The sequence below is a fragment of the Catellatospora vulcania genome (assembly GCF_009720385.1).
GTDB classification, from domain to species: domain Bacteria; phylum Actinomycetota; class Actinomycetes; order Mycobacteriales; family Micromonosporaceae; genus Catellatospora; species Catellatospora vulcania.
This window is the reverse complement of record NZ_WARX01000025.1, coordinates 1-111,827: the sequence shown is the minus strand read 5'-3', so window position 1 is coordinate 111,827 and position 111,827 is coordinate 1. Positions and strand designations below refer to the sequence as shown.

101 protein-coding genes, 2 tRNA genes and 1 pseudogene (1 of these 104 running past the window's edge) are annotated in these 111,827 nt (G+C 71.8%); 50 read left to right on the top strand and 54 right to left on the bottom strand.

What is annotated here, in order from left to right:
- Both F6W97_RS35005 and F6W97_RS35000 read right to left on the bottom strand, forming a co-directional pair.
- A protein-coding gene (locus F6W97_RS35005; RefSeq protein WP_230687236.1) for a DUF6158 family protein crosses the window boundary here: on the bottom strand, window positions 1-93 show its beginning. The gene continues 171 nt to the left of window position 1, outside the view; only the first 93 of its 264 coding nucleotides appear in the window; its start codon is at window positions 91-93; its stop codon lies off the left edge, out of view.
- Between the two features lie 50 nt (window positions 94-143).
- A complete protein-coding gene (locus tag F6W97_RS35000; protein WP_155374853.1) occupies window positions 144-818 on the bottom strand; it encodes a hypothetical protein in 675 nt (224 codons plus the stop codon).
- A gap of 118 nt (window positions 819-936) precedes the next feature.
- Between F6W97_RS35000 and F6W97_RS34995 the strand changes: the two genes are divergently transcribed.
- A complete protein-coding gene (locus tag F6W97_RS34995; RefSeq protein WP_230687235.1) occupies window positions 937-2,286 on the top strand; it encodes an FAD-dependent oxidoreductase in 1,350 nt (449 codons plus the stop codon).
- 61 nt (window positions 2,287-2,347) lie between these two features.
- On the opposite strand, the gene F6W97_RS34990 is transcribed toward F6W97_RS34995, so the two are convergent.
- Complete coding sequence (locus F6W97_RS34990) at window positions 2,348-3,307, bottom strand: TIGR03557 family F420-dependent LLM class oxidoreductase (protein WP_155374852.1); 960 nt, start codon at window positions 3,305-3,307, stop codon at window positions 2,348-2,350.
- 57 nt (window positions 3,308-3,364) lie between these two features.
- Here F6W97_RS34990 and F6W97_RS34985 point away from each other — a divergent pair, with 57 nt between their 5' ends.
- Entirely contained in the window at window positions 3,365-5,506 is a 2,142-nt protein-coding gene (locus tag F6W97_RS34985) for a RecQ family ATP-dependent DNA helicase (RefSeq protein WP_155374851.1), read from the top strand.
- Window positions 5,507-5,658: 152 nt separating this feature from the next.
- On the opposite strand, the gene F6W97_RS34980 is transcribed toward F6W97_RS34985, so the two are convergent.
- On the bottom strand, window positions 5,659-5,934 hold the full coding sequence (locus F6W97_RS34980) for a dsRBD fold-containing protein (RefSeq protein WP_155374850.1): 276 nt from the start codon (window positions 5,932-5,934) through the stop codon (window positions 5,659-5,661).
- A gap of 99 nt (window positions 5,935-6,033) precedes the next feature.
- Here F6W97_RS34980 and F6W97_RS34975 point away from each other — a divergent pair, with 99 nt between their 5' ends.
- The gene (locus F6W97_RS34975; RefSeq protein WP_155374849.1) at window positions 6,034-7,005 is read left to right on the top strand and encodes a quinone oxidoreductase family protein; all 972 of its coding nucleotides are present in this window, start codon (window positions 6,034-6,036) and stop codon (window positions 7,003-7,005) included.
- Between the two features lies 1 nt (window position 7,006).
- On the opposite strand, the gene F6W97_RS34970 is transcribed toward F6W97_RS34975, so the two are convergent.
- Entirely contained in the window at window positions 7,007-7,744 is a 738-nt protein-coding gene (locus F6W97_RS34970) for a carbohydrate-binding protein (RefSeq protein ID WP_155374848.1), read from the bottom strand.
- 205 nt (window positions 7,745-7,949) lie between these two features.
- Here F6W97_RS34970 and F6W97_RS34965 point away from each other — a divergent pair, with 205 nt between their 5' ends.
- The gene (locus F6W97_RS34965; RefSeq protein ID WP_155374847.1) at window positions 7,950-9,173 is read left to right on the top strand and encodes a YncE family protein; all 1,224 of its coding nucleotides are present in this window, start codon (window positions 7,950-7,952) and stop codon (window positions 9,171-9,173) included.
- Between the two features lie 70 nt (window positions 9,174-9,243).
- On the opposite strand, the gene F6W97_RS34960 is transcribed toward F6W97_RS34965, so the two are convergent.
- Window positions 9,244-10,587, bottom strand: a complete 1,344-nt coding sequence (locus F6W97_RS34960; protein ID WP_196279459.1) for a hypothetical protein — start codon at window positions 10,585-10,587, stop codon at window positions 9,244-9,246.
- Window positions 10,588-10,646: 59 nt separating this feature from the next.
- Here F6W97_RS34960 and F6W97_RS34955 point away from each other — a divergent pair, with 59 nt between their 5' ends.
- Together F6W97_RS34955 and F6W97_RS34950 are read left to right on the top strand one after the other, a co-directional pair.
- The gene (locus tag F6W97_RS34955) at window positions 10,647-12,314 is read left to right on the top strand and encodes a hypothetical protein (protein WP_155374846.1); all 1,668 of its coding nucleotides are present in this window, start codon (window positions 10,647-10,649) and stop codon (window positions 12,312-12,314) included.
- Window positions 12,315-12,496: 182 nt separating this feature from the next.
- The gene (locus F6W97_RS34950; protein ID WP_196279458.1) at window positions 12,497-14,047 is read left to right on the top strand and encodes an AMP-binding protein; all 1,551 of its coding nucleotides are present in this window, start codon (window positions 12,497-12,499) and stop codon (window positions 14,045-14,047) included.
- A gap of 193 nt (window positions 14,048-14,240) precedes the next feature.
- On the opposite strand, the gene F6W97_RS34945 is transcribed toward F6W97_RS34950, so the two are convergent.
- Both F6W97_RS34945 and F6W97_RS34940 read right to left on the bottom strand, forming a co-directional pair.
- The gene (locus F6W97_RS34945; protein WP_155374845.1) at window positions 14,241-15,419 is read right to left on the bottom strand and encodes a macrolide family glycosyltransferase; all 1,179 of its coding nucleotides are present in this window, start codon (window positions 15,417-15,419) and stop codon (window positions 14,241-14,243) included.
- 82 nt (window positions 15,420-15,501) lie between these two features.
- Window positions 15,502-16,110 (bottom strand): GNAT family N-acetyltransferase, encoded by a 609-nt coding sequence (locus tag F6W97_RS34940; RefSeq protein WP_155374844.1) that lies wholly within the window; start codon window positions 16,108-16,110, stop codon window positions 15,502-15,504.
- Window positions 16,111-16,198: 88 nt separating this feature from the next.
- Here F6W97_RS34940 and F6W97_RS34935 point away from each other — a divergent pair, with 88 nt between their 5' ends.
- From F6W97_RS34935 to F6W97_RS34920, 5 genes are all read left to right on the top strand, one after another.
- The gene (locus tag F6W97_RS34935) at window positions 16,199-17,578 is read left to right on the top strand and encodes a pyridoxal phosphate-dependent decarboxylase family protein (RefSeq protein ID WP_155374843.1); all 1,380 of its coding nucleotides are present in this window, start codon (window positions 16,199-16,201) and stop codon (window positions 17,576-17,578) included.
- A complete protein-coding gene (locus F6W97_RS34930; protein ID WP_155374842.1) occupies window positions 17,575-18,585 on the top strand; it encodes a phosphotransferase in 1,011 nt (336 codons plus the stop codon). The genes F6W97_RS34935 and F6W97_RS34930 overlap by 4 nt, the downstream gene beginning before the upstream one ends.
- An 86-nt stretch (window positions 18,586-18,671) precedes the next feature.
- Window positions 18,672-19,424 carry a polyphosphate--glucose phosphotransferase gene (ppgK, locus tag F6W97_RS34925; RefSeq protein ID WP_155374841.1) on the top strand — a complete coding sequence of 251 codons (753 nt, stop codon included), beginning with the start codon at window positions 18,672-18,674 and terminating at the stop codon, window positions 19,422-19,424.
- 142 nt (window positions 19,425-19,566) lie between these two features.
- The gene (locus F6W97_RS41315) at window positions 19,567-19,689 is read left to right on the top strand and encodes a hypothetical protein (RefSeq protein WP_269059725.1); all 123 of its coding nucleotides are present in this window, start codon (window positions 19,567-19,569) and stop codon (window positions 19,687-19,689) included.
- 91 nt (window positions 19,690-19,780) lie between these two features.
- A complete protein-coding gene (locus F6W97_RS34920) occupies window positions 19,781-20,185 on the top strand; it encodes a hypothetical protein (RefSeq protein ID WP_155374840.1) in 405 nt (134 codons plus the stop codon).
- A gap of 97 nt (window positions 20,186-20,282) precedes the next feature.
- On the opposite strand, the gene F6W97_RS34915 is transcribed toward F6W97_RS34920, so the two are convergent.
- Genes F6W97_RS34915 through F6W97_RS34905 form a run of 3 tightly spaced genes read right to left on the bottom strand, consistent with a single transcriptional unit; the run spans window position 20,283 to window position 22,148 of the window.
- On the bottom strand, window positions 20,283-21,677 hold the full coding sequence (locus F6W97_RS34915) for an FG-GAP-like repeat-containing protein (protein ID WP_155374839.1): 1,395 nt from the start codon (window positions 21,675-21,677) through the stop codon (window positions 20,283-20,285).
- A gap of 13 nt (window positions 21,678-21,690) precedes the next feature.
- On the bottom strand, window positions 21,691-21,951 hold the full coding sequence (locus F6W97_RS34910; protein WP_155374838.1) for a hypothetical protein: 261 nt from the start codon (window positions 21,949-21,951) through the stop codon (window positions 21,691-21,693).
- Window positions 21,951-22,148 (bottom strand): hypothetical protein, encoded by a 198-nt coding sequence (locus F6W97_RS34905; protein WP_155374837.1) that lies wholly within the window; start codon window positions 22,146-22,148, stop codon window positions 21,951-21,953. The genes F6W97_RS34910 and F6W97_RS34905 overlap by 1 nt, the downstream gene beginning before the upstream one ends.
- Before the next feature lie 226 nt (window positions 22,149-22,374).
- On the opposite strand from F6W97_RS34905, the gene F6W97_RS34900 reads away from it, so the two are divergent.
- Window positions 22,375-23,340 (top strand): helix-turn-helix domain-containing protein, encoded by a 966-nt coding sequence (locus F6W97_RS34900; RefSeq protein ID WP_155374836.1) that lies wholly within the window; start codon window positions 22,375-22,377, stop codon window positions 23,338-23,340.
- Window position 23,341: 1 nt separating this feature from the next.
- On the opposite strand, the gene F6W97_RS34895 is transcribed toward F6W97_RS34900, so the two are convergent.
- Together F6W97_RS34895 and F6W97_RS34890 are read right to left on the bottom strand one after the other, a co-directional pair.
- On the bottom strand, window positions 23,342-24,568 hold the full coding sequence (locus F6W97_RS34895; RefSeq protein ID WP_155374835.1) for a cytochrome P450: 1,227 nt from the start codon (window positions 24,566-24,568) through the stop codon (window positions 23,342-23,344).
- A gap of 1 nt (window position 24,569) precedes the next feature.
- Complete coding sequence (locus F6W97_RS34890; RefSeq protein WP_155374834.1) at window positions 24,570-25,865, bottom strand: GDSL-type esterase/lipase family protein; 1,296 nt, start codon at window positions 25,863-25,865, stop codon at window positions 24,570-24,572.
- A gap of 333 nt (window positions 25,866-26,198) precedes the next feature.
- Here F6W97_RS34890 and F6W97_RS34885 point away from each other — a divergent pair, with 333 nt between their 5' ends.
- Genes F6W97_RS34885 through F6W97_RS34875 form a run of 3 tightly spaced genes read left to right on the top strand, consistent with a single transcriptional unit; the run spans window position 26,199 to window position 30,485 of the window.
- Window positions 26,199-27,773, top strand: a complete 1,575-nt coding sequence (locus F6W97_RS34885; protein ID WP_155374833.1) for an AMP-binding protein — start codon at window positions 26,199-26,201, stop codon at window positions 27,771-27,773.
- Window positions 27,773-29,797 (top strand): MFS transporter, encoded by a 2,025-nt coding sequence (locus F6W97_RS34880; protein WP_155374832.1) that lies wholly within the window; start codon window positions 27,773-27,775, stop codon window positions 29,795-29,797. The genes F6W97_RS34885 and F6W97_RS34880 overlap by 1 nt, the downstream gene beginning before the upstream one ends.
- Window positions 29,790-30,485 carry an SGNH/GDSL hydrolase family protein gene (locus F6W97_RS34875; protein ID WP_155374831.1) on the top strand — a complete coding sequence of 232 codons (696 nt, stop codon included), beginning with the start codon at window positions 29,790-29,792 and terminating at the stop codon, window positions 30,483-30,485. Before F6W97_RS34880 ends, F6W97_RS34875 begins: the two co-directional genes overlap by 8 nt.
- A 13-nt stretch (window positions 30,486-30,498) precedes the next feature.
- On the opposite strand, the gene F6W97_RS34870 is transcribed toward F6W97_RS34875, so the two are convergent.
- Window positions 30,499-30,987, bottom strand: coding sequence for an isochorismatase family protein (locus F6W97_RS34870; RefSeq protein WP_155374830.1), 489 nt, complete (start codon window positions 30,985-30,987; stop codon window positions 30,499-30,501).
- 232 nt (window positions 30,988-31,219) lie between these two features.
- Between F6W97_RS34870 and F6W97_RS34865 the strand changes: the two genes are divergently transcribed.
- On the top strand, window positions 31,220-32,281 hold the full coding sequence (locus F6W97_RS34865) for a S1 family peptidase (RefSeq protein ID WP_230687234.1): 1,062 nt from the start codon (window positions 31,220-31,222) through the stop codon (window positions 32,279-32,281).
- A gap of 57 nt (window positions 32,282-32,338) precedes the next feature.
- Here the strand turns inward: F6W97_RS34865 and F6W97_RS34860 are convergent, their stop codons facing one another.
- From F6W97_RS34860 to F6W97_RS34795, 14 genes are all read right to left on the bottom strand, one after another.
- Window positions 32,339-33,313, bottom strand: coding sequence for an alpha-ketoacid dehydrogenase subunit beta (locus tag F6W97_RS34860; RefSeq protein ID WP_155374828.1), 975 nt, complete (start codon window positions 33,311-33,313; stop codon window positions 32,339-32,341).
- Window positions 33,313-34,299, bottom strand: coding sequence for a thiamine pyrophosphate-dependent dehydrogenase E1 component subunit alpha (locus F6W97_RS34855; RefSeq protein ID WP_155374827.1), 987 nt, complete (start codon window positions 34,297-34,299; stop codon window positions 33,313-33,315). The genes F6W97_RS34860 and F6W97_RS34855 overlap by 1 nt, the downstream gene beginning before the upstream one ends.
- Window positions 34,296-35,288 (bottom strand): methyltransferase, encoded by a 993-nt coding sequence (locus tag F6W97_RS34850; RefSeq protein WP_155374826.1) that lies wholly within the window; start codon window positions 35,286-35,288, stop codon window positions 34,296-34,298. Before F6W97_RS34850 ends, F6W97_RS34855 begins: the two co-directional genes overlap by 4 nt.
- A gap of 89 nt (window positions 35,289-35,377) precedes the next feature.
- Window positions 35,378-36,166 (bottom strand): DUF3050 domain-containing protein, encoded by a 789-nt coding sequence (locus tag F6W97_RS34845; RefSeq protein ID WP_155374825.1) that lies wholly within the window; start codon window positions 36,164-36,166, stop codon window positions 35,378-35,380.
- A gap of 29 nt (window positions 36,167-36,195) precedes the next feature.
- Window positions 36,196-37,107, bottom strand: coding sequence for a phytanoyl-CoA dioxygenase family protein (locus F6W97_RS34840; protein WP_155374824.1), 912 nt, complete (start codon window positions 37,105-37,107; stop codon window positions 36,196-36,198).
- Window positions 37,108-37,168: 61 nt separating this feature from the next.
- Complete coding sequence (hppD, locus tag F6W97_RS34835) at window positions 37,169-38,290, bottom strand: 4-hydroxyphenylpyruvate dioxygenase (protein WP_155374823.1); 1,122 nt, start codon at window positions 38,288-38,290, stop codon at window positions 37,169-37,171.
- 334 nt (window positions 38,291-38,624) lie between these two features.
- On the bottom strand, window positions 38,625-39,893 hold the full coding sequence (locus F6W97_RS34830; RefSeq protein WP_155374822.1) for a beta-ketoacyl-[acyl-carrier-protein] synthase family protein: 1,269 nt from the start codon (window positions 39,891-39,893) through the stop codon (window positions 38,625-38,627).
- Window positions 39,890-41,506, bottom strand: coding sequence for a class I adenylate-forming enzyme family protein (locus F6W97_RS34825; protein ID WP_155374821.1), 1,617 nt, complete (start codon window positions 41,504-41,506; stop codon window positions 39,890-39,892). The genes F6W97_RS34830 and F6W97_RS34825 overlap by 4 nt, the downstream gene beginning before the upstream one ends.
- Window positions 41,507-41,528: 22 nt before the next feature.
- The gene (locus tag F6W97_RS34820) at window positions 41,529-42,059 is read right to left on the bottom strand and encodes a beta-ketoacyl synthase N-terminal-like domain-containing protein (protein ID WP_230687233.1); all 531 of its coding nucleotides are present in this window, start codon (window positions 42,057-42,059) and stop codon (window positions 41,529-41,531) included.
- 148 nt (window positions 42,060-42,207) lie between these two features.
- Complete coding sequence (locus F6W97_RS34815) at window positions 42,208-43,362, bottom strand: beta-ketoacyl-[acyl-carrier-protein] synthase family protein (RefSeq protein WP_155374820.1); 1,155 nt, start codon at window positions 43,360-43,362, stop codon at window positions 42,208-42,210.
- Entirely contained in the window at window positions 43,355-43,651 is a 297-nt protein-coding gene (locus F6W97_RS34810) for a hypothetical protein (protein WP_407924639.1), read from the bottom strand. Before F6W97_RS34810 ends, F6W97_RS34815 begins: the two co-directional genes overlap by 8 nt.
- The gene (locus F6W97_RS34805; protein ID WP_155374819.1) at window positions 43,651-43,908 is read right to left on the bottom strand and encodes an acyl carrier protein; all 258 of its coding nucleotides are present in this window, start codon (window positions 43,906-43,908) and stop codon (window positions 43,651-43,653) included. The genes F6W97_RS34810 and F6W97_RS34805 overlap by 1 nt, the downstream gene beginning before the upstream one ends.
- Before the next feature lie 77 nt (window positions 43,909-43,985).
- Entirely contained in the window at window positions 43,986-45,398 is a 1,413-nt protein-coding gene (locus F6W97_RS34800) for a class I adenylate-forming enzyme family protein (protein ID WP_155374818.1), read from the bottom strand.
- 156 nt (window positions 45,399-45,554) lie between these two features.
- Window positions 45,555-47,147, bottom strand: coding sequence for an MFS transporter (locus F6W97_RS34795; RefSeq protein WP_155374817.1), 1,593 nt, complete (start codon window positions 47,145-47,147; stop codon window positions 45,555-45,557).
- 175 nt (window positions 47,148-47,322) lie between these two features.
- Between F6W97_RS34795 and F6W97_RS34790 the strand changes: the two genes are divergently transcribed.
- Both F6W97_RS34790 and F6W97_RS34785 read left to right on the top strand, forming a co-directional pair.
- Window positions 47,323-48,621 (top strand): ATP-grasp domain-containing protein, encoded by a 1,299-nt coding sequence (locus tag F6W97_RS34790; RefSeq protein WP_155374816.1) that lies wholly within the window; start codon window positions 47,323-47,325, stop codon window positions 48,619-48,621.
- 83 nt (window positions 48,622-48,704) lie between these two features.
- Window positions 48,705-49,640, top strand: a complete 936-nt coding sequence (locus F6W97_RS34785) for an alpha/beta hydrolase (RefSeq protein WP_155374815.1) — start codon at window positions 48,705-48,707, stop codon at window positions 49,638-49,640.
- 148 nt (window positions 49,641-49,788) lie between these two features.
- On the opposite strand, the gene F6W97_RS34780 is transcribed toward F6W97_RS34785, so the two are convergent.
- From F6W97_RS34780 to F6W97_RS34765, 4 genes are all read right to left on the bottom strand, one after another.
- Window positions 49,789-50,502 (bottom strand): SRPBCC family protein, encoded by a 714-nt coding sequence (locus tag F6W97_RS34780; protein WP_155374814.1) that lies wholly within the window; start codon window positions 50,500-50,502, stop codon window positions 49,789-49,791.
- Window positions 50,503-50,506: 4 nt separating this feature from the next.
- Window positions 50,507-51,139 (bottom strand): ArsR/SmtB family transcription factor, encoded by a 633-nt coding sequence (locus tag F6W97_RS34775; protein WP_155374813.1) that lies wholly within the window; start codon window positions 51,137-51,139, stop codon window positions 50,507-50,509.
- Between the two features lie 219 nt (window positions 51,140-51,358).
- Window positions 51,359-52,708: an aminotransferase-like domain-containing protein gene (locus F6W97_RS34770; RefSeq protein ID WP_230687232.1), complete on the bottom strand. Its 1,350-nt coding sequence runs from the start codon at window positions 52,706-52,708 to the stop codon at window positions 51,359-51,361.
- 15 nt (window positions 52,709-52,723) lie between these two features.
- Window positions 52,724-53,806, bottom strand: coding sequence for an alpha-hydroxy acid oxidase (locus F6W97_RS34765; protein ID WP_230687241.1), 1,083 nt, complete (start codon window positions 53,804-53,806; stop codon window positions 52,724-52,726).
- Between the two features lie 540 nt (window positions 53,807-54,346).
- Here F6W97_RS34765 and F6W97_RS34760 point away from each other — a divergent pair.
- The 3 genes from F6W97_RS34760 to F6W97_RS34750 all read left to right on the top strand — a co-directional run bounded on the left by F6W97_RS34760 (window position 54,347) and on the right by F6W97_RS34750 (window position 57,107).
- Window positions 54,347-55,531, top strand: a complete 1,185-nt coding sequence (locus F6W97_RS34760; RefSeq protein ID WP_155374811.1) for a sensor histidine kinase — start codon at window positions 54,347-54,349, stop codon at window positions 55,529-55,531.
- Entirely contained in the window at window positions 55,528-56,148 is a 621-nt protein-coding gene (locus tag F6W97_RS34755) for a response regulator (RefSeq protein ID WP_155374810.1), read from the top strand. Before F6W97_RS34760 ends, F6W97_RS34755 begins: the two co-directional genes overlap by 4 nt.
- Window positions 56,149-56,237: 89 nt before the next feature.
- On the top strand, window positions 56,238-57,107 hold the full coding sequence (locus F6W97_RS34750; RefSeq protein ID WP_155374809.1) for a hypothetical protein: 870 nt from the start codon (window positions 56,238-56,240) through the stop codon (window positions 57,105-57,107).
- 60 nt (window positions 57,108-57,167) lie between these two features.
- On the opposite strand, the gene F6W97_RS34745 is transcribed toward F6W97_RS34750, so the two are convergent.
- A complete protein-coding gene (locus tag F6W97_RS34745; RefSeq protein WP_155374808.1) occupies window positions 57,168-58,019 on the bottom strand; it encodes a hypothetical protein in 852 nt (283 codons plus the stop codon).
- Window positions 58,016-58,537 (bottom strand): SigE family RNA polymerase sigma factor, encoded by a 522-nt coding sequence (locus tag F6W97_RS34740; protein ID WP_155374807.1) that lies wholly within the window; start codon window positions 58,535-58,537, stop codon window positions 58,016-58,018. Before F6W97_RS34740 ends, F6W97_RS34745 begins: the two co-directional genes overlap by 4 nt.
- A 133-nt stretch (window positions 58,538-58,670) precedes the next feature.
- On the opposite strand from F6W97_RS34740, the gene F6W97_RS34735 reads away from it, so the two are divergent.
- Window positions 58,671-59,483: a protein phosphatase 2C domain-containing protein gene (locus F6W97_RS34735; RefSeq protein ID WP_155374806.1), complete on the top strand. Its 813-nt coding sequence runs from the start codon at window positions 58,671-58,673 to the stop codon at window positions 59,481-59,483.
- Window positions 59,480-59,662, top strand: coding sequence for a hypothetical protein (locus tag F6W97_RS34730; RefSeq protein WP_155374805.1), 183 nt, complete (start codon window positions 59,480-59,482; stop codon window positions 59,660-59,662). Before F6W97_RS34735 ends, F6W97_RS34730 begins: the two co-directional genes overlap by 4 nt.
- A gap of 133 nt (window positions 59,663-59,795) precedes the next feature.
- Here F6W97_RS34730 and F6W97_RS34725 read toward each other — a convergent pair whose 3' ends face one another.
- From F6W97_RS34725 to F6W97_RS34700, 6 genes are all read right to left on the bottom strand, one after another.
- Window positions 59,796-61,034: a sugar ABC transporter permease gene (locus F6W97_RS34725; protein ID WP_155374804.1), complete on the bottom strand. Its 1,239-nt coding sequence runs from the start codon at window positions 61,032-61,034 to the stop codon at window positions 59,796-59,798.
- Window positions 61,034-61,861 carry an ATP-binding cassette domain-containing protein gene (locus F6W97_RS34720; protein WP_230687231.1) on the bottom strand — a complete coding sequence of 276 codons (828 nt, stop codon included), beginning with the start codon at window positions 61,859-61,861 and terminating at the stop codon, window positions 61,034-61,036. Before F6W97_RS34720 ends, F6W97_RS34725 begins: the two co-directional genes overlap by 1 nt.
- 91 nt (window positions 61,862-61,952) lie before the next feature.
- Entirely contained in the window at window positions 61,953-63,041 is a 1,089-nt protein-coding gene (locus tag F6W97_RS34715; RefSeq protein WP_155374803.1) for a sugar ABC transporter substrate-binding protein, read from the bottom strand.
- A 240-nt stretch (window positions 63,042-63,281) separates the two neighbouring features.
- Entirely contained in the window at window positions 63,282-64,100 is an 819-nt protein-coding gene (locus F6W97_RS34710) for a MerR family transcriptional regulator (protein WP_155374950.1), read from the bottom strand.
- A 208-nt stretch (window positions 64,101-64,308) separates the two neighbouring features.
- Complete coding sequence (locus tag F6W97_RS34705) at window positions 64,309-65,124, bottom strand: M23 family metallopeptidase (protein WP_230687230.1); 816 nt, start codon at window positions 65,122-65,124, stop codon at window positions 64,309-64,311.
- A 303-nt stretch (window positions 65,125-65,427) separates the two neighbouring features.
- Window positions 65,428-66,609, bottom strand: a complete 1,182-nt coding sequence (locus tag F6W97_RS34700; RefSeq protein ID WP_155374802.1) for a cytochrome P450 family protein — start codon at window positions 66,607-66,609, stop codon at window positions 65,428-65,430.
- A 236-nt stretch (window positions 66,610-66,845) separates the two neighbouring features.
- On the opposite strand from F6W97_RS34700, the gene ppdK reads away from it, so the two are divergent.
- From ppdK to F6W97_RS34680, 4 genes are all read left to right on the top strand, one after another.
- Window positions 66,846-69,473: a pyruvate, phosphate dikinase gene (ppdK, locus tag F6W97_RS34695; RefSeq protein ID WP_155374801.1), complete on the top strand. Its 2,628-nt coding sequence runs from the start codon at window positions 66,846-66,848 to the stop codon at window positions 69,471-69,473.
- Window positions 69,474-69,622: 149 nt separating this feature from the next.
- Entirely contained in the window at window positions 69,623-69,970 is a 348-nt protein-coding gene (locus tag F6W97_RS34690) for a VOC family protein (RefSeq protein ID WP_155374800.1), read from the top strand.
- A 267-nt stretch (window positions 69,971-70,237) separates the two neighbouring features.
- Window positions 70,238-73,081: a glycoside hydrolase family 9 protein gene (locus tag F6W97_RS34685; protein ID WP_155374799.1), complete on the top strand. Its 2,844-nt coding sequence runs from the start codon at window positions 70,238-70,240 to the stop codon at window positions 73,079-73,081.
- A 115-nt stretch (window positions 73,082-73,196) separates the two neighbouring features.
- Window positions 73,197-73,625 (top strand): hypothetical protein, encoded by a 429-nt coding sequence (locus F6W97_RS34680; protein WP_155374798.1) that lies wholly within the window; start codon window positions 73,197-73,199, stop codon window positions 73,623-73,625.
- Between the two features lie 56 nt (window positions 73,626-73,681).
- On the opposite strand, the gene F6W97_RS34675 is transcribed toward F6W97_RS34680, so the two are convergent.
- Both F6W97_RS34675 and F6W97_RS34670 read right to left on the bottom strand, forming a co-directional pair.
- Window positions 73,682-74,764: a DUF1996 domain-containing protein gene (locus F6W97_RS34675; protein ID WP_230687229.1), complete on the bottom strand. Its 1,083-nt coding sequence runs from the start codon at window positions 74,762-74,764 to the stop codon at window positions 73,682-73,684.
- A 109-nt stretch (window positions 74,765-74,873) separates the two neighbouring features.
- Window positions 74,874-75,605, bottom strand: a complete 732-nt coding sequence (locus F6W97_RS34670) for a DUF4142 domain-containing protein (RefSeq protein WP_155374796.1) — start codon at window positions 75,603-75,605, stop codon at window positions 74,874-74,876.
- Window positions 75,606-75,897: 292 nt separating this feature from the next.
- Between F6W97_RS34670 and F6W97_RS34665 the strand changes: the two genes are divergently transcribed.
- The 3 genes from F6W97_RS34665 (at window position 75,898) to F6W97_RS34655 (ending at window position 78,914) form a co-directional block, all read left to right on the top strand.
- Window positions 75,898-76,911, top strand: a complete 1,014-nt coding sequence (locus F6W97_RS34665; protein ID WP_196279457.1) for a ferric reductase-like transmembrane domain-containing protein — start codon at window positions 75,898-75,900, stop codon at window positions 76,909-76,911.
- Window positions 76,912-76,975: 64 nt separating this feature from the next.
- A complete protein-coding gene (locus F6W97_RS34660; protein ID WP_155374794.1) occupies window positions 76,976-78,235 on the top strand; it encodes an NAD(P)/FAD-dependent oxidoreductase in 1,260 nt (419 codons plus the stop codon).
- 22 nt (window positions 78,236-78,257) lie between these two features.
- Window positions 78,258-78,914: a hypothetical protein gene (locus F6W97_RS34655; RefSeq protein WP_155374793.1), complete on the top strand. Its 657-nt coding sequence runs from the start codon at window positions 78,258-78,260 to the stop codon at window positions 78,912-78,914.
- 81 nt (window positions 78,915-78,995) lie between these two features.
- Here the strand turns inward: F6W97_RS34655 and F6W97_RS34650 are convergent, their stop codons facing one another.
- A complete protein-coding gene (locus F6W97_RS34650) occupies window positions 78,996-80,387 on the bottom strand; it encodes a carbohydrate-binding protein (RefSeq protein ID WP_155374792.1) in 1,392 nt (463 codons plus the stop codon).
- A gap of 225 nt (window positions 80,388-80,612) precedes the next feature.
- Between F6W97_RS34650 and F6W97_RS34645 the strand changes: the two genes are divergently transcribed.
- Window positions 80,613-81,830: a deoxyguanosinetriphosphate triphosphohydrolase gene (locus tag F6W97_RS34645; protein ID WP_155374791.1), complete on the top strand. Its 1,218-nt coding sequence runs from the start codon at window positions 80,613-80,615 to the stop codon at window positions 81,828-81,830.
- Between the two features lie 228 nt (window positions 81,831-82,058).
- Here F6W97_RS34645 and F6W97_RS34640 read toward each other — a convergent pair whose 3' ends face one another.
- Entirely contained in the window at window positions 82,059-82,784 is a 726-nt protein-coding gene (locus F6W97_RS34640; protein WP_155374790.1) for a hypothetical protein, read from the bottom strand.
- Between the two features lie 55 nt (window positions 82,785-82,839).
- Here F6W97_RS34640 and dnaG point away from each other — a divergent pair, with 55 nt between their 5' ends.
- The 6 genes from dnaG (at window position 82,840) to F6W97_RS34610 (ending at window position 89,259) form a co-directional block, all read left to right on the top strand.
- Window positions 82,840-84,684: a DNA primase gene (dnaG, locus tag F6W97_RS34635; protein ID WP_330165000.1), complete on the top strand. Its 1,845-nt coding sequence runs from the start codon at window positions 82,840-82,842 to the stop codon at window positions 84,682-84,684.
- Window positions 84,684-85,202 carry a hypothetical protein gene (locus F6W97_RS34630; RefSeq protein ID WP_155374788.1) on the top strand — a complete coding sequence of 173 codons (519 nt, stop codon included), beginning with the start codon at window positions 84,684-84,686 and terminating at the stop codon, window positions 85,200-85,202. The genes dnaG and F6W97_RS34630 overlap by 1 nt, the downstream gene beginning before the upstream one ends.
- A 462-nt stretch (window positions 85,203-85,664) precedes the next feature.
- Window positions 85,665-86,579 (top strand): ABC transporter ATP-binding protein, encoded by a 915-nt coding sequence (locus F6W97_RS34625; RefSeq protein ID WP_155374948.1) that lies wholly within the window; start codon window positions 85,665-85,667, stop codon window positions 86,577-86,579.
- The gene (locus tag F6W97_RS34620; RefSeq protein WP_155374787.1) at window positions 86,579-87,334 is read left to right on the top strand and encodes an ABC transporter permease; all 756 of its coding nucleotides are present in this window, start codon (window positions 86,579-86,581) and stop codon (window positions 87,332-87,334) included. Before F6W97_RS34625 ends, F6W97_RS34620 begins: the two co-directional genes overlap by 1 nt.
- Before the next feature lie 10 nt (window positions 87,335-87,344).
- Window positions 87,345-88,166 carry an ABC transporter permease gene (locus F6W97_RS34615; RefSeq protein ID WP_155374786.1) on the top strand — a complete coding sequence of 274 codons (822 nt, stop codon included), beginning with the start codon at window positions 87,345-87,347 and terminating at the stop codon, window positions 88,164-88,166.
- Window positions 88,167-88,329: 163 nt separating this feature from the next.
- Window positions 88,330-89,259: a hypothetical protein gene (locus F6W97_RS34610; protein WP_155374785.1), complete on the top strand. Its 930-nt coding sequence runs from the start codon at window positions 88,330-88,332 to the stop codon at window positions 89,257-89,259.
- Window positions 89,260-89,284: 25 nt separating this feature from the next.
- Here F6W97_RS34610 and F6W97_RS34605 read toward each other — a convergent pair.
- A pseudogene (locus F6W97_RS34605) lies at window positions 89,285-89,482 on the bottom strand (hypothetical protein); the annotation flags it as partial.
- A 168-nt stretch (window positions 89,483-89,650) separates the two neighbouring features.
- Here F6W97_RS34605 and F6W97_RS34600 point away from each other — a divergent pair.
- Both F6W97_RS34600 and F6W97_RS34595 read left to right on the top strand, forming a co-directional pair.
- Window positions 89,651-89,726 (top strand) — tRNA-Asn (locus F6W97_RS34600).
- A 172-nt stretch (window positions 89,727-89,898) separates the two neighbouring features.
- A complete protein-coding gene (locus F6W97_RS34595) occupies window positions 89,899-91,353 on the top strand; it encodes a hypothetical protein (protein WP_155374783.1) in 1,455 nt (484 codons plus the stop codon).
- Window positions 91,354-91,414: 61 nt separating this feature from the next.
- On the opposite strand, the gene F6W97_RS34590 is transcribed toward F6W97_RS34595, so the two are convergent.
- A complete protein-coding gene (locus tag F6W97_RS34590; protein WP_196279456.1) occupies window positions 91,415-92,230 on the bottom strand; it encodes a serine/threonine protein kinase in 816 nt (271 codons plus the stop codon).
- 153 nt (window positions 92,231-92,383) lie between these two features.
- On the opposite strand from F6W97_RS34590, the gene F6W97_RS34585 reads away from it, so the two are divergent.
- Window positions 92,384-92,457 (top strand) — tRNA-Ile (locus F6W97_RS34585).
- Between the two features lie 197 nt (window positions 92,458-92,654).
- On the opposite strand, the gene F6W97_RS34580 is transcribed toward F6W97_RS34585, so the two are convergent.
- Window positions 92,655-93,341 (bottom strand): hypothetical protein, encoded by a 687-nt coding sequence (locus F6W97_RS34580; protein ID WP_155374782.1) that lies wholly within the window; start codon window positions 93,339-93,341, stop codon window positions 92,655-92,657.
- Window positions 93,338-93,919, bottom strand: coding sequence for a hypothetical protein (locus tag F6W97_RS34575; RefSeq protein WP_230687228.1), 582 nt, complete (start codon window positions 93,917-93,919; stop codon window positions 93,338-93,340). Before F6W97_RS34575 ends, F6W97_RS34580 begins: the two co-directional genes overlap by 4 nt.
- 450 nt (window positions 93,920-94,369) lie before the next feature.
- Between F6W97_RS34575 and F6W97_RS34570 the strand changes: the two genes are divergently transcribed.
- From F6W97_RS34570 to F6W97_RS34545, 6 genes are all read left to right on the top strand, one after another.
- Window positions 94,370-94,687, top strand: a complete 318-nt coding sequence (locus tag F6W97_RS34570; RefSeq protein WP_155374781.1) for an antitoxin VbhA family protein — start codon at window positions 94,370-94,372, stop codon at window positions 94,685-94,687.
- Window positions 94,684-95,256 carry a Fic/DOC family protein gene (locus F6W97_RS34565; RefSeq protein ID WP_230687227.1) on the top strand — a complete coding sequence of 191 codons (573 nt, stop codon included), beginning with the start codon at window positions 94,684-94,686 and terminating at the stop codon, window positions 95,254-95,256. Before F6W97_RS34570 ends, F6W97_RS34565 begins: the two co-directional genes overlap by 4 nt.
- A 364-nt stretch (window positions 95,257-95,620) precedes the next feature.
- On the top strand, window positions 95,621-96,736 hold the full coding sequence (locus F6W97_RS34560; RefSeq protein ID WP_155374779.1) for a MerR family transcriptional regulator: 1,116 nt from the start codon (window positions 95,621-95,623) through the stop codon (window positions 96,734-96,736).
- Between the two features lie 117 nt (window positions 96,737-96,853).
- Window positions 96,854-97,033 (top strand): hypothetical protein, encoded by a 180-nt coding sequence (locus tag F6W97_RS34555; RefSeq protein ID WP_155374778.1) that lies wholly within the window; start codon window positions 96,854-96,856, stop codon window positions 97,031-97,033.
- Between the two features lie 25 nt (window positions 97,034-97,058).
- Window positions 97,059-98,213: a sensor histidine kinase gene (locus F6W97_RS34550; RefSeq protein WP_155374777.1), complete on the top strand. Its 1,155-nt coding sequence runs from the start codon at window positions 97,059-97,061 to the stop codon at window positions 98,211-98,213.
- Window positions 98,210-98,863 carry a response regulator gene (locus tag F6W97_RS34545; RefSeq protein ID WP_155374776.1) on the top strand — a complete coding sequence of 218 codons (654 nt, stop codon included), beginning with the start codon at window positions 98,210-98,212 and terminating at the stop codon, window positions 98,861-98,863. The genes F6W97_RS34550 and F6W97_RS34545 overlap by 4 nt, the downstream gene beginning before the upstream one ends.
- Before the next feature lie 10 nt (window positions 98,864-98,873).
- Here F6W97_RS34545 and F6W97_RS34540 read toward each other — a convergent pair whose 3' ends face one another.
- The 5 genes from F6W97_RS34540 to F6W97_RS34520 form a co-directional block, all read right to left on the bottom strand.
- Window positions 98,874-99,449 (bottom strand): dienelactone hydrolase family protein, encoded by a 576-nt coding sequence (locus tag F6W97_RS34540; RefSeq protein WP_155374775.1) that lies wholly within the window; start codon window positions 99,447-99,449, stop codon window positions 98,874-98,876.
- Between the two features lie 237 nt (window positions 99,450-99,686).
- The gene (locus tag F6W97_RS34535; protein ID WP_155374774.1) at window positions 99,687-100,634 is read right to left on the bottom strand and encodes a hypothetical protein; all 948 of its coding nucleotides are present in this window, start codon (window positions 100,632-100,634) and stop codon (window positions 99,687-99,689) included.
- Window positions 100,635-100,878: 244 nt separating this feature from the next.
- On the bottom strand, window positions 100,879-102,078 hold the full coding sequence (locus tag F6W97_RS34530) for a serine hydrolase domain-containing protein (protein ID WP_230687226.1): 1,200 nt from the start codon (window positions 102,076-102,078) through the stop codon (window positions 100,879-100,881).
- 13 nt (window positions 102,079-102,091) lie between these two features.
- Entirely contained in the window at window positions 102,092-103,276 is a 1,185-nt protein-coding gene (locus tag F6W97_RS34525) for a glycoside hydrolase family 3 N-terminal domain-containing protein (RefSeq protein WP_230687225.1), read from the bottom strand.
- A 39-nt stretch (window positions 103,277-103,315) separates the two neighbouring features.
- On the bottom strand, window positions 103,316-104,158 hold the full coding sequence (locus F6W97_RS34520) for an alpha/beta fold hydrolase (protein ID WP_155374773.1): 843 nt from the start codon (window positions 104,156-104,158) through the stop codon (window positions 103,316-103,318).
- A gap of 425 nt (window positions 104,159-104,583) precedes the next feature.
- Here F6W97_RS34520 and F6W97_RS34515 point away from each other — a divergent pair, with 425 nt between their 5' ends.
- Window positions 104,584-107,031 carry a glycosyl hydrolase family 28-related protein gene (locus F6W97_RS34515; RefSeq protein WP_155374772.1) on the top strand — a complete coding sequence of 816 codons (2,448 nt, stop codon included), beginning with the start codon at window positions 104,584-104,586 and terminating at the stop codon, window positions 107,029-107,031.
- Between the two features lie 47 nt (window positions 107,032-107,078).
- Here the strand turns inward: F6W97_RS34515 and F6W97_RS34510 are convergent, their stop codons facing one another.
- Window positions 107,079-109,067, bottom strand: coding sequence for a putative bifunctional diguanylate cyclase/phosphodiesterase (locus F6W97_RS34510; RefSeq protein ID WP_196279455.1), 1,989 nt, complete (start codon window positions 109,065-109,067; stop codon window positions 107,079-107,081).
- Window positions 109,068-109,293: 226 nt separating this feature from the next.
- Here F6W97_RS34510 and F6W97_RS34505 point away from each other — a divergent pair, with 226 nt between their 5' ends.
- From F6W97_RS34505 to F6W97_RS34495, 3 genes are all read left to right on the top strand, one after another.
- On the top strand, window positions 109,294-110,478 hold the full coding sequence (locus tag F6W97_RS34505) for a branched-chain amino acid ABC transporter substrate-binding protein (RefSeq protein WP_196279454.1): 1,185 nt from the start codon (window positions 109,294-109,296) through the stop codon (window positions 110,476-110,478).
- A 28-nt stretch (window positions 110,479-110,506) separates the two neighbouring features.
- On the top strand, window positions 110,507-111,298 hold the full coding sequence (locus F6W97_RS34500; RefSeq protein ID WP_230687224.1) for a class I SAM-dependent methyltransferase: 792 nt from the start codon (window positions 110,507-110,509) through the stop codon (window positions 111,296-111,298).
- Between the two features lie 120 nt (window positions 111,299-111,418).
- The gene (locus F6W97_RS34495) at window positions 111,419-111,790 is read left to right on the top strand and encodes a hypothetical protein (RefSeq protein ID WP_155374769.1); all 372 of its coding nucleotides are present in this window, start codon (window positions 111,419-111,421) and stop codon (window positions 111,788-111,790) included.
- Window positions 111,791-111,827: the final 37 nt, after the last annotated feature.

The following is a 111,827-nucleotide window of genomic DNA, read 5'->3' as shown; positions in this document are numbered from 1 at the left end:
CTCGTCGGGGAGGTCGCGGGCGGGCACGCCGCCGGCCGGCTCGGGCTGCTGCCAGGCGTAGACGACCTCCACCACTTCGTCGTAATCGCGCATGGGGGAGAGGTACCCGGGAATCGGCGGGTTCAACCGGGTTTGCGGTGGGGTCAGTCGCGGCCGCGGAGCAGGGTCTGCACGGCCTGGGCCTCGTAGGCGGCGTCGGCGGCCTCCTGGGTGAGGGCGTGCGAGGAGACGCGGGCGACCTCGGCGGCGCGCCGGGCGTTGCGGGCGCGGGAGGCGGCCACGTGGTAGAGGCGGGCTGCCTCGGCGTCCTCGGCGCGCAGCCGGGACAGCTCGTGCGAGCGGTCCTGGCGGGACTGGTCCCACCCGTCGACCTGCGACCACACCGCGCGCAGCTGCTCCATGGACAGGTCGCCGCGCTTGTACGCCGCCCGCGCGGCGCGGGACACCTCGCGGAGGTTCTCCGCGGAGACGAGGGCCTCGGCGGGCTCGGGCGGCAGGGTCTCGGTCGCCTCCTCCAGCAACTGCGCCGCGACCAGGTGGGCCTGCCAGGCGGCGTCCCGTGCGGCCTCGGCCTCCGCCAGCTCGGCCACGGTGCGCTCGGCCAGCAGCACCGCGCTGCGGGCCGCCTCGAGCACCTCCTCGGCGACCTCCTCCAGCTCGCGGGCCTCGGCGGTCAGCTTCGCCCGCTCGGCGTGGCTGAGCCGCCCCGGGCGCACGCCGTCGCGCCGGGACTGCGCCTGTGCCAGCAGCCCCAGGAACAGCACTGCGAGCAGCGTGAACGGCAGCCCGCCGAGCAGGACCACGGCGGATGAGGACACACCAGCACCCTAGTATCGATCGGCGTTGATCGTTAGGGCTGGCGGAAATTCGTCACATCCGTTGCGTGAATCACCACCCGGGCCAGCGATCTTGATGGGCGGCGTCGAAGATGGACGGATGACCGAGAGCAGCCCGTCCGCCGACCTGTCCACCGCCGTCGTGATCGGAGCCGGCATCGCGGGCCTGTGCGCCGCCCGGGTGCTGGCCGACCGGTACGCCCGGGTGGTCGTGCTGGACCGCGACGACCTGCCGCCGCAGGCGGCGCCACGGCGCGGCGTGCCGCAGGGCAACCACGGGGCGGTGCTGCTCGCGGCCGGGCAGCGGGCCCTTGGCGAGCTGTTCGACGGACTGGTGGACGAGCTGGTCGCGGCGGGCGCGACGCCGTTCGAGCCGGGCACAGAGATGATCTTCTACCGGTACGGCGGCGTCTGGCCGAAGACGCCGACCGGGATCACCCTGCTCTCCTTCAGCCGCCCGCTGCTGGAGCACGCGGTGCGCGGCCGGGTCGCCGCGCTGCGCAACGTCGAGATCCGGGCCGGCGTCGCGACGGCCGGGTTGGCGGGAGCGGACGGCGTGGTCACCGGCGTGGTGCTGGACAGCGGCGAGACGCTGCCGTGCGCGCTGGTGGTCGACTGCTCGGGCCGGGGCAGCCGGTCCGACCGCTGGCTCGCCGAGCTGGGCTTCGCCGCGCCGGCGGTCACCGAGATCAAGATCGGCGTCGGGTACACCACCCGCCTGTTCCGGCGCGGCCCCGGCGACCTGGCCGACGCCGTCGCGCTGTTCACGCTGCCCGCCGCGCCGCACGAGACCCGGGTCGGGCTGGCCCTGCCGATCGAGGACGCCCGCTGGCTGATCTCGCTGGGCGGCTGGCACGGCGACTTCCCGGCCTCCGCAGACCCCGACGCCTTCGGCGCGCACGCCCGCAGCCTGCCCCACCCCGGCATCGCCGACCTCATCGACAGGTGCGAGCCGGTGACCGACGCCGTCTCGTTCACCTTCCCGTCCAACCGCCGCCGCCACTTCGAGGACCTGCCCGCCCACCCCGCGGGCTACCTCGCCCTCGGCGACGCGATCTGCAGCTTCAACCCCATCTACGGCCAGGGCATGACCTGCGCCGCCCTGGAGGCCCAGGCCCTGGGCCGGCAGCTGGACGCGCACCGCGCACCGACCGCCGCGCTCGCCGCCGACTACTACGCCGAGACCGCCCACATCCTCGCCACCCCCTGGGGGTTCGCCGCCGGCGGTGACTTCGCCTACCCGCAGACCCAGGGCGAACGCCCACGCGGTATCGCCCTGCGCAACCGCTACTCCCGCCGCATCCAGCTCGCCGCCCAGGTCGACCCCGAGATCCGCCGCATCTTCACCGCCGTCCAGCACCTGCTGACCCCACCCGGCATCCTGCGCAAACCCGCCATGATCCTGCGCGTCCTGCGCCTCTCCCGCCACGCCCCCGGCGCCCGCAAGTAACGAAGGGCGCCTTCACATCGCTATGTGTGGAGCAGGGGCACCTTATTGACGCCTCGACAGCTCAGGCGCTGGTCAGGGCCGGCAGGAGTTGCTTCTCGGCGAAGTCGAGGAAGTCGGGCTGGCTGTCGCCGCCGATCTGCACCAGGGCCACGTCGGTGAACCCGGCGTCGACGAACTTGCGTACCGCCGCGACGTGCTTGTCCAGGTCGGGGCCGCACGAGATCTTCTCGGCGACCTGCTCCGGGGTCATCGACGCGGTCGCCGCGGCGAACGAGCGCGGGTGCGGCATCTCGGCGTTGACCGCCCAGCCCAGGTCGAACCAGCGGAACTGGTCGTGGGCGATCCGGGCGCACTCGTCGGCGTCCGGACCCCAGCAGATCGCGACCTGCCCGTAGCGTGGTCCGCTGCCGCCGGTGTTCAGGTACTCCTCGATCAGCTCGGGTTTCGGCTCGGTCGCGATCAGCGCCGCGCCGTGGCGGGTCGCCAGCCGGATCGACGATGCTCCGGAGACCGCCACGCCGATCGGCACCCCCTCGTCCGGCACGTCCCACAACCGAGCCTCGGGCACCTCGAAGTACTCGCCGAGGTGGTGCACGACCTTCCCGGCCAGCAGCGGACCGATGATCTCCAGGGCCTCGGACAGCATCGCGTGGCGCTGCACCGCCTGCGGGTACGCCCCCACCACGTGCTCGTTCAGGTTCTCGCCGGCGCCCAGCCCGAGCGTGAAGCGCCCCTGCGACATGACGCCGATGGTCGCGGCCATCTGCGCCACGACCGCCGGGTGGTACCGCATGGTGGGGCAGGTGACGAAGGAGACCAGCGGGATCCGCTGGGTGGCGTGGGCGGCGGCGCCCAGCACCGACCAGGCGAACGGGGCGTGCCCCTGCTCGGCCAGCCACGGATAGTAGTGGTCGGAGCAGACCGCGAAGTCGAACCCGGCCGCCTCGGCGCGTACCGCGTCGTCGACCAGTTCCCGCGGCCCGCGCTGCTCGGTCATGAGCGTGTACCCGATGTTGGTCATTTGCCCTGATTACCCGCCAGCCGCCAGGCTGACACCCCCGGCTGGTAGAACTGCGGGATGGCGGACGACAGGACGGAACTACGCGAACGTGCCGAAACGGTGCTCCGGCGGCTCGCGGGTGAACACGCCGAGCTGCGGCCGGACCAGTGGCGCGCAATCGAGGCGCTGGTCGCCGACGCCCGGCGGGTGCTGTGCGTGCAGCGCACCGGCTGGGGCAAGTCCGCGGTGTACTTCGTCGCCACAGCCCTGCTACGCGAGCGCGGCCACGGTCCGACGGTGATCGTCTCCCCGCTGCTGGCCCTGATGCGCAACCAGGTCGAGGCGGCGGCCCGGGCGGGCATCCACGCCCGCACCATCAACTCGGCCAACCTGGAGGACTGGGACCAGATCACCGCCGAGATCGCCGACGGCGCGGTCGACGTGCTGCTGATCAGCCCGGAGCGGCTGAACAACCCCGACTTTCGCGACAGCGTGCTGCCCCGCCTCGCCGCCACCACCGGCCTGCTCGTCGTCGACGAGGCGCACTGCGTCTCCGACTGGGGCCACGACTTCCGCCCCGACTACCGCCGCCTGCGCACCATGCTGGCCGAGCTGCCCGCGGGCACGCCGGTGCTGGCCACCACCGCCACCGCCAACGAGCGCGTCACCACCGACGTCGCCGAGCAGCTCGGCGCGGGCGCCGGCCAGGCGGCCGACCACGAGCCGCTGGTGCTGCGCGGCCCGCTCGACCGCGAGTCGCTGCGGCTGGCCGCCCTGCAGCTGCCCAGCCCCGCCCACCGCCTGGCCTGGCTCGCCGACCACCTGGACCAGATCCCCGGCTCCGGCATCATCTACACGCTGACTGTGGCCGCCGCCCAGGAGACCGCCCAGTTCCTGGCCTCCCGCGGTTACGCCGTGGCCTCGTACACCGGCCAGGCCGAGGACGCCGACCGCCGCTCCGCCGAGCAGGACCTGCTCGACAACAAGCTCAAGGCGCTGGTCGCCACCTCCGCCCTGGGCATGGGCTTCGACAAACCCGACCTGGGCTTCGTCGTCCACCTCGGCGCACCCGCCTCCCCGATCGCCTACTACCAGCAGGTCGGCCGCGCCGGGCGTGCCGTGGCGGGCGCCGACGTCATGCTGCTGCCCGGCCCCGAGGACGCCGCCATCTGGCGGTACTTCGCCTCCCTCGCCTTCCCGCCCGAGGACCAGGTCCGCCGCGTGCTCGACGTGCTCGACACCGCCGGCAGACCCGTGTCGACCCAGGCCCTGGAAGTCCAGGTGGACCTGCGCCGCAACCGCCTGGAGATGATGCTCAAGGTCCTCGACGTCGACGGCGCCGTGAAACGCGTACGCGGCGGCTGGGAGGCCACCGGCCAACCCTGGGCCTACGACACCGAGCGCTACACCCGCATCGCCAAGGCCCGCCAGGCCGAACAGGACTCCATGCGCGACTACACCACCACCACCCGGTGCCGCATGGAGTTCCTCCGCCACACCCTCGACGACCCCGAAGCGCGCCGCTGCGGCCGCTGCGACAACTGCGCCGGCCCCGCCTACACCAAGGACGTCTCCGTCGACGCCCTCAACGCCGCCCACACCTTCCTCGGCCGCCCCGGCGTCCAGATCGAGCCCCGCAAGATGTGGCCCACCGGCCTCGCCGCCGCCGGCGTACCCCTCTCCGGCAAAATCCCCCCAGCCGAACAAACCCTCCCCGGCCGCGCGGTAGGCCGCCTCTCCGACCTCGGCTGGGGCACCCGCCTGAGAGAGCTGCTCACCGAGGGCACCCCCGACACCACCCCGCCCCAGGACCTGCTCGACGTCCTCGTCGAAGTCCTCAAGGACTGGTCCCACGGCGCCGACCCCTGGCCCGCCCGCCCCACCGCCGTAGTGGCGATCAACTCCCGCACCCGCCCCCGCCTGATCACCGGCGTAGCCGAACACGTGGCCCGAATCGGCCGCCTGGAACTCCTCGGCACGGTCGCGGGCGGCCCGCCCCCCGACCAGCCCCGAGCCAACAGCGCCCAGCGCGTCAAAGCCCTGCACGACGCCTTCACCATCCCAGACGAGATGGCTGACAGACTCCGAAACCTGTCCGGCCCCGTCCTGCTCGTAGACGACCAACTCGACTCAGGCTGGACCATGGCCGTAGTGGCCCGCCAACTCCTCCAAGCAGGCGCCCCCGGAGTCCTCCCACTGACCCTGGCCACTACTTCCTGAACCCGAGCGGAGCGGGGTGGGGCCCCGCCGCGCGGGGGCACGGGGCCAGCGGCCGCCCCCGCCGTGGCGCCCGGCTGCGCGTAAAAGGGCCGCAGGCCCCCAGCGCAGCCGGGCGCCACCCCGCGGAGCGCCCCCACGACTAAAGCCGAGACCTAAACGACCGGGTCACCCCCGTGCACATTCGTCTCGACTTCATCGGCAGCAGCCTCCAACAACCGATGCGCCAAACCCGACAGCGCACGCGCTCCCGCCATCTCCTCCCCGATCGACGCCCGAGGCCGATCGACCGGGTTCCGCCGAGCCTGCCCCTCCGCCGTCAGCAACCGCCCCGACGGCAGCCGCATGGACGCGGTCGCCCTGGTCAGATCCGGATCCTCCTCATACCGCAGCTCCACCATCAGGGTCGTGCTCATCGTCGCGGTGGTCATGGCGCGCCTCCTCACCGTTCCTGCGATGCTGCTCTCATTGTCCCTCCGCAGGCGTGCCCCGGCCCCCGCATCCGCCGCCGATGAGGCAGGCTCGAAGCCATGCAGGCTGTTCAGATCACGCAGTACGGCGGCTCCGAGGTGCTCACCCCCACCGACGTGGACCTGCCCGTGGCGGGCCCCGGCCAGGCGGTAGTCGAGATCGCCGCGACGGGCGTCAACTTCATCGACGTGTACCACCGGCAGGGCCGCTACCCGACGCCGCTGCCGTTCATCCCCGGGGTGGAGGCGGCGGGCCGGGTCGTCGCGGTCGGCCCGGACGTGACCGGCACGGCGATCGGTGACCGGGTCGGCTGGGTCATGACCCCCGGCGCGTACGCCCAGGCCGCGGCCGTGCCCGTGGACCGGCTGGTGCCGCTGCCCGACGGGGTGTCCGACGAGACCGCGGCGGCGGTGCTGCTGCAGGGCATGACGGCGCACTTCCTGACCCACGACGTGCATCCGGTGCGCGCGGGCGAGACGGTGCTGGTGCACGCGGCGGCGGGCGGCATGGGGCTGCTGCTGACGCAGCTGGTCACGCACCTGGGCGCCCGGGTGATCGGCACGGTGTCCACCGAGGAGAAGGAGCGGCTGGCCCGGAACGCGGGCGCGGCGGAGGTGATCCGCTACGACCAGGTCGACGACCTGGCGGCGCAGGTGCGCGCGCTGACCGGCGGCGAGGGCGTGGCCGCGGTGTACGACGGGGTGGGCGCGTCCACGTTCGACGCGAGCCTGGCCTCGCTGCGCCGCCGCGGCGTGCTGGCGCTGTACGGCGCGGCCAGCGGCCCGGTGCCGCCGGTGGACCCGCTGCGGCTGATGCAGGCCGGTTCGGCGGTGCTGACCCGGCCGACGCTCGGCGACTTCGTGGTCTCCCGCCAGGAGCTGCTGGAGCGGGCCACCGACGTGCTGGGCCGGGTCGACGCGGGCACCTTGCATGTGACGGTCGGCGGCCGGTATCCGCTGGCCGAGGCGGCGCGGGCGCACGACGACCTGACGTCGCGGCGTACCACGGGCAAGCTGCTGCTGATCCCGTGAGTTACTGGACGACTTCGAGGTAGTCGATGTTCGGGCCGCCTTCACCACTGGTGGCGGTGGCCCGAACCGTGTTCGTGCCCGCGGTCAGCGTGACCGTGACGGTGACGGTGCTCCAGTCGTCCCAGGTGCGCATCGCGTCGAAGCGCACGTCGCGCAGCACGGTGCTGCCGTTGACGCTGATGTCCATGGCGCGGTGGCAGCAGCTCGCGTTGGCGAAGCGCAGCCGCAGGGTGGCCGTGCCGGATCCGCCCGGCACGCTCCACTGCAGGTAGCCACCGGAGGCGTTGTCGTAGTCGACGAATCCCGAGCCGCTGTAGCCGTTGTGGTCGTTGGCGGTGCGCGCCTGGGACCGCCCGGCCGACTCGGCCTCGTATCGCGCGGTGCGCGGCGGCGGCGGGGCCGGTGACGGTGAGCCGGCCGGTGCCGGGGTGGACCCCCCGGCCGACGGGGCGGCCGAAGCCGACGCGGTCGTGGCGGGCCGGGCCGCGGGGGTACGCGGCACGGGGCTCTGCGCCACCGGAGCGTCCGCGTTGATCGGCGCGGCGACCGGCGCGGCGCTCGGCTCGTCCTCCCACGGCAGCGCGTCGTTCCAGGTCGCGGGGCGGTTGACGGTGGTGAGGATGAGCAGGATCAGCGCGGCGGTGAACACCGCGCTGGCCACCATCGGCAGGGCGCGCAGCCGCTCCAGCAGCGGTACGCGAATCCGCCGCCGGCCCTCGTACCCGAAATCGTCCTCCACCGCCGATTGCCCGCCGTCTCTGCTCTGCCGCCTGTCACGGTTACGTGCGAGAAATTAGTGGGCGCGTGAGCGTCGCGCACCGGCCGCTCGGTCAGCAAATCCGGAGCCGACGGTCAACCCGGCCCACCGGTGCGGCGGCTGTGCCGGTCCATATCGATCGCCGCCGTGCGGGAACCGCCGCCCGGCCCGGCGACTCGACCGGAGCATGACGACGAGACGTGACGTGCTGTCCCTGTTCGGGGTGGGTGCGGTGGCGGCGCTGGCCGGGTGCCATGCCGAGCCGCCCGCGGTCCCGGTGGGCGTGCCGGACCTGGTGCTGGTGCGGGCCGAGGGCGGGTTAACCGTGCTGCGGCCGTCCGGGGTGGAGCGGATCGGGGCCGGTCTGCCCACCCCGGACGGCATGACCGTGTACACCACGGCCAGTGCGGGCGTGGACACCGAACTGACCGCGGTCGAGACCCGGACCGGGCGGCGCACCGCGGGGCCGCGGCTGGCCGGGGCGTGGACACCGCGGGTCGTCTCCGCGGACGGACGGCTGGTGGCGTTGGCCGCGCCCGGTTCCGGCGAGGTCACCCACGTGCCCTCGGGCCGGGTGCGCACCCCGCTGGTGGTCGCGGACACCTCGCGTGAGGTGGCCCGGCTGGAGCTGGCCGGCAACATCGTGCCGGACGCGTTCTCGACCGGCGGCGAGCGCCTGTTCGTGCTGGACTGGCTGCCGGCGACCGCCCCGGACCGGTACCGGGTGCGCCAGGTCGAGCTGGCCACCGGCCAGAGCGCGGCGCTGCTGACCCGGGTGAAGTCGCCGGTCCCGCCGGGGGCCGAGGAGGAGATGAGCGGCGAGGGCCGGATGGCGGTGTACGCGCCGAACCGGCAGGTCCTCTACACCCTCTACACGCACCAGCCGGACCACCGGCACACCCGGGACCTGATCGCAGGGCGTCCCGGCAACGTGCACGCGTTCGTGCACACGCTGCACCTGGGTGAGCAGTGGGCGTTCTGCGTCGACCTGCCCGCGCCGTTCGGACAGGGCCCGGGGGCGGGACATGCCCTGGCCATCACCCCGGAGGGCGGCGAGTTCTACGTCGCCGACGTGACCAGCGGGCGGTTCGCGGTGGTCGGGACGGAAGGGCTGAGCGTCCAGGAGACCCGGGAGGGCACGAAGGGCAGCGGCACCGCGTACGCGGCGGCGACGTTCCGGCAGGTGCTGGTGGCGGTCGGCAGCACCGTGCACGCGCTGCCACGCGACGCAGCCCCGGTGTGGCGCAGCTGGGACGCCGGGGGCGTGGTGCGCGGCCTGGGCGCGAGCCCCGACGGCAAGCGGGTGTACGCGGCCCTGCCCGACGCCGTGGCCTGGTTCGACGCGGCGACCGGGCAGCGCCTGGGCAGCGTGGCGGTGCCGGGTGTCAGCTCCCTGGACCGGGTCCTGTGACCGACGGCGGCCCGTCCACAGGCCTGGCGTCTTGGGGGACCACCGGCGGTCCGTCGGCAGGCCTGGCGCCTTACGGGACCACCGGCGGCCCGTCGGCGGGCCGGGTGTCGTCCGGGCCCGGTGGCCCGCCGTCGGAACCCGGTGTGGCGGCCTGACGAATCCGCCGGGCCCGGCCGAACGGGGCGATCCGGGCGGCGACCAGGGCCAGCAGCCAGGCCGGGGCGAGCAGCGCGGTCAGCCCCGCGTACCAGGGCAGACGCCAGGTCCACGCCGGGCCGGTGGCGGCGGCGACGTCGCCACCGGCCCACGGCCGCGCGGCCAGCGACCAGGCCAGGAACGCGTCCCCGACGGGCAGCGCGCCGCCCAGGTAGCGGCGTTCGCCGTCCCACTGCACGGCGAGCCCGGCGGCCTCGGCCAGGCCGGTGAGGGCCGCGGCTGCCGGGGCGTCGCCGTAGACCACGGCGTCGCCGAGCGCGACCGCGCTCGCCGACGTGCTCAGCCCCCACAGCAGCGGCCCGGAGTCGACGTCGCCGGCCAGGTCGACGCCGCGTGGGTGCTCGCGGATGCCCGGCGCGCCCGGCACGGTCGAGGCGAACTGCTCGCGGAAGGCCGCCCAGTCGCGGGCCCCGACCGCAGGGTCCACCTCGCGCAGGAAACGCAGCACCATCACCTGCGAGGTGGCGCGAGCCCCGCTGGTCGGCTGCCCGGTGACCGGGTCCACGGTGTGCGGGAGCAGCCCTGTCGCGCGGTCGCGGCGGGAGTCCGCGGCGGCCAGCCAGTCCCGGATCAGACCAGACCGGTCGACGCCGGTGAGCGTGCCGGCCAGCCGCACCGCGGCGATGCCGACGGCGCTGTCGCAGGGCCAGGCCTGCCCCGGGTACGCGGTGAGGAACGGCGACCCGGTCGCGCCGAGCTGCCGCCGGAACGCCGTGGCCAGCGCGTCGGCGTCGGGGGTTAGCCGGTCCCGCTCCGGCGCGCCCGGCCCGGCGAGCGCGACCACGCCGCCCCGCAGCCAGGTGGCCCAGCCCTGGTAGAACACGCCGTACGGCGGGTCGAGGGAGTCGTCGAAGACGGCACGGCCGTCCACCGAGTCCACCCGCGACAGTGCCCAGCGGGCCTCGGCCAGCGCCCGCTCCTTGAGCTGCGTGCTGCGTGCGCCGACGTCGAGCCAGGTCAGGCCGTACAGCGTGTAGCTGAAGAACCAGCCTTCGGGGAACAGCTGCTGCATCCGTGCGGCGCTGCCGCCGTCGAGCGCCTCGCGCTGAAAAGCCAGCCGTGGCAGCGTGTCGGCGACGATCTCCGCGTCGGTGCGTGCGAGCGGGCTCGGCGTGTGCAGCCGCGACACCTCGATCCCGGCGAGGCCGGTCAGCGCCAGCACGAGCAACACGACGAACGACCGCACCAGCCTGCGCATCGGGTGATCGTAGACGGGCGTGCATGCGTGGCGTCGTCCCGCGGGCCTACTATCAGTCGGTGACCCAGGGTGTTGAACCAGTGGACCTGTTGCGGCTCATCGGATCCGCGGCGCACGACTACGACAGCATGGACGAGCTGGAGCAGGTGCTGCTGCCCGCCGACGGCCTGCATCCGCTGGCCGGGCAGCTGGTCGCGCCGATCCTGGCGTTCGCCGCGGACCCCAAGACGCGCCTGCCCGACCAGCTGCTGATGCTGGTCCGCGAGCTGGCGGCCCATCCCCGCGGTGAGCCGGTACGCCACCAGTTGCGCGCCTTCACCGTCACGCTACGTAGTCTGTCCGATCTCGACGACCACAGTGTCGTGGAGGAGTCCACCGCCCTGCTCGGCTGGTGTGGCCCCGACCCGGAGCTGTCCGCGGTGCTGCTGGCCCGCGCCCGGGAGTACGCCGACGACTATCGCCGGGTCACCCCGCTGGTCACCGCGGCGCAGCTCGACCCGGCGGCTGCCGCGGGCTGGCTGCCGGAGTTCCTCGACCCGTCCCGCTCGTCCACGGTCCGGGTCGCGGGCGTGCTGGCGATGCGCGAGGCCGGGCTGGCGGCCACCGCGCAGGCCGCCGCGGCGCTGGCGGTGGGCTGGTCCGCCGACCCGGACGCGCTGCGCTGGACCACCCGCCGCGGCAAGCTCGCCGACCTGGTCGAGTACGCCGCCGCCGGCGACCCGGTGCGCGACGCCGAGCTGCTCACCGCCATCGCCCGCGACGGCCAGGCGCAGGCCCGCCGGGACGTGGCGCAGACGCTGGCCGATCGTGCCGCCGGGCAGCGCCTGCCGGTGGAGTTGCAGGCCCTGCTCTGCTCGTTCCTGGACGACCCGGAGGAGCGGGTGCGGCGCTGCGCGTACCGGGCCGTGGTCGCCGACGACACGCTGACCCGCCGCCAGGCCGACTGGCTGGCCGACGCGGTGGCGCGCGGGGCCCGGATGCGCCGCTCGGCGCTGGACGCGCTGCTCCGCGTCGGCGATCCGCGCTGGCGGGAGCACGCCGAGGCCGCGCTGCGCGGCGGGTGGACCCCGCCCCGGCTGCCGGGCGCGCTGGCGGAACTGCCGACCCTGTCCGCGTCCCTGCGCGAGGCGGTGCTCGACCGGGTGGTGGTGCTGGCCACCACGATCGACGTGAACCGCTCGCCCAAGGCGACCGCCAAGGAGCAGCGCGAACTCGTGGGACTGCTGCGGGTGCTCGGCGCCGCCGCCGACCCCGCGGCGGTGGGCACGCTGGCCCGGCACCTGGCCCAGATGACCTGGCCGGCCCGGCTGTGGGTGGCCGAGTTCCTGGCCGAGTCGGGCCGCGGCAACCCCGAGGTGCTCGACGCGATCGGCGCGATGGCCAACGGCGAGGTCATCTACCTGCGCCTGCTGTGGCTGGCCGGCGGCGACGACGCGCCGCTGCGGGCCGCGATCGCGGTCGCCCCGCGCCGGGACGTGCTGGCCGCGGTCGCCGCCGCCGAGGTGTTCGGCGACGCCGACCCGGACGTGGCGGCCCGGCTGCGCGAGATCCGGGACAGCGACGCCGACCTGAAGGACCGGTTCGCGGCCGCGGGCGCGCTGTGGGAGCTGACCGGCGATCCGGCCGAGGCGGTGGCGACGGTCCGGGAGGCGCTGGACGCGCCGTGGCTGCGTACCCGGCAGCGGGCCCGGGAGCTCGCCGACCAGCTCGGACTTGACCACGCCTGACCGGGAAAGCGCTCTATAGCACAGTTGCGACCACGTGGCGTCCACTGAGGAGACATATGCATTTCGATCGTTGACGAATGGTTGCGATCTCGTAACCAGCGTTATGGTGCCGATTCGGAAGCGCGCCATGTCAACGTCGCCAGGATGCGCCAGTGATCGGTCGAGCCACGGGAGCGTCCGCCATGGACCTGCGCGACCAGGAAAACTATGCGGCCCAGGCGCTCGCCGTCTTCGACGGGTACGGCTCGGCCGAGGCGATCGTCCACGGGGCCCGCCGCCTCACGTACGCCGACCTGGCGGCCGGGATCCGGGACATGGCCGCGACGCTGTACGAGCACGGTGTGCGCTCCTCCTCGGCGGTCGGCATCCTGGCCGGCAACCCGCCCGAGTCGATCCAGGTGCAGTTTGCCCTGCACCTGCTGGGCAGCCGCTCGGTGTGGCTGGCCCCGAACGCGCCGCCGCAGCTGTGCGCCGACTACCTGGCCCTGGCCGACGTCGACGCGTTCGCCTACGACGCGCGCACCCACGCCCCCCTCGGCGAGCAGCTCGCCTCGGGTGCGGGGGACCTGGCGGTGTTCTGCTTCGGCGAGGGCGCGGGTGTCGACCTGGCCGCGCCGCCGCGGCCCGGCGCGCCCCAGCTCGGGCTGCCGCCCTCGGTACGCGAACCGCAGTCGCTGTTCCAGACCGGCGGCACCACCGGGCGGCCGAAGCTGGTGCACCACCGGCACAACTTCTTCAAGGCGGTGCAGGCGGTCGCGGCCAGCTACCAGGTCACCGACGGCCGCCCGCTGCGGCACCTGGCGGTGGGCGGGTTCTGGCACTCCAGCCAGCAGGTCGCCGCGATGATCACACTGTTCACCGGCGGGGTGCTGGTGCTGCACGACCGGTTCGCCGCGGAGGACTTCCTGGCCGCCCTGGAGCAGGAGCGCATCACCAGCGCCACCCTCCCGCCGCCGATGCTCTACCAGCTGCTCGACCACCCCCGGCTCACCAAGACCGACACCAGCAGCCTGGTCACGCTGTCCTGCGCGGGCAGCGCCGCCGCGCCGACGCGCCTGGCCGAGGCCGTCGAACGGTTCGGGCCGGTGCTGCGCCCGGTGTACGGCATGAGCGAGGCGACCTTCATCGCTGCGTACCCGAACCTGGCCTACGACCCGGCGCACCCGGAACGGCTCGGCTCGTGCGGGCGGCCCTACCCGGGGGTGCGTGTCGAGATCCGGGACGGCCGCGGCGGGGTCGCCCCGACCGGCCAGATCGGCGAGGTCTGGGTGTCGGCGGCCCTGATGACCGCCGGCTACTGGGGCCAGGCCGAGCTGACCAGCCGCACCATCGTGGACGGCTGGCTGCGCACCGGTGACCTGGGCCGGGTCGACGCAGACGGCTACCTGTTCCTGGTCGACCGGCTCAAGGACATGATCGTCACCGGTGCCACCTCGACCAACGTCTACTCCCGTACGGTCGAGGACGCCCTGCTCCGCCACCCGCAGGTCCGCGCCGCCGCGGTGATCGGCGTACCGCACCAGGCCATGGGCGAGGCCGTCTACGCCTTCGTGGTCCCCGCCCCCGACGCCGCCATCACCGCTGCTGAACTGCGCGAATGGGCCGTCGCCGAACTCAACGAACTCTGGGCCCCCTACGCCGTCGAGTTCATCGGCGACCTCCCCCTCACCGAAGTAGGCAAGGTCGACAAAAAGGCCCTCCGCGCCCGCCGCGTAGCCGCCCCCACCGGCTGACCGAAGGAAGGGCACGTTCCCATCGCCATACGGCAGGAAGGCGCCCTTCCTGCGCTGCCTCCGCACGAGACACGTGGAGATCGCTGTTTCGGGTCAGAATGTGCGGTCAGACCTCACCTTTTGACACGAAACAGCGATCTTAGACCGGTGGACCGGTGGACCGGTGGACCGGTGGACCGGCGCCTGGCGCGGGTCAGGGGAGGGCGGACTCGATCAGGTCGGCTGCGAGGGGTGCGCCGCCGCAGGTGCGGATCTCGGCTTGCAGGCGGGTCAGCGCTTCGCGTACCCCCTGGTCGGTGGCCAGGTCCTCGAGGGCGGCGCGCAGCATGCCGGCGGTGGGGGAGGCGGTCCGCAGCGGGACGCCCGCGCCGAGTTCGGCCACCCGCAGCGCGTTGACCTCCTGCTCGGGGGTCTGCGGGACGGTCAGCATGGGCACCCCGGCCCGGATCGCCTCCAGGATGCCGCCCATACCGGCATGCGTGACGAACGCGGCCGCGTACGCCAGCACGTCCAGCTGCGGCACGCTCGCCGCCACGGTCACGTTGTCCGGCACCGGCCCGAGTTCGGCGGGGTCGGTGCGCTCGCCGACGGCCAGCACGACCTGCCACGAGCTGTCGCGAAACGCCTCGACGCAGGTGCGGTAGAAGCCCGGCACGCGGTTGTAGACAGTGCCCAGCGAGACCAGCACGACCGGCCGCTCCGGATCGGGCGGCGTCCAGCGCGACTGGAACGGCCGCGGCCCGGTGCACGGCCCGGTGAAATGGTGGCGCTCGCTGAACGTCTCCGCGCGGAACTGCATGAACCGGGGATAGAGCAGCAGCTGTGCCAGCGGCTGGAACGCGCGGACCGCGTCGGGGTCGATGCCCTGCGCGGCCACGAACGAGTGGAGCTGCACCTGGTGCTCGGGCAGGCCGGGGCGGGGCGTGACGGTCAGCCCCAGGTGCCGGGCGATGGACCAGTGCTCGTTGGCGGCCTGGAAGCTCTGGAACTGCACCGCGGGCAGCCCGTCGCGGATCGCGATGAGCCGCCCGGCGAGGCTCTGCATGCCGAAGACCATCAGGTCGGGGCGGTCGTCGCGAAAGTACGGCGCGAGCTGCGGCAGGGTGGCGCGGGCCTCGCCGAGGAAACCCTCGCGCACGGTGGTGATGTAGTCGGCGCGGTCGGGCCGCCGCAGGTCGCGGTCGCTCTCGGCGGGCAGGCCGGAGGTGTACGGCAACACCGTCGCCCCCGTGCCCGCGACCGCTTCGGCGCGCGCCGCCACGGTGGCGTAGCTGACCCGGTGGCCGCGCCGGACCAGTTCCGCGACGATCGGCAGGGTCGGGTAGACCTCGCCGACTGTCGGCGCGTTGACGAAGGCGATGTGTCGACCCATCCGCACAGCGTCGGGGCGGCGGCGGGTGCGCTCAAGCGACCATCGGACCGTCTACTGTGGCGTAACGGTCGATGGACGTCGATCAGACCTTGAGGCCGAGGTAGGTCAGCGGTCCCGGGTCGGGCACGTCGATCACGTGCATGCCGATCCGGTCGTAGAAGGCGCGGGCTGCGGTGTTCTCGCTGACCATGCCCAGGTGCACGGCGGGCACGCCGGCCTCCTGCAGCGCCAGCACGAGCCGGCCGATCAGCGCCCGGCCGTGGCCCTGCCGCTGGTGCTCGGGCAGCAGGTCGATGTGCAGGTGTGCCGGGTACGCCGCGAGCGCGGGCACGATCATGCGCTCCGGCCGGTGCAGCAGGTCCCGCATGACCTCGTCGCCGTCGCGGGGCTCGACGCCGGGAAGGGGCGGGTAGCGGTCGGCCACCAGCGGCAGCCACTCGTGCCGGAAGCGCTCCGCGAACGACTCGGTGTCGCCGGTGGCCAGCACGTATCCGACCGCGTGGTCGTCGGCGTCGGTCAGCACGAAGGCGAACTGGGGCTCCAGGTGGGCGTACGGGAGGGCGAAGATCTCCGGGAGGATGCCCGGGTCGCGGTAGTGCGGCCGGGCGTCGCCCCCGTGGTGGGCGGTGCGGACGCAGATGTCGGACACCGCGTCGTGGTCGCTCGGCCGGTACGGACGGATGATCGTCATGCGTGGCAGACTACCTGGAAGCGCTCCCATGCGCGCCCCCGTCGATCGCCGTCCCACTTCCCCTGGTCCGATGTAGCAGAGTGCAGGTATGACCGCACGACCCGAGGACTACGCGCCCGCGCTGGACCACGCCGTCGCCCATACGCTCGCCTGGCTGTCCTCGCTGCCCGACCGCCCGGTGCGGCCCCGCGCCGACGCCGACGAGCTGGCGGCCGCGTTCGGAGGCCCGCTGCCGGACGGCCCCACCGACGCCGCCGAGGTCGTCGACACCCTTGCGCGGCAGGCCGAGCCCGGCCTGATGGCGATGCCGTCGGGCCGCTTCTTCGGCTGGGTCATCGGCGGCACCCTGCCCGCCGCCCTGGCCGCGGACTGGCTGGTCAGCGCCTGGGACCAGAACGCCACCCTGCGCTATGCCACCCCGGCCGTCGCCGCGATCGAGGAGGCCGCGGCCGCCTGGGTGCTCGACCTGCTGGGCCTGCCCGAACACGCCGACGTCGGGTTCGTCACCGGCGCGACCATGGCCAACTTCACCGGCCTGGCCGCCGGACGCCAGCACGTGCTGGCCGAGTCCGGCTGGGACCTCGACACCCTTGGCCTGACCGGCGCGCCCCGGGTCCGCGTGCTCGCCGGCGCGGAACGCCACGCCACCGTCGACCAGGCGCTGCGCTACCTCGGCCTGGGCGCGCCGACCCTGGTCCCCGCCGACGGCCAGGGCCGCATCCGCCTCGACGCGCTCGCCGAGGAGCTGGCCCGCGGCGACGGGCCGACGATCCTGTGCCTGCAGGCGGGCAACATCCACTCCGGGGCGTACGACGACATCGGCGCGGCCTGCGCGCTCGCCCGGCAGCACGGGGCCTGGGTGCACGTGGACGGCGCGTTCGGCCTCTGGGCCGCGGCCAGTTCAGCCACCCGGCACCTGCTCACCGGGCACGAACTCGCCGACTCCTGGGCCACCGACGCGCACAAGACCCTCAACGTGCCCTACGACTGCGGCATCGTGGTGGTCGCGCACCCCGCCGCGCTGCGGGCCGCGATGGGCACCCAGGCCAGCTACCTGGTACGTGCCGAAGCCGGCCCCGCCGACCCGCAGGACAAGGTCCCCGAGCTGTCCCGCCGCGCCCGCAGCGTGCCGGTGTGGGCCGCGCTGCGCTCGCTCGGCCGCGCCGGCGTCGCCGACCTGGTGGAACGGCTCACCCGGCACGCCCGCGCGCTCGCCGACGGCATCGGCGCGATCGACGGCGCGACGATCCTCAACGATGTCGAGTTCACGCAGGTCTGCGCCACGTTCGGCGACGACGCCCGGACCCGCGAGGTCACCGCCCGGCTGCTCGCCGACGGCACCGCCTGGATGTCCGGCTCCCGCTGGCAGGGGCGCGACGTGCTGCGGGTGTCGGTCAGCAACTGGTCCACCGACGACGCGGACGTGGCCGCCTCCGTCGCCGCGGTACGCCGCGCCGCCGACCGGTGACCGCACCCGCCTGGACACCCGAACACGAGGTCGACGCCGCCACGGCGGCCGACCTGATCGCCGAGCAGTTCCCCGCGCTGCGCGGCGCACCCGTGAGCCTGCTCGCCACCGGCTGGGACAACACCGTCCACCTGGTCGGCGGCGAGTGGGTGTTCCGCTTCCCGCGCCGGAGCGTCGCCCTGCCGCTGCTGGCCCTGGAGACGGCGGTGCTGCCGCTGCTCGCCGGCCGGCTGCCGCTGCCGATCCCGTTTCCGGAGCTGATCGGCATGCCGTCCGACGAGTTCCCCTGGCCCTTCTGGGGTGCCCGCCTGCTGCCCGGCACGGAACTGGCCGACACCGGCCTGCCCGACGACCGGCGCACCCGCGCCGCCGCGGCCCTGGGCGCCTTCCTCCGCGCCCTGCACGACCCCGCTCTGGCTGCGCTGGTCGAGGCGGGTGCCGCTGCGCAGACCGGATCCGCTCCGCGGAGTGTGCCGCCGATGGCGCTCGCCACGGTGGGCGCGTCGGTCGGCGGTCTGCCTGTGGCAGCGCTGCCGCGAGATCCGATGCGGCGCGGGGACCCCGGCGTGCGCGGGCCGATGGCCCGGGAGCGGCTGGCCCAGCTGGCCGCCGAAGGCCTGTGGCAGCCCGATCCGGCCGTGTTCGGTCTGCTGGACGAGGCGGAGCCGCTCGGGCCGGGCGACGCGCAGCCGGTGCTGGTCCACGGCGACCTGCACCAGCGGCACCTGCTGCTCGGCGACGACGGGCGGGCCACCGGCGTCATCGACTGGGGTGATGTGTGCCTGGCCGACCCGGCCGTGGACCTGTCCCTGGCGTACGGCGGCTTCGCCGGCCCGGCCCGCGCCGCCCTGCTCGACGCCTACGGCCCCGTGCCGGCTGAGCGCGCGGCGCGGGCCCGCGTGCTGGCCGTGAACCTCAGCGCGGTGCTGGCCGAGTACGCCCACGCCGAGGGCCGGACCGCGCTGCTGCGCGAGGCGCTGGCGGGCATCTCCCGGGCGGCCCGCTGACGCCGGGCGGGTCGCCACCGGCTCGGGGGACTGGTTTGGTCGCTTGTGGGACGTGGACGGGGGTGTCCGCGGCCTAGACTGAGGAGATGGCGATTCTGGGCATCGACATCGGCGGCTCCGGCATCAAAGGCGCCCCGGTGGACGTCACCAACGGGACCCTGGTCGAGGAGCGGTTCCGGGTGGAGACACCGCAACCGTCCGACGTGACCAGTGTGGTCGCCGCCGTCGCCGAGGTGGTGGCCCACTTCGACGCGACCGAGCGGATCGGGGTCACCTTCCCCGGGGTGGTGCTCCACGGGGTCACCCGCACCGCCGCCAACGTGGACAAGTCCTGGCTCGGCGCGCCCGCCCGCGACCTGTTCAGCCAGGCCGTGGGCGTGCCGGTGACCGTGCTCAACGACGCCGACGCGGCCGGCGTCGCGGAGATGACCTTCGGCGCGGGCCGCGGCCGCAAGGGCCTCACCATCATGCTCACGCTGGGCACCGGCATCGGCAGCGCGATCTTCATCGACGACCGGCTCGTGCCGAACACCGAGTTCGGGCACCTGAAGATCAAGGGTGAGGACGCCGAGGAGCGGGCGTCGGCGCACGCGCGCGAGGTGGACAAGCTCGGCTGGAGCAAGTGGGCCAAGCACGTCGAGGAATACCTGCGCGAGATGGAGAACCTGTTCAACCCCGACCTGTTCATCATCGGCGGCGGCATCAGCAAGAAGTCGGAGAAGTTCCTCCCGCTGATCGACATCCGCACGCCCGCGGTGCCCGCGGTCCTGCTCAACGAGGCCGGCATCGTCGGCGCGGCGCTCGCCGCCGCGTGGGCGGAGCCCGCCGCCGCGGCTTGACGCCCCGCCCCGGCCGCTTCGAGATCACTGTTTCGTGTCATGATCTGCGGTCCGACCGCAGATCATGACACGAAATACCGATCTAGGCGGATACCCGCGGCCGCCGCCGGGCATGATGGCGGTGAGGGAAGGACGGTCGCGGATGCGTATCGGCAACACCGAGGTCAGGCCGCTCGGCGGGGCGTGGGGCTGCCTGGCCATGATCGCTGTTTCGATCCTGCTCTCCATCTTCTGCACGATCGGGCTCAACCTGATCGCCCGGTGACCGGAGTACGCATACCCGGGCGCGCCGGGCCGTCGCCGTTGGACAATGTGCGCAGCACCGGCGCCCTGCCGCCGGGCGACGAGGAGTCGCGATGGCGTTTTCCGATCGCATGACCCTGCGCAACATGTACCTCTACCTGGTCTGCCTGATCACCCTCGTGATCTCGATCTTCGCCGCGGTGAACCTGGTCCGCAGCACGGTCGAGCTGCTCTACCCCGACCCGGGCTACTACGGGTACGTGCCGCGCTGCGCCGAGAGCAAGCCCGGCCAGACGTGCACGGCCGCCGAGGAGGCGGCGTTCGCGGTGGAGCAGAAGCGCATCGAGAAGCTGACCCGCGACTCGCAGCGCCGCCAGGCGGTGCTGAGCATCGTCGGCTCGGGCACCATGCTGGCCATCGCGGTGCCGGTCTACATCTACCACTGGAAGCGGATCCAGAACGAGCTGCCGACGCGTGGCCCCGTCACCAGCGGCGAGCCGCCGGTGCCTCCAGCCTGACCGGCGCGGCGGCGCGCGGCAGGCCCCCGCCGGAATACGAAAGGAGCGGGGCAGGGCTCGGCAGCCCTGCCCCGCTCCACCGCGGGCGCGGTCGTGATCAGTACATGTTCCAGCCGGTGCCGATCTGCACGCCCGTGCCGTACGGCTGGGACGGGGTGACCGGCCGGTTGTTCTTGTAGAACCACAGGGTGCCGTTAGCCTTGATCCCGACCAGGTCGGTGTAGGCGTCGCCGTCCACGTGGCCCAGGTTGATCCGGGCGAAACCGGCCCAGCCGGAGCCGATCTGGGAGCCGCCGCCGTAGGGCTTGGCCGGGTTGGCGTTGAAGTTGTTGCCGTAGTACCAGAGGGTGCCGTCGGGCTTGGTGGCGATGACGTCGGAGAACCCGTCGCCGGTCACGTCGCCGACGGTGATCCGGTCGTACATGCCCCAGCCGGTGCCGATCTGCAGACCCGAGCCGTACGGGCGGGACGGGTTGGTGGGGCGGTCGTTCTTGTAGAACCACATGGTGCCGTCGGGCTTGGTCGCCACGATGTCGGTGTACGGGTCGCCGTTGACGTCACCGAGGCTGATCCGGTCGAAGCCGGCCCAGCCGGAGCCGATCTGGGAGCCCGAACCGTACGGGTGGGTCGGGTTGCTGTTGAAGTTGTTGCCGTAGTACCAGAGGGTGCCGTCGGGCTTGGTGGCGATGATGTCGGCGAAGTCGTCGCCGGTCACGTCGCCCAGGGTGATCCGGTCGAACATGGCCCAGCCGGTGCCGATCTGCAGGCCCGAGGTGTACGGGTGCGCCGGGTCGCCGCCGTTGACGTAGTACCACATCGTGCCGTCCTCCTTGGTGGCGACGATGTCGGCAAGCCCGTCACCGTTGACGTCGCCGGTGACGACCGAGCTGTCGACGACGTTGTCGTAGCGGATCGGCGTGTACGAGCTGAGGTCGGCCCAGCTGTCGAAGCCGAGGATGCCGAAGTTGCTGTTCTCGTAGGGATTCCGGACGCTCTCGTTGTTCTGGTTGAACGAGTGGACGTACGCGCCGTCGGTGTGGTCGGCCTGGTTCTTCCACTTCGCGAACAGCTCGACATGCCCGCTGCGCACGACCGCGTCGCCCGGCTTGAGGTCGTGCAGGCTGGCCAGGTCGTCCCAGGGCCGTGAGCCGTCGACGTCCTGGAATTCGCCGGTCACGAAGCTGTTGCCCAGGTGCCACGCCATGGACACCAGACCCGAGCAGTCGTTGCGGTACGAGGTCCCGGTGGCGTCGTCGTCATAGCTGTACGACGACGGGGCGTTGGGACTGTAGACGTATCCCTGGTCGACCCAGTACTGGGCTCTGGCCATGATCTCGGCGCGGGTGATGGGCCCGTTGACGCTCGATGCGGCATGTGCTGCGACCGGGGTGGCCGTCGCGCTGGTGATGGCGCCGGCCACCGCGCCGGCTCCGGCGGCGACAGCCAGGCCGAGAATGGACGTGGTGAGGCGGCGCATCGTGCTGCGGTTCATGAGGGGTTCTCCTTCAGAGCAGGCGCCACAGGCGAAGCTGCGGCGTGCGGGCGAGGGTGCGGTTGACGAGCTCTCGGGCGGTGGTGTCGGACTGGTCCTGGGTGGGGGAAAGGGTGTAGACCGCGATGTCGAGCGATCCCGGGCCGGCCCGGACGCGGATGTGCTCGACGGCGTCCGTGGTGGCGTGATGACGCCACAGCAGGTTTTGCAGGACGTCGGGGTCGAGGTCCGTGGGGCCGGCCAGTGGGGCCACCCGGGCGGTGGACAGTCGCATCACCGGCCCGCGCTTCCCCAGCCGAAGCCCTCGGCCACGATCACCGGCTCGGGGCTGCCCCAGCCGAATCCTTCTGCACCGATCGTGACCAGCTCCGCACCGCTGAGCAGCGCAGCGGCTGCGAGCAGCAGCATCGTGACGGCCAGAGTCGTGACGACGGCCCGCACCGGAAGGCTGGAAACGATTGATGCGAACATTTCGATGTTCCTTTCAAGAAGACTATTGTTGTCTGGCTGTTTTTCGGATTTTGTGGCGGTGTTTCCCGCTCACGACATAAGAATGCCGACCGGAGAATGCGGTGGGAATACCTCTGACCTGGCGCGACTCCGCCTGGCGGGTTCATGCCAGGGACCCGTGCGGGACAGCGCGATGATCCGTTCCTGTTGCAGAATGGCGACGCACGGCTCACGGGGAGGCATGTGAATGCTGGTCAATCTGGGTCTGTCCCATAGGGACGAGACGGTCTATCGAGCGATGCTCGCCCATCCCGCGCTCGGCGTCCGCCAGCTCGCGGAATACCTGGAGATGCCTCAGGAGGAGGTGCGCTCGGCGCTGGACGTGCTCGCCGACCTCGCGCTGATCAGGGCCAACGCCGACGGGTTCCGAACCATCCGGCCCCAGGCGGGACTGATGTCCCTGCTCGCCCAGGCCGAGGCCGACATCGCGGCCCGCCAGCGCCAGCTGGAGGCGACACGGGCGGCGGTCGCCTCCATCGCTGAGGTGTACGAGGACCGCGTCGACCGTGAGGTCGCCGTGCACCTGGAAGGCGTCGACGCCGTACGCGACCGGCTCGCCGAACTGGCGCGCACGGCCCGGCGCGAGTGCCTGTCCTTCACCACCGGGGCAGCCCAGGCACCCGACACCCTGGCCGGTGAGAAGCCGCTCAACGAGCTGGCGATCGAGCGCGGCGTGCAGATCCGCAACATGTACCAGGACAGCTTCCGCAACGATCCCGCGACGCTGGCCCACGCCCGCCGCATGGCGGAGCTGGGCAGCCGCAGCCGCACCGTGCCGACGCTGCCGATGCGGCTGGTCGTCGTCGACCGGGAGACGGCGCTGGTCCCCGCCGATCCGGCGGACTCGCGCGCCGGTGCGCTGGAGGTGCGCAACCTGGCCCTGGTGGCGAGCCTGGTGGCACTGTTCGAGCAGGTGTGGGCCTCCGGCACGCCGTTCGGCGAGGCTCCGGCCCGCGACGTCAACGGGCTCGTGCCGCTGGAGCGGGATCTGCTGAAGCTGCTGGCCTCCGGGCACACCGACGAGTCCGCGGCCCGCAAGCTGTCGATGTCGGTACGCAGCGTGCAGCGCATGATGACCGGGCTCACCGAGCGGCTCGACACCGCCAGCCGCTTCCAGGCCGGGGTGGAGGCGACCCGCCGCGGCTGGGTGTGACTCAGGCCAGGGTCAGCCAGAGCTGTTCATGACCGCGCAGCATGAGCTGGCGAGGGGTCCCGGGCGGTTCGGCGAGCCGGATGTCGCCGAACCGCTCCAGCAGCATGGCCAGGCCGCGCTGCCCCTCCAGCCGGGCCAGCGCCGCGCCCAGGCAGTAGTGCGCGCCTCCGCCGAAGCTGAGCGTGGACGTCTCGGCACGGTCGGGGTCGAACACGTCCGGGTGGGCGAAGTGCGCCGGGTCGCGGTTGGCGGCCGCCAGCAGCACCAGCACCCAGCACCCGGCCGGGATCGGCACCCCGGCGACCTCGGTGTCCTGGGCGACCCAGCGCACCGAGAAGTGCGTGGGCACCTCGTAGCGCAGGATCTCCTCGACGAACTGCGGGGCCAGCGACAGGTCGGCGCGCAGCCGGGCCAGTTCCTCGGGCCGCTCCAGCAGCAGGGTGAGGCCGTTGCCGAGCAGGTGGGTGGTGGTGACGAAGCCGGCGTTGAACACCACGATCAGGTTGGCGACCAGCTCCTCCTCGGACAGCTGCCCGCCGTCGGACTCCAGCGCCTGCACCAGCGCTGTCACCATGTCGTCGCGCGGCTCCTTGCGCCGCCGGGCCGCCAGGTCGGCGAAGTACACCGTGATCTCCTCGGCGGCGGTGTTCGCGGCGGCGACGTTGTCGGGCGTCGCGCCACCGAGTTCGAGGATCGCGCCCAACGCCATCGCCCGGGGGCGGTACCAGGCACGGTCGGCCTCGGGCACGCCGAGCAGCTCGCCGAGCACGTTGGCGGGCAGCGGGAAGGCGAACTCGCTCATGAAGTCGACCTTTGAGCCGCCGGCGGCCTGCCCGGCGAGGCGGTCGAGCAGGTCCGCCGTGAGCCGTTCGATCGCGGGGTCGAGCGCGTTCACCCGGCGCGGGGTGAACGCCTGGTTGAACATCTTGCGCATGCGGGTGTGCCGGGGCGCGTTGGTGAAGAACACCGAGTTCATGAACACCGCGTGCGCCCGGTTGCCCTCCCAGGTCGGTTTCGCCCCGAGCAGGGTCTCGTCCATAACCTTGAAGGTCGCCGAGTCCCGCAGCACGGCCGCCGACGCCTCGTACCCGTGCACCACGTAGCTGTACCGGTCGCCCGGCGCGACCTTGCAGACCGGGCCGTGGCGGTGCAGTTCCGCGTAGAACGGGTAGGGGTCGCGCCGTACCTCGTCGGTGTGCAGCGACGCCAGCGAGACCTCGGCGACCACGTCAGTCCTCGTCGGAGTCGTCGTCGAGGAGCAGGTCGAGCGGGACGGCCTTGGCCATCGCCTCGTTGCCGGCGTCGTTGGGATGGATGTGGTCGCCGCTGTCCCACTCGGGGCGCAGCTTGGTGGGGTTGGCCGGGTCGCGCAGCACGGCGTCGAAGTCGATGATCCCGTCGAAGTCGGTGCTGGTGCGGATGTACGAGTTCACCTGCAGCCGCACCGAGTCCAGGATCGGGGTGTACGCGACCACGCCCGGGGCGGACTCGAAGGCGTTCCAGGGGCTCAGCGTACAAACGATGATCTTCAGGCCGGACTGCCTGGCCACCGAGGCCATCTGCTGGATCCGCGCGATGATGTTGTCCGCGGTGTCCTGGCTCAGCCAGACGTCGTTGATGCCCAGAGCGAGGATGACGGTGCGCACCCCGGTCTGCCCGAGCACGTCGAAGTGGAACCGGGACGCGCCGTTCATGCCGAGTTCGTTGACGCCGAGGTCGGCGCCGTTGAGGGTGAGCCGGTTGCCGGACAGGCCCGCGTTGAGGATGCCCGGCGCGCGGCCCTCGGGCGCCTCCTTGACCAGCCGCGCGCCGAGGAAGTCGGTCCACCGGCGGTCGGCGTTGACGGTCGTCTTCAAACCGTCGGTGATGGAGTCGCCGAGCACCACGACCGAGCCCTGCCCGGTGCGGTTCAGCACGTCGAGGCCGGTGAGGTAGTACCAGTTGTTGCGGGTCTCGGCGAGCTTCGCGCCGCTGGCCTCGCTCGCGTGGTCGCCCGCGCCGATGTAGGCGGTCTCGCGGGCGTAGATGTGCCAGGTGGCGGGTCCGGGCTTCTGCTCGGGCACGTACAGGGTGACCGCGACGTCCTGGGCGGCGGGCACGTCCATCGGCACCGGGTCGCTCACCGCGCTGCCGCCGGACGGGATGGTGACCCACTTCTGGCCGTTGAACGTGGCGTCGACCACCGAGCCGGGCTTCAGGTCGCCGGGACCGGCCTCGGGCCACGGCAGGGCGAGAGTGGCCCGGCCGATGGTGAGCGGGGCGGTGCCGTACCGGTTGGACAGCCGGATGCGGGCCTGCGTGCCGCCGACCGAGGTGTGCACGAACATCCTGATGGTCTGGTCGGAGAAGCCGTCCTTGGACTTGCCCGCGCCGGCCGGGGTCAGCGCCGCCGACCAGGAGCCGACCCAGGCCTCCGGCTCGGGGGCGACGGCCTGGCTGTTCGCGGTGGCGACCAGCAGGGTCGAGCCCACGGTCACCAGCGTGACCAGGGCCATCAGGAATTGCCGTTGCCGGGGGCTGTTCATCGGGGAGAGGCTCCTCGGTCGCTGAGGGGGCGGTGCCGACCATCGATCACCGGATCCTGGGCATCGCCGGCGGGATCCGTGGTGTCAGGTCGGCAGTCTAAGCCGATCGGAGCGCCCTTGGCACCATCGGAATCGATGGACCGTCCGCTCAATACGTCTGCATACGCAAATGTCCCGATTGGAAAATGATGAGTGTACGAATCGACGACCCTAGGTGGTGGCTGATTCATCCCGGCGGCGGTATCGTCCCCGCGTAGGCCGCTTCCACACACCCGGAACATGCCTGCCACCAGCGAATCCGCTGCCTTCTGACCAAACTGGGGTGACTCGACCGTGGGCGATCGGACATATGTTCCGGCAGACAACTACGCCGCCAAGGCATTGACACTCTTCGCCGGTTATGGCGACGCCGAGGCGCTCGTCGCGGTGGACGGGCGGCGCTACTCCTACACCGAGGTGCACGCCGAGGTGATCGCGATGGCGGGGGCGCTGTGGGCGCACGGCGTCCGCCCGGGACAGGCGCTGGGTGTGCTCGCCCGCAACCCCGCCGAGTCGATCTTCCTCCAGCTCGCGGCCGGGCTGATGGGCTGCCGCACCGCCTGGATCGCCAACAACGCCCCGCCCCGGTTCCGGCGCGGCTTCCTCGACCTCGCCGATGTCGACTACTTCGTCTACGACGCCCACAAGCTGCCCGAGCTGGGCGCGGAGCTGGCCGCGGGCGCCGCGCCGCGGCCGGTGTTCTGCTTCGGGCCGGGCGGCGCGGGGCCGGACCTCACCGCCGGTCCGCCCGCGACCACGCTGCCGTTCGACCCGGCCGCCGTCACGCAGGAGCCGTCGTCGCTGTTCCAGACCGGCGGCACCACCGGCTCGCCGAAGCTGGTGCACCACGGCCACGGCTTCTTCGCCGCGCTGCACGCCCTGTCGGAGTACTACCTGACCAGCGGCCAGCCCGCCCTGCGGCACCTGCTGATCGCGGGCACCTGGCACGTCAGCGCGCAGACCGCGGTGTTCATGACGCTGTTCACCGGCGGCACCGCGTTCCTGCACGACGGCCTGGACTACCCGCTGTTCTACGACACGATCGAACGCGAGCGCATCAACAGCACCCTGCTCGCCCCGCCGCTGCTGTACGTGCTGCTCGACGACCCGAAGTCGGCCGGGGCCGACTTCAGCAGCCTGCACACGCTGACCGTGTCCGGTGCGGCGGCGTCCCCGGCCCGGCTCACCCAGGCCATCGAGCGCTTCGGCCCGGTGCTGCGCATCGTGTACGGCATGAGCGAATCCCCGTTCATCTCGGCGCTGCCCGAGCTGGACCACGACCCGGCGCACCCCGAGCGGCTGTCCTCGTGCGGCATCCCGTACGGCGACGTGCGGGTGCAGGTCCGCGACTCCGACGGGCAGGTGCTGCCGCCCGGCGAGGTCGGCGAGGTGTGGATCACCGGTTCGCTGATGATGCGCGGCTACTGGGGCATGCCCGAGCTGACCGCGCAGACGCTGGTCGACGGGTGGCTGCGCACCGGCGACGTGGGCCGGCTGGACGCCGACGGCTACCTGTACCTGCTGGACCGGGTCAAGGACATGATCGTGACTGGGTTGAGCAGCACCAACGTGTTCTGCCGCCCGGTCGAGGACGCGCTGGCCGCCCATCCCGAGGTGCAGGCCGCGACGGTCATCGGCGTCCCGCACGAGCTGGAGGGCGAGTCGGTGTACGCGTACGTCGTGCGCACGCCCGACGGCACGGTCACCGCGGCTGAGCTGATCCAGCTCGCCACCGCCGAGCTCAACGCCATGTGGGCGCCGCAGCAGGTCGAGTTCATCGACGAGTTCCCGCTGACCGAATCCGGCAAGGTCGACAAGAAGGCGCTGCGGGACCGGTACGCCGCCCGCACCGGTCCTGGAGGGCAGTGATGACGATCCACGCCGCACCCGCGGTCGGTGACCCGGCGCCGGAACAGGCCGAGCAGGCCGCGGCGCTGCCGGTGCTGGCCGCCGCGGCGGTGTCGACCCTGGCCACCCGGATGTCGCTGCTGGTCGTGCCGTGGCTGATGCTGGCCGCGGACGCCGGCTGGCGCGCGGTCGGGCTGGTGTCGGCGGCCCAGGTGCTGGCGTACGTGCTGACCGGGCCGCTGGGCGTGGCGCTGGCCGACCGGCTGCGCCCGGTGCGCCTGGCGGTGTCGGCCGACCTGCTCAGCGCGCCGGCGCTGGCGGGGATCGCGTACTTCGCGCTGCCCGACTCGGCCCTGGCGGCCACCCCGGGCCTGCTCGGCGCGGCCGGGCTGGGGGTGCTGGCCGCGCTGGCCGGCGCGCTGCGCGCGATCGGCGACCGGGCCCGCGACGCGGTGCGCCGCGACGGTGGTGACGACGGAGCCCGGCCGCCGCGGTCCGGGGTGGTCCGCGCGCTGCACGTGATCGTGGTGCTCGCCGGCGGGGCGGCCGCGGGGGTGCTGGCCGTACGGCTCGGCCCGGCCGGGGTGCTGTGGCTCGACGCGGTGCTGTGCCTGCTCGGCGCGGCGATGCTGGTGCAGGCGGTCACCGTCGCGCCACGGCCCGACGCGGCGAAACCACCGTCCGAAGTGCTCAGCGGCGAGGTGCTGCCCGCCGAATCCGGCCCGGGAGCGGGTGGCACGCAGGCCGCCGGCTCGACCCGATCCGATGACGACGCGCGGACAGCCGACCGGGACCACGCCGCATCCGAGGCCGCGGGCGATCCAGCGTCCGGGAGCCGTGTTGCCGCGGCCAACCGCGCTGCGGGCGATCCGCAGCTCAACGGCCGGGTTGCGGCACCGCCGCGGGGCGACGACGCTCCGGCGGACCCCGCTGCCGCCCAGGCCGACGACGCTCCGGCAGCCACCACCGCCGACCCCGCCGGCGACGGCCCGGCCGCGCGCGGGCGGCACGCCGCCGAGGAACCGCGCCCGGCCGGTGACGGTCGCCAGGCGCTGCCGATCGCCCGTACCCAGGCTCGGGACCTGCGGCGCAGTGCCATGGCCGAGCTGCGGGCCGACGGGCTGGTGCGCCGCCTCGCGGCCGTGCTGTTCGTGACGAACCTGCTGGCGCAGGCCGGTGCGGTGCTGCTGGTGGCCGCCTGGATGGCACACGTGCTGGGCGAGCCGGACCTGCTCGGCCTGGTCGGCGGGGCGTTCGTGCTCGGCGCCGTCACCGGGTCGGTCGTGCTGACCGGGCTGACCCGTGCGCCGTCGCGTCACCTGCTGCTGGCGCTGGCCTTCCTCGCCGGTGGCGGGGCTGCCGCGGTCGCCGGCGGGCTGCCGCCGGTGCAGCTGATGGTCGCCGTGGTCGCCGCCGTGTGCGGGGCGACCCTGTCGTCGGTGACGCCGCCGCTGGGCATGCTGCTGTCGCAGCGGGTTCCGGTGCCGGTGCGCAGCCGTGTCGGCGGGTTCGCGTCCGGGATCGCCTACCTGGGCGTGCCGCTCGGCACGGCCGCCGCAGCCTGGGCCCTGCCCCGGCTGGAGCTGCGCTGGGCGCTGGCCGCCGCGGCCGGGGCGTACCTGGTGGCGCTGCTCGCGCCGGTGTTCGCGTACCGCACCTGGCGGCAGCTGAGCGCCGGTGCGCCGGCCGTGCTCACCGGTGCGGCCCGGCTGCCCGCCCGCCTGTCGGTGACACTGGCCTACGCCAACGGCCAGTGGCTGGTCGAGGTGCGCAAGGGCCGCGCCCTGCTGGGCTCGCGGCACCTGGTGAAGAGCGCCGAGGCGCTGAACATGCTGGCCCTGCTGGACGTGCCGGGGGTACGCCGCAGCGTCGAGGAGGCGCTCACCGTCGACCAGACCGAGGCCACCCGGCAGGCCGAGCGGATGCGCAGCGAGCTGGCCGAGCTGGAGGCGAAGCTGGCCGGGCTGTCGGAGATGGCCGAGCTGAGCGAGGTCCGGCTGCCGGTGCAGCAGAACCCGAACAGCAAGGCGCCCAGCCATGGCTGACGGGTACGCCGCCACCCTGGAGGCGGCCGACCCCTACTGCCTGCGCCCCGGCGAGGCGGCGGCGCTGCTGGCCGGGCACCCGTGGCGGCGTTTCGTGGTGCTGGGCGACAGCGTCGCGTCGGGCGTCGGCGATCCGGTGCCCGGGTATGTCGAGCAGGCCTGGTGCGACCGCATCAGCAGCGAGCTGGCCGAGCAGCAGCCCGACCTGCGGTACCTGAATCTGGGGGTGCGGGAACTGCGTGCCGCGGAGATCCGCGAGCAGCAGCTGGACCGCGCGCTGCGTTTCGCACCGGATCTGGCGCTGGTGTCGGCGGGCGGCAACGACGCGCTGCGGCGCTCGTACCAGCCGGACGCGGTGGACGAGGAACTGACCGCGATGATCACGGCGCTGCGGGCGGCGGGCGCGGAGGTCATCACGGTCGGCATGTTCGACGTGTCCTACGCCCCGTCGTTTCCGGAGCCGGTGAAGCAGCAGGTGGGGGACCGGATGCGGATGCTGTCGGCGCGCACCGCCGCGCTGGCGGCCCGGCTCGGCGCGATCCACGTCAACTGCACCGGCCACCCCGCCGAGCGGGACCCGGCCAGCTACAGCGAGGACGGCGTGCACGGCAACCTGCGCAGCCACAGCATCTGCGCGGCGCTGACCGTACGCCGCCTCGGCCTGCACCTGGGCCGCTCAGCCGCCTGACGCCCGGCGGGTGTCAGAGGTAGTCGGCGGTGGTGCGGACGCGGCCGAAGCGGGGGAAGGTCCGGCGTACCGCCATCTCGTGCTCGTCGGTGGCCAGGCCGGACATGGCGTCCTCGACGAATTCCAGGTCGTAGCCGAGGTCGGCGGCGGCGCGCGCGGTGGACTCCACGCCCATGGTGGTGACCAGACCCGCGAGCACGAGCGTGGTCACGCCCCGGCGCTGGAGCTGATCGTGCAGGTCGGTGCCCTGGAACGCGCCGATGGTCCGCTTGACCACGAGCACGTCGTCCGGCCGTGCCAGGCCCTCGACCAGGTCGCTGCCGGGCGGCTGGGTGGGCACGTTCGGCCGGTCGACGCGCACCAGCACCACCGGCCGGTCCGCGGCCCGGAACGCGGTCGCCAGCTGGATGCACCGCCGCAGCACGTCGTCGCCGGAGTGCGGCTCCACGGGCAGCGCCACGATGCGGGGCATCAGGTCGATCAGTACGAGTGCCGTGGCCATGAAATCGATCTTACTCCGGCGCGGTGTCCGATCATCCGGTGCGGCCTGCGCGGCGGGACGTTCCCGGTGCCGTCGAGGTTGCATGCCGAACGGAATTGGCACACACATTTAGCAACCTAAATATTGAAGATTCTTGCAACGTTTGGCATCGTGTTCCACGACCGAGCGCCCCAACCGGGCAACCCGGTCACCTCCGGCATGTCACCACATGCCACAACCCCGAGGAGGAACCTTGCTCCACATCACATCCCCCGTCCGGCGCATCGCCGTCCGCGCGGCAGCCGCCACCCTGCTCGCCGCCGGTCTGCTGATTCCGGCGACGGCCCAGGCCGCCCCCGTCGGCGGCACCGCGCCCACGCTCTCTCCCGACGCGGCAACCGCTCTCGCGGCCGAGATCGACTCGGCCGGCGTATACCTGGACAACGCCGGCAAGACGGTCGTCACCGTCACCGACGGCGCCTCCGCCGACCGGGTCCGCGCCGCAGGCGGCGTCGCCCGCCTCGTCACCCGCAGCGGCGCGCAGCTCAAGGGCGCCACCGCGGAACTCGACCGGCTCGCCCGCATCTCCGGCACCTCCTGGTACGTCGACCCGATCAGCAACCAGGTCGTCGTCACCGCCGACAGCACCGTCACCGGGTCGAAGCTGGCCAAGCTTAAGGCCGTCACCGACCGCCTCGGCGACACCGTGCGAGTGGAGATCACGGCCGGCACGCTCAGCCCGACCATCTCCGGCGGGCAGGCCATCTACGGCGGCAACTCGCGCTGCTCGCTCGGCTTCAACGTGCGCAACTCCGCGGGTGTCTACTTCTTCCTCACCGCCGGGCACTGCACCAACATCTCGTCCAGCTGGTACGCCTCGTCCGGCGGCGGCAACTTCATCGGTACGCGCACCGGCACCAGCTTCCCGGGTAACGACTACGGCATCGTGCGCTACGACAGCACGATCGCCCACCCCGGCAACGTCTACCTCTACAACGGCAGCTACCAGGACATCGTCAGCGCCGGCAACGCCACCGTCAACCAGACCGTGTACCGCAGCGGCAGCACCACCGGCCTGCGCAGCGGCCGCGTGCTCGGCACCGGCGCGACCGTCAACTACCCGCAGGGCACCGTCACCGGCCTGATCCGGACCAACGTGTGCGCCGAGGGCGGCGACAGCGGCGGCTCGCTGTTCGCCGGCACCGTCGCGCTCGGCCTGACCTCAGGCGGCAGCGGCAACTGCAGCTCCGGCGGCACGACCTACTTCCAGCCGGTCACCGAGCCGCTCAGCGTCTACGGCGTGAGCGTCTACTGAGGCCTCCTCCTCAGGTAAGGCAGCCGCCGGGTTCCCCGCCCGGCGGCTGCCGTCTGTTCAGCGGCTGGCCTTGTAGACCTCTTGCACGGCGGTGAGCAGCTGGTCCTGCTGGGGCTGGACGGCGAGGTCGAGTTCGCTCGCGAACGGCAGCACCGCCCCGTCGGGCCGGGTGACCCGCTTCGGCGGGACCGTCAGCCGCATCTCCTCGGCGGCGGTGGCCAGGATCTCCCCGGCGATGCCGCACATCCGGTTCGAGTCGTCGACGACGACCAGCCGCCCGGTCTTGTTCACCGACGCCGCGAGCCCCGCCCAGTCGAACGGGTACAGCGTGCGCGGGTCGAACACCTCCACCGAGATCTGGTCGGCGAGCTGCTCGGCGACCGCCAGCGCCGCCTGCACCAGGTGCCCGACCGCGACCACGGTGACGTCCGTGCCCTCCCGGTGCACCCGTCCCACGCCCAGCGGCACCGGCCCGAGCGCGTCCATGTCCACGTCGCCGCGTACGCCGAGCGAGCCCGCGGGCGCGAACAGCACCACCGGGTCGTCGTCGCGGATCGCGGTGAGGAACAGCCCGTACGCGTCCTCCGGCGTCGCCGGCACCACCGTCTTCACGCCCACGTGCGCGAACAGCCCGTACGGGTGGTCGGAGTGCTGGCCCGCCCAGCCGCTGCGGGAGCCCGAACCCGGCACGAAGTAGGTCACCGGCACCTTCGCCTGCCCGCCGGTCATCAGCGAGAACTTGTGCGCCTGGTTGGCGATCTGCTCGAAGACCAGGAACAGCAGCGACGGGATCTGGAACTCGATGACCGGCCGCAGCCCGGCCAGCGCGGCACCGGTCGCGAAGCTGGTGAAGGCCTGTTCGGACAGCGGGGTGTCGATGACGCGCCCGGGGCCGTGCTTGGCCAGCAGGCCGGTGGTGACGTTGTTGACACCGACGCCGATGTCCTCGCCTAGCACGCAGACGTCAGCGTCGCGGGCCATCTCGTCGGCCAGTGCCCGCTGCAGGGCCTTGAGGTAGGACAGTCTTGCCATCACCGCACCGCCGTGTCGAGGAGTCCGATTCCGTTGCGCCCCCGCAAACCGGTGGCGTAGAGGTGGTCGAGCGCGCCCGCCGGGTCGGGGCGCGGGCTGTCCAGCGCGAACGCGACCGCCTCGGCCATCAGTGTTTCGACCTCGGCGTCGATCCCGGCCCGGGTGCCGTCGTCCAGGCGGGAACCGTGCACGTCCAGCGGGTCGCGGGACCGGCCCGCCGCCACCTCCTCGTCGCTGCGGTAGCGCACCCGGGCCTTGTGCTCCCAGGTGTGGTGGGCGTCGAAGCGGTACGCGGTGGCCTCGATGAAGCTCGGCCCGCCCCCGGCCCGGCCGCGCTCCACGGCCTCGCGGGCCGCTTCCAGCACCGCCGCCGCGTCGGCGCCGTCGACGCTGACCGCGGGGATGCCGAACGCCTCGGCGCGGGCCGTGATGGACCCGGCGACGGACTGCGCCACGGTGAGCGTGGTGGCGTACCCGTTGTTCTCGCAGACGAACAGCACCGGCAGCCGCCACAGCGCGGCCAGGTTGAACGTCTCCAGCAGCACGCCCTGGTTGACCGCGCCGTCGCCGAAGAAGCTGACCGCGACCCGGTCGCTGCCCTCGCGGACCGCCGCCCAGGCCGCGCCGGTGGCGATCGCCCCGCCCGCGCCGACGATGCCGTTCGCGCCGTAGATGCCCTTGCCGAAGTCGGCGGCGTGCATCGAGCCGCCCCGGCCCTGGTTGAGGCCGGTGGACCGGCCGGTCAGCTCGGCCAGCATGCGCACCGGATCGGCGCCCTTGGCCAGCACATGCCCGTGCCCGCGGTGGGTGCTGGTGATGACGTCGTCGTCGCGCAGCGCCGCGCACACTCCCGCGGCGATGGCCTCCTGCCCGATGTACGGGTGGATGCCGCCGACGATCTCCCCGGCGTGCACCAGCTCGATCGCCCGCTCCTCGAACCTGCGGATCAGCCGCATGGTCCGGTAAAGCCCTTCGTCCACTGTCATGCGACCCGCGCCTCCAGCACTCCCGCGCGGGCTTCGACGACCTCGAACCCGGCTTTGCCCAGCAGTTCCCGGTATTCGTGCTCGGTGCGGTCGCGGCCCTCCAGGGTGACCAGCATGAGCAGGTCGACGAGCCCGGCCGCGGAGCGGCCCGCGGGGTCGGCCTCCTCGGGCAGGAACTCCTCCAGCACGATGACGCGCCCGTGCGGCGGCAGGACCGCGTGCACCCGGCGCAGGATCGCGATGGCGTTGTCGTCGTTCCAGTTGTGCAGCACCCGGGCCAGCGTGTAGACGTCGCCGCCGTCGGGCACCCCGTCGAAGAAGCTGCCCTCCACGCACGCCGAGCGCCCGGCCAGACCCGCCTCGGCGAGCTTCCCGCGGGCGGCGGCCGCCGCGTCGGGCAGCTCCAGCAGCACCCCTTGCAGGTCCGGGTAGCGCTCCAGCAGCTCGACGAGCAGGCTGCCGTTGCCGCCGCCGACGTCGACCACGATGCGGGCCCCGCTCAGGTCGCAGGAGGCGAGCGCCTCCGGCGGGCGCTGGTCGCCCATGGACTCGTTGAACACCGCCGCGGCCTCGGGGTTGTCGCCGAGGTAGTCGTAGAACGGGCGGCCGTACACCGCCTCGAAGGCCGGGCGGCCGGTGCGCAGCGTGTGCATGATCTCGGCGAACGCGCGGAACACCTCGTCGCCCTGCATCAGCGCGTTGAGCCGCACCGAGCCGGGCACGTCGGCGCGCAGCAGCTCGGTGGTGGGGGTGAGCCCGTAGGTGTCCGGGGCGGGCCGGGTGAACAGGCCCATCAGGGACAGCGCCCGCAGCAGGCGGCCCAGGGCGAGCGGGTCCGCGCCGCACCGGTGGGCCAGGTCGCCGACGTGCACCGGGCCGTCCGCCAGCAGATCCGGCACGCCGAGCCGGACCAGCGCGTACACCCCCTGGGCGACCCAGCTGCCGGAGAGGATGCCGAGGAGTTTTCGCCGGGCCAGTGCTTCGTTCATGTTGCTCTCCGAGCCGAGGGTGTGCCGAAGTCGCGGCTCACAAGCGGGCGGAGCCGGTTGTGAGCCGCGACTGAAAAAAGAGAGGCCGGTCAGCCCGCGTTGATCGCGGTGAGGATGCCGGTCCACAGCTTCTGCCGGGCGGCCAGCGCCGCGTTGACCGTCTGCGCCGCCTGCGCCCACTTCTCGTCGTCGTCGCCGCACAGGTCGGTGACCATCTGCATGGCCATCGGCGTGTGGAACTCGCCGTCGACCTCGATGTGCCGGGCCAGGTAGTCGACGAAGGTGTCGAGCTTGCCGCCCTCCTGGTTGACCTTGATGACCTGCTGGAACATGTCCGGGATCAGGTCCTCGCGGCCGAACGCGAACGCCGCCGCCTGGCAGTGGATCGGCAGCGTGTCGATGAAGCGGAAGGTGGTGCGCACGAACTCCGCGGAGACCGGGTTGACCTTCGCCTCGACCAGCGCCTGCTCCACCGTGCTGCCGGTGCGCAGCAGGTCGATCACGTTGTTGATGACACCGGTGTCCGCCCCGGCCTGGTCCATGCCCCCGACGTACAGCTCGAAGTGGCTGATGAAGCCGCCCTGCAGCTCGTCGCTCTCCTCGACCAGCACGATGTCGTTGATCAGGCGCCGGCTGCCGGTCGGGCCGCTCGGGATCCACGGCACGGTGACGCTGGTCAGGTGGCGCTGCAGCGACTTGAGCAGGGACATGAAGTCCCACACGGCGAAGACGTGGTGCTCCATGAAGGTGACGATGGCCTCGTGGTTGTCCAGCGCGCCGTACAGCGGGTGGGTGACCACCGCGTTGCGCGCCTCGCTGACCGCGTCCTCCAGCCGGGTGATGCCCGGATGCGTCTGACCCCAGTCGTAACGCGACATTGCTCTCTCCTTGTCGATCGGGTGGTCGTTCAGTGCTGAGCCGAGGTCCAGAGCACCGGGCAGTAGTCGGGGTCGGCGTAGTCGGGGCGGCCGTCGGGCGTACGGCGCACCAGCTCGTCGTGGTTGTAGCCGACGACGGTGCCGTCGCTGAGGGTGTACGGGCGGTACTGGTTCTCGCCGTCCTGCAGGTGCAGGGAGACCGCGCGGCGGGGACGGTCGCTGCGGTTGCCGGCGCTGCCGTGGTAGGTGCGGCAGTGGTGGAAGCTCATGTGCCCCTTGGGGATGATCATCGGCACCTTGGTCACCTGGGTGCCGTTGAACTCGGCGTTGCGGGTCAGCAGGACCTCCAGGTCCTCCTTGTCCCGCTCGGCGAAGTGCTTGGCGGTGGAGTCGTCGTTGCCGATCTCCTGCCAGACGTGGCTGCCGTCGACCATGGTGATGGTGCCCATCTCCTCACCGCAGTCGTGGAAGGGGATGAACGCGGTGAGCATGCGCTCCGAGGTCGACGACGCCCAGTAGTGCCGGTCGAAGTGCCACGGCACCACGTTGGTCGGCTCCTCGGGGCGCGGCGGCTTGAAGATCAGGGTCGACTGGAAGATCCGGATCTCGTCGGCCTGGGCGAGCCGGGCCGCGACCGCGCCGATCAGCGGCTTGCGCAGCAGCTTGGCCAGGCCGTCGTGCTCGTAGTGCACGTAGTCGTTGTGCCGCTGCACGTCGCCATGCTGCGGCTCCCAGTACGCGAGGCGGCGCGGCCGCGCCGGCAGGGAGCGGCTGCGCTCCCCGGCGTAGAAGCGCTCGCTGGCCTCGACCAGCTCGTCGACCTCTGCGTCGGTGAACAGCTTCTTCGTCAGGTACCAGCCGTGCGCGGCGTAGAACGCGACGTCCTCGTCGGACGGGAGCAGCTCCCGTTCCTCGTCGGTCAGATGGAACTGCTCAGCCATGGGGGTGACTCCTCGCCAGGGTGGGGGTGGGGGTGTGGTGGTGCACGGGGGTGTCCCGGTCTCAGGCGGCGGCGAGGCCGGCGGGGCGGGCGTCCTGGGCCGGCGCCGGCACCGCCTCGGCGGGGGCTGCCAGCTCACGCTCCTTGGCCTCGTACAGCGCCTTGATGTTGCTGGTGCCGAAGGTCAGCGCGCCGTGCCGCTCGATCAGCTCCAGGAACAGCGTCCGTCGCACGTGCATGGACTGCGTGAAGATCTGGTACAGCTCGCCGTAGTGGTCGGTGTCGACCAGCACGCCGAGCTGGCGCAGCTCCGCGATGGGCAGGTCGACGCTGCCCAGGCGCTGCTCCAGCGCGTCGAAGTAGCTGCCCGGGGTGCTGAGGAAGCCCACGCCGCGGTCGGCGAAGGTGCGCACCGCGGTGACGATGTCGCCGGTGCGGAAGGCGATGTGCTGCACCCCGGCCCCGGCGTGCCAGGACAGGAAGTCGTCGATCTGGCCCGGGCGGCGGGACAGGTCCGGCTCGATCAGCGTGAACGTCACCTGCCGCGACGGGCTCTGCACCACCTTGGAGTCCATGCCCTGGCCGCCGACCTCGATGTACTCCTCGAAGATCTCGGCGAAGCCGAACACGTCCTGGTAGTAGCGCGAGGTGGCGGCGATCTCCCCGGCCGGGACGCAGATCGCGAGGTGGTCGATGACCTGGAGCAGGTCGTCGGCGTACGACTGCTCGGGCACCGTCATCTCGATCGTGTCCGGCAGGAAGTCCCAGCGGGAGCCGTGCCGCTCGACGAGGCGGTGGGTGACGTCGCCGAAGCCGGAGACGCTCGCCTCGACGACCCGGCCCGCGCTGTTCTCGTGCACGGTCGGTGTGCCCAGCGGGGTGGCCCCGCGCCCGACGACGTAGTCGTACAGGCCGGCGGCGTCGTCGGTCTCGAAGGCGATGACAGCCACGCCGTCGCCGTGGCGGCCGACGTAGAGCGTGGCCGGGTGGTCGGCGACCAGGCCGGAGGTGAGCACGATGCGGATTTCGCCGTGCTGCAGCAGCAGGGAGCGCTGTCCGGGCAGGCCCGTCTGTGGCCCACCCTGCCCGCAGATCCGGAACCCGAATGCCGTGCACAGATAGTAGGCCGTCTGACGGGCGTCACCGACGTAGAACTCCAGGTGGTCGATGCCGAGAATGTTCATTTGCTACCTACCCCTTGGCGTACGATGTCCTGATTTGCACTGACTGCTAGGACTCGCTCCCCGCCAGGTGGTGGGCGTGGAACGGGTCACGGCTCATGACTCGTCCCGGCGCCGCCGCTTTCGCGGCGCACGCCAAACGAACTCACCACGCTCCGATTGGCCGTCGTGCCCCTGTGACGTCCGTTGTTCACGACCCACCCGCCGGAGCTGAACGCTCCGGCGAGGGCCGTATGACTGTCACGCTAGCCGGTTGTGCTGATGTCCCTCAATACCTAACTACGCAAATATTTAATTGCGACAGTATGTTGCTTGCGGCAAACGATTCGGTGACACCTCACTCAGCAAAACGGCTGAGTCTCGTGGTGGGTCGACCCAGGACAAGGCTCACATTATGTCCGCCGAATCCGAAGGAATTGGACAGTGCAAAACCGATCGGACTTTGCCGAGCCTTGCCGCGAATATGGTCGAGATCGCACGCGGGATCCGGGTCCTCGAGATTGACCGTCGGCGGCAGCAACCCGTGCCCGAGCGCCATCACCGTCGCCGCCGCCTCGATCACCCCGGACGCGCCGAGCATGTGCCCGGTGACGCCCTTGTTCGAGCTGACCGGCGGCATGGCCGAGGCGAACACCGTGTTGACCGCCAGCGACTCCGCCACGTCGCCCAGCTTGGTGCTGGTGGCGTGGGCGTTGAGGTAGCCGATGTCGCCGGGCGTGAGCCCCGCGTCGGCCAGCGCCCGGCGCATGCACTCGGCCTGCCCCGCGCCGTCGGGCCGGGGCGTGGTCGGGTGGTGGGCGTCGGTGGTCGCGCCCCAGCCGTGCAGCGTCGCGTACGCCGGGCGGCCCCGCGCGTCCGCGTCGGCGGCCCGCTCCAGCACCAGCACGCCCGCCCCCTCGGCCAGCACCAGGCCGTTGCGCCGCAGGTCGAACGGGCGGCTGGCCGAGGCCGGGTCGTCGGCCCAGCCCTTGGCCAGCGCCCGGGTGTTGCCGAAGGTGTCCGCCAGGGTCGGGAACAGCGGCGCCTCGCCGCAGCCGACCAGCACCACGTCCGCCTCGCCGTACCGCAGGATGCGCATGCCCTCCGCGATGGACTGGGCCCCCGCCGCGCACGCGGTGCCGATGGAGGAGCTGTAGCCGCGCAGGTCGTACTTGATGGCGATGCGGGCGGTGGCCATGTTCGGCAGCATCCCCGGCAGCAGGTACGGGCTGACCCCGAGCCGGCCCTTCTGGGTACGCGTGATCACCTGCGCCTCCAGGGTGGCCAGCCCGCCCGTGCCGGACACGACCGTGGCCGCGCGATACGGGTCCACGTCGCGGCCCACCACCAGGTCGGCGTCGGCCATCGCCTGCGCCGCGGCGACCAGCGCGTGCACGATGTACCGGTCCAGCGTGCGCGCCTCCGGGCCGGGCAGCACGTCGGCCGCCTCGATGTCCGGGCCCTTGCCCATCACCTCCAGGGAGCCCTGCGCGCGGTGCCCCTCGGGCGTGGCGACGATTCCGGACCGGCCGGTGCACAGGGCGTCGAAGATGTCGTCGAGATCCTGTCCGACCGGGGTGACCAGGCCGATGCCCGTGACGACGATGTCAGGACGGGAGCCGGTCATTGTGCCGCACCCGCCAGGGCGCGCTCGCGCAGCACCAGCTTGCGCACCTTGCCGGTGGCGCCGGTGGGGATGTCGGAGTCGGGCACCGCGTTGATGTCGCGCAGTGTCGGTGCGGCGTGCTCACCCAGTGCGGCGACGACGGCATCCCGGCGGTCCACGGCGGGATCGGCCCCGGCCTTGAGCACCAGCAGCACGTCGGTGACCACCTGGCCGCCCTCGCGCACCGCCACGACGGTGCAGTCGAGCACGTCGGGGCAGCTCGCCAGGATCTTCTCCTCGGTCAGCGAGGTGTGCAGCCACTGGCCGCCGTCCAGCACGACCGAGTCCACCGCCCGGTCCACGTGGTAGTAGTAGCCGTCCTCGTCGTAGTAGACGAGGTCACCGGTCAGGTAGTAGCCCGACTGGCGGGTGCGGAACTCGGTCACCGAGTCGTTCCAGTACATCAGCTTCACCGTCGGCGACTTCAGGCCGAGGTGCCCGACCACGCCCGCGCCCACCGGCTCCCCGGCGTCGTCCAGCACGGCCACGTCGGCGAACACGTGCGGGCGGCCGATGCAGCGGTCGTAGCGCTCGGTGTCGGTCCGGTGGGTGATGTGGAACGCGGAGTGGCCCATCTCGGTCGAGCCGATGCCGTCGATGAACATCGAGCCCTTGACCCGGGTCACGCCCTCGCGGGTGACCGTGTTGTGGCTGCCCACCGCGACCAGCGGCCGGATGTGCGCCTCGTGCGCGCAGTCGCCGGTGTTGAACCAGATCGCGACCGAGTCCAGGTCGCGCTTGCCCAGGTCGTGGCGGGCCATGTCGGCCCAGGTGACCGCGAAGCCGAAGACACCCGTGGGCTTGAACCGCTCGATCGCGTCGAGCACGTAGTCGCCCCGCTGCGAGGACAGGAACACCAGCTCGGCGCGGTTGCACAGGGCCTGGTTGATGGACAGGATGCCCGCGGTGTGCGCCGACGGCAGCGCGCAGACGACCCGCTCGGTGCCCTGCGCCCGCGGCCCGGACAGCCGGATCCGGCGGGTGGCCTCGAACAGCGTGGTGTGCGAGTGCACGATCGCCTTGGGCAGGCCCGTCGTGCCGGACGAGTGCGTGATCGAGATCGGGTCGTCCGGGTGGTGCCGGTACGGCTCGGGCGCGGCGGCCGGGTCCGCCGACCCCATCTCGGTGATGTCGCCGAGCAGGCGGGAGCCGAAGTCGCGGCCCTCCAGCAGCGCGGCGTGCTTCGGGTCGGTCAGCACGGCCTCGGCCCGCAGCCGGCGGATGTACTCGGCCGCGATCTCGCCGCTGAGGTTGCCGTTGAGCAGCGCCGGGATCGCCCCGAGGCGGTTGAGCGCGAGGAACGACAGGATGACGTCGGCGGACGTGCTGGCGTACACCGCGACCGGGTCGCGCCAGCCGATGCCGCGCTCGTGCAGCCACGCGGCACGGGCCGCGACCCGCTCGTCGAGCTGCCCCAGCGTGAGCGGCTCCCACGCGGGATGGCCGTCGACGTCCACGTCGAAGGTCAGCCCTGGGCCGGCCGGGTCGGCCCCGTGGGCCAGCAGCCGGGTGATGACGTTGCCCGCGCCGAGGTCGGCGTCGGCGGCGAGGATCGCCCGCAGGTTGGTTCTCATCAGCTGCACTCCTTCGATCGGTTCACTGCGCTGTACGTACGAGCACGGCCAGCGCGCGGTCGCGCTCGCCGTCGGCCAGGGCCTGCTCGGCCACCACGATCAGGGCCTCGTCGGCGTCGCCGTCGCGGATCAGCAGCGACGCCATCGCCAGTCCCTCGGCCAGGGATCCGGCGACGGGGTCGGCGCCGCCGGCCGGGCTCAGCGAGACCACGGGCCCGCCCAGCTCCCACCGCGCCGCGACGTAGCCGGCCACCGCGTTGGGGACGGCCTGGAAGAACAGCAGCGGCCCCAGCCGCCGCCCGCCGTCGACGGCCCGCGCCACCTCGGCCGCGGTCGCGGCGTCCCCCGTGGCCGAAGAGACGATCACCGCGGTACGTCGCCCGCGCGCCGCCGCCACCGGCGGCTGCCCGTGCGCACGGCTCAGACACCGCCGCGCCGCCTCCGCCACCAGCGGACTGAACGTCGACATCACGAACCCCGCCAGCACCGGCGGCTCCGCGTCCCCCTCGGACTCCGGCCACGCCCCCCGCGCGACCTCCACCAACCCGCTCACGCGTCCCCCCTCCACCCAGGACCGCCCGCCGGCTCCGCCGGCTCCGCCGCCACCACCGGCTCCACCGTGGCGCAACTCTTAAAGAGTTGCGGCTTCGAAGGCGGCCGGAGGCCGCAAGGCTTTAAGAGTTGCGGCAGGTGGGGGCGGGTCATGCGGCACCGACCACGAGGGCGGTGTTCGCGCCGCCGAAGGCGGCGTTGAGGCTCAGGGCGTAGTCCGGGCGGGCCGGGGTCGTCTCGGTGAGCACGTGCAGCGGGCAGTCCGGGTCCGGGCCGAGGTAGCCGGCGTTGACCGGCAGGAAGCCCTCCCGCAGGGAAAGCACCGTCGCGACCAGCTCCAGCAGCGGCGACGCCTCCAGGGCCTGTCCGTGCAGCGACTTGGTCGAGCTGATCGGCACCGTCGCGGCGTGCTCGCCGAGCGCGCGGCGCAGCGCGGCGGACTCGGCGGCGTCGCTCTGCGCGGAGCCCGAACCGTGCGCGTTGACGTAGCCGATCTGTGCCGGGGCCAGCGCCGCCCGGCCGAGCGCGGCGTCGATCGCCCTGGCCAGGCCCGCGCCGTCGGGTCGCGGCTGCACGACGTGGTAGCCGTCCCCGGCGCGGCCCCAGCCGTGCAGCCGGGCCAGCGGTGTCGCGCCCCGGGCCTGTGCCGCACGGGCCGACTCCACCACGACCGCGGCGACGCCGTCGCCGAGCAGCAGGCCCTTGCGCCCGGCGCTGAACGGCCGCACCGCACCGTCGGCGGCCAGCGCCCGGCCCGCGTCGAACAGCGCGAACTGGTCCGCCTCGACCAGGTATCCGGCCGCCACCAGCAGCCGCTCGGCGTCGCCGGCGGCCACCGCGGCGGCGGCGTCGGCGACCGCGGTGCTGGCCGCGACGCAGGCACTGGTGTACGTGCGCACGCCCCCGGACAGCCCCGCCTTCTCGGCGACGGACTGGGTGAAAGCCCCGGTGCGGCCGGGCCGGTCGGGCAGGCCGCGGGCCCCGTCGGGCTCGCCGTGCACGGCCAGTAGCAGGGGCGTCGAAGCCCGGTCCGAGGCGGACAGCCCCGCCTGGCCCGCCGCTTCGTCCACCACCGTGAGCAGCTCGTCGAGCAGCACCGGCGCGCCGGGCAGCAGCGCGCCGACGCCGACCCGCCGGGCACTCACGTCGAAGCGGGTGACCGGCGCGAACGCCGGCCGCCCCGATCGCAGACCGGCCGCCAGCGCCGCGGCGCCCCGGCCGTACGCGCTGACCGCCGACAACCCGGTGACCACGACCTGTGCGCGGTCGGGCCGCGAAGCCGGGGCGGGGCGCGGTTCAGTCACCGGCGGGCTCCGCCAGCACCTCGGCCAGCACCTCGACCGCGCCGGTCACCGTGGTCATCCGCATGAGCACGTCGTCGTCGAGGTCGAGCATCCGCCCGTGGCGCTGCTCGACCTGGTGCACCAGCCACGCCAGCTCCAGGGAGTCGATGCGCTCGCGCACCTGCTCCGGGCTGCGCTCGCCGTAGCTGGCGAGCATCGCGACGACCTCGTCCCGCCCCGGGGAGGCCGGTTCGCCCGCGCGCTGGCGCGGCACGCCGAGAGACCCGGCGGCCGCAACAGGGGCGTCCATCACGCGCTCGCCAGGTTGCCGCGCTCGCGGATCGCCTCGGCGAACTCGCCGACGGTCCAGGCCGCCATCTGCTCGGCCTCCTCGTCGCTGAACTTCACGCCGTAGGTGTCCTCCACCCGCACCGCGAGCTCGGCGACGGCCAGCGACTCCAGGTCCACGCCCGCCGAGCCCAGCGGCGTGTCGGCGTCGACGTCGTCGATCGGGTAGTTCATGTCCGCGATCGCGTCGATGATGAACTGGCGTACGTCGGTGCTCATGAGAGAACTTCCTTCCATGGTGGAACGGCCCAACGGGCCCGGATCGGGATGGCAGTCGGGGACGGGTCGCGCGGGCGTCAGGGAGCCGCTGTCGGGTCCGCGGTACGCAGCACCGCCCGGTCGCGGACGAGCTTGCCCGTCGCGGTGCGGGGCAGCTGCTCGACGATGTGCAGCACGCGCGGCCGCTTGTACGGGGCCAGCCGGATCGCCAGCTCGCTCTCCAGCGCGGCCGCCGCGGCCGCGTCGGGCACCACGGCGAAGGCTTCGATGCCGCCGTCGTAGACGACCACCGCGCTCTCCACGCCGGGCAGGGCCGCCAGCGTGTGCTCCACCTCGGTCAGGTCCACCTTGAGCCCGCCGACCGACACCTGCGAGTCGAGCCGCCCGAGCACCGTCATCAGGCCGGTCGCCGGGTCGACCCGGCCCGCGTCCTTGGTGTGCAGCCAGCCGTCGACCCAGCGGGTCGGGTCGGACAGCCCGATGTACGGGCTGGCCGGCGTCGCGATCAGCAGCTCACCGTCCAGTTCCCGGACGGTGATGCCGGGGGCCGGCATGAGCGAGGGCCGGTGCTCGCCGAACAGGTCGGTGGCGATGACCCCGACCTCGGTCATGCCGTACATGTTGCCCAGCACGATGCCGTAGCGGTCGGTGAAGCGCCGCGCCACCTCGGCGCGCACCAGCTCGCCGCCGGTGGTCATCCGCTTGAGCTGCGGCAGCTTCGGCGGGTTCGGGTTCGAGGCCAGCAGCTCGGTGTGGAACGGCACGCCGAGCAGCGTGGTCGGCGCGTCCCCGGCCTCCACCGCGCGCAGGATCGCGTCGACGGTCAGCCGCTCCGGCAGCACCAGCTCGACCCCCGCGTGCAGGCAGTAGAGCAGGCCGCCGACCAGGCCCAGCACGTGCACCACGGAGGCCAGCAGCACCACCCGCTCGCCGGGCAGCGGCACGCCGTCCATCCGGGTGTACCGGTCGATCTCGGCGACGAGCTGCTCCGCGGTACGGGCGATGACCTTGGAGGGGCCGGTGGAGCCGGAGCTGAGCTGCACCACGGCGTGCCCGGTCTCGGCGGGACGGCCGGCGCGGGCCTCGGCGACGTCGGCGACCTCGTAGAAGGCGCGCAGCCCGCCCGGCAGCGTGCCGGTGAAGCCCACCACGACCTGCGGCTGCAGCCGGTCCAGGGCGCGGTCGGTCTCGTATGCCGTGAGCCGGTGGTCCAGCAGCGCGACCTGCGCCCCGATCTGCCACGCGGCCAGCAGGTTGGCCACGTACGCCAGGGACGGCGGCAGCCGCAGGGCGATCGAGCCGCCCCGGGTCAGGCCCAGCCGCCGGAGCGTGTCGGCTCGGTCCGCGACGGCGTGGCGCAACGCCGCACGGTCGACGGGGGATCCGAAGTGGAGGCAGACGTCACGGTCGTCTCCGGCGAGCAGGAGCTCGTCCACCCAGTCGGGGGTCGCCGCCAAGGGCGCGCCGGGCGCCCATCCCGTGTTGCTCATGATTGCTCCGCCAGGTGTCGCAAGTGTGCTGGAACCTGGGTCTGTGCGCCCCCGACGGACCCGGTGAATCCGGAGACTAGCAAGGAGATCGATGCACTTGCAATGCTCGCTTTAAGTCTGTCGATACGTGAATGGACCAGCCAAAATTCGGGCTTTTCATGGCAGATGAGAGCCCCGCAATCCGACATTTATCTGACTCATCGCGAATTCCAAACGGGTGAGTTCCGCGCGCAGTCGGGCCGCCTCGCGCCCGGCCCCGTCGTGCTCGCGCTGCGCCAGCTCACGCACCGCCTCGTGCACGGCGGGCGCGTCGAGCTGCGCCAGCGCGTGGGCCGCGGTCTTGGCCCGCAGCGCCCGTCGGGGGGCCAGCCGGCGCAGCCCCGACCTGGCCTGCAGCGACCATTGCCCGTCGGTGTAGCGCAACGTGACCCGGGGGCCGAACGCGGTCGCGGCCAGCCCGTACCCCCGTGGCAGCGCCGCCGCCGGATCGGCGGTCGGCCCCCTGACGCCGACGTCGTTGAGCTCCCGCCAGACCCGGTGCCGGATGACCGGGGTCAGGGTCACCGCGAAGTACAGCACCGAGGCCAGCAGCACCCCGTTGACGAAGCCCAGCCGCTCCACCACGATCCCGCCCAGCACGCCGCCGAGGGGGATGCCGGCCATGGCGACGGCCATGATGATGCCGCCCGCGCGGGCCAGCATCGGGGTGGGCACCCGCTGGTAGATGACCGCGCCGACCGTCGGGTTCACCGAGCACATGACCATGCCGCTGAGGAACGTCACGATGACGATCACGGTCAGGTCGTCGGTGAGCGCGAAGACCAGGAACCGGGGCGCGCCGCCCACGAAGTAGCCGAAGACCAGCGCGCTGTAGCGCGGCAGGTACGGCGCCAGCGTCGCGAACACGACACTGCCCACAATCATCCCGATGGCGTACGCCGCCGACACCGACCCCAGCGCGACCGGCGAGTCCAGCACCGTCAGCACCCACATCGGCACGAACACCACGGCACTGGCCTGGTTGAACAGGTTGGTGAAGAACAGCATCCCGGTCACCGCCCGCAGCAGCGGCTCGGAGGTGAAGTAGGTGAACCCGCCGCGCAGCGCGGTCAGGTAGGGCTCGGCCGGGGCGGGTTTGCGCGCCTCACCGTCCTTGCGGGCCGGGTCCGGCACGAAGAAGGCCACCAGCGCCGCGCCGGCCAGGAAGCTCGCCGCGTCGACCCAGATCGCCCCGATCGCGCCGAACGCGGCGATGGCGACGCCGCCCACCGAGGCCCCGATCAGCCCCGAGGTGCGCAGCACGCCCTCGCGGGCCGCCGACACCCGGGTGAAGTCCGTGCCCGCGGCGTCCATGAGGGGCTTGAGCAGGTTGTTCTTGGAACGGTCTGCCATCGCTCGGAGCGCCCCGGCCAGGCTGGACAGCACGATCAGCACGCCGAAGCCGAACTGCCCGGTCACCGCGATCACGCCCATCACCACCGCGCTGCCCGCATCCGACAGCAGCGAGGTCGTGCGCGCCCCGAGCCGGTCCTGCAGGGGCGCGGCCAGCACCCCGCTCAGCACGTACGCCAGCGTCTCCGCGCCCGCCACCACGCCGACCTTGACCGGGCTGCCGGTGGTGACCAGCACCAGCCACGGAATGGCCAGGAAGGACATCCGGCCGCCGATGACCGAGATCGCCTCCGCGGCGACCAGGCCGGGGATGGCGGCTCTACGGCGCCAGGGCGACCGCGACGTCGCGACGGACAACGGAACTCCTTCTCAAGCCGGGCGGCTTCTTTGTACCAGCAAGAAAGGTAGCCATTGAAGTATCCGTAGGTATCGAGTGGTGGTGCTCTGGACACCCACCGTCGCCATCGATACGGTGACGTTCGATCCGCGGGCGGTCAGCCGCGGCCCGTCGGCGTGGAGAGGCGGTCGGTCGATGCGGTTGCTCATGGTCGGAGCGGACCTGCCCGCCCTGGCGGCGCTCGGTCCCGACGTCGAGGTGACGGTGCTGCTCGGCGCGACCACTAAGGACGGCTGGCTGCCGCTGCCCGACGGCGTGCGCACCGTCTTCGTCGACGACCACAAGAGCCTCGACGCCGCCGTCAACGGCCTGCTGCGCGCCGGGTTCGGCCCCGGCGGGTTCGACGCCGTCTACGCCTACGACGACCCTGCGCTGATGACCGCCGCGGCGCTGGCCGCCATGCTCGGCGCGCGCGGCGTCCCGCCCGGCACGGTCGCCCTGTTCCGCGACAAGTCGCTGCAGAAGCAGGCACTGCGCGCGGCCGGGCTGCCGGTGACGTCGTGCACCGTCATCGACGACATCCGCGAGCTGCCGCCCGGCTACCGGCTGCCCTACCCGAAAGCCGTGGTCAAACCGGTGGCCGGGATGGCGACCCAGTCCACGTTCGTGGTCGACGGCGATGCCGAGCTGGCCCGGATCAGCGCCCAGTGCCGGGCGAACAACACCGCGGCCCGCACCTTCGTGGTCGAGGAGTTCGTCGCGGGCGAGGAGTGGTTCGCCGACGGTTTCCTGTCCGAAGGGGAGCTGCGCTTCCTGAGCCTGGGCCGGTATGCCCAGCCCTGCCTGAGCGCGGTGCTGGAGAAGGCGCCCGTGCAGACGTACTGCCTCGACCCGGTCGCCGACAAGGCGGCCTACGAGCTGGCGTCACCGCTGGTCACCGACGCGCTGCGGGTGCTGGGCCTGACCGACGGCGTCTTCCACATGGAGCTGTTCCACCAGCCCGAGACGGGCACCCTGGTGTTCAGCGAGTGCGCGGCCCGCCGCGCGGGCGGCCCGATCAGCGACCAGATCCGCTACAAGTACGGCGTCGACCTCGCCGAGGCCGGCGTGCGCGCGCTGCTGGAGCCGGTCGCCGAGCCGCAGGTGCAGGTCCGCGAGGGTGTGGTGGCGTCCACGTTCCTGCCGCTGCGACCGGGTGTCGTGCTCGGCTGCCCGACCGTGGCGCAGGTGCTGGCACAGCCCGACGTGGTGCACGCCCGGCTCTTCGTGCCCAAGGGCATGCGTGTGCAGGGCGGGGCCGCGAACACCTTCGCCCGCATGGGCGAGGTCACCGTGCACACCGCCGACGTCGACACCGCGCAGCGGCGGCTCACCGAGCTGGCCGACTGGTTCCGGCAGCACATCGAGGTGCTGCCGCTGGCCCCCACGCTGCGGGAGCTGTTCGCGGACCCGCGCAACGCGGACTTCGTCCACGCGGCCGCCGCCGACGGCTGACGGCACGCCCGCGAGGTCGCGATTCCCGCGGCCCGCCGAGCCCGCCGCAGGCATGGCCGCCCCAGCAGGATCAGGAGAGTTCGATGCCACTCCACCCGCAGGTCCAGGCGATGCGCGCGCGTCGCGAAGCCAGCGACGCCCCGCAGCTGTACACGCTGTCGGTGGACGAGGCCCGCGCCGCAGACCTCGCCTCGATACAGGCGTCCGGGGGCGATCCCGAACCGGTCGCCGAGGTCGTCGACCGCGAGATCGACGGCCCCGGCGGGCCGCTGCCGATCCGCGTCTATCGTCCGGTGCTCGGCGGCGAGCTGCCGGTGCTGGTCTACTTCTTCGGCGGCGGCTGGACCCTGGGCACCATCGACACCTCCGACGCGGTGTGCCGCAGCCTGGCCAACGCCGCCGGGTGCCTGGTCGTCGCGGCGGGCTACCGGCTCGCCCCGGAGCACAAGTTCCCCGCCGCGGTGCACGACTGCCACGCCGCTGTTCGCTGGGTCGCCGCGAACGCCGCCGCCATCGGCGCGGACCCGGCCCGGATCGCCGTCGGCGGCGACAGCGCGGGCGGCAACCTGGCCGCCGCGGTGACCCTGCTGGCCCGCACGGACGGCGACCTGCCGCTGGCCGGGCAGCTGCTGGTGTACCCGAACACCGACCACCGCTCGCACACCGCCTCGCTGCGCGAGGGCACCGACCCGTACCTGTTCAACGCCACCTCGGTCGCCTGGTACTGGGCGAACTACCTGGCCACCCCCGAGGACGGGCTGAACCCGCTGGCCTCGCCGCTGCGCGCGGACACCCTGGCCGGCCTGCCCCCGGCCCTCATCGTCACCGCCGAGTACGACCCGCTGCGCGACCAGGCCGAGGAGTACGCCCGCCGGCTCGGCCGCGAGGGTGTGCCGGTCACGCTGACCCGCTACGACGGCATGGTCCACGGCTTCTTCTGCATGGGCGGCGAACTCGACGCCGGCCGCCGCGCCCTCGCCCAGGCCGCCGCCCAGCTCCGCACCTGGTTCACCACGTGACCCCGGCCCACCCGCGGCACCCGCGCCCACCCCACCCCGCGCCCGCGCGCTGCGCCCGCGCCCTGCATAGACGCTGGCCTATCACATCGAGAATGATCTCTCAAAAATCGATGTGATAGGCCAGCGTCTATCAGAACGAGGTGGGCGGTCAGGCGTAGACGGACTGGAGCCAGTCTTCGAGGGCCTTCTGCTCGGCGGCGGCGTCGGCGTCCGCGTCGAAGTGGTGCACGGCCACGCCGACCGGGGCGCCGAACGCGTTGCGGCCGAAGAACCGGAACAGCGCGTCCTGGGTACGCAGCCCGACGAAGTTCGGGTGCAGGTAGTCGACGACCGCCTCGGTCTGCCCGCCCGGCAGCGCGACCCGGACCGTGTCGTCCTGCTTGCTCTGCCCGGTCAGGCCGAGCGCGCCGCGCAGCGTGGTGAAGCCGTCGGGCGAGTTCGACGCCGCCGGGGCGTCGGCCGACAGGTAGACGACCGGGCGGCGGCTGAAGTGGGCCAGGTACTGCCCGAGGGTGTGCAGGTAGAAGTCGGTGTGCTGGCCGGCGCCGTCGTACTGGTTGTCCCAGTCGTCGGTGAAGACGCCGCTGTGCACGTACCGGAACCAGGTCTTGCCGCCGTCACGGCCCTCGACGGTGTGCTCGACCTGGTTGAACCAGCCGTTGTCGCCGTCCATCCGGGACGCGAGGCGGTGCGGCGGGTCCCATGCGGTGATGACGCCGCCGAACGCGGCCGCCCCGCCGACGCGCGGCTCGAACTCCATCGGCCACAGCCAGCCGCCGTTGCCGGTGGTGACGGCGTCCCAGTACTCCTCCGGGGTGGTCTGCAGCTCGCCCTCGCGCACGATCTCGAACTTCTTGCTCATGGTGCTACTCCTTCTCGGTGTCCTGCTCAGATGAGTGGGCGCCGCCGTCTGCGCGTGGCAGCAGCAGGCTCGGGTGCAGGCCCACGACCAGCCGGTGCCGGCGGCCGCCGGTGGCGCTCCCGTCGTGATAACGGCTGACCAGCGCGGCGAGCGTCTCGGTCAGCTCGGCCGCGAACGCGGCCCGGTCGCCCGCGGAGGCGAACCTGATCTCGCTGTCCACCGCGAACGTGGCCAGCGGCCGGCGCGCGGCCCGCGCCCCCGTGATCAGCTCGCCGACCTCGCGGACCAGCCGCGACGCCAGGGCCAGCAGCCAGCGGGCCGACTGCTGGTCGGGGGAGCGGTCCGGATCGGGCGCGACCGCCGCGAACGCCGCCGGGGAGATGACGTAGGACGCCGCGGTCGCCCGCAGCACGCGCTCGGTGCAGTTGCCCTTGCGGCGCTCCTCGACCAGCTCGATGAGCCCGTGGCTCTCCAGCGTGCGCAGGTGGTGGTTGACCTTCTGGCGGGTCAGCCCGGCCTGCGCGGCCAGCGTGGTCGCCGACCCCGGCTCGGCCAGCGCGGCCAGCAGCCGCGCCCGCACCGGGTCGAGCGACACCTCGGCCACCGCCGCGTCCTCGATCACCCCTACCTCGTACATGCCCCCACCCTCCCACCGACAACAAAACTTGTCAAGGAGGCAAACACGGTCGGTGGCGCACACCACGCGGCACGGCACTTTCGGGGAAACTGCACGAATCCACGCCTCCGAAGCCGCACTTTCCCCGAAACTGCGACCCGGGCGCGGGCGCGTCGCGCGGGCGTGCATGGCGAATGCCCCGGACCGCCGTGTGGCGGGCCGGGGCGTGGGGGGAGTGGGTCAGGCGATGGACTCGCGCAGGAGGGTGGCGAGGCGGCGTACGCCCTCTTCGAGGGTGTCGGGGTCCAGACCGCTGCAGGACAGGCGCAGCGAGTGGTGGCCGCCGTCGGTGTAGAAGAAGCTCATGGGGGTCCACAGGACGCCGTGGCGGGAGGCGGAGACCTCCAGGAGCTTCTCGTCGGCGGGGATGGGCACGTCGACCATGGCGAAGAAGCCGCCGGCGGGGACGTTCCAGGAGATGCCCGCCTCGTCGCGCCAGGGGGCGGGCAGATGCCGGTCGAGGGCGTCGAGCAGGCGCAGCAGGTTCTGGCGGTAGAAGGCGATCTTGTCCACATTGGCCGCCTTCAGGCTGCAGCCGGACTCGACCAGGAGGCCGCCGACCACGGCCTGCGCGATGGGGGAGGTGTTGACCGTGACCATGCTCTTGATCGCGGAGAGCTCCTCGGCCAGCAGGGTGCGGTGTCCGGTCGCGTCGACGACGGTCTGGTCGGCGACCAGGAAGCCGATGCGCGCGCCGGGGAAGCAGGACTTGGCGAACGAGCCCAGGTAGATCACACGCTGGTCGCGGTCGAGGGACTTCAGCCGCGGCCGGGGCCGGTCGTCGAGGCCGAACAGGCCGTACGGGTCGTCCTCCAGGATCAGCAGGTCCTCGGCGGCGGCGACGTCGAGCAGCGCGTGCCGGGCGGGCAGGTCCAGGCAGCGGCCGGACGGGTTGGAGAAGTCGGGCACCAGGTACAGCGCGCGGGGCCGGCGGCCCTGGGCGCGCACGGCGCGGGCCACTTCGGCGACGCGGGCCGGGTCGAGCCCGTCGGGGCCCTCGGGCACCGGCACCACGTCGATGTTGAGCACCCGGGCCGCGCCGGTGATGCCGACGTAACACGGCTCGGCGGCCAGCAGCACGTCGTCGGGACCGGCGCACAGCCCGCGCAGCGCCATGATCATGGCTTCCTGGCAGCCCGCGGTCACCGAGATCGCCTCGGCGGGCACCTCGATGCCCTCGTCGATGGCGAGCATGCGGGCGATGAGCCCGTGGATCTGGCCGTTGGTGCGGCCGTACTGCATCAGCGCGCGGCGGATCTGGTCCGGGGTGCTGCCCTGGTCGCCCAGGTACGCGACGTACACGTCGAGGTAGCGCTTGATGTCGGCGGTGTCGTAGAAGCCCTCGTACGGCCGCCCGGCGGCCAGTGAGATCGCGTCGGGGTAGCGCCCGGCGACCTCGTTGAGGAAGTTCATCGAGGCGGCGACGGGATCGCTCACCGAGGCGTGCATCGCCTCCTTGACCAGCTCCACCGGCTTGCCGGCAGTTCGCGACAGCGGGGCTCGCTCCGCTCGCTCCTCGCGCTTCACCATGATGATCCGCTCCGTTCAGGCGTCGCGGCGGTCGGGCAGCAGCACCGCGTCCCGGCCGATGTCGGCCAGGCGCGGCCGCCCGGCCAGCGCCATCGTGTGCTCCAGCTCGCCGGTGAGCATGGTCAGCAGCCTGGTCACGCCGTCCGCGCCGTCGACGGTGAGCGCCCACAGCGCGGGGCGGCCGACGAGCACCGCGCTCGCGCCGAGGGCCAAGGCGACGAAGACGTCGCGGCCGTGGCGTACGCCCCCGTCGAGCAGCACCGGGCAGCGGCCCGCGACGGCCGCGACCACCTCGGGCAGCGCGCGCAGCGCGGGCACCGCCCCGTCGAGCTGGCGTCCGCCGTGGTTGGACACGATGATCGCGTCGGCGCCGTGCTCGACGGCGCGGTCGGCGTCGGCGGCGGTGAGCACGCCCTTGAGCACCAGCGGCAGGTCGGTGAGGCCGCGCAGCCAGGCCAGGTCGGCCCAGGTGACGGTCTGGTCGAAGGTCTGCGCCGCGTGCGCGGCGATCGCCGACTCGCCCTGGTGGCGCTCGTGCGTGGCCGCCATGATCGCGTCGTCGAGATTGACCGCGCGGATGCCGGGGTCGACGGCGAAGCCGTTGCGCGCGTCGCGCAGCCGCTGCCCGATGCGCGGCGCGTCGACGGTCAGCACGAGTGCCCGGTAACCGGCGTCCTGGGCGCGCCGGGCCAGCTCGGCGAGTACGGCGCGGCGGCGCAGCCAGTACAGCTGGAGCCAGAGCGGGCCGGTCGCCGCCGCGGCGATGTCCTCCAGGCTGCGGCTGGCGAAGATGCTCACCACGAACAGTGCGCCGTTCGCGCCGCGGGCCGTGGCGACCTCGCCGTCGGGATGGGCCAGCCGGTGGTACGCCGTAGGCGCGATCCCGACCGGTGTGGTCAGCGCGTCGCCGAGCAGCTTGCCGGCGGTGTCGCAGACCGAGACGTCGACGAGCACCCGGGGCCGCAGCTCGGCGCGGTCGAACAGGCGGCGGTTGGCGTGCAGGGTGAGCTCCGCGCCGCTGCCGCCGTCGAGGTAGTCCCAGACGTCCGCGGGCAGCCGGGGTTGGGCGAGGGCGCGGTAGTCGTCGGTGCGCAGGATCGGCAACGGACCTCCACAGCTTCGTACCCGTCCGCGGCCCACGCTAAAGGAGCCGATCGACGGCGCACAATACCCGGTGATCATTATTGAAGTGATTGTCGTAAGAATGATTTAGGTACCGATTTCAATAGGTGCCACCCGTGATGTGTCGGCACAGTGACACTCATTGCCGTCTATTGGGACAGTTCACGACGAGTTTTCAGAAGATCAATATTGAGGGACTTCACTGCTGAGTCAACAATCGCTACAGTCCCTAACGCGCCACTAGAACGCTCCGGTGACAGACCATGCAGACATCGGAGCGCGCTGTGCCGCGCCCTTCAAGGCCCGAGGAGGAGGTGGATCATGGAGGTTGCGAAGAAGGAGGTTGCCGCGCGCGAGGTTGCCAAGCGCGAGGTTGCCAAGCGTGAGGTTGACGGCGTGGTCGCCTGACCCGCCCTATGAACCGGGGCGCGGCTTCGCGCCGCGCCCCGGCCCCCGCGGCCGCTGCCCCTGGCGGCCGCGGCATACCGCGCCGTGCGGCGGCTACGCTCTGACGCCATGAGCAGGGCGGGACGCGGGCAGGACGCGCTGACGCTGCTGCGCCGCGCCGAGCACGTGCTCTTCGCCGCGCTGCTGGCGATCGGCGCGGGCGAGGCGTGGGCCGACGGCGGGCACCGCGCGGCGGTGCTGCTCACGACGGTCGCGGTCGCCGCGTGGTACGCCGTGGGCATGGCGCTGTCGCGCCGCGCCGCCGGAGTCCGCATGGCGCTGCTGTGGCTGGTCGTGCTGACGGCCGGCTGGATCGTGCTGCTCGCGCTGTCGCTGTCCTTCGTCTGGCTCGCGTTCGCGCTGTACCTGCTCTGCCTGCAACTGCTGCCGCCCCGCGCCGGCCTGCCCGGCACGGCCGCGCTCACCGCGATCGCCGTCGCCGCGGCGGGCGCACACCGCGGCGGCCTGGACTCCGGCACCGTGCTCGGCCCGGTCTTCGGAGCCGCCGTCGCCATCGTGATCACCGCCGTCTACCGGCGGCTGCGCCGGGAGAGCGAGGCCCGCGCCGAACTGGTCAGCGAGCTGACCGCCGCGCAGGAACGGCTGGCCGCCACCGAACGCCGCGAGGGCATCCTCGCCGAACGCGAGCGCCTCGCCCGGGAGATCCACGACACCGTCGCGCAGAACCTGTCCAGCATCATCCTGCTGCTGCGCTCGGCCCGCGACGCCGCCGACGCCGGCCCGCAACTGGAGATCGCCGAGCATGCGGCCCGGGGCGCGCTGGAGGACACCCGCCGGCTGGTACGCGCGCTGGCCCCGGCCGAGCTGACCGGCCGCTCGCTGCCCGAGGCCCTCGAACGGGCCGTCGCCGACGCCCGGCACTTCGGCGTCGAGGCCCGCTTCGTGGTCGACGGCGAGACCGGGCCGCTGCCGACGCCGGTGGCCGTGGCGCTGCTGCGGGTCACCCAGGCCGCGCTGGCCAACGTGCGGGCACACGCCCGCGCGGCCACCGTCGTGGTCACCCTCGCCTTCCAGCCCGCCGCGGTACGCGTCGACGTCGCCGACGACGGCGTCGGCTTCGACCCGAGCGACCCGGCCGCCTCCCCGTCCTCGGGCACCGGCCTCGGCCTGTCGGCGATGAACAGCCGGCTCGCCGAGGTGGGCGGCGCGCTGGTCGTGGAGTCCACACCCGGGGAGGGCACCGCCATCAGCGCCACGGTGCCGCTGCCGGTCCAGCGGGAGGCCCGGTCGTGATCAGCGTGCTGCTGGTGGACGACCACCCCATCGTGCGGGCCGGGTTGCGCGCGACGCTGGAGGCCGACCCCGGGCTCTGCGTGGTCGGCGAGGCGTCCGGCGGCGACGAGGCGGTGCGGCTGGCCCGCGAGCTGCGTCCCGACGTGGTGCTGATGGACCTGCAGCTGGGCCCCGGCATCGACGGCGCGGCGGCCACCGCTCGGGTGCGTGAGCTGCCCGAACCGCCCCGCGTGCTGATCCTGACCACGTACGACAGTGACGCCGACATCCTGCGGGGGATCGAGGCGGGGGCGATCGGCTACCTGCTCAAGGACGCCGAACCCGCCGACCTGCTGCGAGGGCTGCGGGCCGCGGCGGCGGGGGAGACGGTGCTGGCCCCGTCGGTGGCGACGCGGCTGGTGTCCCGCGAGCGCGCCCCAGGCATCAGCCTGACTCCGCGCGAGGCCCAGGTGCTGCAACTGGTCGCGGGCGGCCACTCCAACTCCGCGATCGCCCGCCGGCTGTTCATCAGCGAGGCCACCGTCAAGTCGCACCTGGTCCAGGTCTTCGCCAAGCTCGGCGTCGACAACCGTACGGCGGCGACCGCCGAGGGGCGGCGGCGCGGCGTCATCCGCTGAGGCCGGGCCGCTCCACCGGCGGTGGATCGTTTCCGGTTCGATACCTGCGCGGTGTTGCCGCGACGCTGGACCGGCCGCACAGTGACGCCATGCGATGGGGACGGCTGGCAGCGACGCTGCTGCTGGTGGGCGTGCTGGCGGCCTGCGGGCGGTCGACCGTGCCGGCGACCTACCTGGTGACCGAGGTCGACGAGGGCGGCTCCGGCGCCGTCACCGTGCGGGTGGACAGCAGCGTGCCGGATCGCGGCGGCCTCTGGGACATCGACCAGGACGGGCGCCTGCTGGGGCCGAGCGAGCGGCACTTCCTGATGCCCGCGCGCACCTCGGGCTGCGCGGAGCAGGTGTGCTACCGCGTGGTGCCCGGACTGCTGCGGGTCGAGTCGGGCGGCGACGACATCGGCTGGACCACCGCATGGGAGATCGCCGGCGCCGACTACCAGCAGCTCGCCGCAGACTATGCGTTGGTCGGCGAGCGGGCCGGGCACCTGTCGTCGACGTCGATCGTGGTGCGCGAGGTGACCGGCGGTCACGTGGTCTTCGTGGCCAACGGCCGCGACGGTCTGCTCTACCGTTCCGTCAAGGGGATCTGGCACCGGCTGGGCCTGCCCAGAGGCGGCGAGGGCTGGTATTTCGAGGAGCCGCCGCGCCTGGCCTCCGAGCCGCCGCCGGCCGACCCTTCGTGGATCGTGGCTCTGCTCGTGGCCGCCATGCTGGGCGTCGCGGGCGTGCTCATGATGGCGGTCCGGCGGATGTGGCGGGGGTACGACATCAGGCTGACGGCGGGCACGGCGGCGGGCGGCGGGCTGCTGTCGTACGGCGCCTGCCAGGTCCCCGGCGCGGGCATGTTCCCCGCCGCGATGTACGCCGTGATGCTGATCTCGATGATCGTCGTGGTCGGCCTGCTGGTGGTGCTGCTGGGTGTCGGCCGGGGGCGCGCGGCCGCGCCCGTGAACAACTAGCTCGGCCGCCGGGGTGGTCCGCCGGTGCGGCCGACGGCGCGCCGCCGACCGCACCGACGGTCACGGCAGCTCGACCTTCGCCGCCAGGTCCAGCGCGATCTTCTTCGCCTGGGCCAGGGTGAGCGGCGGCAACTGCCCGGTGTAGCCGGTGCTCTCCATGCCGTACTCCGTGGCGCTGGGGAACTTGGTGATCTCGGTGGCGTTGTCGACGATCACCGTCACCAGCAGCTTCTCGGCCGGCCGGACGACGATCACGACGAGCGCCCGGTTCGGCTTGCCGTCGCTGCTGCCGTCGCCGGTGGCGGGCACGGACAGGATGCGCTCGCCGCCCGGCCCCGTCGACTGCGTACAGGCGGCGGCCACCTCGCTGGCACAGGTCTCCTTGCCGTCGCCATGGCGTGCGGCGACCGTGATCGTGCCGGTCCGGCCCGCGGCGGTGATCAGCTGGATGGCTCCGACCTCGCCGTTGTCCGTGAACGACTCCTGGAAACGCAGGTCACCGGCGAGCTGTGCACCGGTCGCGGCCCGCTGCAACGCGTCACGGACTGCCGCTGCCAGGCGTTCCTCCAGGGTCCTCGGTGCCGCCGGTGACGGCGACGCGTGGTTGGAGGGCGACGGGGACGGGAACGCCGACGGCGAGACCGCGGCCGACGCCGAGACGAGCGCGGACGGCGACGGCGAAGGGGCCGACGGGGCGCCGGACGACGCGACGCCGAGCGGCGAGCCGCCCGGTCCCGCGAGCACCAGGCCCGAGGCGGCGGCGACCAGGGTGACGGCGAACGCGGCGGTCACCGACGCGCGGCGTACCCGCTGCTGCCGGGCCCGGCGCAGCACGGCTGCCAGCCGGTCGGGCGGCGGCGGCAGCGGCGGCACCGCGTCGAGGACGATCCGGCGAATGTCCTGTTCGGTCATGCTGGTGCTCCTTCCGGCACGAGGGACAACAGATCCGGGTCCGCGCGCAGTGCGGCCAGCGCCCGCGACGCCAGCACCTTCACCGCGCCCGGGGTGCTGCCGAGCAGTTCGGCGACCTCGGCCACCGGACGGTCCTCGACGTAGCGCAGCACCACGACCGCCCGCGCCCGCCGCGACAGGCGGCCCAGCGCCCGGGTGACCGCGTCCCGGGCGGCCACCGCGCTCGCGAGGTCGCCTTGACTCGGCCGTTCCGGCAGTTGCCCGCTGGGCGTCTCGGCCCGCCAGCGCCGCCGCCACCAGGAGACGTACGTGGTGAAGACGACCCGGCGCACGTACGCCTCGGGGCTGTCGGCGCGCTCGACCGCCGACCAGCGCCGCCAGGCCTTGGCCAGCGCGGTCTGCAGCAGGTCCTCCGCCCGGCCGGCGTCGCCGGTCAGCAGCCAGGCACTGCGCAGCAGCGCGTCGGACCGGGCCGCGACGAACTCGGCGAAGCCGCGTTCGAGGTCAGGTGGTGCCATGTGTTCTCCCCATTCCCATGCCCCCCATGACGCTCCGGCGGTGCCCCGAGGTAACACCCGCTGTGCCCGCGCCGGCCGATCATGGAAGGGTGGACCTGCGGCGGCGACCTCGCGGCCGGGAGCGGAGCGGAACATGCGGGTCAGCATCGCCAGCGAACCGGCCACGCCGGGCGCGGTCAACCTGGACTGGGCGGGGGCGTTTCCCCGGCTCGCGGTGGTGCTCGACGGGCTGACCGAGAGCCCGCAGACCGGATGCGCCCACGGCACCGCCTGGTACGTGGCCCGCCTCGGGGCCCGGCTGCTGCGCCGCCTGAACGGCCCGACGCCGCTGGCCGACGGCCTCGCCCTGGCCGTGGAGGAGGTGGCCGCCGAGCATCCGCGCTGCGACCTGCGGCACCCGGGCTCACCCGGCTCGACCGTCTCGATCGTGCGGCAGACGCCGCAGGGCGCGGAGTATCTCGTGCTCGCCGACTCCCCGGTGGTGCTGGACACCGCGGACGGCCCGGTCGCCGTCATCGACGACTCGTGGAAGGCGCTGGCGACGCCCGACCTCGCCGCCGCCGCCGACCGCGGCACCCGCGACGACCTGGCCCGCTTCATCACCGACCAGCAGGCCCAGCGCAACACCGCGGGCGGCTACTGGATCGCCCGCACCGAGCCGGAGGCGGCCGGTCACGCGCTCACCGGCACGGTCACCGGCGTACGCGGCGCGGTGCTGGCCTCCGACGGCGCGGCCCCGCTCGTCACGGACTACGGACTGCTGGACTGGCGTGGTTACCTTGACCTCGGCTACCGCGAGGGCCCGACCGGCATCATCGCCGCGACCCGCGCGGCCGAGCGCGCCGACCCCGACCGCACCCGCTGGCCCCGCCAGAAGGTCAGCGACGACGCCACCGCCGCGGTCTGCCTGTTCGACACCACCCGGGAGGAAGGACCCCTGCCATGACCGAGAGCCTCTACTCGGGCGAGAAGTTCACCGACGAGGAGTCGGCCTTCCTCCGCCACGTCCGCTTCGGCGCGCTGCCCACCCGCCCCGCCCCTGACGACCTGGTCCCCGGCACCGAGTCCGAAACCGACCCCCGCCCCGACACCCCGCCAGACCTCAACCCCGCCATCCAGGGCTGACCCCCCACCCCACCCCCGCAGGAACGATCTTGCGCGGACTGTGGGTATGACACGGGCTCAACGGTCATATGGGCAACACTTCGCGCAAGATCGTCGCGATCATGCGCGTGGGTGCGGCGGTGTGGGGGAGGGGTCAGCGGCCGTGGGAGGTGCGGGAGCGCTGGACCAGGGCGTCGATGACCACGGCGGCCAGCAGGACGGTGCCGGTGACGATGAGGCGTACGTCGGAGGAAAGGCTCAGTAGTTCGAGGCCGTTGGCGATCGAGCCGATGACGAGTGCGCCGAGCAGCGGGGCGTAGCGGCGGGTCCGGCCGCCGAACAGGCTGGTGCCGCCGATGACGGCGGCGGCGATCGCGTTGATCAGCGTCTCGCCGCTGCCGGACTGCTGGTTGGCGAAGCCGAGCCGCATCGCCGCGACCACGCCGCTGACCGCAGCCAGGGTGCTGCACAGCGCGAACACCGAGATGCGGATCCAGTCGACGTTGATGCCGGCGCGGCGGGCCGCCTCGATGTTGCCGCCCACCGCGAAGATCTTGCGCCCGTACGCGGTGCGCCGCAGCAGCCAGTCGAAGAAGATCACCACCAGGACCATGAACACGAAGGTCCACGGCACACCCCGGTCCAGGTAGAGCTTCGCGACGACGAGCTGGAGCAGCACGAACAGGATCACCGCGACCGCGATCGGCAGCCACAGCGGGATCACGGGCAGCTCGGCGGCGGCCCGGCGGCGCCGGGTGAGCAGGCTGAACAGCAGGTAGAGCACGGGCACCAGGGCGGCCAGCACGATGGCCAGTCCGCGCGGCACGAAGGAGAACTGGGCCCAGCGCACCAGCGTGCCGGCCGGGGGCAGGTTGATGGTGCCCTGCTCGCCGAGTACGCGCAGCTGCACGCCCTGCCAGATGAGCAGGCCGGCCAGCGTCACGATGAACGACGGCACGCCGATCTTGGCGAAGATGGAGCCCTGGATCGTGCCGACCAGCGTGCCGACGAGCACGGCGACCAGCACCGCCAGCAGCGGCGTGAAGCCGTCGTTCACGTGGGTGACCAGCAGCACGGCCGCCGCGAGGCCGCTCACGGAGCCGATGGACAGGTCGATCTCGCCGAGCATCAGCACCAGCGTGATGCCGGTCGCCATGATGCCCAGCGCGGCGATCTGCAGGCACAGGTTGACCAGGTTGAACGCGTTGAGGAAGGTCGGGTTGAGACTCTGGAACACGATCACGATGAGGATCAGCCCGATGATGATCGGCAGCGAGCCGATGTCGCCGGTGCGCAGCGTCTGCAGCCAGCCGCCGACCGCCTCCTTCGGCGTGCTCAGCTCCGTCGCCGGGGTGGGCGGCGGCACCGCGGGCTCGATCACCGGGTCCGCCATCAGGCACCGCCCTCCGCCGAGCCGGCCGCCAGCGGGTCGTCGCCGGCGGACTGCTCGCGCAACCGGGCCACCCGCTCGGAGACCACGTTCTGGGTAGCCCCGGTGATCGCGGCGATGATCTGCTCGTTGGTGACGTCGTGGATGCGGAACTCGCCGTTGTTGCGGCCGAGCCGCAGCACCGCCACCCGGTCCGCGACCGCGCGCACGTCGACCATGTTGTGGCTGATCAGCACCACGCCCAGGCCGCGGTCGCGCAGCCGCTCGATGAGGTTGAGCACCTGGGCTGTCTGCGCCACGCCGAGCGCCGCGGTGGGCTCGTCGAGCAGCACCACCTTCGGGTCGCCCAGCAGCGACCGGGAGATCGCCACCGTCTGCCGCTGCCCGCCGGACAGCGCCGCCACCGGCAGCCGCACGCTGGGGATGCGGGCGGCCAGCTCGCGCAGCAGCTTGCCACTGCGCCGCTCCATCTCGACCTCGTCGAGCGACGCCCCGCGCCGCAGCTCCCGGCCGAGGAAGAGGTTGTTGACCACGTCCAGGTTGTCGCACAGCGCCAGATCCTGGAACACGGTCGCGATGCCCAGCTCCTGCGCCGCGTGCGGCGACTCGACCCGCACCTCACGCCCCGCGAACACGACCGTGCCGGTGTCCGGCGGGCTCACCCCGCAGATGGCCTTGACCAGTGTGGACTTGCCCGCGCCGTTGTCGCCGACGAGCGCGACCACCTCACCCGCGTACACGTCGAGGTCCACCTCGGTCAGCGCCTGCACCGCACCGAACCGCTTGCTCACCCCGCGCAACGCCAGAATCGGCTCCCTGACCCCACTCACCGCCCACCCCCTCAAGAAAGGAAGGGCACCTTCACATCGCTATACATAGAGGAAGGTGCCCTTCTTAACGCCTGCCAGGAAACGAGGCAGGTCAGGTCAGGCCGGCGGCCTTGCAGGCGGCGGAGTACGCCGAGGTGCAGATCTGCTCGACCGTGTAGAGGTTGTCGGCGACCACGGTCTGCTTGACGTTCTCCTTGGTCACCGCCTGCGGTTCGAGCAGGAACGACGGCACGTCGACCGCGCCGTTGTTCACGGTGCGGTCAGTGCTCGGCTTCTCGCCCTTGAGCAGCGCGACCGCCAGCTCGGCGGCCTGGTCGGCCTCGGGCTTGAACGCCTTGTAAACGGTCATGTACTGGTCGCCGCCGACGATGCGCTGGATGGCGGCGAGTTCGGCGTCCTGGCCGGTGGTCGGCGGCACGGGCGTGATGCCGGCCGCCCGCATCGCGGAGATGGCGCCGCCGGCGGTGCCGTCGTTGGCGGCGTACACCCCGACGAACCCGTCCTTGCCGAGCTGGGCGATCTGCCCTTCCATGAATTTCTGCGCGTTCTCGGGCTTCCACTCGGGTGTGAAGAAGTCGGGCGTCGGCACGGTCTTGAAGCCGGAGGTGTCCAGCGCCGAGTGCGCGCCCTTGTTGAACAGCTTCGCGTTGTTGTCGGTGGGCGATCCGTTGATCATCACGATGTCGCCGGACGTCTTGCCCAGTTCCTTGAGCCGGTTCACCAGCGTCTCGCCCTGCAGCTGGCCGACGCGCTCGTTGTCGAACGAGATGTAGTAGTCGACCGGCGCGTTCTGGATGAGCCGGTCGTACGAGATCACCGGCACGTTCTTCGACTTCGCCAGCGACACGATGGTCGCCGCCGCCGCACCGTCGACGGGGTCGAGCACCAGCACCTGGGCGCCGTTGTTGAGCGCGGCCTCGGCCTGCTGCTGCTGGCGGCTCTGGTCCTGCTGCGCGTTGCTGTAGATGATCTCGCAGTCGGCGCACAGTTCCTTGACCTTGGCCTCGAACAGCGGCCGGTCGTGCTGCTCGTACCGGGTGGTCTGGGATTCGGGCAGGAGCAGTGCGATCTTGCCGCCGCCGGCCGTCGAGCCACCCGAGTTGCCGCTCTCGCAGGCGGCAGCGCCGAGGGTGACCAGGAGCGCGGTGGTGATGGCGACTGCCAGGCGCCGCGAAGACATGCGAACCTCCTGCACGGCCGGCTCGCCGGGCGCGTCGGCACGGGATAGGCGAATACGAGCGATCCTATAACTCACCTATTACGTAAATGTCCGCATTCGCGAATTCTCAGGTGATCGTCAGACTTGCCAGGCACATGGGCGAAAAGCGTGCCCAAGATACGCACACCTGCCCAGCAAGTCCGACGATCAACGGCGCACGGCGCACGGCGCACGGCGCAAAGCCCGCGCCGGGCGGCGGGGTCAGGTGCGGGCGACCTCGATCTGGAGTTCGGTCACGCCGTTCTCCGCGTTGTCCGGCACGTAGTCGAGGTAGACCTCGCGGTGGTAGCCCACCGTGCGGTAGCCGTTCTGCTCGACCCAGCGGGCCAGCGCCTGGAGGCTGTACAGCACGTCGTCCATCGGACCGCGGTGGATCACCGTGGCGGCGTGGATCGCGGGCAGGTCGACGACGGCGAAGTCCTGGCCGGGCACCGGGTCGGCGGCCACCTGCAGCGCCGCGTGGACGAGCACGGCGTCGCCGTCGGGCTCGTAGTATGCGATGGCCGGGGCGCTCAGCGGGCTCACCCCAGCCTTGTCCAGGCGCCGCATCAACTCGGGGTACAGCGGGGAGATCGTCGGCCCGATGTGCTCGGGGCCGTAACCGGCGGCGACGGCGGTGAGTTCGGCGACCCGCAACGGAGCGACCTGCTTGAGGGTGATGTCGTGGGTGGCCATGCGGCCCTCCTTCTCGATCATCCGGAGCCTCGCCTCGACCATGGCCAGCCGCGCAGTGTCCGCCGCGACCTGCGCGGCCAGCTCCTCGCGGCGCAACCGCAGCATCCCGCGCAGCTCGGCGACGGGGACCTGGTCGTCCAGGATCGTCTGCACCTGCTGCAGGGTGAAGCCGAGGCCTTTGAGTGCGACCAGCTTGTTGAGCCGCCACAACTGGTCGGCGCGGTAGAGCCGGTACCCGCTGGCCGGGTCCACGGACGCCGGCGGCAGTAGCCCGAGCGCGTCGTAGTGGCGCAGCATGCGGACCGACACGCCGCCGAGCTTGGCGAAGTCTCCGATGGTGAACATGTCGAGAACCACCCTGGAGGCTGACATCGTGTCAGGGTCAAGCCCATCCTGCCCTCACCGGCGACCGGCCGGGCGGACGAGCGGTCCGGTGGACGTGTACCCCGGACAGGCGAGTGGCCCGGATCAACGATGATCCGGGCCACTCGTCGGGGGGAGGGATGGAGGTATGGGGGATGGGTGGTGCGCCGCCCGCCGTGGCGGGCGCGTCTCAGCAGGAGGTCTGGATCCCGCGGTCGGCCAGCCAGCCGTCCGGGTTGATCTGGTTCCACATGCCCTTGTGCACCTCGAAGTGCAGGTGCGGGCCGGTCGAGTCGCCGGTGGAGCCTTCCAGGCCGAGGATGTCGCCGGCCTTGACCTCGTCACCGACCGACACCTTGTCCTGCGACATGTGGGCGTAGTGGGTGAGGTAGCCGTTGTGGTGGTCGACCACGACCGAGATGCCGTATCCGCTGTACGCCCAGCCGGCGCTCACCACGGTGCCGGCGCCGACGGCGCGGATCGGGGTGCCGCTCGGCATGGCGAAGTCGATGCCGGCGTGCAGCACGCCCCACCGCTGACCGAAGCAGGACGTCACCTGGGCGCCCTTCATCGGGACCAGCCACGCCGGCCGGGGGGCGGCTGCGGGCTTGGGGGCGGCCTTCACGGTGGCCGGCTTCGGCTTGGTCACCGTCGGCTTCTTGGTGGTGGTCGTTTTGGGCTTGGTCGTGGTGGTCTCCACCGGGGTGGAGCGCTGCGACCGGGAGGCGTCGTCGGCGACGGCCTGCCGCTCGGCGAGCGCGTCGATGGTCGCCACGCTGGTGATCGCCTTGACGGCGTCCGCGGGGGCGGGATCGCTGTCGCCGGCGTTCGCCGCGCCGCTGATCAAGCCGAAAACGCTGACCCCGGCGAGGGCGGTGACGGCCAGTGCCTGGCGGGAGTGCCGGGCGAGACCTCCGCGAACCATTCCGCCGGTCTGGGCGAGGCGGTCGCGGCTCTTGTCGAGGGTGCCGGGGACGCTGTGCTTGCCACGTTTGAAGTAAGTCACGGGGGTTGGGGGCCTTTCCGTCATCACCTTTGATTCGGGATCGCCCATACTGCCTGCTCAGTGACTGGACTCACCACCGCAGCCAGGAATCATCTGCCCTGATGGGTGAACTTTCCTCCCCTTCTAGGGGCTTACTGGTCGGTTCATCACGTCTTGCGATGTTGTGATCTGCGTCACACCATGTCCGAATTGCTGGCATTTACCCCTACGGGCTGGCCTCAGGGAAGGGTCTTTTTATGCCATCAAAGCTCCACTCAGACGGCGAAATCGCCACTAAATGGAGCTTTGATCTTGGGGGAAATTTCAGCTCAGCATGACCGGCAGCTGGTCGAGACCCCGTAGCAGCGCTCCGGGACGCCAGATCAACTCATCCAGCGGCTGGGAGGCGCGCAGCTTCGGGAACCGGTCCAGCAGGCCGTTGAACGCGATCTCCCCCTCCAGCCGGGCCAGCGGCGCGCCCAGGCAGTAGTGGATGCCGTGGCCGAACGCCAGGTGCTGGTTGTCGGCCCGCGCCGGGTCGAAGCGGTCCGGGTCAGCGAAGGCGTTCGGATCGCGGTTGGCCGACAGCAGGCTGACCATGACGACCGCCCCGGCCGGCACGGTCACCCCGTCGAACTCGACGGGTTCGGTGGCGATCCGCAGGGTCGCGGTCTTCACCGGGCTCTCGTACCGCAGGAACTCCTCGATGGCGGGGGAGATCAGCATGCGGTCCGCGCGCAGCCGAGCCAGCTGCTCGGGGTGGCTCAGCAGCAGGTACACGCCGTTGCCGATGAGGTTGACGGTGGTCTCGTGCCCGGCGAGCAGCAGCAGGAACACCAGCGAGGTCAGCTCGTCCTCGGTCAGCCGGTCGCCGGAGTCGGCTGCCGAGACCAGTGCGGACAGCAGGGCCTTGTCGGGCTCGGCCCGCTTGCGCTTGACCAGCTCGCGCACGTAGTCGTTCATCGCCGTCGCGGCCGCCAGCGCGTCGCCCTGCGCCAGCGCGCTGGCGATGATCGTGTTCGACCACTGCCGGAAGCTGTCCCGGTCGTCCATGGGCACGCCGAGCAGCTCGCAGATGACCTGCAGGGGCAGCGGGAAGGCGTACTCGCCGATCAGGTCGACCTCGTCCCGGCCGGCGAACCCGTCGAGCAGCTCGTCGGAGATGCGCTGCACGTCGGGGCGCAGGTCGGCGATGCGGCGGGCGGTGAACGCCGACGAGACGATACGGCGCAGCCGGGTGTGGGCCGGCGGGTCGTTGCTGAGCATGTGCGAGTCCATCGCGGCACGCAGCTCGACCGGCCAGCCACCGCTGGTGCGGATCGGGGCGCCGGACACGTTCTTGCTCAGCCGGGGGTCGTTCAGGGCGCGGCGGGCGTCGTCGTGCCGGGTGATCAGCCAGGCGTTGAAGTTCGGGGCCACGGCGAACTCGTGCGCGGGGGCCTCTTCGCGCAGCCGTGCATAGATCGGATGAGGGTCGGACGTCGCTTCAGGACCGAACGGATGCATAGTGCGAACGTTAGCAATCGATGTCCGTTTCGGCGGTCCCTGTCGACCCCCGCCGAATGTACCCCGATCGGGGTGGGATGCGCGGTCGTGCGCGTGGGAACGCTCCCCGAAAACCGTGCGAACGGCACAACTGTCGATACGTGTGCCATACGTCACCAGCTCCTCCTAAATTCCCTGAGCGGCCGTTAAGGTCCCGCGCAAGACTGGTTGTCGAGGTCACTACGCGGGAGGTCGCAATGACGAAGTACGTGTACGACTTCGCCGAGGGGAACAAGGACCTCAAGGATCTGCTCGGCGGCAAGGGCGCCAATCTCGCCGAGATGGTGCGAATAGGTCTGCCCGTGCCCCCGGGGTTCACCATCACGACCGAAGCCTGCCGGGAGTACCTCACCGCTGGCACCCCGCCCGCCGAGCTGGCCGAACAGGTCGGCGCGCACCTGTCGGCGCTGGAGCAGAAGATGGGCCGCCGGCTCGGCGATCCCGCCGACCCGCTGCTGGTCTCGGTGCGCTCGGGAGCCAAGTTCTCCATGCCCGGGATGATGGAGACGGTGCTCAACGTCGGGCTGACCGACGCCAGCGTGCACGGGCTGGCCGCGCGCAGCGGCAACGAGCGCTTCGCCTGGGACTCGTACCGCCGGTTGATCCAGATGTTCGGCAAGACCGTCTGCGACGTGCCCGGCGACGCCTTCGAGCACGCCATGGACCAGGTCAAGGGCGAGCGCGCCGACATCGACCTGGACGCCGCCGAGCTGCGCACCCTGGTGGACACGTTCAAGGCGATCTTCGCCGAGCACACCGGGCGCGACTTCCCGCAGGACCCGCGCGAGCAGATGGACCTCGCCGTCAACGCCGTCTTCGACTCCTGGAACGCCGAGCGGGCCGTGCTCTACCGCCGCCAGGAGCGCATCCCGGCCGACCTGGGCACCGCCGTCAACATCGTGGCGATGGTCTTCGGCAACCTCGGACCCGACTCCGGCACCGGCGTCGCCTTCACCCGCGACCCGGCCACCGGCGCCCGCGGCGTGTACGGCGACTACCTGGCCAACGCCCAAGGCGAGGACGTGGTGGCCGGCATCCGCAACACCGTCGGTCTGGCGGACCTGGAGCAGCTCGACAAGAAGTCGTTCGACGAGCTGATGGGCATCATGTCCACGCTCGAAGGGCACTACCGCGACCTGTGCGACATCGAGTTCACCATCGAGGCCGGCAAGCTGTGGATGCTGCAGACCCGCGTCGGCAAGCGCACCGCCGCCGCGGCGTTCATCATCGCCTCGCAGCTCGTCGACGAGGGCATGATCGACCTGGACGAGGCGCTGCGCCGGCAGAGCGGGGCGCGGCTGGCCCAGCTGATGTTCCCGACCTTCGACGAGGCCGCCGTCGACAAGCCGATCGCCAAGGGCATCGCGGCCTCGCCCGGCGCGGCCGTCGGGCACGTGGTGTTCGACAGCGTCCAGGCAGCCGAACAGGCAGCCAAGGGACAGAAGGTCATCCTGGTGCGCCGGGAGACCAACCCCGACGACCTGCCCGGCATGATCGCGGCGCAGGGCATCCTGACCAGCCGCGGCGGCAAGACCTCGCACGCCGCAGTGGTCGCCCGGGGCATGGGCAAGACCTGCGTGTGCGGCGCGGAGTCGGTCGAGGTGGACCTCGCCGCCAAGCGGTTCACCGTCGGCGACGTCACCGTGGGCGAGGGCGACCTGATCTCGATCGACGGCACCACCGGCGCGATCTACCTCGGCGAGGTGCCGGTCAAGCCCAGCCCGGTGGTCCGCTACTTCGACGGCGAGCTGGCCGCCGACGCGGACACCCTGGTCACCGCCGTACACCGCATGCTGACCCACGCCGACCAGCGGCGGCGGATGGCGGTGCGCACCAACGCCGACACCGGCTCCGACGCCGCCCGCGCCCGCCGCTTCGGGGCACAGGGCATCGGGCTGTGCCGCACCGAGCACATGTTCCTCGGCGAGCGCCGGGCCATGGTGGAGCGGCTGATCCTGGCCGACGGGGACGACGAGCAGCAGCGGGCGCTGGACGCGCTGCTGCCGCTGCAGCGCGACGACTTCGCCGAGATCTTCCGGGCGATGGACGGGCTGCCGGTCACCATCCGGCTGATCGACCCGCCGCTGCACGAGTTCCTGCCGCCGCTGGAGGAGCTGGCCGTCGAGGTGGCCACGGCGGAGGCGCCCGACCCGCACCGGCAGGCGCTGCTGGCCGCGGTGCACCGGATGCACGAGCAGAACCCGATGCTGGGCCTGCGCGGCGTACGCCTCGGGCTGGTCATCCCGGGCCTGTTCGGCATGCAGGTGCGGGCCATCGCGCAGGCCGCGGCCAAGGTCCGCGGCGAGGGCGGCGACGCCCGGCCGGAGATCATGGTGCCGCTGGTGGGCGCGGTCCAGGAGCTGGAGGCGGTACGCGCCGACGCCGAGCGCATCCTGGCCGAGGAGGGCATGTCCGGCACCCCGATCGGCACGATGATCGAGGTGCCGCGGGCCGCGCTGACGGCCGGGCAGATCGCCGAGGCGGCCGACTTCTTCTCCTTCGGCACCAACGACCTGACCCAGATGGGCTGGGGCTTCTCCCGCGACGACGTGGAGGGCTCGTTCTTCAGCCGGTACCTGGAGCTGGGCGTGTTCGGGGTGTCGCCGTTCGAGACGCTGGACCGCGACGGCATCGGCAGGCTGGTGCGCATCGCCGTGCAGGAGGGCCGGCAGGTCCGGCCCGGCCTGAAGATCGGTGTCTGCGGCGAGCACGGCGGCGACCCGGAGTCGGTGCGCTTCTTCGACGAGGTGGGCCTTGACTACGTGTCCTGCTCGCCGTTCCGCGTCCCGGTCGCCCGTCTGGAGGCCGGCCGCGCGGTGCTCTGACAGGTGAACTTAAAGGACGGGCACCTTCCACGTCGCACAGCGATGTGCAGGTGCCCGTCCTTTCTGTCGTGCGGGTTTACAGGTGGTGGCAGACGGGAATCCGGCGGCGTACGCTTTCGGCACTCTGTCCACACCGGCAGGAGGCGGCGATGGGGCTGCGCTGGCATGGCACCGCAGTGGACGCCGGGGATCCGGCACGGCTGGCTCGCTGGTGGGCCGAGGTCCTCCACTTCCAGATACTGGAGGAGCGGCCCGACGCCGTGGCGATCGCGCCCGACCAGGCGTCGTATCCGGGCATGCTGTTCGTGCAGGCGCCCGCCGCCAAGGTCGGCCGCAACCGGCTTCAGGTGGAACTCGACTGCGACGACCTCGTCGGCGACATCGAGCGGCTGATGGACATGGGCGCGCGCCACGTGCCGGTGGAGGCGTCGAGCACGCCGTGGACCCTGCTGGCCGACCCGGAGGGCAACGAGTTCCGGCTCCGCCCCCGGCCGTGAATCCTGAACACTGAAAGTTCCATCGGGATGAGTCGATATGGGAGCGTTTCCATAGATCATCGGATACGCGCTGGTCATTGACGCTTCACATGCGCGTGACATCCGGCTACATTGGTCCGCAGTTGTGGGAGCGCTCCCGCAACACTTACGCCCGATCACCACCGTGCCTGGCCACCGCGTCGGGCGGGGTAGGACGCGCCCACGTCCGGCCCCGCGACGTCCCGTCGTGGCGTGTCCGGTGCGGCTCCACGTACGAGGAGTCCCGCCATGCCCGACGCACGACCACACTGGGGACGCCGGCTCGCGGCGACCGCGGCCGCGGCGCTGACCGCGGCGAGTTTCGCCGTCGCCGTCAGCCCCGGCCCGGCCGCCGCCGCCCCGTCCTTCAACTACGCCGAGGCGCTGCAGAAGTCGCTGTACTTCTACGAGGCGCAGATAGCCGGCCCCAAGCCTGCCTGGAGCCGGGTCTCCTGGCGCGGCGACTCCGCCCTGAACGACGGCTCCGACGTGGGCCTGAACCTGACCGGCGGCTGGTTCGACGCCGGTGACCACGTCAAGTTCGGCTTCCCGATGGCGTTCACCACGACGATGCTGGCCTGGGGCGCGGTCGAGTACCGCCCCGGCTACGTCGCCTCGGGGCAGCTCACGCAGTTGCTGAACAACCTGCGGGTGCCCAACGACTACTTCATGAAGGCGCACCCGTCGGCCAACGTCCTCTACGGACAGATCGGCAAGGGCGACGACGACCACAAGTGGTGGGGTCCGGCCGAGGTGATGCCGATGGCGCGGCCCGCGTACAAGATCGACGCGAGTTGCGGCGGGGCGGACCTCGCGGGGGAGACCGCGGCCGCGATGGCCGCCTCGTCCATGGTGTTCCGGCCCACCGACCCGACCTACGCCGACACCCTGGTCACGCACGCCAAGCAGCTCTACACGTTCGCCGACACGGTGCGCCAGACCTACCACTCGTGCATCACCGACGCGACGAACTTCTACAAGTCCTGGAGCGGCTACACCGACGAGCTGGTGTGGGGCGGGATCTGGCTCTACCGGGCCACCGGTGACGCGTCCTACCTGGCCAAGGCCGAGGCGGCGTACGACAGCCTGGGCACCGAACCGCAGACCACCACCCGGTCCTACAAGTGGACGCTGGCCTGGGACAACAAGCAGTTCGGCGCGTACGTGCTGCTGGCCAACCTGACCGGCAAGCAGAAGTACGTCGACGACGCCAACCGGTGGCTGGACTACTGGACCGTCGGCGTCAACGGCGAGAAGATCCGCACCTCGCCCGGCGGCATGGCCGTGCTCGACAGCTGGGGCGCGCTGCGCTACGCCGCGAACACGTCGTTCGCCGCCCTGGTCTACAGCGACAAGACCACCGACACGGTGCGCAAGGCGCGCTACCACGACTTCGCGGTCCGGCAGATCAACTACGCGCTGGGCGACAACCCGCGCAACTCGTCGTACATGATCGGCTTCGGGAACAACTCGCCGAAGAACCCGCACCACCGCACCGCGCACGGTTCCTGGTGGGACAGCATGACGGTGCCGGTCGAGACCCGGCACGTGCTCTACGGAGCGCTCGTCGGCGGCCCGTCCTCGCCGGACGACGCCTACTCCGACCAGCGCAACGACTACGTGATGAACGAGGTCGCCACCGACTACAACGCCGGTCTGACCTCGTCGCTGGTCCGGCTGACCCAGGAGTACGGCGGCACCCCGCTGGCCGGGTTCCCCGGCGTGCAGGCCCCGGACATGGACGAGATGACCGTCGAGACGACGCTGACCGCCGACGCCCGGGAGACCCGGGTCAAGGCGATCGTCTACAACAAGTCCGCGTTCCCGGCCCGCGCGCTGACCACGGCGAAGTTCCGCTACTACTTCACCCGGGACGACGCCAGCGCGGTCGTGGTGACCGCCGGCTACACCCAGGGCTGCCCGTCGCCGAGCACGGCCAAGCAGGCCCAGGGCAACCTCTGGTACGTCGAGGTCGACTGCACCGGGTACACCATCGCGCCCGCCGGGCAGTCGCAGCACCGGATGGAGGTGCAGTTCAAGGTCGGCGTCGGCGAGGGCGGCACCTGGAGCACCGCCAACGACCCGTCGTACCTGGCCACCGCCGGGGTCAACCCGGGCGTGCCGCTCTACCACGGCGGGGTGCGGATCTGGGGCAACGAGCCCAGCACCACCCCGGACACCACCGCGCCGAGCGTGCCCGGCACCCCGAGCGCGTCCGGCGTCACCACCACCGGCCTGACGCTGGCCTGGGCGGGCTCGTCTGACACCGGCGGCAGCGGCCTGGCCGGCTACGACGTCTACCGCGAGGCGGGCACGACGGACGTGCTGGTCGGCTCGCCGACCGCGGCCACCCTGTCGCTGACCGGCCTCACCCCGAACACGTCGTACACCTACTACGTGATCGCCAAGGACGGGGCGGGCAACCGCTCGGCGGCCTCGACGCCGGCGACCTTCACCACGCTGATCGCCGACCCGGTCGACACCACCGCGCCGACCACGCCGGGCACGCCCGCCGCGTCCGCGGTGACCTCCAGCGGCCTCACCCTGACCTGGACCGGCTCGACCGACAACGTCGGCGTCACCGGCTACCGGGTCTACCGCGAGGCCGGCGCGACCGACGCGCTGCTGGCCACGGTCACCGGCACCACGTACGCGGTGACCGGGCTGACCGCCGCCACGGCGTACCAGTTCTACGTGGTCGCGGTCGACGCGGCGGGCAACGCCTCGACGCCGTCGGGCGCGGTGTCGGCGACCACCCTGCCGAACAATCCCGCGGGCAGCTGCCAGGTCACCTACGGCAGCAACGACTGGAGCACCGGTTTCACCGGCAACGTGACGATCAAGAACACCGGCACGGCCACGATGAACGGCTGGACGCTGCGGTTCTCGTTCACCGCCGGGCAGCAGGTCACCCAGTCCTGGTCGTCGAAGTACACCCAGACCGGGGCGGACGTCGCGATCACCAACGAGAGCTGGAACGGCACGCTCGCCGCCGGGGCGTCCACGTCGTTCGGCTTCAACGCCACGCACACCGGCAGCAACCCGCGGCCGGCGGCGTTCACGGTCAACGGCGCCACCTGCACCATCGGGTGACGTCTCCGGCCCGCGCCGCCGCCAGGGGGTGACGGCGGCGCGGGCACACCGGTCCGAGCCCAAGCGGACCGTTCGGGGGTACGCGGGTGCGGCGCGTACCCCCTTAAACTCGCTCATGTCCTCTCTCGACCCCCGGCTGAGCACCCACATCACCGTCCTCCGGTGGATCGTGGTCGCGCTCGCCTCGGTCTACGCGTTCTTCACCCTCATCGCCACGGTCGCCCTGGGCGGGTTCACCTTCGGCTGGAGCACCACCGCCCTGCTGGCCTTCCTCGGCTCCGCGGTGCTGAGTGCGGTGATCTACCTGCCCGCCGCGCCGATCGCCGCCCGGATCCGCCGCTCCGACGTCGCCCGGCTCTACACCGTCACCGCGATCAGGGCCTGGGGAGCGATGATGATGGGACAGTTCGGGCTGGTCTTCGTGTTCGCTCTCGACGTCGGCCTGACGCCGCTGCTGCTCGGCGGCACGGCCACCGTCGCCCTGCTCGCCCTCGGCGTCTGGCCCCGCCCGGCCCTGCTCCTCCCGCCGGTCGCCACCGCCTAGACACGCAAAGAGGGGGTACGCGGATGCGGTCGCGTACCCCCTGATCTCGGGCCGGGTCAGCAGCGGCGGCCCCGGTTGATGCAGTCGGTCGCGAACGTGACCAGCTGGTCCGGCATCACGTTGACGAAGTCGGCGTGGTCGGTGAGCGGGCTGTGGTTCTGCTCCGGGAACGTGTCCAGCGCGAACGACCGCCCGCGCGGCACGCTGTAGGTCAGCGTCATGCGCAGCTGCGCGATCGGCTTGGTGCCCTCCGGGCAACGCCCGTCCGCGTCGGGGAAGATCGCGTGCGCGCGGTGGTTGGCGCTGTCGGCGTTGACGCCGTCCCAGCAGCTCGGGAAGTCCAGCACCCGCTGCACCTGGCTGCCCCGCGGGCACAGCGGGTACTTGGTGGTGCGGCGGTTGGTGAAGCCGGTGCAGGTCCACTGCGCCTTGGCGTTGGTCGGGCCGTTGGTGACCGCTTTGGCATCGCCGGTGATCAGGCGGATGAAGTCCGGCATCGCGGTGACCTTCGCGAAGCGGTTGCCGCGGAACTCCAGCCGCACCGAAGCCGGGCGCAGGATGCGTCCGATGTTGCCGTCGTTGCCGCCGCCGTCGGCGGTCGCGTCCTCGCCGGTGGTGCCGCGCTGGCGCAGCACCGGCCAGTAGTAGGTGGACAGGTCGTTGCGCCGGCAGGTGGTGCCCGCCGCGGCGAGGCTCTCGTTGGTGGAGTTGCCGTCGGCGGACAGGTTGCCCACGTAGTCGTGCGTGTGGTGGGCGCCGTTGCTGACGCCCGGCGCGACGATGAAGTTGTCGGGGTTGCGGTGGTCGTTGAGGTTGCGGCCGCACAGCGAGGTGAACGTGCCCGCCGAGCCCTCCGGGGTCGCGCGGCGCTCGCGCACATTCGGCGCGATCGAGCGGATGTCGACGAAGTCGCTGTCGACGGCCGGGCCGGTCGGGGCGTGGCAGCGCGCGGGCGAGCGCGGCCGGGTGCATTCGGCGTCGGGGCCCTGGTCGTTCGGGATACGGGCGGCCGCGGCGAGCGCCGCCGGGACCTCTGCGGCGGGGGTGGCGCCGTCGCCGGTCGCGGCCTGCGAGACCTGGCTGATGGTGGCCAGCACCGTCGCGGCGATCAGCACGATCACCGCGGCCAGTAATCGCATCGCGCGAGGTTCCATCCGGTGCCGGGGGGAGTGACTGCGTGCCATCGGGGTGTCCTTCCGGGAGGTGGGTCACCGGACGCGGCCGCCGGGGGCGGCGACCGCGGCCGGGTCAGCGGGGGTGTCGGATGCGGGCGGTGGTCACCGCGCCCACGGCCAGCGAGGTCGCCAGGATCAGCCAGATCAGCGGGTCGGGCGGGCCGCCGGTGCGGGGGCCCGCGGCGGAGTTCGGCGCGGCGGCCGGGGTGGGGGGTGCGGGCAACGAGCTGTAGTCGACCAGTCCGGTGCTCTCCAGGTACGTCATGTGCCGCATCACGATCGTCACGGCCTTCTGGGCGAACTCGCGGATCACCTCGTTGCGGGTGCCCGCGCGGACCGCCGCGACGACGCTGAAGACCTTGCCGTGCGCGACGCGCAGTCGGGCGATGAAGACGTTGTCCCACGTCTCGCCGCGCAGTCCGTTCAGCTCGTCGAGCCAGCCCTGCTGCTCGGCGTTGGGCCGGTCGGGCACCGCCACCTGCAGTTGCGCCGCGACCTTGAGCACCTCGGCGTCCAGTGCGATGTGCTCGGCACTGATGTGGTGGCCGATCTCTCTGACCTTGTCGCTGCGGGCCCGGTCCTGGGCCTGCTTGCCGGCGGGGGCCTCCCAGAGCCCGGCGAGGCGTACCCGGACCAGCAGGTCCCGGTCGGCGGGACCGAGCGGCCCGAACTCGGTGACGGTCCAGCCGGGACCGGGTTCGTCGGCGTACGCGGCGGAGCCGGCCGGCGGCGGGGTGAGCGCCACCGCGACCATGAGGGCCGCGAGCGCTGCCACCGCAGCGGTCCGGGCGAGGCGAATGTCCATCAGACACCTTTCCGTGTTCGCCCGAATACTTGATGCGACTACCTGATTGGCGGCGCCAGGAGCCTATGCGGGACCCGTGCTCCCCAGTCAATCCCCGGAGGCTTTGTTAAGCCGTTATTAGGGTCCGCATAGGACGGAACTAAATTAGTGTGCCCAGTTCGCACCGGGCGTCCGCGATGTGGTCGCAGGCATTGACATTGTGCCGTAAAGGGTTGAAGGTGTCGTCCCAAAGGGATCGTAGAGCTTATTCGCGATGCCATTAACGCTTATTCGACAGAGTAGCGGGACGGTTATGGAGAGTACTCATGTCATCGCCGCGACGGTGGGATTCACGTCGTTCGGGCTGCTCTGGCTGGCAGTGCTCGGCGGCGTCGCGTTGCGCAACGGATGGGGTCTGAGCCGGATCCGCCGATCCGTGGCGTACGCCGCCCATCAGGGCGTCGCCCTGGTGGGGCTGACGCTGGGCCTGGTGCACGGGATCGCCCAGCTCGCCGTGCCGAACGGCACCATCAGCCTGGTCGAGGTGGTCGTGCCGTTCGTGGACACCCATGACCCCGTCGGCGTCGGCGCCGGCGTGCTGGGCCTGGAACTGGTGCTGGCCGGTGCGATCTCGATCGTGATCCAGCGCAGGCTCGGGTTCAGCCGCTGGCGCGCCGTGCACATGGCCACCTACGTCGGGTTCTCGCTGGTCTCGGCGCACGTGCTGATCTCCGGCACGGACACCGGCCCGGCCTGGGTCTGGGGGCCGGTGTACACGGCCTGGCTGGCGACGGTCGCGTTGTGGTTCACCACCTGGCCGCGCCGCAACCGCCGGGTCGAGTCCGACAACGTGCTCGCCGTCGTGCGCCCCGAGCAGCCGCGTGACAGCCTGGTGGTCGACGTGGACCCGGTGAAATGCGCCCGGTTCGGCTTCTGCGAGCAGGAGTCGCCCAGCGTGTTCAGCCTGCGCAGCGACGGGCGGCTCGACTACACCGCCGCCCCGCCCGCCTACCGCCTCGAAGAGGTGGTCCGGGCCGTCGAGGTCTGCCCGGCCCGCGCCATCACCGTCCGGCGTCCGGCCGGGGCCGCCCCGGCCGCGCCCCCGGCGCCGGTGACCCCGCTCATCGTGCGCCAGCGCGAGCGCGCCGAGACACCACCCGCCGACGACTTCGCCGACCTCCGCCCGCCGGGCCGCACCACCTTCGAACCCGCCACCGAACTCGACGAGTTCCGGCAGTCCCGGCGGCACAGCCGGGCTTCGCACCGGGCCGCCGGCGCGCGCGACCGTTTCCACGTCGCCGACCTGGCCAACGAGGAACAGCCGTGACCGAGCACCGCGAGTGGACCGTCCGGCTTCGCCACACCGGTGGCGGGCGGAACGAGGAGCAGGCATGAGGCACCGCACATCAGACCTGGACCGGGTCGTCGTCGTCGGCGGCGGGCGTGCCGCGGTGGCGGCGGTGGAGGAGCTGGACCGGCTCGGGTTCACCGGCGCGGTCTCCGTGCTGGCCGGCGAGTCCCACCCGCCGTATCACCGGCCAGCCTGCTCGAAAGGGCTGCTCACCGGTCAGCGGCCGGACGAGGTGCACCTGTCCACCGACGCCTCCGCGCGCTGGCTGACCGGGCGGGTGGCCGCCGAACTCGACGCCAAACGCCAGATCGTCTACGCCCAGACCGGCGAGATGTACGAGTACGACGCCCTCATCGTCGCGACCGGGGCCCGCCCGGTCATCCCGGACGGCTGGCCGGTCGGCGAGCCCGGCCTGCACAGCCTGCACAGCCTCGACGACGCGCTCAGCCTGGCCGCCGACCTGCGCCGGGCACGGCGGGTGGCCGTCGTCGGCGCGGGTCTCACCGGCTGCGAGGCCGCCTACGTGGTGCGCTCACTAGCCCGCGAATGCATCATGATCGACTCGAATCCCCAGGTCATGACACGTGCCGTCGGTTCCGTCACGGGCGGGCTGATCGCCGACACGATGCGCCACGAAGGCGTACGCATGCGCCTCGGCCGCCGGGTCAAGCACCTGTCCCGGGGCCGCCGCGGCTGGCGGCTCGACCTCGACGACGGCTCGCACGTCGACGCCGATCTGGTCATCGCCACGCTCGGCGAACGGCCCGACACCGACTGGTTCACCGCCCGCCACGCCGACACCACCGACGGCCTGCTCTGCGACGAGAGCCTGCGGGTGCAGGGCGTGGACCGGGTCGTCGCGGCCGGGGCCGTGGCCCGCTGGCCCAACGCCTGGTACGGCGACAAGCCCGCCCGCGTCGACCAGTGGATCGCCGCCATGGAGCTGGGCCGGGCCGCGGCCCGCACGCTGCTGTCCGGCTCGCGCGCAGCCCCCGCCGTCGGGGTCCTGCCGCGCTACTGGTCCGACCTGTTCGGGCTGCGCATCCAGGTCTGCGGCCGCCTCGACCAGGCCGAGGAGGTCGCCGTCACCGAACTGCGCCCCGGCCGCCGCGACATCGCCCGGGGCGGCGTGCTCGCCGCCCACCGCCGGGGCGGTGTGACCTCCGGCGTGGTCGCGGTCAACGCGCCGCGGCAGTTCACCACGCTCGCCCGCGCGATGCGGGAGGCGGGCCCGGCCCGCCCGCTCGTGTCGCTGCCCGCCGTCATCCCGAACCAGCGCCGCCTGAGCCTGGTCGGCTGAGCCGAGAGAAGGGAAAGTCCCGATGCTTCGAAGTGTTCGTGTCGTACTCGCAGCCTCACTGCTGCTGGTCCCGTTGGGCGCCATGACCGCCTGCGCGGGCCTGCGCGACGGCCCTGCGCCGCTCACCCAGCCCGCACCGTCACCGCTGGGGCCGGCGGGCAACGAGCCCGCCGCCGAGTCCGTCGTCGCCGCCGTCGGCGTGCCGACCGCGGAGCTGCGCGGCAAGAAGATCCCCAAGATGGGCGACGTGGTCACCGACGCCGACGGCTTCGTGCTCTACCGGTTCGACAAGGACACCGCCGATCCGCCCGCCTCCAACTGCTCCGGAGACTGCGCGGCGGTCTGGCCGCCGGTGCTGGTCGACGAGAACCTGAAGCTGACCGGGCTGGACGCCAAGCTCGTCGGCACGGTCGAGCGGGAGGACGGGGCCACCCAGGTCACCCTGGCCGGCTGGCCGCTCTACCGCTACCTGGGCGACAAGAAGGCCGGGCAGTGGAAGGGCCAGGCCGTCGGCGGCGTCTGGTTCGTCGTCGCGCCTACCGGCAAGAAGAACCTGACCTGCCTGCCGACCGCGACGCCCGTGCCGGTGCCCCCGCCCGGCGCGGATGCCTCGCCGGACGCCCCGGCGTCGCCCGCCGCGGCCGCCTCCCCGTCCGGGGACAGCGGGTACACGTACTGAATCGGCACTGCCTGAATCGGCCCCTCGGTGGGAGGGCGCGGCATTGCCTGCCACGCCCTCCCACGGGCCACACCGGATCGGTCAGCGCCGGAAGCGGAACCAGTCGATGTTCACGTAGTCGTTCGGCTGACCGCTGGTGAAGGTCAGGTAGACCGTGTGGGTGCCGGTCACCCCGCTCACGTTCGCGGGGATCTCCCGCCAGCTCGTCCAGCCGCCCGTGTTGGCGATGGCGAAGCTGCCGATCGGCGGATTGGACGGGCTGTCGATCCGCACCTCGACCAGCCCGCTGATGCCGCCCGCGGCACCCGAGGCGGCCCGGGTGACGAAGTCCAGCGGCGTCGGCGAACCGAAGTTCACCCCGTCGAAGCGCAGGTTGTCGCCGTTGCCGATGCTGCCGACGTAGTAGCCCTCGTAGATCGTGGTGCCCGTCTGGGCGTTGCGGCTCTCGGCCTGGATGTTGGCGTACGCGTCCCGGTTGCCCCCGCCCGGCGGCGGGCTGGCCGGCGGCGACGACGGCGGCGTGGTGCCACCCGTGGTCTGGTAGACCGCCACGTAGTCGACCCGCATCGGCTGGCCCGACACGGTGCTGCCGGTCGGCGTCGCCGAACCCGCCACGCCGTTCGGGAACGCCCCGCCCATCGCCACGTTGAGCAGCAGGAAGTAGCCGGCGTGCGAGGTCATCGCGGACCAGTACGAGCCGACCTGGCTCTGGTTCACGGTGTGGAACAGCGTCCCGTCGACGTACCAGCGCAGCTGCTGGGCGTTCTCGTTGGTGCGGTCCCACTCGAAGCGGTACGTGTGGAACGCCGACTGGCAGCTGCTGCCCGGGCAGGCGCGGCTCGCGCCGATGCCGTTGAACTCGTTGCACGGCCCGCCGGGTGCGACGCCGCAGTGCAGCACGCCCCACACCGAGTTGATGCCGTTGACGTTCTCCATGATGTCGAACTCGCCGACGCCCGGCCAGTTCTGGTAGTTGCCCCGGTAGGGCGCGCCCAGCGCCCAGAACGCGGGCCAGTAGCCGGCGGCCGCGGCCCCGGTGACGTTGGGCATCTGGATCCGGCCCTCGATGCGCAGGGTGCGCCCGGCCGCGGGCTTGAAGTCGGTGCGGACCGTCTCGATACGCGACGAGGTCCAGCTGGAGCCGCTCTTGATCGGCGTGATCAGCAGGTTGCCCGCGCCGTCGTGGCGGACGTTGCTGGTGCTGTTGGTGTACGTCTGGATCTCGCCGGTGCCCCATTGGGCGGGGCCGCCCGGGTAGGACGTGCCCGTGTCGATGATCCAGTTGCTGGACGACGGCAGCGTGTTGTTCGCGCCGTTGAAGTCGTCGCTCCACACCAGCTGCCAGCCCGAGGGCGTGCCGGGCAGCGAGGCGTGGGCGGGGATCGCGTTGACCGCGGCGGCGGCCGCGGCGACCAGGACGGCCAGTCCGGCCGCGAAGGTCGCCTTGCGTCGGGTGGAGAATCGCGTGCTCATCAGGGCTTTCTCCTCCTGGGGAAGAGGGTGGCCCGCACGCCGAGGGTGGGCATGGGCGGCGGACCTGGTCCGTGGACGGGTTGTGAGAGCGCTCTCTTGCTTCACCACTTAACGTGCCCGCAACATGAATGTCAATAACCATCGATGCCAACGTGGAGGGTGCCGGTCGGCTGACGTTCACCGCGCGTGCGCGATAAAGCGGACCGCGGTCAGTAGTCTTGGTTGATGGTCGATCCCAGCGAGCGGTTCATCCCCGAGCCTTCGAAGGACACGGGTTTCGGTCGCAGCCCCTACGAGCGCGACCGGGCGCGGGTGCTGCACTCGGCCGGGTTCCGGCGGCTGGCCGCCAAGACCCAGGTGCACACCGCGGGCAGCGGCGACTTCCTGCGTACGCGGCTGACGCACTCGATCGAGGTGGCGCAGATCGCCCGCGAGATGGGCGCCCGGCTGGGCTGCGACCCGGACGTCGTCGACGTCGCCGGGCTGGCCCATGACCTGGGGCATCCGCCGTTCGGGCACAACGGTGAGGATGCGCTCGACGAGGTCAGCCGGGCCTGGGGCGGGTTCGAGGGCAACGCGCAAACGCTGCGGGTGCTGACCCGGCTGGAGGCCAAGGTGGAGGGCGCGGGGCTCAACCTCACCCGGGCCTCGCTGGACGCGACCTGCAAGTATCCGTGGCCGCGCCGCGAGGGCACCCGCAAGTTCGGGGTGTACGCCGACGACCGCCCCGTCTTCGACTGGATCCGCCGGGGCGCGCCCGACGACGACCGGCGCTGCCTGGAGGCGCAGGTCATGGACTGGTCCGACGACGTGGCCTATTCGGTGCACGACGTGGAGGACGGCCTCTACTCCGGCTTCATCGAGCTGCAGCCGCTGCTGCTGGACGCCGACGAGCGGGCCGCGCTGTGCGCGGACGTGGCACAGGTGTACTCGTCCGAGTCTCCGGCACTCCTGCACGAGGCCCTGATCGAGCTGCTGGCCGATCCCGTGGTCGCGCCGCTGGCCGGGTACGACGGCTCGTTCAAGGCGCAGCTGGCGCTCAAGCGCTGCACCAGCGTCCTGACCGGACGGTTCGTGGCCGCCGCGGTCGACGCCACCCGGGACAAGTACGGCGACGGCACGCTGCGCCGTTACGACGCCGACCTGATCGTGCCGGCGACCGCCCGCATCCGCTGCGCCCTGCTCAAGGGCATCGCCCTGCGGTACGTGATGCGCCGCCGCGGTATGGAGCCCTGGTACGACCAGCAGCGCCAGATCCTGCGCGACCTGATCCGGCTGCTCGCCGACCGCGCCCCCGACGAGCTGGACCCGGTCTTCGCCCCGCTGTGGCGGGAGGCCGCCGACGACACGGCCCGCTGCCGCGTCGTCGTCGACCAGGTCGCCTCCCTCACCGACACTGCCGCCCAGGCCTGGCACCAGCACCTGACCGCCCCCACCGCCTGACCGCCACCACCTGACCACGCCACCTGGTCACCGCCACCTGACCACGCCACCTGGTCGCCGCCACCTGACAACCGGCACCTGACCGTGCTGCCCGGCCACCGGCGCTGCCTGACCGCCGACGCCCCGTTCGGCGTCGCGCCGCCCGCTGAGGCGCTCATGATCGCTGTTTCGGGTCGGAATCTGCGGTCGGACCGCATCTTCTGACCTGAAACAGCGATCTTCGCGGTGCTACGGAGCCTGATCCGGCGCGAGCTGGTCCGGTATATCCGGGATAGACGGGTTGGCGAGGGCACGGGCGGCCAGGAGCTTCCGGTTTTCGGCAGCGTTGGTGCGGGCGGTGCGGCCGATCCACCAGAAGTGGCCCGCTGCGGCGGCGGCGAACAGCGCGAGGGCGAGTGCGATGACCGCCCAGCCGGGCAGCCGCGCGGCGGCTGCGAGCAGGCCGCCACCCATCGCGAACAGGGCGCTGTTGACCAGGCCGATGGTCGCGGCCAGGCCGACCGCGTCACGCAGCCGCCGGCGGCGAGGGCTAGCCGGGGGCGGGAAGAGTCCGGCGTCGTCGAGGGTGGGCAACAGGACGAATCGGACCAGGTCCGGGGCGCGGCGGAGCAGGTAGGTGCGCAGCGTCTGCTCAGCGAGGCCGTAGCGCTGGGAGGCGCCGGTGTAGCGCAGCTGGCGGGCGAACACGGCCGGGCCCATCAGCAGCACCAGCGTGCCGAGCGTCGCCACGGCGCCGACCTTCACGTTGTCGTCGATGTTGCTGCCGAGCAGGCCGGCTGAGACCGCGGCCACGGCGGTGGCGATGACCAGGAAGAAGTTGTACCGGTTGTGGGCCTGGTCGCTGACCGCCCGGCGCATTTCGAGGATCTTGGTGTACTCGGCGAGCGCGACGGTGAGCTCGATGTCGTCGGCGGCGCGGCGGGCGGCGTCGGGTGCGGGAGTGGGAAGGGCCACGATCGCACGGTATCGGCTGTGCGCCCGCGTGGCGTCCCCTGGCAGGATGTACCGCATGGCCGGGGGTCGGATCCGTGATGAGGACATCGCGCTCGTACGCGAGCGCAGCTCGATCGTGGACGTGGCCGGTGAGCAGGTCACCCTGAAGAACGCGGGCGGCGGCAACCTGAAGGGCCTGTGCCCGTTCCACGACGAGAAGACCCCGTCGTTCACCGTCTCCCAGGCCCGCAACGTGTGGTTCTGCCACGGTTGCGGCGAGGGCGGCGACGTGATCAACTTCGTCCAGAAGATCGATCACCTGAGCTTCATCGAATCCGTGGAGCGCCTCGCCGACCGGGCGGGCATCCAGCTGCGCCGGATCGAGGGCGGCCCGGCGGTCGAGCGCCCGCAGCACGGCCAGCGTCAGCGCCTGGTCGCCGCGCATGCCGCGGCCCAGGAGTTCTACGCCGAGCAGTTGCTCACGCCGGGGGCGCGGGCGGCCCGGGAGTTCCTCGCCGAGCGGGGCTTCGACCGGGACGCGGCGCAGCGCTACGGCTGCGGGTTCGCCCCGGTGGAGTGGGATCTGCTGGTCAAGCACCTGCGCGGGCGGGGGTTCAGCGCGGCCGAGATGGAGACCGCCGGGCTGGCCCGGCAGGCCCGCTCGGGCAGCCTGGTGGACCGGTTCCGCCGGCGCCTGCTGTGGCCGATCCGGGACGTCTCCGGCGACGTGATCGGCTTCGGGGCGCGCAAGCTGTTCGACGACGACGACGGCCCGAAGTACCTGAACACCCCCGAGACGCCGCTGTACAAGAAGTCGCACGTGCTCTACGGCATCGACCAGGCCAAGCGCGAGATCGCCAAGCAGGGCCGGGCGGTGATCGTCGAGGGGTACACCGACGTGATGGCCTGCCACCTGGCCGGGGTGACCACGGCCGTGGCGACGTGCGGCACCTCGTTCGGCGCGGACCACATCGGGGTGCTGCGGCGGCTGCTGCTGGACACCGACGCGTACGCCGGGGAGATCATTTTCACCTTCGACGGCGACGCCGCGGGGCAGAAGGCGGCGCTGCGCGCGTTCGGCGACGACCAGCGCTTCGTCGGGCAGACGTTCATCGCGGTCAGCCCGGACGGCATGGACCCCTGCGAGCTGCGCCTGGCCCGGGGCGACCTGGCCGTGCGCGACCTGGTCGCGCGGCGCGAGCCGCTGATCGCGTTCGCGCTGCGCTCCACGCTGGCCCGCTACGACCTGGACACGGTCGAGGGCCGGGTCGCCGCGCTGCGCACCACCGCCCCCATGGTCGCGAAGATCAAGGACCGTTCCCTGCTCACCGGGTACGCGCAGAAGCTCGCCGGGGACCTCGGCGTCGACGTCGACCAGGTGCGCACGGCGATCCGCACCGCCGACGGCGCGAACGTGCCCGCCCCCCGGCCCGCCGCGGTCGCCCCCGACAGCCCGCGCCTGGTGGTCGAGCGGGAGGCGCTGAAGCTGGCGATCCAGCAGCCGGTGCTGGCCGGGCCGGTGTTCGACGCGGTCGACGAGACCCTCTACGCGCACCCGCCGTACCGGGAGGTCCGGATGGCGATCGCCGCCGCGGGCGGGGCCTGCGCCGGGGTGGCCGGAGCCGGCTGGGTCAACAGCGTGCGCGACGCCTGCGCGGATCTGGCCGCGCAGATGCTGGTCCTGGAGCTGGCCGTCGAGCCGGTGCGCTACGACGGCGAGCCGGACTCGGGCTACCTGCACGTCGTGCTGGCCCGCCTGCAGCTCGCCGGGCTCAACCAGCGCATCGGCGAGGTCAAGTCGCGGCTGCAGCGGATCAACCCGGTGACCGAGTCCGACGAATACCGGGCGCGTTTCACCGAGCTCGTCGCCCTGGAGCAGCACTCCCGGGCGCTCAAGGAGAAGGCCGCCGGAGGGCTCTGATGAAGTTTTCACTGTTCGGCGGGCGGCGCACGCTGCCCGCGGAGCGCCGTCCGCTGCTGGCCGCCGACGAGCGGGTGCTGGCCTGGGCCCCGATGGACGAGGACACCGTGGTCGCGACCAACCTCGGGCTGTGGTGGGACGAGCAGCGCACCGGCTGGCACCGCATCGACAAGGCGGTCTGGGACGGCGAGGCGCTGGTGGTCACCCCGGCCGAGGTCGTCGCGGAGCGGGCCGGCTACGAGGTGGTCGCCGACGGTACGCCGGTGCGCCTCAAGCTCGCCGATCCGCACCACCTGCCGCACCAGGTGCGCCTGCGGGTGACCAGTTCGGTGCAGCAGCCGCAGCACCACGAGCTGCCCGGCGGCGGCGCCTGGATCTTCGCCCGGCGGGTGCCCGGCGTCGACGGCCTGAGCTGGACCGTCCGCTACGACGCCGGAACGGACGGGGAAGATCCGGCGGTCGTCGCCGCGACCGACCAGCTCATCGCCGCCGCCCGAGGCGACCTCGGCGACCTCTGACCGCACCCCCCGCGCGCCTGCACCCCCCCCGCGCGCCCGCACCCCCCGCGCTAGCGACCTCTGACCGCACCTCACCTCCCGTGCGCCCGCGCGCCCGCGACCTCTGACCGCACCTCCTGCACGCCCGCGCTAGGCGACCTGGGCACAGCTCCCGCGCCCCCGCCTGAGGCGAGCTGGTGCAGCTTCCCGGGCCCGTCGCGCTTCCGCGCCGGTGGCGAGCGAAGGAAGGGCACCTTCTTAACGCCATGCGCAGTGAAAGGTGCCCTTCCAACTTGGGCGGCCGCGAAGATCGCTGTTTTGTGTCGAGAAGTGAGGTCTGACCACAGGTTCTGACACGAAACGGCGATCTTGCGCCGTTGCGTGGGCGCGGTGGCAGGCATGGTGATCGATAAATCGGGAAAAGGGCGCGAGTTTGTCGGAGGGCGGGGATAGGGTCGCCGCGTGAGTGACCAACGACCCCCGATGATCCATGCCCGCGGACTGGTCAAGCGGTTCGGCGACTTCACTGCGGTGGACGGCATCGACCTGGAGGTCGCGCCCGGCGAGGCGTTCGGCTTCCTGGGCCCCAACGGCGCCGGCAAATCCTCCACCATGCGCATGATCGGCTGTGTCTCCACGCCGACCGCCGGTGAGCTGCGCATTCTGGGCATGGACCCGGTGCGTGAGGGGCCCGCGATCCGCGGTCGGCTGGGCGTGTGCCCGCAGACCGACAACCTCGACCCGGATCTCACCGTGTTCGAGAACCTGACCACCTATGCGCGCTACTTCGGCATCCCGCGCGCCGAGGGCCGCCGCCGCGCCGCCGAGCTGCTGGAGTTCGTGCAGCTCACGGAGAAGTCCGGCAGCACGGTCGACCCGCTGTCCGGCGGCATGAAGCGCCGGCTCTCCATCGCCCGCGCCATGATCAACGAGCCTGACCTGGTGCTGCTCGACGAGCCCACCACCGGCCTCGACCCGCAGGCCCGCCACCTGCTGTGGGAGCGGCTGTTCCGGCTCAAGCAGCGGGGCGTCACGCTCGTGCTGACCACGCACTACATGGACGAAGCCGAGCAGCTGTGCGACCGGCTCGTGGTGATGGACGCCGGCAAGATCGTCGCCGAGGGCTCGCCGCGCCACCTCATCGAGACGTACTCCACCCGCGAGGTCGTCGAGCTGCGCTTCGGCGACGACGCCCCGGCGACGTACGTGGAGAAGCTCGCGGGCATCGGGGAGCGCCTCGACCCGCTGCCCGATCGGCTGCTGCTCTACAGCGACGACGGCGACGCGGCCGTGAACGAGGTGCACCGGCGCGGCTTCACCCCGTCCAGCGTGCTGGTGCGCCGCTCGACCCTGGAGGACGTGTTCCTGATCCTCACCGGCCGGACGCTGGTCGACTGATGGACGGCACACTCGCGGTGTTCAACCGCGCGATCGTCTCGTACCGGCGGCTCTGGCAGGCCTCGGTCTTCTCGTCGTTCATCCTGCCGGTGCTGTTCGTGCTCAGCATCGGCATCGGGGTCGGCGGCCACATCAGCGGCGTCGACGGCGTCAGCTACCTGGACTGGATCGTGCCGGGGGTGCTCGCCTCGACCGCGTTCCAGATGGCGGTGGGGGAGTCCACCTTCCCGGTGCTGGGCGACTTCAAGTGGGTCCGCGGCTATCACGCGATGCGGGCCACCCCGGTGCGCATCGCCGACATGATCTCCGGCTACCAGCTGTACATCATGTTCCGGGTGGTCATCGCCTCGGTGGTGTTCCTCGGGGTCAGCGCGCTGTTCGGGGCGATCCACTCGCCGTGGGTGGTGTTCACGCCGTTCGTGTGCGCGCTGCTCGGGGTCGCGGTCTCGGCGCCCACCTCGGCGTTCGCGGCGACGATCGAGAACGACAGCTACTTCGCGCTGCTGTTCCGGTTCCTGGTGATCCCGTCGACGCTGTTCGCCGGGGTGTTCTTCCCGGTGTCGCAGCTGCCCGCGCTGCTGCGGCCGCTGGCGTACGCGTCGCCCCTGTGGCACGCGGTCGAGCTGTGCCGCGCGGCCACGCTGGGCGTTGCGCCGCCCTGGCCCGTCGCCGCGCACCTGGCGTACCTGCTGGCCTGGGCCGGGTTGGGTTACCTGCTGGCGCTGCGCGCCTTCCGCCGACGGCTCTCGGACTGAGGGGACGAACATGGTCACCACGTACGCCGTCGCGCGGGTAGCCCGCGGCAACCGGCTCTCGCCCGCCCGGGTGGGCGCGGTCATCAACCGCAACGTCGGAGCGCTGCGCTCCGGCCCCGCGTACTGGCTGGTCCTCGCCTCGGGGTTCTTCGAGCCGGTGCTCTACCTGCTGTCCATCGGCGTCGGCGTCGGCGCGCTCGTCGGCGACCTGACGCTGAAGAACGGCGAGGTGCTGCCGTACGCGAACTTCGTCGCCCCGGCCATGCTGGCGGTCTCGGCGATGTCCGGCGCGCTGGCCGAGACGACCTTCAACTTCTTCTTCAAGTTCAAGTACGTCAAGACGTACGACGCGATGCTGGCCACCCCGCTGCGCCCGATGGAGATCGCGACCGGCGAGCTGACCTGGGCGATGATCCGCGGCTCGCTCTACACGGGAGCGTTCCTGATCGTCATGGTGGCGCTGGGCCTGACCACGCCCGGCTGGGCGCTGCTGGCCTTCCCGGCGACCTGGCTGGTGGGGCTGGCGTTCGGCGCGGTCGGCATGGCGGTGAGCACGTTCATCCGCGGCTGGCAGGACTTCGACCTGATCAGCACCGGGCAGTTCGCGCTGTTCCTGTTCTCCGGCACGTTCTCGCCGGTGCAGGACTACCCGCTGCCGGTCGAGATCCTGATCGCGGCTACCCCGCTCTACCACGCGGTGGAGCTGATCCGGGGCATCACCACCGGGATGCTCAGCTGGTCGATGCTGGGAAATGTGGCCTACCTGCTGGTCATGCTGGCTGTCGGCCTGTACGTGGCGAGCCGCCGCCTTACCTCGGTACTCTGCCGTTAAACCTGTTCGGGCGTGAATGAGCGCGTGAACGAGATCATGCTCACGCGCTCATTTGTTAAGTTCTATTTGTCTGATGTGGATCAGGCGGGTACGTTCTCGGCAACACGCCGCCGGGCGGAGGTGACTGATGCGCCTACGACATCCCGACGGACAGACTGTGCACGTGGCGACCGTCGTGTCCGTCGAGAACGTCAAGGACGTGCGCGCGCTCTTGAAGATGCTCGACGCCCGTGTCGTTCCGCAGCGCCAGCGCCTGTTCGCCGACGTGCTCAGCGTGAGTCTGCGCCTCGGCCCCATCCTGGCCGCCACCCTCGCCTCCTCGCTCGGGCTGCGCCAGCGGCTGCGCCACGAGCTGGCCTCCCGGCGGCTGGAGGTGGTCACCCTCGACACCGGCCCCGACGTCACGCCCGCCGACGGCAGCTGGCGTACGTGGTGGCTGCACACCCTCGACCTGGCCCGGGTGCTGGTCGACCTGCTGCCGGAGGACAGCGCGCACGGCTCCATCTCCACCACGCTGCCGCGCTCGGCCTTCCCCGCACTCACCGCCACGGGCGACGAGGCGGACGCCGATACCGACACCGCGGCCGACGAGGCCGGGCGCGAGCAGCGCGAACGTGAGTGGCAGGTGGCGACCCGGCTGATGGCCGACCTCAGCGGCGGCCTCACCGAGATCGCCTGGCACACCGGCCGGCTGGTCCGGGTCGCGGTCGAGGCCGCGCCGAAGACCCTGGTCACCGGCTCGCAGGACATCGTGCGGCTGCTGGAGCGCGCCGACCCGGCCCGGATCGGCGCCTGCCTGAGTGCGGAGCAGCTGGCCCACGCCGCGGAGAGCCCGGCCCAGGCGCTCACCCGGCTGCGCCGCGCCCGGCTGTCCGTGGTGAAGCTGCGGCTGGGGCATCACGCCGACGGCACCGACCTGGCCGCCGTGGCCCGCTCGATGCTGGCCGCCGTGCTCGGCGGGGTGCACGCCGGCTGCGACCACCTCGAGGTCGAGGGCACCGACGAGCTCGACGCCGCCCGCGACGAGCTGAGCGCGGTGGGACTCGACGGCGCGGCCGACCGCCCGATGCCGGGAGTCGGCCGCGCCGGCTAGCTCTGCGCGAGGGGGCTCAGGCCTGCTGGTTCAGCTTGCGCAGGCCCTCGTCGTACAGCCTGGAAGCCTGCGCCTGGACCAGGCCCGCCGCCTCCTGCACCGTGGGGTGCTCCATCACCTTGCGGGTGCTCGCCACCAGGTCGTCGTAGGTCTGGCGTCCGGCACGGGTGCCGAACACGAACCCGACGGCCGCCCCTGCGGCGAACCACACCAGCTTCCCCATCGTGCCTCCTCAGCCTCGATCGCGTAGTACGTCCCATCCTGCCTGTTGCGGGCACACCGCGACACCAGACCGGCCAGGGTTACCCGTTTGCCATACCCGGGGGAGGGTCCTGTAGTCTTGTCGAGGCGCGCCGCTGAGGAGAGATCCGCAGGGTCGCCAAGTGCACATTCCCCTGTAGCTCAATTGGCAGAGCAGCCGGCTGTTAACCGGCAGGTTCTTGGTTCGAGTCCAAGTGGGGGAGCCAGTACGAAGACCCCGGCCCTAGGGCCGGGGTTTTTTGGTGCCTTTCGCGCTCAAAAATGCGAATAAAAGACGCTTATGGCGGTTTTGCCTCATTTGATGCTGTTGACGGTCATATGCTCCGTCTCGGTGTTTTCGCACCTCACAGGTCATCTCACGCAGCGGAGGCATTGCGTATGACAACCGCACGACTCAACCCCACGACCCGCCGAGCGGCGCACACCGCGCTGCTCAGCCTGGCCCTGGTGACCGGAGCGGCCACGGCCGCCACGGCCGCCCCGGTCGCAGGCCTGAACAAGGCGGCACTGCAGGAACTGACCACCGTGGCGTCCCCGGACGTCACCATCGGCGGCTCGGTCTTCGACACGGCCACCCTCGCCGGCGTCGGAGCAGCAGAGGCCGGCTCGATCACCTTCAACCTGTACGGGCCGAACGACGCCACGTGCGCGACCACTCCGGTGTTCACCGCGACCGTACCGACGACCGGCCCCGACGACTACGGGTCGGGCACCACCGTCCCGACGGCTCCGGGGACCTACCGGTGGACCGCCGCGTACACCGGCACCACCACAGTGCCCCCCAGCCTGTGCAACGCGGCAGACGAGGACGTGGTGGTCAGCCAGGCTACGCCGACGCTGCGGACGCTGGCCTCGGACGACGTCCCGCTGGGCGGATCGGTGTTCGACCGGGCACGGCTCACCAACGGCTTCCAGCCCACCGGGACGATCACGTTCAACCTGTACCCGGACGTCGTCTGTGAAGAGGCCCCGGTCTTCACCACGACCGAGACGGTCAACGGCAACGGCCCGTACCAGTCCGACCCGTTCACGCCGACGGCGGTGGGCACCTACCACTGGCGGGCCGACTACAGCGGCGACGCCAACAACACCATCGCCGGTACCGCCTGCAACGACCCGAACGAGGACGTCGTCGTCAGCGCCCTGGCGACGCCGGCGATCTCCACCCAGGCGTCCGCCGACGTGGACCTGGGCGGCACGATCAGCGACACCGCGACCCTGACCGGCGGTGACGACCCCACCGGCGAAATCACGTTCACCCTGTACGGGCCGGACGACGCGGACTGCAGCGGCGAGCCGGTGGTGACCGACGGCGTGACCGTGGACGGGAACGGCTCGTACACCTCGGCCGGGATCACCCCGACGGCGCCCGGCACCTACCGGTGGATCGCCGCCTACGGCGGTGACGCCAACAACGCCGAGGCCACCACGGCCTGCAACGACGAGAACGAGAGCGTCGTCGTGCGGGCGGTCCCGGTGACGCCGACGCTGACCACCGAGGCGTCGCGGGACACCTTCGTGGGCAAGCCGGTCTACGACACGGCGACCCTGGCCGGCGGCGCGGAGCCGACCGGCACCATCACCTTCAGCCTGTACGGGCCGGGCGACGCGACCTGCTCGCGGACCCCGGTCTTCACCTCCACGGTCACGATCAACGGCAACGGCGTCTACCCGTCCGGAACGTTCCGGCCCGGTACGCCCGGCACCTACCAGTGGGTGGCCGCCTACAGCGGTGACTCCGACAACGAGGCCGTCAGCACCGACTGCGGCGACCCGGCCGAGCAGGTTGTCGTGCGGAAGAAGACGCCGTACGGCCCCAAGCCCCGGCCGTAAGGCTTGACCACACTGGTGGGCCCGGCGGTTGCCGGGCCCACCAGTGGCGTGTACGGGCAGGTCAGCGCGGTGTGGTCGCGGCCCGCCAGGCGGTGGCGAGTTCACCGACCGTGGCGTGGCGGTGCCCGGGGTGCGGATCGGTCCCCCTGGTGATCACGGCGAGTTGGCGCTCCGTGCCGCGCCAGGCGGCCTCGACGTCGCCACCGTCCAGCAGCAGCCGCAGCATCCGGCCGAGGTTGAACACCGTCGTCCGCTCGTCGATCACCGCCCCGCGGCGGAACTCCTCCGGGGCCATGAACCGGGTCGAGCCGGGCAGCCGGTCCGCGTCCAGCGTGAACGGCCCCGGCCGGTACTCGTCCACGTCGACGACGTGCATCCGGGACGCGGCGAAGTCGTACAGCAGGCAGCCGTCGTAGAAGTCCACCGCGACGAAGCCGGCCGCCGCCACCGCGACGTGCGCGTCCAGCACCGCGTCCAGCGCCGCCTCGACCCGGGCGGTCGGCAGCGCGCGGAAACGGGCCATCGCCCCGTCCGGGTCCGTGCGCACCGCGGCCCCGCGCGGATCCGCCGGGTACAGCACCCCGCCGTCCAGCCACGGGTACACCAGCGCGTGCTCGCCCGAGCGCAGGTGGTACACGGCCAGCGGCGCGGCGATCGCCTCGTGCGCCACGGCCGCGTGCACCGTCAGGGCGCGGCGCAGCAACCCTTCGCTCTCGCGCCGGAAGGTCTTCACGAAGCGCCGCCCGGCGGGGGTGGCCACCCCGTACGAGACACAGCCGGAGCCCTGCTGCGCGAAGGCCGCGAAGCGGGTGCCCAGGGCGTCGAGCCACCGCGCCAGATCGAAGCCGACGGGGATCGGGGTCAGCAGACTCGGCATGCCGCGACGGTAGGGGACCGGGCGTGCCGGTGCGACCGGATATCGGCCGCGTCCGCCAGGTATGGCCGACCGGCCAGGAGTGTCGCACTGATATCGGGCGTGTAAGCAGCGGGGCAGATTCGCTACGCTATGCGCGCCGGGATGATCCGGCGCGGGGCGGTAGCTCAGCAGGTTAGAGCAGGGGACTCATAATCCCTCGGTCGCGGGTTCGAGTCCCGCCCGCCCCACTTTGATCTTGAGTGTGAAACGACCTGTGCCCTGGGTGCTGCAACGGACCTGTTCGACCAGGTTCTGTCTGCGGATCACGAGTCTCGTTCCCCGGGCGGGTGACGGCTCGTGGAAGCGAAGTTCCGGGTCGACAACCTCTCGTTGCGAACGCCAGAGCGGTTGCAAGCGAGCTTCGGTGATCTGTGACAACCCGACGTTAGATGCGGTAGCCGAAGTCGAAGTCAGCCGCCCAGCTCTTGAACGCCTCACGTATGTGTGCGCGAGCGTAAGTTTGGAAACGGGTTCCCGGCACTGCGCCGAATTCGAACGGCAAGCCCTTGGCATGGCTGAGGCACTTGTTCGCGTGGGGCGAGAACGCGTTCGTCACGAACAGGCTTGCCATCGAGGACGGGAAGCTTCGCCGCATCCCGACGTACTTCAACGCCTCGTCGCGCGGCACGCCAAGCGGGTAGTACTTGCCCTCGATCGTTAGCACGCAGCCGGTAGGTTTCGGCAGTTGTTGCTTGTCTCTGCTGTCTCTGGCCGCCTTCGTATCGATGATCAACACGTCTGACTCGCCGTCGAAGTTCTTCCACTGGACCTTCACCCGCAGATGAACTTCGACCGGGCGAGCGGCACCGAAGTACAGCACTGCGTGTGTGAAGGGTCGACGCCGTGCGTGGATGACGCCTGGCGCGCCACGGAACACCAGGACCTGTACCTCTTTCTCGTAGCAGTCCTCGTAGGTCACCCTCCCGCCGCACTCGGCGGCTGCCGCGATCACCTGTGCGAACAGATAGCCTTCGTAGACCCGATCCGCCTCATCGGCTCGGGTGAAGCGTGTCGTCGCGCCCTGCATCGCGTCTGCGAGTTCGGTGAGTAGGTCACCAATGGGATCTGTCATCCTGGCACCACAGCTCGTCGTAGGGCCATCAGCGCGCTGACAACCCGTTGTCTGTTCTGCACCTCGTCAGCCGACTCCGGTTGCCAGTGGATGACGGCCTCCTCGTCGTCCTCATCAAGAGCCGTGATGATCTGTTCGGGGATGGCGACTCGACCCTGGAAACCATTGGTGAGCACGCTAAGCGTCTCCGCGCGGATATCGGGAAGATCGCGATAGATTGCGAGCATTGCATCGATGGTCAGCAGTACTCGCTCCTCCTCCGTGTACTGCCGCTGCACGATCTCAGGCTCGATCCGGCTCCGTTCGTCCGGCCGCATCCCGAACCCGAACGCATTTGTACCGCGGCGCCGGCTGTGGTTACTGCTGCCTTCGGTCACCGACTCGGCGAAGCCCTCGGTAACGGCAGCATCCACGGCTTGAACCACCCAGCTCAGCTCATGGTCGACACACAACTGCCGCAGGGTCTGGTCTACCCGGGCCAGGTCTGGTGCGTCCATCGTGAGGTCTCTCTCCGCGTCCATCGCGCAGTACTGGCCTGCCATACCCAGAATTGGGTGATGTTCGTCGTGGCGCCACATCCGACAAGGCACCATAGCGGACGTCAGGCTCGATTGTTGAGCCGAATGGTGCTAGCGGTCACTGGGCCGCCAGAGCCCTCCGAGCGCGGCGAACCGGTTCGGCCCGGGACCTTCCGATGTGATCTCCCCGCGGTCGCCGTTTATCGACGACGCTTTGCCGGAGATCCGAGTCGGCGTGTCGTCGGCCCCCATCCGGCGTGCCTGGCGTCGCAGCGACCTGGCTGCCTGTATCGATAGCGAATGACGACTGCCAGAACGATTTCCCGTTCTGCCGCGCCCGCCCCACTTTGATCTTGAATGCGAAACAGCTCGTCCTCTGCGGCGCGACGGGTCTGTTCGGCTAGGCGCTTGGCGTGGTGCCAGGCATGTGCTTGATCGGTAGGTCCTCGCCGCAAGCGATACATTCCATGCGCATTCTAAAATGTGTACACAATCGGGTACACTAAAGAGATGTTGATCGAGACGTTGTCGGTGCGTGAGGCGCGTGAGCAGTTGCCCAGCGTCCTGGAACGGTTCCGCAAGGGTGACCGTACCCCGGTGGGTGTGGGTTCACATCGCAAGACCGAGGCGGTCATGGTTCCGGTCGAGGTGTTCGACGAACTCACTGCTGAGCGAACTCGGTCGCTGGCGCAGGCAGCAGCCTCGGTGCGGGCCGAAGGTCTCACCGTCGGCCCCGATGTTGACGCCATCACCGAACGTTGGGCGCGTGGTGAGATCAGCACTGCGCGGATGCGCGAGCTCGTTCGGCAGCTGTACGGCGCATCGTGACCGTCGATCCGTACGTGGATCCCGACAGCGGGGTATTGCGTAATCGGCTCGGCATTTCCGACCCCGGGCGACTGCGTGAGGTGGAGGCGGGTCTGACGTTGGCTGCGTTGGCGGACCTCGGCACGCGGACGCTGCCTGGCGGCTACGACCTGACTCACTTGCAGTCCTTCCACCAGGAGATCTTCGGCGACCTCTATCCGTGGGCCGGTGAGATCAGAGCGGTGGGTATCGCCCGATCCGACCCGTTCTGCCTGCCGCAGCACATCGAGGCGTACTCGGCAGAGGTGTTCGGCGGCCTGGCGAAGGAGCGTCACCTGCGCGGGCTGCCGCGCGAGGGCTTCCTTGACCGGTTGACGCACTACTTCGCCGAAGTCAATGCGATCCACCCGTTCCGTGAAGGCAACGGCCGGGCGCAGCGTGCCTTCTTTCGTCAGCTCAGCCGTGAAGCGGGCTGGCCCGTCGACTGGTCGGATCTCCACCCGGACGCCAACGAGGGCGCATCGATGGCATCGCTTCGCGGCGACAACAACCCGCTTCGCCGTCTCCTCGACGGCTTGATAGCTCGTTGACGTTCTCGGCGCACCGCAGTGCTCGGTGACGGTCGATTTATGACCGTGGACACAGGTCATCGGCCCCCGCCTGGGGTGCCAGGCGTCCGCCGCGACCTGGCTACCTGTACCGGCAGCGGATCACCCGCGACGGCCAGCACGGATTTCGCATTCTGCCGCGCCGCCCCACCCGCAGATCGGATATATCCGACCGATGGAAGCCCGGCTGGTTCGTGAGCTGGGCTTTCGTTTTGCTCGCTTGCCGACTCCGGCCGCGAAACGGAGTGGCGCGAGCGGAGGATCTCCATCAGGACGTCTCGCCGGCTGTTGCTGCCGGCAGTGATGCGTTTGACCCTCACGCGGCGTCAGGCCGCATAGTCGATCGGTGGAAGAGCACTGGACCGTAGGACGCGTTGCCGAGCTGGGCGGCGTGAGCGTCCGCACGCTGCATCACTATGACGAGATCGGGCTCGTGCAGCCGTCGGCACGCACCGCGGCCGGTTATCGGGCCTATTCGGCGGGCGACGTGGAGCGGCTGCGCGAGGTGCTGGCCTACCGTCGGCTGGGATTCGGGCTTCGGGAGGTCGCGGACTTGACCGGCGACCCGGCCACCGACCCGGTCGCGCACCTGTTTCGACTGCGCGGCCTGCTGCTGGAGCGGCGCGATCGCGCTGATGCCATGGTCGCGGCCATCGACAGGGAGATCGAGGCACGAGCGAAGGGACTGACGGTGACACCGGAAGAGCAACTGGGGATGCTCGGTGCGAGGCTGTACGACGCGATCGGCGGTGCCTACACCGCGACGCGGCGTACCGAGCCGCGGATCGCCGCGCAGATCTGGGACGCGCTCGGAGACGCCCGGACAGTGCTGAACGTCGGAGCGGGCACGGGCTCCTACGAGCCTTCTGATCGAGATGTGACCGCGGTGGAGCCGTCGGCGGTCATGCGGGCGCAGCGTCCCGCGAACGCGGCTCCGTGCGTGGCAGCCGTTGCGGAGAGCCTGCCGTTCGAGGACCAGTCCTTCGATGCCGCCATGGCCGTCTCCACCGTGCACCACTGGGGGGATCCGATGGCCGGGCTGCGCGAGATGCGGCGCGTGGCGCGCCGCGTGGTGGTGCTCACGTTCGACACCGACGAGCCCGGATGGCAGGACCGGTTCTGGTTGACTCGGGACTACCTACCCGAATTCGGCACGGTCCTCGCAGAGTTCCCGTCGCTTGCCGGGATGGCCGACGCGATCGGCGCCCGCGTGGAGCCGGTCCCCATTCCGTGGGACTGCGGCGACGGCCTGTTCGAGGCCTACTGGCGCCGGCCGGGGGCGTATCTGGAGCATCACGTGCGCCGGGCGATGTCGATATGGACGACGGTCGGGCCGGAGGCCGAGCGGCGGGCGGTGCGAAACCTCGACGAGGATCTCACCTCCGGCCGGTGGGCCGAGCGCAACCGAGACCTCGCCGACCTCGATGCGGCAGATCTCGGCCTCCGCCTGCTCATCGCTTGACCTGCCTGGCACGGCGACGACCTGATGGTGGCTCCGACCGGCGGCCGCCGGATCTCCACCGCGTTCTCCACCCCTGGGAGGTCCTCGCCGGAAGCCTGAATCCCTAGCCTTCTGTCGATGAGAGACCGAGAGAAGGACCTGTTCAGCGAGTTGATGCGCAGGTTCGTGGCGAAGGAGGGCGCGCGTATGAGCGGAAAGTCGATCCTGGGGTTGGCGGCGGTGGGCCTGCTCGCGCTGCTGGTGTTCGTGGGATACCGGCTGCTTGTGGTTGAGTTGATTGCCGACCTGCGCCACTGACCGTACATATCGGAGCCGCCGCCTCATGGACACGTCACGGCCCGCCCGTCTCCCGTTCCGGGTGGCCTACCGGCCGCCGGGATGGGGCGTCGAGCGGATCATCGGAACGGTCATGATGGTGGCGGCTCCGCTGACCGCACGTCCCACGCCGACGGCCGTTGTCTGGGCGACGATGGCCTCCGCAGTCGCGGGTTGGCTCGTGTTCCTGGCGGTCGAGCGCCGCCGGCCGGCCGTCGCGCTGCCGGCTCTCGCGATCTCCGCGGTGATCGCCGCGCAGATCGTCGCCGTCACCGACGACGGCACCGGCGTGATCATGGTGTGTGTGGCGCTGACCGGGTTGGCCACTCACCCTCGTCCCGGGCTTGGCGCGATCATGGCGGTCACCGGTCTGGCGCTGGGTTCGGCCGCCCTGGGACTGCCGGCCCACGGCATACCGCCGGCGGAACTCGCCGCGGACGCGTTCGTGATCCTGATCGTCGTGGTGCTCGCGCTGGTCCGCCGCGACTACCGGGTCAAGGCCGAGCATGCGCAGTCTCTGCTGGAGCGCGAGGAGCACGCGCGTCGCGAGCATGCCCGCGCGGCGGCCCTGGACGAGCGCGCCCGGATCGCGCGCGAGCTGCACGACATCCTGGCGCACGCGCTGGGGTCGCTCGCCATCCAGCTCGAGGTCGCCGACGTGCTGTTGAGCGAGCGGCGCGACGTCGACGCCGCGCTGCCGCGGGTGCGGCGGGCGCGCCGACTCGCGGTCGAGGGACTGACCGAGGCGCGCCATGCGGTGGCGGCGCTGCGCGACGACGTGCCGCCGCTGCCCGAGGCGCTGGGGCGGCTCGTCACCGAGCACGCCGCCGGCGGCGCGAACCCGGTGCGGGTCACCGTCGAGGGCACCCCCCGTCCGATCGCCGCCGACGCCGCGGTGTCCCTGATCCGTACGGCCCGGGAGGCGCTGACCAATGCCGCCAGGCATGCCCCCGGCACCGCCGTGACGATGGCCGTCGCCTACCTGGCCGACCGCGTCCGGCTGTCGGTGCGCAACGCGGCCGACGGCCACCCGGCGGACGCGGGCGGCCCGCGCGGCTACGGTCTGACCGGAATGGCCGAACGTGTCGCGCTGGCCGGTGGGACGTTCGCGGCGGGTGCGGACGCCGACGGCTGGCAGGTGACCGCGGAGGTGCCCGGATGAGCGACGACGACCCGATCCGGGTGGTGGTCGCCGACGATCAGCAGATCGTGCGGGAGGGCCTGGTCGCGCTGCTCGGGCTCATCGACGGTGTGCAGGTCGTCGGCGACGCGGGCGATGGTGGTCAGGTCCTCGCCCTGCTGGACGTCGTGCCGGCCGACATCGCCCTGATGGACCTGCGCATGCCCGGCACCGACGGCATCGAGGCGACCAGGCAGATCACCATCCGGCACCCGGACGTGGCCGTCATCGTGCTGACCACCTATGCCGACGACGACTCCATCCGGGCGGCGCTGCGGGCCGGAGCACGCAGCTACCTCACCAAGAACGCGAGCCGGGACCAGATCGCCGCCGCACTGCGGGCGACCGCGCAGGGGCAGGCGACGTTCGATCCCGAGGTCTCGCAGCGCATCGTCAGCGGTCTGCGGCCGACCGCCTCCGGGTGGCACAACCCGGACCGGCTCACCCCGCGCGAGGTGGAGGTCCTGCGGTTGATGGCGCGGGGCATGAGCAACCGTGACATCGCCACGACGCTGTTCATCGGCGAGAGCACCGTCAAGACGCATGTCAACAACGCCTTCGCCAAGATCGGCGCGCGCGACCGTGCCGATGTCACCAGGTACGCCTACCGCCAGGGCCTCACCGAGTGGTGACCGCCGACGTTCACCGTCGGCTCAGGAAGCCGACCACCCGCTCGGTGACGAGCGCGGCCGCGGCCGCGTCGTAGGTCGGCAGCGAGCTGTCGGTGAACAGGTGCCGGTCGCCCGGGTACACGAACAGCTCACCGTCGGTGGCCTCCTTGACCAGCGCACGGGCTGCGTCGATGTCGCCCTCGCCGGCGAAGAACGGGTCCGCGTCCATGCCGTGGACCTGCACCGGGACGTCCGCCGGCCAGGGACCGCCGAACTCCGACGGCGGCACGCACGATTCGAGCAGCACTGCGCCACGGGCCCCGGCCCGGGTCTGCGCCAGCCGCTGGGCGGGCAGCACGCCGAGCGAGAAACCCAGGTAGACCAGGTCGGCGGGAAGGGCGTCGGCGGCCCGTACGCCCCGCTCCTGGATCTCGCCGAAGCCGACCTGGCGGGCGTAGGCCACGCCCTCGTCCAGCGTCGGAAAGACATTGCCGTCGTACGAGTCCGGCGTGTGCACGGTGTGTCCAGCCTGCCGCAGCCGGTCGGCGAAGGCGCGGATGCCTTCGGTGAGCCCCTGTGCGTGGTGGAACAGCAGTACCTCGGCCATGTGAATCTCCCTGTCGGTCGGTTCGGTGGCAGCCCTGCCCGCGTATGCCGCGCAGCGGGCTGCCGCCGTAATGGTGAGCAGCCTCCCGAGGAGTGCCCGTCGGCACCATAGAACCTATTGCGGACGTTCCACGTCCGGAATCGTGGCTCGATGTGACCGGCACCACCCGGAGTGCAGCACCTGTTCTGCACTCCGGCCACCGCGCTGTGACGCGCATACGGCCCGCGCTCACAGGGGTCAGACCTTCCCCATGCAGATGAAGCTGAGCACCTCATCGATCTCCGTCGCCGAGCTCTCCGCGTAGTGTTCCTGTTTGGCGAATCGGGGGTCCGTGCCCTCCCCGAAATAGGAGTCGAGGTCGTCGAAGTACCACTGGAGATTCACCTGGCCCGGGTCGTTCTGTGTGCCGCCCCCGACTGCGGTGGGATAGAAGGCGTGCTCCGCATGCCAGTCACATGGCTCCGCCGAATCATTGCTGAGCGCATTCGAGTAGTGCACCTGGGCGCCGAACGTCAGGTTGGGCGGCTGCGTCGCGCAGACGATCGCGGCGGTCGCGCTCCAGCCGGCAGGGGTGCCCGCGGGTAGCTCACTGGCGATCACGCGCACCGATCTGTGCATGGTGTCGGGTGCGGTGTCGAAGCCCAACTGGTCGACGCGTACGGCCCGTGAGCTGGTGTTGATCGACATGCCCATCCCGACCCGGGTCAGGCCGGCCGGGCACACCACGGACGCTTCCTTGGTGGTGTCGCTGTCGGTGAACGTGTTGGCGCGGAGGTAGGTCAGATTCGGCAGGATCGGGCCACACGCCACCATGGCCCTCACCTGCCAGGTGCCCGGGTAGTCATTTCCGGTCAGGTAGGCCCGTTCGACCGCCTTGACGAAGAACGCGTTGTCGGTGGCGTTGTGAACAGGCTCCGCACGGTGAACGATCACCTGCGTGGTCGCGCCGATGAGGTCCACGCCACCGCCGAAGGGACGGGTGTCATCGGGGCACGCCACGGAGAACTCCACCACACTGGCCGAACCGGGCCTGCTGTAAACGGTCCGGTAGACGATTCCGGGGTTGTTCGGGTCGCCACCCGGGCCAGGGGGTGGGGGCGCCCCGCCCACCGGGGACGCGGCCACCAGCACGGCCAGTGTCGCGACCACCACCGTTGCCGCCCGGCGGCCCGGCACTGTTCTCATTCCTGCCCCCTCACCTAGGGGCGGGATGCTCCCGCCGTGCCCAGACGGTAGAGCGGCAGGCCGCCTGAACGCCGCCGACTGTCACTGATCCGTCCGGCTGGTGGGCTCCGCCAGGTGACGCGCGTGGGTACCGGGCATGAAGTGGACGCGGTTCATCGGCCACCGTGCGGGATGGGCGGCTCGACGTGACGTTGACCGCGAACGGAACCAGGCGGTGCCGCTGTGACGCGCGTGCGGCCCGCGCTCACCTGCCGCTCGGCATGGGCGTGGGCGGTGGCGCCGGGGAGACCAAGTGGTAGACGTTGTCCGGGGTGACGAGCTGCGTGACGACCTGCGCGATGCGCCCGGCGGCGTGCTGGTCAGGGATGTCGGTATTGGCCAGCACCACCAGGCTGGCGTTGCGTTCCGGGATGGCCACCATCACCGTGGTGTAGCCGGGGATGCTGCCGTTGTGGCCCCACCAGCCGTTGAGGTCGAAGATCGCGAAGCGGTACAGCGCGCCCAGCCCGGTCCTGTCCACCTGTTCCAGCCGCTCCCGCTGGACCTGCGGAGCGAGCAGCGTGCCTTTGGCCAGCGCCAACGCCCAGGTCTTCAGATCAGCGACCGTGGACACCATCGCCCCGGCAGCGCCCGCCCACACCGGGTTCCACAGCGAGGCGTCCACCTCCCTGCCGTCCGGGGTGGTGGTGTAGCCGTGCGCGTACGGCACGGGCAGTTCCCCCGAGGACGGGCAGCTCGTCTGCGTCAGCCGCAGCGGGTCGAAGATGTGCTGCTGGAAGTACTCGGCCAGCGGCTGCCCGGTGACCTTCTCCACCACCATGCCGAGCAGCACGAGGTTGATGTTGGCGTACTGGAAGCGGCTGCCCGGGGCGAAGTTCAGCGGGTGGCGGGCGGTGATCTCGATCAGCTGCCGCGGGGTGACCGCGCCGGCGTCGGGACCCTTCGGCAGCTCGTTGAGGACCGTGGTGACGAACTCCGGGTCCTGCTCGAACGAGTAGAGCCCGCTGTGCATGTCGCCGAGCATCCGCAGCGTGATGTCGTCGCCGGAGGGCACACCGTCGACGTACTTCGCGATCGGGTCGGTCAGCGCGATGCGTCCCTGCTCGACGAGCTGCAGTATCGCGGTGCCGGTGAAGGTCTTGGTGACGCTGCCGATCCGCATGTGGTCGTCGAGGCTCATCGGCGTGCCGGTGGCCTTGTCGCCGACCCCGAACGCCCCGGTGTAGTCGACCACGCCCGGAACGGAGACGGCGACGATCGCGCCGGGGATGGCGAGCTCGCGCATCACCTGCTGCACTGCCCCGTCCAGTCGCGCGGTCAGGTCGGTCGCGGTGACGCCGGGGGAGGGCGCGGGTGTCGCCTGGGCTGCCGGCGTGCTGCACGCGGCCGTCCCCGGCAGGGCCAGCAAGGCGGTGAGGGCGACAGCCAGCAGGGTCTTCGGCACCGGATTCACCTGCTCAACTGGGTGGCCACAGGGCGTCGATGCGGGCGACGGACTTGTCGATCTGCGCCGCGGGGACCTTTCCGGCGCGGACCAGGCCGAGCACGTGTTCGACGGTCTCGGTGACGATCGCCGGGTCGTAGACCGCCTGGTTGCAGAAGACGAGCTGGTCCACCCCGGCCTGCAGGGCGTACGTCGTCGCCTCGTCCCGGGCGTACCGGCTGGTGATCGCGACCGCCTGCATGTCGTCGGTGACCACCACGCCGTCCCAGCCCAGCTGCCCGCGGAGCAGGTCGGTGACGACGGCGTGGGACAGCGACACCGGCCGGTCGGGGTCGAGCTTGCGGTTCAGGAAGTGGGTGACCATCACCGTGTCGGCGGTGCCGGACTGGATCAGGCGCTGGAACGGGACGATCTCGGCCCGGGTCCAGGTGTCGGTGACGTCGACGGCTTCGAAGTCGGTGTTGCCGGTGGCGCTGCCGAGCCCGGGGAAGTGCTTGATCGAGGTGCGCACGTTCGCCTTGCGGTAGGTGTCGATGGTGTCGGTCGCGCAGGACACCACGACGTCGGGATTCGCGGAGAAACTACGGCCGAGCAGGGCGATCGCCGGGTTCTGCGGGTTCACGGCGAGGTCGGCGACCGGGGCGAAGTTGAAGTTGACCCCGATCTGGACCAGGGTCTGCGCCATGCCTCCGGCCCAGGCACGGGTGGCCGCGGGCGAGTTGACCGCACCGATCTCGGCCTGCGACTTCGTGGCCGGAAAGCCGTTCTGCGGCCCGAGTCGCGCGATCTTGCCGCCTTCCTGGTCGATGGAGACGATCAGGCCGTGCGGGGCCGCCGCGACCAGTGTCTTGATCAGTGCGGTGACCTGCGGCGGGGAGTTGATATTGCGGCTTTCGCCGGTGAGCTGGTCGCGGTCGAACAGGATGACGCCGCCGAGCCCGCGTTCGCCGATATCCTTCATGATCCAGTCGTCGGGGCCCACCTGCGCGCCGCGGAAGCCGACGATCATCATCCGGGCGATCTTCTTGCGCAGTGCGGCCTCGTCCAGCGCCGGACTCGCCGTGGGCACGGGCGTGCTGGCCACGACCGCGGGGGCCGCCGGGTCAGGCCGCTTCGCACAAGCCCCGAGACCCGCGGCGACCGCGGCCGCCCCGGCGCCGGCGAGCAGCCCGCGGCGGGTGATTCCGTCGCCTGTCACCCCGTCCACGTTACTGAGCTGCGTGCCTGCTCAAGCCCGTTATCGGCGGTCGTGGACGAAGTCGCGGACCGCCGCGGCGAAGGCGGCGGGCTGCTCGGCCCAGGGCAGGTGCCCGGCGTCCAGGCTGATCCTGGTGACCTGCGGCAGCGCGCGGGCCAGCGAGTCCACGCTGCGGCGCGGGCGGATGTCGTGCTCCCCGTCGATGATCAGCACGGGCGCGCGCACGGTCGCGGCGGCGGCCAGCGCCGTGCCCGAGTCGACGTACGCGGCGGTCTGCCGGCTCATCGCGGCGTGGTAGGCGAGGTTGACGCCCAGGAACGGCGTCGCCGCCCGCTCGGCCAGTTCGAGCGCCGTCGCGGGGTCCGCGAAGTCAGCGGTCCACTGCAGCACCGCCAGCTCGCGGTCTTCCTCGGGGCTGCGCTCGCGGCCGTTGAGCTCGTCGTACCTGGCCTGGTACGGGACGAGCCGGGCGGCCAGGCCCGCGCGGTAGTCGGCCTTCCAGGTGGCGGCCGGGTCCACGCCGACGCCGGACACGTACACCAGGTGGCTGACGTGGTCGGGGTGGGCCAGGGCGTAGCGCAGCGCCAGCAGGCCGCCCCAGGAGTGGCCGAGCACGGCGACCGGCGCCGGGCCGGTGCTGCGGACGACCGCGTGCAGGTCGGCGAGGTTCTGTTCCATCGAGTACGGACCGCCGAACGGCGAGCGGCCGCAGCCGCGCTGATCCCACCGCACGACGGAGAAGTCCCCGGCGAGCAGTGCGGCAGGCTCGTCGAAGTAGTCCCAGAGCCCCGGCCCGCCATGGCACATCACCAGCGGGCTGCCGTCTCCCGTGCGACGGGTCCACAGCGTCAGCCCGTCGTCCGCCCGCACCATCTCGACCATCCCGACATCATCCGCCCCCAGGTGGGGCGGGTGTGGACCGGCTGGTGCAACAGCTTGCGTAAAGTGTCGATATATTTGCGTAAACTCTGCTGTCATCAGCCTGCCACATCCTGGAACCCGGCCGCTGGATATAGCTTGCACGCCTACCGAACGAGCCGAAAGTCCCTAGTTAATGGGGATTCCCGACTCCACGCGGGTGAGTAAGGGCGCGCAAAAGAACTCTGGACGTTTGTTTGATTTTTGCGTGCGGCTCTGGACGTGGCGACGGTGGCGGACCTAATCTGCTGACATCTTCGGAACACGTTCGCGACGTGTCCGAAACAGCCGCCGAACACCGCCCGCGACGCGTGCCGGCCGCGATCCCCATACCGCCGAATCCTTGAGCGCGCCCCCATGCGCGCAGATCATCCCGATAGGAGCCATTGATGAAGCTCCGCACCGCCCTAATGGCCGCGACGACGTTCGCCGCGGCCGGTGTGCTGGCCGGACCGACGGCAGCCGTCGCCGGTCCGGCCCTGCCGACCGTGCCCACCCTGCCCGGCACCGCCCTGCCGCTGCCCGCCCTGTACGGCGCGCGCGGCGCGGCCGTGCCCTTCACCGAGTACGAGGCCGAGCACGCCCGCACCGATGGCCGCGTGCTCGCCGCGACCCGCGCGTTCACACAGCTCGCCGCGGAGGCGTCCGGCCGCCGCGCGGTCGCCCTCGACGCCGGTGAGTGGGTCGAGTTCACCCTGGCCAAGCCCGCCAACGCGGTCGACGTGCGCTACTCCGTGCCGGACGGCACGAGCGGCTCGCTGGCCGTGACCGCGAACGGCAAGGCGGCCGGGCAGCTCGCGCTGACCTCGAAGTACTCGCACGTGTACGGCAACTACCCGTACACCAACGACCCGGCCGACCGCGGTCAGCACCACTACTTCGACGACGTGCGCACCACCTTCGGCCGCACCCTGCCGACGGGCGCCAAGGTGCGGCTGAAGGCGAGCGCCGCCACCGTCGTGGACCTCGCCGACTTCGAGGTCGTCGCCCCCGCCCCGGCCGCGCCCGAGGGCTTCCTGAGCGCGCTCGACTTCGGGGCCGACCCGACCGGCGCGGCCGACTCCGGCGCCGCCTTGCAGGCGGCGATCGACGCGGCCCGCGAGGCCCAGCGCGGCCTGTGGATCCCGCCGGGCGACTACGACGTGACCCGCCACCTGCAGGTGGACCGGGTGACGGTACGCGGCGCGGGCCCGTGGCACACCGTGCTGCGCGGCGCGGGCGTGGGCCTGTTCGGCAACGCCGCACCGAACCCGAGCACCGACGTGCACCTGTCGGACTTCGCGGTCTTCGGCGACACGGTGGCCCGCGACGACGCCACCATCGACAGCGGCTTCGGTGGCTCGCTGAGCAGCTCGACCATCAAGAACGTTTGGGTCGAGCACGTCAAGGTCGGCATGTGGTTCGACGGCCCGTCCGAGAGCCTGACCGTCGACGGCGGCCGGATCAAGAACGTCTGGGCCGACGGCCTCAACCTGCACAACGGGGTCAGCCACAGCACGGTGACCAACCTGTTCGTACGCAACACCGGCGACGACGGCATGGCCATGTGGTCGGCGTCCAACGCCGACACCGGCAACATCTTCACCCGCAACACGGTCTCGGTGCCGCTGCTGGCCAACGCCTTCGCGGTGTACGGCGGCAGGGACAACACGGTCAGCGACAACGTCGCCGCCGACACCGTCACCCAGGGCGGCGGCGTGCACGTGGGCAACCGGTTCGGCGCGAACCCGCTCGCCGGCACCACCGTCATCAGCGGCAACCTGCTGGTGCGCACCGGCAGCCTGGTGCCCAACGAGCCGACGCAGATCGCCGCGCTGTGGTTCTGGGCCGCCGACGCCCCGCTGACCGGGACGGTCCAGGTCCGCGACACCACGCTGCTGGACAGCTCGTACGCGGGCATGCAGTTCTTCGGCAAGGCCATCACGAACGTGTCCGTGGAGCGGGTGACCGTCGCCGGGGCGGGCACGGTCGCCCTGCAGCTGCAGGCGCCGGGTGCGGCCTCGTTCACGAAGGTCGTCGCGTTCGGGCTGGGCGACACGGGCGTGCACGACTGCGCCAGCGGCTTCACGGTGACCCGCGGTGCGGGCAACCTCGGCTGGAACGGCACCCGGTGCGGCTTCGCGCCGGCCGGGCAGCTGGAGATCGCGCAGGCCACCGGGGTCGAGTACGGCTTCCAGCCGATCGGCACGCAGGCCGTGCAGCCCGTCGCCATCACCAACCCCGGCCCGAAGCCGATCACCGTCGACGCGGTCGTGCCGCCGCGCGGGTACACCGTGGACAGCGGCTGCGCCGTGATCGCCGTCGGGGCGACCTGCACGCTGCAGGTGCGGTTCGCGCCGGAGACCTCGGGCAACTATGCGGGCCTGCTGACCGTCCACAGCAGTTCGCCCGCCGGTCCGTACGTGGTGGGCCTGAAGGGCATCGGGTTCGACCCCGACGGCAACCTGGCCCTGGGCCGCGACATCACGTCCAGCTCGCAGGCGGGCTGGTGGATCGCGCCGCCGAACCTGGTCGACGGCGACGCCTCGACGTACTTCGAGAGCCTCAACGGCGCCTTCCCGCAGACCGTCACGCTGGACCTGGGCCACCAGGTGTCGGCGAGCCGGATCGTGCTGAAGCTGCCGGCCAACTGGGGCGGCCGCTGGCAGACCATCGCCGTGTCGGCCGACGGCGCCCCGCTGGTCGACGCGGCCGAGTACCTGTTCGCGCCGGAGACCGGCAACGTCGTCACGATCACCTTCCCGGCCGTCACGGCCCGGGAGCTGACCCTGACGTTCACGGCCAACAACGGCTGGCCGGCGGCGCAGATCTCGGAGTTCGAGGTCTACGCGCACTGACCGCGACGCCGCGTCCGCCGTGCCCGCCGGCGCGGCGGGCGCGGCGGTCACGGGTTGAGAGCCGCCGCGGTCTGCGTCTGCACGGTGGCGCCGCCGCGGCGGGTGGCGGGTTTGAGCGTGGTGCGGGCCGTGTCCTGCGCCTTGCGGATCTCCGCCATGAGGGCGTCCGCCGGCACCGGGTAGGCCAGCGCGAAGCCCTGCACCTGGTCGCAGCCCAGGCCGTCGAGGATGGCCAGCGCGGTGAGATCCTCCACGCCCTCGGCGGTCACGAACAGGCCGAGGTTGTGCGCCAGGTCGATGGCGCTGCGCACCAGGATGGCGTCGCCGGGGTCGGTGGCCAGGTCGTGGATGAAGGTCCGGTCGATCTTCAGTTCGTCCGCGGCGAGCAGTTTGAGCTGGCTCAGCGAGCTGAAGCCGGTGCCGAAGTCGTCGATCGAGACCTGCACGCCGTCGCGGCGTACCCGCCGCAGCGCGTCCTGCGCCCGGCCCGGGTCGGTGGTCATGCCGCTCTCGGTGATCTCCAGCCGCAGCAGCGTCGCCGGCAGCCCGTGCTCGGCCAGCGCGGAACGCACCTGGCCGACGAAGGCGTCGTCGAGCAGGCAGTTCGGCGACACGTTGACGGAGACGGTCATCGGGCGGCCCTGAGCGCACCAGTGCGCGGCCTGCTTCACGGCGATCCGGAGCAGGTGGTAGGTGAGCGGGATCTCCAGCCCGCCGGTCTCCGCGACGCCCAGGAACGCGCCGGGCGACAGCAGCCCGAGCTGCGGGTGCCGCCAGCGCACCAGTGCCTCGGTGGCGCTGACGGTCGCGTCGGCGAGGCGCACCTGCGGCTGGTAGTAGAGCACCAGCTGGCCGTCCGGGTCGCCGTCGGTGAGCAGCGCCCGCAGGTCGCCGAACAGCGCCATCCGGCCGGGCTGGTCGGTGTCGATCTCGGGGTCGTACAGGGCGACGCCCTTGCCGCTGGTCTTGGCCCGGTACATGGCGGCGTCGGCGTGGCGCAGCATGTCCTCGGCGGAAGTGCCGGGACGGCCCAGCACCATGCCCACGCTGCCGCTGACGGCCGCGGAGCCGGCAGGCAGCAGGTAGTTGCGGCGCAGCGCGCCGGTGGCCCGCTCGGCGATCTCGACGGCCCCGTCGGCGGAGGTGACGCTGGGCAGCAGCACGGCGAACTCGTCGCCGCCGAGCCGGGCCACGGTGTCGCCCTCGCGGACCACCTTGCGCAGCCGGTGCCCGGTCTCCACCAGCACGTCGTCGCCGGCCTGGTGGCCGAGGGTGTCGTTGACGGCTTTGAACCCGTTCATGTCGATCAGCATCACGGCGAGCTGTTCGGCGTCGGGCCGGGCCGGGTCCAGGGCGTCCTCCAGCCTGCGCTGGAACAGCAGGCGGTTGGCCAGCCCGGTGAGCGGGTCGTGCAGCGCCTGGTACTGGCTGACCTCGGCGTGCTGGAGCACGCGGCGCTGGTAGCCGAGCATGACCCGCCAGATCGCGGCGACCAGCCCCAGCCCGACGGCGAACCCGACGATCGTCGCGGCGAACATACGGGTCTGCACCTTGCGCAGGTCGGCGACCAGCTTCTGGGCCTGGGTGTGGTGGTTTCGGGCTACCTCGGTGATGTCGTGCTGGAGTGTGTAGTACGCAGGGGTCACCTCCAGCCGGTCCTGCTGGACGGCGTCGGGGTTGCGGTCGGTGACCATGATGATCAGCTCATCCGCGGCCTGCCGGTACGCCGACTGCTCGGCCTGCAGTCGCAGCGCGTCCTCCAGTGCCGGCCCGGTGCTCAGCTCCACCGCCCGGCGCAGCGTGGCGTCGGCCTGCGCGGCCGACTCCAGGTAACGGGCGCGGCTGGCCACCGACGGTTCGAGCTGGTAGTGGCGGGCCTGCATCTCCTGCACCGCGACGGCGGCGCTGGCCTCGCTGAAGATGGCGTCGAGCACGAGCGCCTGGCTCTGCACCTCGGTGGCCCGGGTGGCCTGCAGCGTGCCCCACAGCGTGAACGCGCCCAGCCCGCAGAGCACCGCGGCGAGCGCTGCGGTCATGCCGAGGCTGCGGCGCGGCCGCAGCACCGGGTCGGCTCGGCGTGCGGTCGTGCCCCGCCTGCCGAGCCGTTCGACGGCCCGCCTCCAAGACGGCCAACGCATTTTTCGGGGGTCCTCCTCCGAGTGGCCGGGTGGCCGCTCTGTTCGGGCCTTGTCCGGTGGGTCAACGCGATCTTCCACGCGGCAATTCCGGCTTATCCCGCGAACTCTGATAATAATTCACGATATGGACATCCTCCACGGACCGCGAATGCCGCACCGGCTGCGTACGGCGGTCGCCCTCCTGGCCACCCTGCTGATCGGCGGCGTGGCCGCCTGCAGCCAGCCAGAGGAAACGGACTCCACGCCCGATGTCGTACGACTCGGCGCGCTCGTCCCGCTGACCGGCGACAACGCGCCCACCGGGCAGCGCCTGGCGGAGGCGTACCAGATCGCCGTGAAGGACGTCAACGACGCTGGCGGGGTGCTCGGCAAAAAGGTCGAGCTGGTCGTGAGCGACGACGCCTGCGACCCCGGCACGGCCGTGGTGAAGGCGAACGAGATGACCGGGCGGGACATCACCGTCTCCGTCGGCGGCGGATGCAGCGTGGCCGCGGTGCCGACGCTCAAGGTCTTCCGGACCGCCGGCATCCCGATGATCATTCCGGCGGCCAACTCGACCGATCTGCTGGCACCCGGCTACGACAGCGTCTTCCTGCTGGCCGGCACCACCACGCTCGAAGCCGAGAAGGCCGTCGACGCGATGGAGAAGCTCGGCCGCCGCCGCCTGCTGGTGATCGACGACGGCACCAGCTTCCCGCAGACCGTGGCCGCCGCGGCCGTCGCCAGCGTGCAGAAGAAGGGCGGCCCGCTGACCCTGGCCGGGCAGATGCGGGTCAGCCAGGGCGCGACCAGCTACCCCCGGGTGCTGGACAAGGTCAAGGAGGTCGACGCCGACCTGGTCTTCTTCACCGGGTACTACCCCGAGGCCGGCCGCATGATCCGCGACCTGCGCGACGGCGGTTACACCGGCACGATCATGCTGTCCGACGCGGGCACCGACCCGACCCTGTTCGACGTGCTCGACGACAAGCAGGCCGAGGGCGTCTACGGCATCACCCTGCCGCTGGCACAGTTCGAGCCCAAGGCCGCGGCGTGGGCCGAGAAGTACCGGGCTTCCTACGGCCACGAGCCGGGGCCGTTCACCATGCAGGGCTACGACGCCGTCCGGCTGGCGGCCAACGCCATCGAGCGCGCGGGGACGACCGACCACGAGGCGGTACGCAAGGCGATCGCCGACACCAAACCCGGCGACATCGAGCTGCTCTCGGGGCCGGCGCAGTTCGCCGCCAACGGCACCCAGCCGAATCCCACCTTCGTCCTGCTGCAGATCAAGGACGGCGCGTTCACGCTGGTTCGCAAAGTCAGCTGAGTCGTGGCGCGGTCGTATCGTCGATCCCGTGACGGATGTCTGGGCGGTCGGCGACGCGTACGAGGTATACATGGGCCGGTGGAGCGCCTGGATCGCGGACGCGTTCGTGCGGCTGCTGGCCGTGCCGTCCGGGCGTAGCTGGCTCGACGTGGGCTGCGGCACCGGTGCGCTGACCGCCGCCGTGCTCGCCCGGGCGGAGCCGTCCCGGGTGACGGGGGTGGACCCCGCCGAGGGTTTCCTGGCGCACGCGCGGGCCCGCGTCACCGATCCGCGGGTGACCTTCTACAGCGGCGACGCCCGTTCCCTGCCGGTGCCCGACGGCTCCTTCGACGCGGTGGTCAGCGGCTTGGCGCTCAACTTCGTGCCCGGCCCCGAGCGGGCGGTCGCCGAGTGCGTGCGCGCCGCCGCGCCGGGCGGCGCCGTCGCGGCCTACGTCTGGGACTACGCCGAGGGCATGGCGATGCTGCGGCACTTCTGGACCGCGGCCGTCGCGCTCGATCCCGCCGCCGCGGAGCTCGACGAGGGCCGCCGCTTCCCGCTGTGCCGGCCCGAACCGCTGCGGGACCTGTGGACCGGCGCGGGCCTGCGCGACGTGGCGGTGCGGCCGATCGAGACGGTCGCCGTGTTCACCGGCTTCGACGACCTCTGGACGCCGTTCCTCGGCGGGCAGGGGCCGGCCCCCGGCTACCTCGCCACCCTGTCCGCCGAAGACCGCGAAGTGCTGCGCGACCGGCTACGGGAGGGACTGGTCGTCGCCGCGGACGGGTCCATCGTGCTGCCCGCGCGGGCCTGGGCGGTCAGCGGCGTACGCCCGCGCTGACCGCCCTGCCGGAATGTCCCCTCCGGACGGCGGTTAGCGCCCTGCCGAGCGGGTATCCGGGTCGCAACGGGCCGCCGGTTCCCTTAAGGCGTGCTCGGCGCGAATGAGGAGGGCAGCTCAATGGCTAGAAACAGCAACGGAGTCGCCGCTTCGGCGGAGCAGCTCAAGGCGACCCTGGCCGAGTCGGGCCGCGCGGTCGCCGCGCAGGCCGGCGAGGTCGGGCACACCCTGGCCGAGTCGGGCCGCACCGTCGCGACACACGCCGGTGAGGTCAAGGACCAGGTCGCTGCGACGGCGGTGCTGGCGAAGGACAGGGCCGGCGAGGTCGTCCACGACCTGGCCGACCGGGTGCCGTCCAGCTCGCAGGAGTGGGAGTCCATGGGCCGCGACGCGATGGACAGTGTCCGTCGCAACCCGCGTCCCTGGCTCATCGGCGCGGCGGTGGTCACCGTCGTGTGGTGGCTGGGCCGCAAGTCGAAGCGGTCCCACTGACCGCAGCAGCGCCGCACCGGGCGGGCGGGCCGTGTCC

Excerpts from the sequence above, each read along its gene's own strand:
- F6W97_RS34995 (WP_230687235.1), top strand. The coding sequence starts at position 937 with ATGACCGAGAGCAGCCCGTCCGCCGACCTGTCCACCGCCGTCGTGATC.
- F6W97_RS34990 (WP_155374852.1), bottom strand. The coding sequence starts at position 3,307 with ATGACCAACATCGGGTACACGCTCATGACCGAGCAGCGCGGGCCGCGG.
- F6W97_RS34985 (WP_155374851.1), top strand. The coding sequence starts at position 3,365 with ATGGCGGACGACAGGACGGAACTACGCGAACGTGCCGAAACGGTGCTC.
- F6W97_RS34980 (WP_155374850.1), bottom strand. The coding sequence starts at position 5,934 with ATGACCACCGCGACGATGAGCACGACCCTGATGGTGGAGCTGCGGTAT.
- F6W97_RS34975 (WP_155374849.1), top strand. The coding sequence starts at position 6,034 with ATGCAGGCTGTTCAGATCACGCAGTACGGCGGCTCCGAGGTGCTCACC.
- F6W97_RS34965 (WP_155374847.1), top strand. The coding sequence starts at position 7,950 with ATGACGACGAGACGTGACGTGCTGTCCCTGTTCGGGGTGGGTGCGGTG.
- F6W97_RS34960 (WP_196279459.1), bottom strand. The coding sequence starts at position 10,587 with ATGCGCAGGCTGGTGCGGTCGTTCGTCGTGTTGCTCGTGCTGGCGCTG.
- F6W97_RS34950 (WP_196279458.1), top strand. The coding sequence starts at position 12,497 with ATGGACCTGCGCGACCAGGAAAACTATGCGGCCCAGGCGCTCGCCGTC.
- F6W97_RS34945 (WP_155374845.1), bottom strand. The coding sequence starts at position 15,419 with ATGGGTCGACACATCGCCTTCGTCAACGCGCCGACAGTCGGCGAGGTC.
- F6W97_RS34940 (WP_155374844.1), bottom strand. The coding sequence starts at position 16,110 with ATGACGATCATCCGTCCGTACCGGCCGAGCGACCACGACGCGGTGTCC.
- F6W97_RS34935 (WP_155374843.1), top strand. The coding sequence starts at position 16,199 with ATGACCGCACGACCCGAGGACTACGCGCCCGCGCTGGACCACGCCGTC.
- ppgK (WP_155374841.1), top strand. The coding sequence starts at position 18,672 with ATGGCGATTCTGGGCATCGACATCGGCGGCTCCGGCATCAAAGGCGCC.
- F6W97_RS41315 (WP_269059725.1), top strand. The coding sequence starts at position 19,567 with ATGCGTATCGGCAACACCGAGGTCAGGCCGCTCGGCGGGGCGTGGGGC.
- F6W97_RS34920 (WP_155374840.1), top strand. The coding sequence starts at position 19,781 with ATGGCGTTTTCCGATCGCATGACCCTGCGCAACATGTACCTCTACCTG.
- F6W97_RS34915 (WP_155374839.1), bottom strand. The coding sequence starts at position 21,677 with ATGAACCGCAGCACGATGCGCCGCCTCACCACGTCCATTCTCGGCCTG.
- F6W97_RS34910 (WP_155374838.1), bottom strand. The coding sequence starts at position 21,951 with ATGCGACTGTCCACCGCCCGGGTGGCCCCACTGGCCGGCCCCACGGAC.
- F6W97_RS34905 (WP_155374837.1), bottom strand. The coding sequence starts at position 22,148 with ATGTTCGCATCAATCGTTTCCAGCCTTCCGGTGCGGGCCGTCGTCACG.
- F6W97_RS34900 (WP_155374836.1), top strand. The coding sequence starts at position 22,375 with ATGCTGGTCAATCTGGGTCTGTCCCATAGGGACGAGACGGTCTATCGA.
- F6W97_RS34890 (WP_155374834.1), bottom strand. The coding sequence starts at position 25,865 with ATGAACAGCCCCCGGCAACGGCAATTCCTGATGGCCCTGGTCACGCTG.
- F6W97_RS34880 (WP_155374832.1), top strand. The coding sequence starts at position 27,773 with ATGACGATCCACGCCGCACCCGCGGTCGGTGACCCGGCGCCGGAACAG.
- F6W97_RS34875 (WP_155374831.1), top strand. The coding sequence starts at position 29,790 with ATGGCTGACGGGTACGCCGCCACCCTGGAGGCGGCCGACCCCTACTGC.
- F6W97_RS34870 (WP_155374830.1), bottom strand. The coding sequence starts at position 30,987 with ATGGCCACGGCACTCGTACTGATCGACCTGATGCCCCGCATCGTGGCG.
- F6W97_RS34860 (WP_155374828.1), bottom strand. The coding sequence starts at position 33,313 with ATGGCAAGACTGTCCTACCTCAAGGCCCTGCAGCGGGCACTGGCCGAC.
- F6W97_RS34855 (WP_155374827.1), bottom strand. The coding sequence starts at position 34,299 with ATGACAGTGGACGAAGGGCTTTACCGGACCATGCGGCTGATCCGCAGG.
- F6W97_RS34850 (WP_155374826.1), bottom strand. The coding sequence starts at position 35,288 with ATGAACGAAGCACTGGCCCGGCGAAAACTCCTCGGCATCCTCTCCGGC.
- F6W97_RS34845 (WP_155374825.1), bottom strand. The coding sequence starts at position 36,166 with ATGTCGCGTTACGACTGGGGTCAGACGCATCCGGGCATCACCCGGCTG.
- F6W97_RS34840 (WP_155374824.1), bottom strand. The coding sequence starts at position 37,107 with ATGGCTGAGCAGTTCCATCTGACCGACGAGGAACGGGAGCTGCTCCCG.
- hppD (WP_155374823.1), bottom strand. The coding sequence starts at position 38,290 with ATGAACATTCTCGGCATCGACCACCTGGAGTTCTACGTCGGTGACGCC.
- F6W97_RS34830 (WP_155374822.1), bottom strand. The coding sequence starts at position 39,893 with ATGACCGGCTCCCGTCCTGACATCGTCGTCACGGGCATCGGCCTGGTC.
- F6W97_RS34825 (WP_155374821.1), bottom strand. The coding sequence starts at position 41,506 with ATGAGAACCAACCTGCGGGCGATCCTCGCCGCCGACGCCGACCTCGGC.
- F6W97_RS34810 (WP_407924639.1), bottom strand. The coding sequence starts at position 43,651 with ATGGACGCCCCTGTTGCGGCCGCCGGGTCTCTCGGCGTGCCGCGCCAG.
- F6W97_RS34805 (WP_155374819.1), bottom strand. The coding sequence starts at position 43,908 with ATGAGCACCGACGTACGCCAGTTCATCATCGACGCGATCGCGGACATG.
- F6W97_RS34800 (WP_155374818.1), bottom strand. The coding sequence starts at position 45,398 with ATGAGCAACACGGGATGGGCGCCCGGCGCGCCCTTGGCGGCGACCCCC.
- F6W97_RS34790 (WP_155374816.1), top strand. The coding sequence starts at position 47,323 with ATGCGGTTGCTCATGGTCGGAGCGGACCTGCCCGCCCTGGCGGCGCTC.
- F6W97_RS34785 (WP_155374815.1), top strand. The coding sequence starts at position 48,705 with ATGCCACTCCACCCGCAGGTCCAGGCGATGCGCGCGCGTCGCGAAGCC.
- F6W97_RS34780 (WP_155374814.1), bottom strand. The coding sequence starts at position 50,502 with ATGAGCAAGAAGTTCGAGATCGTGCGCGAGGGCGAGCTGCAGACCACC.
- F6W97_RS34775 (WP_155374813.1), bottom strand. The coding sequence starts at position 51,139 with ATGTACGAGGTAGGGGTGATCGAGGACGCGGCGGTGGCCGAGGTGTCG.
- F6W97_RS34770 (WP_230687232.1), bottom strand. The coding sequence starts at position 52,708 with ATGGTGAAGCGCGAGGAGCGAGCGGAGCGAGCCCCGCTGTCGCGAACT.
- F6W97_RS34760 (WP_155374811.1), top strand. The coding sequence starts at position 54,347 with ATGAGCAGGGCGGGACGCGGGCAGGACGCGCTGACGCTGCTGCGCCGC.
- F6W97_RS34750 (WP_155374809.1), top strand. The coding sequence starts at position 56,238 with ATGCGATGGGGACGGCTGGCAGCGACGCTGCTGCTGGTGGGCGTGCTG.
- F6W97_RS34745 (WP_155374808.1), bottom strand. The coding sequence starts at position 58,019 with ATGACCGAACAGGACATTCGCCGGATCGTCCTCGACGCGGTGCCGCCG.
- F6W97_RS34740 (WP_155374807.1), bottom strand. The coding sequence starts at position 58,537 with ATGGCACCACCTGACCTCGAACGCGGCTTCGCCGAGTTCGTCGCGGCC.
- F6W97_RS34735 (WP_155374806.1), top strand. The coding sequence starts at position 58,671 with ATGCGGGTCAGCATCGCCAGCGAACCGGCCACGCCGGGCGCGGTCAAC.
- F6W97_RS34730 (WP_155374805.1), top strand. The coding sequence starts at position 59,480 with ATGACCGAGAGCCTCTACTCGGGCGAGAAGTTCACCGACGAGGAGTCG.
- F6W97_RS34725 (WP_155374804.1), bottom strand. The coding sequence starts at position 61,034 with ATGGCGGACCCGGTGATCGAGCCCGCGGTGCCGCCGCCCACCCCGGCG.
- F6W97_RS34715 (WP_155374803.1), bottom strand. The coding sequence starts at position 63,041 with ATGTCTTCGCGGCGCCTGGCAGTCGCCATCACCACCGCGCTCCTGGTC.
- F6W97_RS34710 (WP_155374950.1), bottom strand. The coding sequence starts at position 64,100 with ATGTTCACCATCGGAGACTTCGCCAAGCTCGGCGGCGTGTCGGTCCGC.
- F6W97_RS34700 (WP_155374802.1), bottom strand. The coding sequence starts at position 66,609 with ATGCATCCGTTCGGTCCTGAAGCGACGTCCGACCCTCATCCGATCTAT.
- ppdK (WP_155374801.1), top strand. The coding sequence starts at position 66,846 with ATGACGAAGTACGTGTACGACTTCGCCGAGGGGAACAAGGACCTCAAG.
- F6W97_RS34690 (WP_155374800.1), top strand. The coding sequence starts at position 69,623 with ATGGGGCTGCGCTGGCATGGCACCGCAGTGGACGCCGGGGATCCGGCA.
- F6W97_RS34685 (WP_155374799.1), top strand. The coding sequence starts at position 70,238 with ATGCCCGACGCACGACCACACTGGGGACGCCGGCTCGCGGCGACCGCG.
- F6W97_RS34680 (WP_155374798.1), top strand. The coding sequence starts at position 73,197 with ATGTCCTCTCTCGACCCCCGGCTGAGCACCCACATCACCGTCCTCCGG.
- F6W97_RS34675 (WP_230687229.1), bottom strand. The coding sequence starts at position 74,764 with ATGCGATTACTGGCCGCGGTGATCGTGCTGATCGCCGCGACGGTGCTG.
- F6W97_RS34670 (WP_155374796.1), bottom strand. The coding sequence starts at position 75,605 with ATGGACATTCGCCTCGCCCGGACCGCTGCGGTGGCAGCGCTCGCGGCC.
- F6W97_RS34665 (WP_196279457.1), top strand. The coding sequence starts at position 75,898 with ATGGAGAGTACTCATGTCATCGCCGCGACGGTGGGATTCACGTCGTTC.
- F6W97_RS34660 (WP_155374794.1), top strand. The coding sequence starts at position 76,976 with ATGAGGCACCGCACATCAGACCTGGACCGGGTCGTCGTCGTCGGCGGC.
- F6W97_RS34655 (WP_155374793.1), top strand. The coding sequence starts at position 78,258 with ATGCTTCGAAGTGTTCGTGTCGTACTCGCAGCCTCACTGCTGCTGGTC.
- F6W97_RS34650 (WP_155374792.1), bottom strand. The coding sequence starts at position 80,387 with ATGAGCACGCGATTCTCCACCCGACGCAAGGCGACCTTCGCGGCCGGA.
- F6W97_RS34645 (WP_155374791.1), top strand. The coding sequence starts at position 80,613 with ATGGTCGATCCCAGCGAGCGGTTCATCCCCGAGCCTTCGAAGGACACG.
- dnaG (WP_330165000.1), top strand. The coding sequence starts at position 82,840 with ATGGCCGGGGGTCGGATCCGTGATGAGGACATCGCGCTCGTACGCGAG.
- F6W97_RS34630 (WP_155374788.1), top strand. The coding sequence starts at position 84,684 with ATGAAGTTTTCACTGTTCGGCGGGCGGCGCACGCTGCCCGCGGAGCGC.
- F6W97_RS34625 (WP_155374948.1), top strand. The coding sequence starts at position 85,665 with ATGATCCATGCCCGCGGACTGGTCAAGCGGTTCGGCGACTTCACTGCG.
- F6W97_RS34620 (WP_155374787.1), top strand. The coding sequence starts at position 86,579 with ATGGACGGCACACTCGCGGTGTTCAACCGCGCGATCGTCTCGTACCGG.
- F6W97_RS34615 (WP_155374786.1), top strand. The coding sequence starts at position 87,345 with ATGGTCACCACGTACGCCGTCGCGCGGGTAGCCCGCGGCAACCGGCTC.
- F6W97_RS34595 (WP_155374783.1), top strand. The coding sequence starts at position 89,899 with ATGACAACCGCACGACTCAACCCCACGACCCGCCGAGCGGCGCACACC.
- F6W97_RS34590 (WP_196279456.1), bottom strand. The coding sequence starts at position 92,230 with ATGCCGAGTCTGCTGACCCCGATCCCCGTCGGCTTCGATCTGGCGCGG.
- F6W97_RS34580 (WP_155374782.1), bottom strand. The coding sequence starts at position 93,341 with ATGACAGATCCCATTGGTGACCTACTCACCGAACTCGCAGACGCGATG.
- F6W97_RS34575 (WP_230687228.1), bottom strand. The coding sequence starts at position 93,919 with ATGTGGCGCCACGACGAACATCACCCAATTCTGGGTATGGCAGGCCAG.
- F6W97_RS34570 (WP_155374781.1), top strand. The coding sequence starts at position 94,370 with ATGTTGATCGAGACGTTGTCGGTGCGTGAGGCGCGTGAGCAGTTGCCC.
- F6W97_RS34555 (WP_155374778.1), top strand. The coding sequence starts at position 96,854 with ATGAGAGACCGAGAGAAGGACCTGTTCAGCGAGTTGATGCGCAGGTTC.
- F6W97_RS34550 (WP_155374777.1), top strand. The coding sequence starts at position 97,059 with ATGGACACGTCACGGCCCGCCCGTCTCCCGTTCCGGGTGGCCTACCGG.
- F6W97_RS34545 (WP_155374776.1), top strand. The coding sequence starts at position 98,210 with ATGAGCGACGACGACCCGATCCGGGTGGTGGTCGCCGACGATCAGCAG.
- F6W97_RS34540 (WP_155374775.1), bottom strand. The coding sequence starts at position 99,449 with ATGGCCGAGGTACTGCTGTTCCACCACGCACAGGGGCTCACCGAAGGC.
- F6W97_RS34535 (WP_155374774.1), bottom strand. The coding sequence starts at position 100,634 with ATGAGAACAGTGCCGGGCCGCCGGGCGGCAACGGTGGTGGTCGCGACA.
- F6W97_RS34520 (WP_155374773.1), bottom strand. The coding sequence starts at position 104,158 with ATGGTCGAGATGGTGCGGGCGGACGACGGGCTGACGCTGTGGACCCGT.
- F6W97_RS34515 (WP_155374772.1), top strand. The coding sequence starts at position 104,584 with ATGAAGCTCCGCACCGCCCTAATGGCCGCGACGACGTTCGCCGCGGCC.
- F6W97_RS34510 (WP_196279455.1), bottom strand. The coding sequence starts at position 109,067 with ATGACCGCAGCGCTCGCCGCGGTGCTCTGCGGGCTGGGCGCGTTCACG.
- F6W97_RS34505 (WP_196279454.1), top strand. The coding sequence starts at position 109,294 with ATGGACATCCTCCACGGACCGCGAATGCCGCACCGGCTGCGTACGGCG.
- F6W97_RS34495 (WP_155374769.1), top strand. The coding sequence starts at position 111,419 with ATGGCTAGAAACAGCAACGGAGTCGCCGCTTCGGCGGAGCAGCTCAAG.